The 113,791-nt window shown below is 60.6% G+C and carries 102 protein-coding genes, 7 tRNA genes and 1 pseudogene (1 of these 110 cut by a window edge); 72 read left to right on the top strand and 38 right to left on the bottom strand.

Features of this window, described 5'->3' with window-relative positions:
* The 6 genes and pseudogenes from AC1RQI_RS06060 to AC1RQI_RS06085 form a co-directional block, all read left to right on the top strand.
* On the top strand, positions 1-755 hold a 755-nt coding region (locus AC1RQI_RS06060; RefSeq protein WP_481904054.1), incomplete at its 5' end, for a hypothetical protein.
* An 86-nt stretch (positions 756-841) separates the two neighbouring features.
* Positions 842-1,204 carry a transposase gene (locus tag AC1RQI_RS06065; RefSeq protein WP_245800820.1) on the top strand — a complete coding sequence of 121 codons (363 nt, stop codon included), beginning with the start codon at positions 842-844 and terminating at the stop codon, positions 1,202-1,204.
* Positions 1,186-2,013: pseudogene (locus tag AC1RQI_RS06070) on the top strand (IS3 family transposase); the annotation flags it as partial. The gene AC1RQI_RS06065 and the pseudogene AC1RQI_RS06070, both read left to right, overlap by 19 nt.
* A gap of 623 nt (positions 2,014-2,636) precedes the next feature.
* Positions 2,637-3,845 (top strand): group II intron reverse transcriptase/maturase, encoded by a 1,209-nt coding sequence (gene ltrA, locus AC1RQI_RS06075; RefSeq protein WP_481904055.1) that lies wholly within the window; start codon positions 2,637-2,639, stop codon positions 3,843-3,845.
* Between the two features lie 116 nt (positions 3,846-3,961).
* A complete protein-coding gene (locus tag AC1RQI_RS06080; protein WP_481904056.1) occupies positions 3,962-4,399 on the top strand; it encodes a hypothetical protein in 438 nt (145 codons plus the stop codon).
* Positions 4,400-5,247: 848 nt separating this feature from the next.
* Positions 5,248-5,736: a hypothetical protein gene (locus AC1RQI_RS06085; RefSeq protein WP_481904057.1), complete on the top strand. Its 489-nt coding sequence runs from the start codon at positions 5,248-5,250 to the stop codon at positions 5,734-5,736.
* On the opposite strand, the gene AC1RQI_RS06090 is transcribed toward AC1RQI_RS06085, so the two are convergent.
* Entirely contained in the window at positions 5,686-6,483 is a 798-nt protein-coding gene (locus AC1RQI_RS06090; protein ID WP_481904058.1) for a pseudouridine synthase, read from the bottom strand. The genes AC1RQI_RS06085 and AC1RQI_RS06090 overlap by 51 nt on opposite strands.
* Positions 6,484-6,640: 157 nt before the next feature.
* Here AC1RQI_RS06090 and AC1RQI_RS06095 point away from each other — a divergent pair, with 157 nt between their 5' ends.
* From AC1RQI_RS06095 to msrA, 4 genes are all read left to right on the top strand, one after another.
* Positions 6,641-7,654 carry a TonB C-terminal domain-containing protein gene (locus AC1RQI_RS06095; RefSeq protein ID WP_481904059.1) on the top strand — a complete coding sequence of 338 codons (1,014 nt, stop codon included), beginning with the start codon at positions 6,641-6,643 and terminating at the stop codon, positions 7,652-7,654.
* Positions 7,644-8,684: a class I SAM-dependent methyltransferase gene (locus tag AC1RQI_RS06100; RefSeq protein WP_481904060.1), complete on the top strand. Its 1,041-nt coding sequence runs from the start codon at positions 7,644-7,646 to the stop codon at positions 8,682-8,684. Before AC1RQI_RS06095 ends, AC1RQI_RS06100 begins: the two co-directional genes overlap by 11 nt.
* Positions 8,685-8,806: 122 nt before the next feature.
* The gene (locus tag AC1RQI_RS06105; protein ID WP_416634296.1) at positions 8,807-10,402 is read left to right on the top strand and encodes an isocitrate lyase; all 1,596 of its coding nucleotides are present in this window, start codon (positions 8,807-8,809) and stop codon (positions 10,400-10,402) included.
* A 128-nt stretch (positions 10,403-10,530) separates the two neighbouring features.
* Positions 10,531-11,169, top strand: coding sequence for a peptide-methionine (S)-S-oxide reductase MsrA (gene msrA / locus AC1RQI_RS06110; RefSeq protein ID WP_481904061.1), 639 nt, complete (start codon positions 10,531-10,533; stop codon positions 11,167-11,169).
* Positions 11,170-11,229: 60 nt separating this feature from the next.
* Here the strand turns inward: msrA and AC1RQI_RS06115 are convergent, their stop codons facing one another.
* The 3 genes from AC1RQI_RS06115 to gcvH form a co-directional block, all read right to left on the bottom strand.
* Entirely contained in the window at positions 11,230-11,640 is a 411-nt protein-coding gene (locus tag AC1RQI_RS06115) for a hypothetical protein (RefSeq protein WP_416634298.1), read from the bottom strand.
* 120 nt (positions 11,641-11,760) lie between these two features.
* Positions 11,761-14,637: an aminomethyl-transferring glycine dehydrogenase gene (gene gcvP / locus AC1RQI_RS06120; protein WP_481904062.1), complete on the bottom strand. Its 2,877-nt coding sequence runs from the start codon at positions 14,635-14,637 to the stop codon at positions 11,761-11,763.
* A gap of 15 nt (positions 14,638-14,652) precedes the next feature.
* Complete coding sequence (gcvH, locus tag AC1RQI_RS06125; protein ID WP_416634300.1) at positions 14,653-15,045, bottom strand: glycine cleavage system protein GcvH; 393 nt, start codon at positions 15,043-15,045, stop codon at positions 14,653-14,655.
* A gap of 106 nt (positions 15,046-15,151) precedes the next feature.
* On the opposite strand from gcvH, the gene AC1RQI_RS06130 reads away from it, so the two are divergent.
* A complete protein-coding gene (locus tag AC1RQI_RS06130; protein ID WP_416634301.1) occupies positions 15,152-15,787 on the top strand; it encodes a helix-turn-helix domain-containing protein in 636 nt (211 codons plus the stop codon).
* Between the two features lie 112 nt (positions 15,788-15,899).
* Positions 15,900-17,024, top strand: coding sequence for a glycine cleavage system aminomethyltransferase GcvT (gene gcvT, locus AC1RQI_RS06135; protein ID WP_481904063.1), 1,125 nt, complete (start codon positions 15,900-15,902; stop codon positions 17,022-17,024).
* Between the two features lie 18 nt (positions 17,025-17,042).
* Here gcvT and AC1RQI_RS06140 read toward each other — a convergent pair whose 3' ends face one another.
* Positions 17,043-17,666, bottom strand: a complete 624-nt coding sequence (locus AC1RQI_RS06140) for a riboflavin synthase subunit alpha (protein ID WP_481904064.1) — start codon at positions 17,664-17,666, stop codon at positions 17,043-17,045.
* Positions 17,667-17,679: 13 nt separating this feature from the next.
* Positions 17,680-18,102, bottom strand: coding sequence for a CBS domain-containing protein (locus tag AC1RQI_RS06145; protein WP_481904065.1), 423 nt, complete (start codon positions 18,100-18,102; stop codon positions 17,680-17,682).
* 151 nt (positions 18,103-18,253) lie between these two features.
* Between AC1RQI_RS06145 and AC1RQI_RS06150 the strand changes: the two genes are divergently transcribed.
* From AC1RQI_RS06150 to AC1RQI_RS06175, 6 genes are all read left to right on the top strand, one after another.
* Positions 18,254-19,240, top strand: coding sequence for a hypothetical protein (locus tag AC1RQI_RS06150; RefSeq protein ID WP_481904066.1), 987 nt, complete (start codon positions 18,254-18,256; stop codon positions 19,238-19,240).
* A gap of 63 nt (positions 19,241-19,303) precedes the next feature.
* On the top strand, positions 19,304-19,978 hold the full coding sequence (locus tag AC1RQI_RS06155; RefSeq protein ID WP_481904067.1) for a TetR/AcrR family transcriptional regulator: 675 nt from the start codon (positions 19,304-19,306) through the stop codon (positions 19,976-19,978).
* A gap of 2 nt (positions 19,979-19,980) precedes the next feature.
* On the top strand, positions 19,981-20,469 hold the full coding sequence (locus tag AC1RQI_RS06160; RefSeq protein ID WP_481904068.1) for a L,D-transpeptidase family protein: 489 nt from the start codon (positions 19,981-19,983) through the stop codon (positions 20,467-20,469).
* A gap of 39 nt (positions 20,470-20,508) precedes the next feature.
* Positions 20,509-21,534, top strand: coding sequence for a beta-N-acetylhexosaminidase (nagZ, locus tag AC1RQI_RS06165; RefSeq protein WP_416634308.1), 1,026 nt, complete (start codon positions 20,509-20,511; stop codon positions 21,532-21,534).
* Complete coding sequence (locus AC1RQI_RS06170) at positions 21,531-22,694, top strand: mechanosensitive ion channel family protein (RefSeq protein ID WP_481904069.1); 1,164 nt, start codon at positions 21,531-21,533, stop codon at positions 22,692-22,694. The genes nagZ and AC1RQI_RS06170 overlap by 4 nt, the downstream gene beginning before the upstream one ends.
* Positions 22,687-23,439, top strand: a complete 753-nt coding sequence (locus tag AC1RQI_RS06175) for an S-methyl-5'-thioinosine phosphorylase (protein WP_481904070.1) — start codon at positions 22,687-22,689, stop codon at positions 23,437-23,439. The genes AC1RQI_RS06170 and AC1RQI_RS06175 overlap by 8 nt, the downstream gene beginning before the upstream one ends.
* Before the next feature lie 29 nt (positions 23,440-23,468).
* Here AC1RQI_RS06175 and AC1RQI_RS06180 read toward each other — a convergent pair whose 3' ends face one another.
* Positions 23,469-24,275: a CsiV family protein gene (locus AC1RQI_RS06180; RefSeq protein WP_481904071.1), complete on the bottom strand. Its 807-nt coding sequence runs from the start codon at positions 24,273-24,275 to the stop codon at positions 23,469-23,471.
* Between the two features lie 11 nt (positions 24,276-24,286).
* Positions 24,287-27,787 carry a transcription-repair coupling factor gene (gene mfd, locus AC1RQI_RS06185; RefSeq protein WP_481904072.1) on the bottom strand — a complete coding sequence of 1,167 codons (3,501 nt, stop codon included), beginning with the start codon at positions 27,785-27,787 and terminating at the stop codon, positions 24,287-24,289.
* A gap of 174 nt (positions 27,788-27,961) precedes the next feature.
* Between mfd and AC1RQI_RS06190 the strand changes: the two genes are divergently transcribed.
* The 9 genes from AC1RQI_RS06190 (at position 27,962) to sthA (ending at position 37,274) form a co-directional block, all read left to right on the top strand.
* Positions 27,962-29,446: a glyceraldehyde-3-phosphate dehydrogenase gene (locus AC1RQI_RS06190; RefSeq protein ID WP_416634313.1), complete on the top strand. Its 1,485-nt coding sequence runs from the start codon at positions 27,962-27,964 to the stop codon at positions 29,444-29,446.
* Positions 29,447-29,590: 144 nt separating this feature from the next.
* A complete protein-coding gene (locus AC1RQI_RS06195; RefSeq protein ID WP_481904073.1) occupies positions 29,591-30,946 on the top strand; it encodes a Na(+)-translocating NADH-quinone reductase subunit A in 1,356 nt (451 codons plus the stop codon).
* 3 nt (positions 30,947-30,949) lie between these two features.
* Complete coding sequence (locus AC1RQI_RS06200) at positions 30,950-32,158, top strand: NADH:ubiquinone reductase (Na(+)-transporting) subunit B (protein ID WP_481904074.1); 1,209 nt, start codon at positions 30,950-30,952, stop codon at positions 32,156-32,158.
* Complete coding sequence (locus AC1RQI_RS06205) at positions 32,145-32,945, top strand: Na(+)-translocating NADH-quinone reductase subunit C (protein ID WP_481904075.1); 801 nt, start codon at positions 32,145-32,147, stop codon at positions 32,943-32,945. Before AC1RQI_RS06200 ends, AC1RQI_RS06205 begins: the two co-directional genes overlap by 14 nt.
* Before the next feature lie 3 nt (positions 32,946-32,948).
* On the top strand, positions 32,949-33,614 hold the full coding sequence (locus AC1RQI_RS06210; protein ID WP_481904076.1) for an NADH:ubiquinone reductase (Na(+)-transporting) subunit D: 666 nt from the start codon (positions 32,949-32,951) through the stop codon (positions 33,612-33,614).
* On the top strand, positions 33,614-34,222 hold the full coding sequence (gene nqrE, locus AC1RQI_RS06215) for an NADH:ubiquinone reductase (Na(+)-transporting) subunit E (protein WP_416634318.1): 609 nt from the start codon (positions 33,614-33,616) through the stop codon (positions 34,220-34,222). Before AC1RQI_RS06210 ends, nqrE begins: the two co-directional genes overlap by 1 nt.
* A 36-nt stretch (positions 34,223-34,258) precedes the next feature.
* A complete protein-coding gene (gene nqrF / locus AC1RQI_RS06220; protein ID WP_416634319.1) occupies positions 34,259-35,485 on the top strand; it encodes an NADH:ubiquinone reductase (Na(+)-transporting) subunit F in 1,227 nt (408 codons plus the stop codon).
* A gap of 98 nt (positions 35,486-35,583) precedes the next feature.
* Positions 35,584-35,832 (top strand): (Na+)-NQR maturation NqrM, encoded by a 249-nt coding sequence (gene nqrM, locus AC1RQI_RS06225; RefSeq protein ID WP_481904077.1) that lies wholly within the window; start codon positions 35,584-35,586, stop codon positions 35,830-35,832.
* Positions 35,833-35,879: 47 nt separating this feature from the next.
* Positions 35,880-37,274: a Si-specific NAD(P)(+) transhydrogenase gene (gene sthA / locus AC1RQI_RS06230; protein ID WP_416634321.1), complete on the top strand. Its 1,395-nt coding sequence runs from the start codon at positions 35,880-35,882 to the stop codon at positions 37,272-37,274.
* A 9-nt stretch (positions 37,275-37,283) separates the two neighbouring features.
* Here the strand turns inward: sthA and AC1RQI_RS06235 are convergent, their stop codons facing one another.
* The 5 genes from AC1RQI_RS06235 to AC1RQI_RS06255 form a co-directional block, all read right to left on the bottom strand.
* Complete coding sequence (locus tag AC1RQI_RS06235; protein WP_481904078.1) at positions 37,284-38,099, bottom strand: glycerophosphodiester phosphodiesterase; 816 nt, start codon at positions 38,097-38,099, stop codon at positions 37,284-37,286.
* 17 nt (positions 38,100-38,116) lie between these two features.
* Complete coding sequence (locus tag AC1RQI_RS06240; protein WP_416634323.1) at positions 38,117-39,229, bottom strand: 3-deoxy-7-phosphoheptulonate synthase; 1,113 nt, start codon at positions 39,227-39,229, stop codon at positions 38,117-38,119.
* 25 nt (positions 39,230-39,254) lie between these two features.
* Positions 39,255-40,220 (bottom strand): transaldolase, encoded by a 966-nt coding sequence (gene tal, locus AC1RQI_RS06245; protein ID WP_481904079.1) that lies wholly within the window; start codon positions 40,218-40,220, stop codon positions 39,255-39,257.
* A 103-nt stretch (positions 40,221-40,323) separates the two neighbouring features.
* Positions 40,324-41,316, bottom strand: a complete 993-nt coding sequence (gene dusA, locus AC1RQI_RS06250) for a tRNA dihydrouridine(20/20a) synthase DusA (protein ID WP_481904080.1) — start codon at positions 41,314-41,316, stop codon at positions 40,324-40,326.
* 7 nt (positions 41,317-41,323) lie between these two features.
* Complete coding sequence (locus tag AC1RQI_RS06255) at positions 41,324-42,217, bottom strand: zinc ABC transporter substrate-binding protein (RefSeq protein ID WP_481904081.1); 894 nt, start codon at positions 42,215-42,217, stop codon at positions 41,324-41,326.
* Between the two features lie 166 nt (positions 42,218-42,383).
* On the opposite strand from AC1RQI_RS06255, the gene gltX reads away from it, so the two are divergent.
* The 3 genes from gltX (at position 42,384) to AC1RQI_RS06270 (ending at position 44,096) form a co-directional block, all read left to right on the top strand.
* Positions 42,384-43,871, top strand: a complete 1,488-nt coding sequence (gltX, locus tag AC1RQI_RS06260) for a glutamate--tRNA ligase (RefSeq protein WP_481904082.1) — start codon at positions 42,384-42,386, stop codon at positions 43,869-43,871.
* Between the two features lie 65 nt (positions 43,872-43,936).
* Positions 43,937-44,012 (top strand) — tRNA-Ala (locus AC1RQI_RS06265).
* Between the two features lie 8 nt (positions 44,013-44,020).
* Positions 44,021-44,096: transfer RNA gene (locus AC1RQI_RS06270), tRNA-Glu, on the top strand.
* A gap of 60 nt (positions 44,097-44,156) precedes the next feature.
* Here the strand turns inward: AC1RQI_RS06270 and AC1RQI_RS06275 are convergent.
* From AC1RQI_RS06275 to AC1RQI_RS06290, 4 genes are all read right to left on the bottom strand, one after another.
* Positions 44,157-45,008 (bottom strand): 6-pyruvoyl trahydropterin synthase family protein, encoded by an 852-nt coding sequence (locus tag AC1RQI_RS06275; protein ID WP_481904083.1) that lies wholly within the window; start codon positions 45,006-45,008, stop codon positions 44,157-44,159.
* A 68-nt stretch (positions 45,009-45,076) separates the two neighbouring features.
* Positions 45,077-46,165 carry a response regulator gene (locus AC1RQI_RS06280; protein ID WP_481904084.1) on the bottom strand — a complete coding sequence of 363 codons (1,089 nt, stop codon included), beginning with the start codon at positions 46,163-46,165 and terminating at the stop codon, positions 45,077-45,079.
* A 48-nt stretch (positions 46,166-46,213) separates the two neighbouring features.
* Positions 46,214-47,494: a PEGA domain-containing protein gene (locus AC1RQI_RS06285; protein WP_416634330.1), complete on the bottom strand. Its 1,281-nt coding sequence runs from the start codon at positions 47,492-47,494 to the stop codon at positions 46,214-46,216.
* Positions 47,495-47,630: 136 nt separating this feature from the next.
* Complete coding sequence (locus AC1RQI_RS06290) at positions 47,631-48,092, bottom strand: hypothetical protein (RefSeq protein WP_416634331.1); 462 nt, start codon at positions 48,090-48,092, stop codon at positions 47,631-47,633.
* A gap of 141 nt (positions 48,093-48,233) precedes the next feature.
* Here AC1RQI_RS06290 and AC1RQI_RS06295 point away from each other — a divergent pair, with 141 nt between their 5' ends.
* Positions 48,234-51,158, top strand: a complete 2,925-nt coding sequence (locus AC1RQI_RS06295) for an insulinase family protein (protein ID WP_481904085.1) — start codon at positions 48,234-48,236, stop codon at positions 51,156-51,158.
* Here AC1RQI_RS06295 and ppsR read toward each other — a convergent pair whose 3' ends face one another.
* Complete coding sequence (gene ppsR / locus AC1RQI_RS06300; RefSeq protein WP_416634333.1) at positions 51,159-51,977, bottom strand: posphoenolpyruvate synthetase regulatory kinase/phosphorylase PpsR; 819 nt, start codon at positions 51,975-51,977, stop codon at positions 51,159-51,161.
* Positions 51,978-52,145: 168 nt separating this feature from the next.
* Between ppsR and ppsA the strand changes: the two genes are divergently transcribed.
* The 4 genes from ppsA to AC1RQI_RS06320 all read left to right on the top strand — a co-directional run bounded on the left by ppsA (position 52,146) and on the right by AC1RQI_RS06320 (position 56,465).
* A complete protein-coding gene (gene ppsA / locus AC1RQI_RS06305) occupies positions 52,146-54,521 on the top strand; it encodes a phosphoenolpyruvate synthase (protein WP_481904086.1) in 2,376 nt (791 codons plus the stop codon).
* Positions 54,522-54,562: 41 nt separating this feature from the next.
* Positions 54,563-55,489 (top strand): alpha/beta hydrolase, encoded by a 927-nt coding sequence (locus tag AC1RQI_RS06310; RefSeq protein ID WP_481904087.1) that lies wholly within the window; start codon positions 54,563-54,565, stop codon positions 55,487-55,489.
* Positions 55,490-55,515: 26 nt separating this feature from the next.
* The gene (gene rraA, locus AC1RQI_RS06315; protein WP_416634336.1) at positions 55,516-56,013 is read left to right on the top strand and encodes a ribonuclease E activity regulator RraA; all 498 of its coding nucleotides are present in this window, start codon (positions 55,516-55,518) and stop codon (positions 56,011-56,013) included.
* Between the two features lie 140 nt (positions 56,014-56,153).
* Entirely contained in the window at positions 56,154-56,465 is a 312-nt protein-coding gene (locus tag AC1RQI_RS06320; RefSeq protein ID WP_481904088.1) for a PilZ domain-containing protein, read from the top strand.
* A 15-nt stretch (positions 56,466-56,480) separates the two neighbouring features.
* On the opposite strand, the gene AC1RQI_RS06325 is transcribed toward AC1RQI_RS06320, so the two are convergent.
* Positions 56,481-57,173 carry a TIGR04211 family SH3 domain-containing protein gene (locus AC1RQI_RS06325; RefSeq protein WP_481904089.1) on the bottom strand — a complete coding sequence of 231 codons (693 nt, stop codon included), beginning with the start codon at positions 57,171-57,173 and terminating at the stop codon, positions 56,481-56,483.
* Between the two features lie 65 nt (positions 57,174-57,238).
* Positions 57,239-57,538 (bottom strand): YciI family protein, encoded by a 300-nt coding sequence (locus tag AC1RQI_RS06330; RefSeq protein WP_416634339.1) that lies wholly within the window; start codon positions 57,536-57,538, stop codon positions 57,239-57,241.
* A 111-nt stretch (positions 57,539-57,649) separates the two neighbouring features.
* Here AC1RQI_RS06330 and AC1RQI_RS06335 point away from each other — a divergent pair, with 111 nt between their 5' ends.
* Positions 57,650-58,528, top strand: coding sequence for a PHP domain-containing protein (locus AC1RQI_RS06335; protein WP_481904090.1), 879 nt, complete (start codon positions 57,650-57,652; stop codon positions 58,526-58,528).
* Here AC1RQI_RS06335 and AC1RQI_RS06340 read toward each other — a convergent pair.
* Both AC1RQI_RS06340 and rne read right to left on the bottom strand, forming a co-directional pair.
* On the bottom strand, positions 58,516-59,055 hold the full coding sequence (locus tag AC1RQI_RS06340) for a YecA/YgfB family protein (RefSeq protein ID WP_416634341.1): 540 nt from the start codon (positions 59,053-59,055) through the stop codon (positions 58,516-58,518). The two genes, AC1RQI_RS06335 and AC1RQI_RS06340, sit on opposite strands and share 13 nt — an antisense overlap.
* A 10-nt stretch (positions 59,056-59,065) precedes the next feature.
* Positions 59,066-62,113: a ribonuclease E gene (gene rne / locus AC1RQI_RS06345; protein WP_481904091.1), complete on the bottom strand. Its 3,048-nt coding sequence runs from the start codon at positions 62,111-62,113 to the stop codon at positions 59,066-59,068.
* Positions 62,114-62,768: 655 nt separating this feature from the next.
* Between rne and AC1RQI_RS06350 the strand changes: the two genes are divergently transcribed.
* From AC1RQI_RS06350 to AC1RQI_RS06420, 15 genes are all read left to right on the top strand, one after another.
* Positions 62,769-63,755, top strand: a complete 987-nt coding sequence (locus AC1RQI_RS06350) for an RluA family pseudouridine synthase (protein WP_481904092.1) — start codon at positions 62,769-62,771, stop codon at positions 63,753-63,755.
* On the top strand, positions 63,752-64,411 hold the full coding sequence (locus AC1RQI_RS06355) for an HAD family hydrolase (protein WP_481904093.1): 660 nt from the start codon (positions 63,752-63,754) through the stop codon (positions 64,409-64,411). Before AC1RQI_RS06350 ends, AC1RQI_RS06355 begins: the two co-directional genes overlap by 4 nt.
* A gap of 15 nt (positions 64,412-64,426) precedes the next feature.
* Positions 64,427-65,461, top strand: a complete 1,035-nt coding sequence (locus AC1RQI_RS06360; RefSeq protein ID WP_481904094.1) for a S49 family peptidase — start codon at positions 64,427-64,429, stop codon at positions 65,459-65,461.
* A gap of 41 nt (positions 65,462-65,502) precedes the next feature.
* Entirely contained in the window at positions 65,503-66,069 is a 567-nt protein-coding gene (locus tag AC1RQI_RS06365) for a YceD family protein (RefSeq protein ID WP_416634346.1), read from the top strand.
* 36 nt (positions 66,070-66,105) lie between these two features.
* Positions 66,106-66,285, top strand: a complete 180-nt coding sequence (gene rpmF / locus AC1RQI_RS06370; RefSeq protein ID WP_416634347.1) for a 50S ribosomal protein L32 — start codon at positions 66,106-66,108, stop codon at positions 66,283-66,285.
* 7 nt (positions 66,286-66,292) lie between these two features.
* Entirely contained in the window at positions 66,293-67,297 is a 1,005-nt protein-coding gene (gene plsX, locus AC1RQI_RS06375; RefSeq protein ID WP_481904095.1) for a phosphate acyltransferase PlsX, read from the top strand.
* A 21-nt stretch (positions 67,298-67,318) separates the two neighbouring features.
* On the top strand, positions 67,319-68,260 hold the full coding sequence (gene fabD / locus AC1RQI_RS06380; RefSeq protein WP_416634349.1) for an ACP S-malonyltransferase: 942 nt from the start codon (positions 67,319-67,321) through the stop codon (positions 68,258-68,260).
* Between the two features lie 25 nt (positions 68,261-68,285).
* Positions 68,286-69,026, top strand: coding sequence for a 3-oxoacyl-ACP reductase FabG (fabG, locus tag AC1RQI_RS06385; protein ID WP_416634350.1), 741 nt, complete (start codon positions 68,286-68,288; stop codon positions 69,024-69,026).
* Between the two features lie 128 nt (positions 69,027-69,154).
* Entirely contained in the window at positions 69,155-69,388 is a 234-nt protein-coding gene (gene acpP / locus AC1RQI_RS06390) for an acyl carrier protein (protein WP_349750662.1), read from the top strand.
* Between the two features lie 92 nt (positions 69,389-69,480).
* Complete coding sequence (locus tag AC1RQI_RS06395; protein ID WP_481904096.1) at positions 69,481-70,299, top strand: aminotransferase class IV; 819 nt, start codon at positions 69,481-69,483, stop codon at positions 70,297-70,299.
* The gene (mltG, locus tag AC1RQI_RS06400; RefSeq protein ID WP_481904097.1) at positions 70,299-71,354 is read left to right on the top strand and encodes an endolytic transglycosylase MltG; all 1,056 of its coding nucleotides are present in this window, start codon (positions 70,299-70,301) and stop codon (positions 71,352-71,354) included. Before AC1RQI_RS06395 ends, mltG begins: the two co-directional genes overlap by 1 nt.
* A complete protein-coding gene (tmk, locus tag AC1RQI_RS06405; RefSeq protein WP_481904098.1) occupies positions 71,354-72,001 on the top strand; it encodes a dTMP kinase in 648 nt (215 codons plus the stop codon). Before mltG ends, tmk begins: the two co-directional genes overlap by 1 nt.
* Positions 72,002-72,094: 93 nt before the next feature.
* Positions 72,095-75,280 carry a bifunctional proline dehydrogenase/L-glutamate gamma-semialdehyde dehydrogenase PutA gene (gene putA / locus AC1RQI_RS06410; RefSeq protein WP_481904164.1) on the top strand — a complete coding sequence of 1,062 codons (3,186 nt, stop codon included), beginning with the start codon at positions 72,095-72,097 and terminating at the stop codon, positions 75,278-75,280.
* Positions 75,281-75,317: 37 nt separating this feature from the next.
* Positions 75,318-76,799 (top strand): sodium/proline symporter PutP, encoded by a 1,482-nt coding sequence (gene putP / locus AC1RQI_RS06415; RefSeq protein WP_481904099.1) that lies wholly within the window; start codon positions 75,318-75,320, stop codon positions 76,797-76,799.
* 80 nt (positions 76,800-76,879) lie between these two features.
* On the top strand, positions 76,880-77,494 hold the full coding sequence (locus AC1RQI_RS06420; RefSeq protein ID WP_481904100.1) for a MiaE family protein: 615 nt from the start codon (positions 76,880-76,882) through the stop codon (positions 77,492-77,494).
* Here AC1RQI_RS06420 and AC1RQI_RS06425 read toward each other — a convergent pair whose 3' ends face one another.
* Positions 77,495-78,235: a UDP-2,3-diacylglucosamine diphosphatase gene (locus tag AC1RQI_RS06425; RefSeq protein WP_416634356.1), complete on the bottom strand. Its 741-nt coding sequence runs from the start codon at positions 78,233-78,235 to the stop codon at positions 77,495-77,497.
* A complete protein-coding gene (locus tag AC1RQI_RS06430; RefSeq protein ID WP_416634357.1) occupies positions 78,232-78,741 on the bottom strand; it encodes a peptidylprolyl isomerase in 510 nt (169 codons plus the stop codon). The genes AC1RQI_RS06425 and AC1RQI_RS06430 overlap by 4 nt, the downstream gene beginning before the upstream one ends.
* Positions 78,742-78,868: 127 nt before the next feature.
* On the opposite strand from AC1RQI_RS06430, the gene AC1RQI_RS06435 reads away from it, so the two are divergent.
* The 3 genes from AC1RQI_RS06435 to AC1RQI_RS06445 all read left to right on the top strand — a co-directional run bounded on the left by AC1RQI_RS06435 (position 78,869) and on the right by AC1RQI_RS06445 (position 84,270).
* Positions 78,869-80,548, top strand: coding sequence for a glutamine--tRNA ligase/YqeY domain fusion protein (locus AC1RQI_RS06435; protein WP_481904101.1), 1,680 nt, complete (start codon positions 78,869-78,871; stop codon positions 80,546-80,548).
* A 30-nt stretch (positions 80,549-80,578) separates the two neighbouring features.
* Entirely contained in the window at positions 80,579-81,955 is a 1,377-nt protein-coding gene (gene cysS, locus AC1RQI_RS06440; protein ID WP_416635586.1) for a cysteine--tRNA ligase, read from the top strand.
* Between the two features lie 134 nt (positions 81,956-82,089).
* A complete protein-coding gene (locus AC1RQI_RS06445) occupies positions 82,090-84,270 on the top strand; it encodes a malate synthase G (protein WP_481904102.1) in 2,181 nt (726 codons plus the stop codon).
* Between the two features lie 122 nt (positions 84,271-84,392).
* Here AC1RQI_RS06445 and folD read toward each other — a convergent pair whose 3' ends face one another.
* A complete protein-coding gene (gene folD / locus AC1RQI_RS06450) occupies positions 84,393-85,244 on the bottom strand; it encodes a bifunctional methylenetetrahydrofolate dehydrogenase/methenyltetrahydrofolate cyclohydrolase FolD (protein ID WP_416634360.1) in 852 nt (283 codons plus the stop codon).
* A gap of 141 nt (positions 85,245-85,385) precedes the next feature.
* On the opposite strand from folD, the gene AC1RQI_RS06455 reads away from it, so the two are divergent.
* The 15 genes from AC1RQI_RS06455 to AC1RQI_RS06525 all read left to right on the top strand — a co-directional run bounded on the left by AC1RQI_RS06455 (position 85,386) and on the right by AC1RQI_RS06525 (position 99,261).
* Positions 85,386-85,462, top strand: a tRNA-Pro gene (locus tag AC1RQI_RS06455).
* A gap of 44 nt (positions 85,463-85,506) precedes the next feature.
* Positions 85,507-85,583, top strand: a tRNA-Arg gene (locus tag AC1RQI_RS06460).
* Positions 85,584-85,648: 65 nt separating this feature from the next.
* Positions 85,649-85,724: transfer RNA gene (locus AC1RQI_RS06465), tRNA-His, on the top strand.
* Positions 85,725-85,765: 41 nt separating this feature from the next.
* Positions 85,766-85,850, top strand: a tRNA-Leu gene (locus tag AC1RQI_RS06470).
* A gap of 155 nt (positions 85,851-86,005) precedes the next feature.
* Positions 86,006-87,310, top strand: coding sequence for a trigger factor (gene tig / locus AC1RQI_RS06475; RefSeq protein WP_416634361.1), 1,305 nt, complete (start codon positions 86,006-86,008; stop codon positions 87,308-87,310).
* Between the two features lie 89 nt (positions 87,311-87,399).
* Positions 87,400-88,035 carry an ATP-dependent Clp endopeptidase proteolytic subunit ClpP gene (clpP, locus tag AC1RQI_RS06480; RefSeq protein ID WP_416634362.1) on the top strand — a complete coding sequence of 212 codons (636 nt, stop codon included), beginning with the start codon at positions 87,400-87,402 and terminating at the stop codon, positions 88,033-88,035.
* Between the two features lie 84 nt (positions 88,036-88,119).
* Entirely contained in the window at positions 88,120-89,403 is a 1,284-nt protein-coding gene (gene clpX / locus AC1RQI_RS06485) for an ATP-dependent Clp protease ATP-binding subunit ClpX (protein ID WP_481904103.1), read from the top strand.
* A 163-nt stretch (positions 89,404-89,566) separates the two neighbouring features.
* Positions 89,567-91,984, top strand: a complete 2,418-nt coding sequence (lon, locus tag AC1RQI_RS06490) for an endopeptidase La (protein WP_481904104.1) — start codon at positions 89,567-89,569, stop codon at positions 91,982-91,984.
* Between the two features lie 207 nt (positions 91,985-92,191).
* Positions 92,192-92,464 carry a nucleoid-associated protein HU-beta gene (hupB, locus tag AC1RQI_RS06495; protein WP_416634365.1) on the top strand — a complete coding sequence of 91 codons (273 nt, stop codon included), beginning with the start codon at positions 92,192-92,194 and terminating at the stop codon, positions 92,462-92,464.
* Positions 92,465-92,491: 27 nt separating this feature from the next.
* A tRNA-Asp gene (locus tag AC1RQI_RS06500) sits at positions 92,492-92,568 on the top strand.
* An 85-nt stretch (positions 92,569-92,653) separates the two neighbouring features.
* Positions 92,654-94,522 carry a SurA N-terminal domain-containing protein gene (locus AC1RQI_RS06505; RefSeq protein WP_481904105.1) on the top strand — a complete coding sequence of 623 codons (1,869 nt, stop codon included), beginning with the start codon at positions 92,654-92,656 and terminating at the stop codon, positions 94,520-94,522.
* A 208-nt stretch (positions 94,523-94,730) separates the two neighbouring features.
* A complete protein-coding gene (locus AC1RQI_RS06510; protein WP_416634367.1) occupies positions 94,731-95,531 on the top strand; it encodes a C39 family peptidase in 801 nt (266 codons plus the stop codon).
* Between the two features lie 67 nt (positions 95,532-95,598).
* On the top strand, positions 95,599-96,633 hold the full coding sequence (locus AC1RQI_RS06515; RefSeq protein ID WP_416634368.1) for a transporter: 1,035 nt from the start codon (positions 95,599-95,601) through the stop codon (positions 96,631-96,633).
* Between the two features lie 35 nt (positions 96,634-96,668).
* Positions 96,669-98,273, top strand: a complete 1,605-nt coding sequence (locus AC1RQI_RS06520; RefSeq protein ID WP_416634369.1) for an OmpP1/FadL family transporter — start codon at positions 96,669-96,671, stop codon at positions 98,271-98,273.
* Between the two features lie 85 nt (positions 98,274-98,358).
* Complete coding sequence (locus AC1RQI_RS06525) at positions 98,359-99,261, top strand: MalM family protein (protein ID WP_481904106.1); 903 nt, start codon at positions 98,359-98,361, stop codon at positions 99,259-99,261.
* A 3-nt stretch (positions 99,262-99,264) separates the two neighbouring features.
* Here AC1RQI_RS06525 and AC1RQI_RS06530 read toward each other — a convergent pair whose 3' ends face one another.
* Together AC1RQI_RS06530 and AC1RQI_RS06535 are read right to left on the bottom strand one after the other, a co-directional pair.
* Positions 99,265-100,317, bottom strand: coding sequence for a polysaccharide deacetylase family protein (locus tag AC1RQI_RS06530; RefSeq protein WP_481904107.1), 1,053 nt, complete (start codon positions 100,315-100,317; stop codon positions 99,265-99,267).
* Positions 100,314-100,955, bottom strand: a complete 642-nt coding sequence (locus tag AC1RQI_RS06535; protein WP_481904108.1) for a DNA-J related domain-containing protein — start codon at positions 100,953-100,955, stop codon at positions 100,314-100,316. The genes AC1RQI_RS06530 and AC1RQI_RS06535 overlap by 4 nt, the downstream gene beginning before the upstream one ends.
* A gap of 107 nt (positions 100,956-101,062) precedes the next feature.
* Between AC1RQI_RS06535 and ttcA the strand changes: the two genes are divergently transcribed.
* Positions 101,063-101,935 carry a tRNA 2-thiocytidine(32) synthetase TtcA gene (gene ttcA, locus AC1RQI_RS06540; RefSeq protein ID WP_416634373.1) on the top strand — a complete coding sequence of 291 codons (873 nt, stop codon included), beginning with the start codon at positions 101,063-101,065 and terminating at the stop codon, positions 101,933-101,935.
* A 9-nt stretch (positions 101,936-101,944) separates the two neighbouring features.
* Here ttcA and hemN read toward each other — a convergent pair whose 3' ends face one another.
* From hemN to ccoN, 10 genes are all read right to left on the bottom strand, one after another.
* Positions 101,945-103,339 (bottom strand): oxygen-independent coproporphyrinogen III oxidase, encoded by a 1,395-nt coding sequence (gene hemN, locus AC1RQI_RS06545; protein WP_481904109.1) that lies wholly within the window; start codon positions 103,337-103,339, stop codon positions 101,945-101,947.
* An 81-nt stretch (positions 103,340-103,420) separates the two neighbouring features.
* Positions 103,421-104,116 carry a sulfite exporter TauE/SafE family protein gene (locus AC1RQI_RS06550; RefSeq protein WP_481904110.1) on the bottom strand — a complete coding sequence of 232 codons (696 nt, stop codon included), beginning with the start codon at positions 104,114-104,116 and terminating at the stop codon, positions 103,421-103,423.
* Positions 104,113-104,274 (bottom strand): cbb3-type cytochrome oxidase assembly protein CcoS, encoded by a 162-nt coding sequence (gene ccoS, locus AC1RQI_RS06555; RefSeq protein WP_481904111.1) that lies wholly within the window; start codon positions 104,272-104,274, stop codon positions 104,113-104,115. Before ccoS ends, AC1RQI_RS06550 begins: the two co-directional genes overlap by 4 nt.
* Entirely contained in the window at positions 104,243-106,741 is a 2,499-nt protein-coding gene (locus AC1RQI_RS06560) for a heavy metal translocating P-type ATPase (protein ID WP_481904112.1), read from the bottom strand. The genes ccoS and AC1RQI_RS06560 overlap by 32 nt, the downstream gene beginning before the upstream one ends.
* On the bottom strand, positions 106,738-107,256 hold the full coding sequence (locus AC1RQI_RS06565; RefSeq protein ID WP_481904113.1) for a FixH family protein: 519 nt from the start codon (positions 107,254-107,256) through the stop codon (positions 106,738-106,740). Before AC1RQI_RS06565 ends, AC1RQI_RS06560 begins: the two co-directional genes overlap by 4 nt.
* Before the next feature lie 16 nt (positions 107,257-107,272).
* On the bottom strand, positions 107,273-108,652 hold the full coding sequence (ccoG, locus tag AC1RQI_RS06570; RefSeq protein ID WP_481904114.1) for a cytochrome c oxidase accessory protein CcoG: 1,380 nt from the start codon (positions 108,650-108,652) through the stop codon (positions 107,273-107,275).
* Positions 108,649-109,563 (bottom strand): cytochrome-c oxidase, cbb3-type subunit III, encoded by a 915-nt coding sequence (ccoP, locus tag AC1RQI_RS06575; RefSeq protein WP_481904115.1) that lies wholly within the window; start codon positions 109,561-109,563, stop codon positions 108,649-108,651. Before ccoP ends, ccoG begins: the two co-directional genes overlap by 4 nt.
* Positions 109,556-109,756 (bottom strand): cbb3-type cytochrome oxidase subunit 3, encoded by a 201-nt coding sequence (locus tag AC1RQI_RS06580; protein WP_416634381.1) that lies wholly within the window; start codon positions 109,754-109,756, stop codon positions 109,556-109,558. The genes ccoP and AC1RQI_RS06580 overlap by 8 nt, the downstream gene beginning before the upstream one ends.
* A 4-nt stretch (positions 109,757-109,760) precedes the next feature.
* Complete coding sequence (ccoO, locus tag AC1RQI_RS06585) at positions 109,761-110,369, bottom strand: cytochrome-c oxidase, cbb3-type subunit II (protein ID WP_416634382.1); 609 nt, start codon at positions 110,367-110,369, stop codon at positions 109,761-109,763.
* The gene (gene ccoN / locus AC1RQI_RS06590; protein WP_416634384.1) at positions 110,366-111,808 is read right to left on the bottom strand and encodes a cytochrome-c oxidase, cbb3-type subunit I; all 1,443 of its coding nucleotides are present in this window, start codon (positions 111,806-111,808) and stop codon (positions 110,366-110,368) included. Before ccoN ends, ccoO begins: the two co-directional genes overlap by 4 nt.
* A gap of 100 nt (positions 111,809-111,908) precedes the next feature.
* Between ccoN and AC1RQI_RS06595 the strand changes: the two genes are divergently transcribed.
* Together AC1RQI_RS06595 and rlmM are read left to right on the top strand one after the other, a co-directional pair.
* Positions 111,909-112,559, top strand: coding sequence for an alpha/beta fold hydrolase (locus AC1RQI_RS06595; protein ID WP_481904116.1), 651 nt, complete (start codon positions 111,909-111,911; stop codon positions 112,557-112,559).
* Positions 112,556-113,647, top strand: coding sequence for a 23S rRNA (cytidine(2498)-2'-O)-methyltransferase RlmM (gene rlmM / locus AC1RQI_RS06600; protein WP_481904117.1), 1,092 nt, complete (start codon positions 112,556-112,558; stop codon positions 113,645-113,647). The genes AC1RQI_RS06595 and rlmM overlap by 4 nt, the downstream gene beginning before the upstream one ends.
* Here the strand turns inward: rlmM and AC1RQI_RS06605 are convergent.
* Positions 113,631-113,791: the 3' portion of an antibiotic biosynthesis monooxygenase family protein gene (locus tag AC1RQI_RS06605; RefSeq protein WP_481904118.1), read on the bottom strand. 142 nt of this gene lie beyond the right edge of the window; 161 of the gene's 303 nt are visible here — the last part of the coding sequence; the start codon falls outside the window, past its right edge; it ends in the stop codon at positions 113,631-113,633. The two genes, rlmM and AC1RQI_RS06605, sit on opposite strands and share 17 nt — an antisense overlap.

Here is a 113,791-nt window from a genome sequence, read left to right on the forward strand (position 1 = left end):
GGTGTTGGTTCGTGTGTAGAGGCTTGAATTCTAACACTTTAAGCCGCTTTTTCCTTCCTTCTCATGAGAAATCCGGGCTAAGGTGGCATGCTTGGAACCGCACTCTATCGGATTTTGACGAGGTTCAAAAGTGGGAGTTACGCCAAGAATTCGTTGATTCGATGGTACATGAATGCTTGCTCAAGCCTAGTGCGATCCGAGACACATTTACTGAGGTGGCGACGAGTGCGTTTCATCAGGTGCGCCTCAGTTTTGATAAGTCTTACGCAGATCGCCTTGAAGGCGATCCGACACCGGAACAGCCATCCCCCAGGCCTCTGTCGAGAAAGAAAAAGGAGAACCGGCTGGCGCGTTTAGTCTCGGTCTGGAAAGGACATGAGCAATTGCTAGATGCGTTACATAAGATAAACTCAAACGAATATATCGACGCAACGCTGGATTATCGCAATCGTAACAGTCACACCATCGGACCAAGGATCGGTATTGGATACACGCGCTTGGTTAAACGCGCGGTCGTTCCCGCGGAAACACTGGTTCCCGCATCAGACGGAACCTTCAACGTAGCTGTAGTTCCAGGCAAGATGATGGTGAGCTATGGAATCGGCGGAACCCCGCCGCTTGATCTAGAAGAAGCGCGGATCGCGAACCTCAAGGAATATAGGTTAGCACGAGCGTTCTATGTCTGTTACCGCGGCTTCCTGGAGTCTGTGGTTTCGAACATACCGGCGGATGAACAAGGCGAAACTAATGCCTAACTATGCGCTGCAGCCGACGGTGGAGTTCCCCCACTTTAGTGGACACGCATCGATAACTCCCACGAAGGAGAAAACCGATGCCCGCGATGATCACGGGGAAGAAGACACAACGCTACAGCACCGAGTTTAAGGTCAAGGCGGTGGAGTGGAGTCACCAGGCCCATCGAAGCGTTCAGGGCGTGGCGCAAGCGCTGGATATCCACCCATTCATGCTGTCACGCTGGCGCAAAGAGTACCGCGAGGGGAAATTTGCCATGAAACGGGTCAAGAAAGCACCTCCCGAGGCCAAGGAGAAGATCAAAGACCAGGATGAAGTCACCCGCCTCAAACGCCGGATCGCGGAGCTTGAGGAGGAAAACGACGTCCTAAAAAAGTTTCAACGTTTTCAGGCCGAGGAACGACGGAAGCGTTCCGGTTCGTCTGGAAACACCGACGGCAGTACAGCGTAAAGGCACTTTGTCAGCACCTGAGCGTTTCGCGTTCCGGCTACTATGCCTGGGCCAATCGAAAGCCCGGCAAAAGAGCCGCAGAGCGAGCCGTGCTGCTGTCCCAGATCCGAAGGATCTATGATGATAGCAAGGGGCGCTACGGCAGTCCGCGGGTCCATCAGGCGCTGTGCCGTGAGGGAGTGACAGTGGGCGAAAACCGGGTTGCAAAGGTGATGCAGCAGTGGGGAATGCGGGCCCGTGTAACCCACGTCTACCGGCGCCTGGCGCGGCGGCGTCACGAACTGAAAGCCCTGCCCAATTATCGCCTCGGAGCCCCTGCTCCGGCCGCTGTGGATCAGCAATGGAGCAGTGACGTGACCTACATCAAGCTCGGTCAGAAATACGTTTTCCTGGCGGTGGTGTTGGATCTTTTCTCCCGTCGAGTACTCAGTTGGCGATTGGGCGAAAGCCTGGATGCGGATTTCTCCAGAGCGACCCTGAGGGAGGCCTTCAAAAGCCGAAATCCTGCCGCTGGCCTGTTGCTTCATACTGATCGGGGGATCGAATACAGGGCCCACAAGACTCAGGCATTGCTGAAACAGCACCAGGTCCACCACAGCATGAACCGACCGGGCCAATGCACCGACAACGCCGAGGTTGAGTCCTTCTTCAAGACGCTGAAGGGAGAATTGCTGCACGCCACCAGCTTCGTGACGATGCGACAATTACGGAAACATATAAATCGCTATATTGAAGTCTTTTATAATACCCAACGGCTCCACAGCAGCCTTGGTTACAGGACCCCACTGGAGTACGAGGGGTTAAGCTGATGGCGCGTGTCCACTTTTTTGGGGGAACTCCACCGGTACTCCGCTGCGCTCGTGTGTCATGACGAAAGACTCCGGTCTTTCTTGCTGTACTCAAGATGAGGGAAGGCCCCTCGGTCTCGGTGACCAGACATCGGGACCAAACCGCCCTGTGCGGCTCGCATTAAGAGTGCGGGTCGTGAGCGACATGGGAAAAGGCCGCCCAGAGCGGTCAGGTAAGTGCCCAAGGAGATGAACGCAAGTGAATCGCCGATGAGGGGTCGAAATGGAGACCGATGCTGTCAGAACCGGGGACCGAGCGTCTCCCCGGGATAAGTTGCGACGTGAACTGGCACAACGGACGCAACGGCAGCCGGCCTAGAGGCGGCATGACCTGGGTACAGGCTTGAGTACGGAACATGAGAACCTGTCGTTCTGATGTTAAGGGAGAAGCACAAGTGGCAACCCCACGAGGCGAGAGTACCGATGCAGGACACAGGGACGGATTGCCCCGTAGTAGTGTTGAAGCGCCTGTAATGGGGGCGGAGCGAAGGGGGCAAGTTATCCCGTCGGGTTCAGGAGGTCAACCGGAATCCGGGAGGAGCCGCCGGAACCCGACAAAACCATTTACCATCCCGAAGGGCCTGGTGTACCAGGCCTACAAGCGGGTCCGGGCCAATAAAGGTAGCGCGGGGATAGATCGTCAGAGTCTGGAAAACTTTGATGCTGACCTCAGCAACAACCTCTACAAGCTTTGGAACCGTTTGGCCTCGGGCAGCTATCATCCACCACCGGTTATGCGCGCAGAAATCGAAAAGGCGGATGGGGGCACCCGCCGCCTTGGCATTCCAACGGTCGCCGACCGTATTGCGCAGATGGTGGTTAAGCTGCTGATTGAACCGGAACTGGAACTGGAACAACACTTCCACCCAGATTCTTACGGCTATCGACCAGGGAAGTCGGCGCACGAAGCGTTGAAGCAAACCCAGGCCCGGTGCTGGAAGAAAGCCTGGGTGCTGGATATGGACATCCAGGGCTTCTTCGACAACATCGATCATGGCCTGCTCATGAAAGCGGTGGATCGCCATGTGACCGAAGACTGGCAGAAGCTGTACATCCGGCGCTGGCTCAGCGCTCCGGTTCAGTTGGCGGATGGCTCCGTGGAGGAACGCGACCGGGGAGCACCGCAAGGCGGTGTCATCAGTCCCTTACTGGCGAACCTGTTCCTGCACTACGTCTTTGACCGCTGGGTGGCCAAGCGCTGGGGCGGCATTCAGTTCGAACGCTACGCGGACGACATTGTGTGCCACTGCGCCAGCGAGCGGGAAGCACAAGCGTTGAAATCGGTCCTCGAGGCCCGATTTGCTGCCTGTGGCTTGACGCTCCACCCGCGCAAGACAAAGATTGTCTATTGTAAGGGCGGCTCCAACCAGCAGGACTACCCGGTTATCGCGTTTGATTTTCTGAGCTACACCTTCCGACCGCGACTGATCCGCAACCGGCAGGGGCAAAAGAGAGTCTACTTCACGGCGGCCATCAGCCAGCGTGCAGCGAAAACGATCCGCAAGCAGATCAACGAGTGGCCCTGGAGGTGGTGGCGACAGAAGGAACTCGGGCAGTTTGCCCGGTTCTGTCAGTCCCGCCTGCGAGGGTGGATGCAATACTATGGCCTGTTTGGCCGCAGCTCCATTCGCAATGTGCTGTTTCATTTTGATTTGCGGCTGAGCCGATGGGCAGTAGGGAAGTATCGAAAACTCAGGGGGCTGCTCCAGGCTGCCCGGAGGGTGAATGGACTGCGTCGGCGTCGACCGACACTGTTTGCTCACTGGGCAGGATCACGGGTAATGGTTGGATAACAAGAGCCGTATGAATCGAGAGGTTCACGTACGGTTCTGTGAGAGGCTCAAGGGGAGGTTCCTTGGGCCTACTCGACCGTCAAAGTCACCGGTGCGCTTCGGCGTTAAGGGAATCCATGAAAGCAGCTTTCTGGCTTTTATTGTTCGTTGCTCCATCCTGCATGGCGGGACAATGGTATTTGGGACAATGGCGCGTAACAGGAGCTGAATTTTCTGGCATCAGTGCTATTGGATCAGAAGATGCCGAGAGGTGGGTTGGCGAAATTGCAACATATTCCCAGAACAAGGCTTCATTCCATGGAGCGATTTGCGAATCACCTGACTATAAAGCCAGCTCGCTGAGCGAGAAAGAGTTCTTGGAAAGATTCAGAGTTCCTCTGTCCAGTATTAAACCGGGTTCAAAACAGATAAGAATAGTAGAGGTAAAGTGTCCTGATAACTGGACCGCTCCTGGAGCGTATGCGTTAAAGAAATCTAATAATGAGATTTACATCTTATGGGACGGGGCTTTTTTCGTGCTAGAAAGAAAATCCCTTAACAAGGCAAAGCAATAGCGGACGCTCTCCCGCCGCTGTTTGCGACGTGTTTGCCAGGCATGGCACAGAACTAGCAAGGAAGGAAGTCGATGCAGCGTAATGAAACAGTCGAGGCCAATCGAATAATGTCAGCAACATGGGTTATTTTGGCCACGTTGCTTGTAATTAGTTCTTTAGCAGCAATTGCTGATGGTGTTCTCTGCTGCGCTAAGTATTCTGGGACTGTCCTGGATAACTCTTTTAATGGGACGACAACGCACTAAGAGGTTCGCTCTCCCGTTGGAGAAGTATTGGTATTTAATGAGGTGGTCGGGAGTTACGGTTGCTTTGCTTGCTAGCGTGGGTAGTATGTTTAATGGCACGCTATAACAAGCCATTCCGGTTCATTCGAGCCCTGGCGGGCCTACATCGGACGGCCTTTTCTCCGCTTGCGGCTACGCAAAGGCCGCCGCTGAATATTTGCGTTAAACGGTAAAGCATCGAAAACAGATCTCGTAGACAATATGCTTCGATGATGTGGGAGTGTCGCTACCGGGTAGAAACACTGCGTGATTTTACGTCCGGAAAAATCACTGCACTTATATCCAGATCACGATTGAATAAGAAGCCCTTCAGTTGTAGAAATTGCTTGAATCCAGGAACCGGGGTCGGAACGAAACCGAAACAGCGAGTATGAGGTGAAATGAACCACAGGGAAGGCTTGGAGTGGGCCTGGAAACGGGTTTCTACAGTTTCGTTAAAAGTTTTATCATCATGGAACTAGATAACATACAACAAAACGGCATATAAAATCGTCGGTATCTTGTTTTTGTTTGGTTTGGTTGCGCCTATTCATTTATCGTTAAAACGAGGAATCAGGAGGCTACATGCAACGGATCGCATCGAAAATTATTTGGCGGGTTAATCTCCTCTTTCTGTCCCTTCTTCCTGGTTTTGTTCTTGCCGGAAACTCTGATCCTGATGACTATGTCACTGATAAGTCGTTAATGTTGGAAGTCCGGCATTGTGAGTGTCAGGTCACAAAATCCGATAGCTTAAGCTCGGACCTTATGCCTGGTTTCCTGGAGGATTCGGAACTTTTAAAGGTTAGCGTAGCACGCGAGGAGAAGGGCTTTGTTTCGGCAGGTGATTTGTCCATAGGTTATGAACTTAAGCCAGTCGTAGGCTCGCCCGAAAAATTTAAACTCAATTACGCTGGCATTTTGACAACGAGTCATGGAAACAGTACGGGCAACGGGGAGTTGATGCTCGTTCAGGGGCAATGGGTCATTCTTTTCGGATCGCGGCATGATAACGGGAGCGTCTCACAGTACAGCAACGTCGCCGTGCGGCTGACTAAGCGCGGTGGCTCCTGATGGCAGCCCCACCGCTTCGGCAACGGAGGTGAAGTCCTCGTCCGGCGTCGCTTGGATCTCAATGGGATGACCCGTTACCGGGTGTTCAAATGACATTCTGACCGCACAGAGCATCAGGCGGTTGAGGCCGTATTGCTCGCGGAAGAAACGGTTGTGAATGCCCTTGCCGTAGTTGACGTCCCCGATCAGGGGGTGATTCCGGCTCTTGAGGTGGCGCCGCAGCTGGTGGCGGCGGCCGGTTACCGGGCGCAGGCGGACCAGACTGTAGCGGGTGTGGGTATAGCGCCCGTCCACGGAAATCGGGATGGAGGTACAGGCCAGGCGGTGATACAGGGTCATGGCCGACTGGGGTGCCTTACGGCGTTTGCGCTTGCGGCTGTCCGGGTCCCGCGGGGCCAGGGGCTGGTCAATGATGCCGCCCAACGGCGGCCAGCCGCGGACCACGGCCAGGTAGTCCTTGCGCACCTGGTGCGCCTGGAAGGCGTTGGCCAGATGCCGGGCGGTATCGGGATCCAGCGCGAAGATCAGGACCCCGGAGGTTGGCTTGTCGAGCCGGTGTACCGGGTAGAGATGCTGGCCGATCTGGTCACGCAGCAGGGGCAGGGCGATGCGCTGCTCGTGGCGGTCCACCTTGGTGGGGTGCACGAGCATGCCGGAGGGCTTGTACATCGCCACCAGGTGATCGTCCTGGTAGAGGATGCTGGCTGATTCGCTCTCCTGAGAATCACCGGTTATCATCATTACCATGGAAGAAGGCTCCCGGAACATCGTTGAGGTTAACCTGGCCACGCCACGGCCCATAAGGCGTGCAGAGGATAGCACAGGCGCCCTGTGTGGCTGGACCCCGGGAAGCGAATCCCTCTCCGGGTCCGACTTCGGGCCCAGCTGCTGAGACGGTGGTGCCATGGCAAACCGGATGTCCACGCCCCGCCGGCTCTGGTGGCTTGTTCTCGGGCTCAGCCTTGCCCTGCACCTGCTGCTGGTCAGCTTTATGCCGCCGATTCTGCCGCGCTCGCCGGAGGTGGCGCCAATGCAGCGGGATGTGCGCGTTTCCCTGCCACCACCGGAGCCTGAACCCGAGTCGGAACCAGAAGCTCAGGAGGAGCCGAAACCGGAGCCGGAACCTGAACCCAAACCCAAACCCGAACCAGAGCCTGAGCCTGAGCCTGAGCCGGATGAGCAACACATGCCCCGGGATACGGACGAGGTGACGGACCTCAATGGCACCAGCCAGGATGCCCCTGAGACCGAACAAGCGCCTGCTGCGGCGCCGGAGGATCCCCAGGCCTCGGGCGAGGCGCCCAGCCCCGAAGCAGCCGAGGAGCCCAGCCAGCCTGAACCCAGTGAGGAGAGCCGGGAGGGGGCGGATGAACGCCCTGAACCAGAAACGGGCAGCATGAGCCCGGACGCGGCCACCGAGGGCGACAAGCAGCGCAAGCCTGATCCCGCCAGTGCCAGTATGTCACTCGGTGAGGAGAGGGAAGAACCGGAGAAGGCGCCTGAGCCCAGCCCTGGACCGGAGATCGGGGGTGACACCGGCATGGAAGCGCTGGATGAAGGCGAGATGGACGCGATCCGGGGTGAGTCCATGGTGAGCAAGATTGAAGAACGGCGCATCCGCATGGCGAATAAGTATCTGGCCCGCATGAAGCGCCAGATCATGACCCGGTGGGAGCAGCCGGCTGGCGCTGATGAACGCCACCGTGGTGAAATCCGGTTTTCCGTTGATACCCGAGGCTATCTCCAGAGCTCCCATGTCCATCTGCCCAGTGGCCACAGTGCCCTGGATGAGAGTGCGCTGCGGGCGGTGCGCTCCGTGGAGCGGTTCAAAGTCCCGGATTCGCCATCCATTGTGCGCCGCTATTACCAGAACCTGCGATTCACCTATTCAGGAGAAACACTGACCCATGACAACTGATGCCAGCCCGGCGCTCACCCTTCTGGAACGGTCACTGGAGCGGCTGGGCGAGCGCGTCTGCCTTGCGGGCCATGATGGGCCCATGCCCCATTGGCCAGGCCGGCAACTGCATGCACTCACCACCCACTATGGCGTCTGGGAACAGGCGGGAGGCACTGCCGGGGGATGGCTTTTTGGCTATGACGACCCGGCAACACCAGCGGCGTTCGATACGATTGTGGTTTTCATGCCCAAGGCGCGCTCCGAGCTGGCAATGCGGCTGGCCTGGGCAGCGCCGAAGCTGGCGCCAGGGGGAGAGCTGTGGTTGGTGGGGGCTAAACGCGAGGGCATTGGGCGTGGCAGCCGTCAGCTCCAGGAGCGTTTTCCCGGCGCCTACAAGATGGATAATGCACGCCACTGCCAGCTCTGGTGTGCGGCACCGGAAACCGCCGCCCCGCCGTTCCGTGTTGAGGAGTGGCTGGAGCCTGTGCAGGTGGCGGCGTCGGGAGCTGTGCTTGAGCTCTACAGCCTTCCCGGCGTGTTCAGTGAAGGCCGCCTGGATGAGGGAACCCGCCAGCTCCTTGAAACAGTGACGGATAAGCCGGCGGAACCCGTGCTGGACCTGGCCTGTGGCAATGGGGTGATTGGGGCCTGGTTGCGCCATCACTGGCCCGGAATGGCCGTGACACTGGTGGATGTGCACTGGCAGGCCCTGCGCTGCAGCCAGGTTGCCCTGGCGGGAGACGAGGGGATGAGCATCCTGCCGTCGGACGGTCTGACCCATGTGACAGGCCGCTACGCCAGCATCATCACGAACCCGCCTTTCCATCAGGGGCAGGGCAAGGACCTGGATCCGGTCAACCGGTGGTTCGGTCAGCTGCCGGGGTACCTGAAACCCGGTTCTGAGATCAGGCTGGTTGCCAACGCCTTTCTGCCGTACCAGAGCCCTTTGGCGCGTTTCATTGGTCCGGTCCATACGTTATCCGATGACGGGCGTTATCGGGTTTACTCGGCGAGATTCCGCATTCACGGAAAAAATGCCGGGAATTGATTGCATTGATTTTAATTATAGAGTGGATCTCGATAGAATACCTCCGGACTCGAGGCACGACTCCCTGGAAGGGGAGCCGCCGACCGATCGTGTTGTTCCACTCCTGCAAGCATAGGTGAATCATGTCGAACTACATGAAGGACATTGAAGAAGCGGCGTCTCTGCGCAAATCGCAGGGCGGCACCTGGGATCACATTACGCCTGAGTATGTGGCCCGCATGCGCGCCCAGAACCGGTTCCGCACCGGCCTGGACATCGCGCGTTACACTGCGAAGATCATGCGCGAAGACATGGCCGAGTACGACAAGGACCACAGCAAGTACACCCAGTCCCTGGGTTGCTGGCATGGGTTCGTCGGCCAACAGAAGATGATGGCCGTTAAGCGCCACCACGGCACCACCAAGCGCAGCTACCTGTACCTGTCCGGCTGGATGGTCGCGGCCATGCGTTCCGAGTTCGGTCCGCTGCCTGACCAGTCCATGCACGAGAAGACCGCCGTGCCCTCGCTCATCGAGGAACTCTATACCTTCCTCAAGCAGGCGGACGCGCGTGAACTCAACCATCTCTTCCGTGAGCTGGACGAAGCACGTGAAGCGGGTGACGAAAAGAAGGCTCAGGAGCTGATCGACAAGATCGACAACTTCGAGACGCACGTTGTGCCGATCATCGCCGACATTGACGCAGGTTTCGGTAACGAAGAAGCGACCTACCTGCTGTCCAAGAAGATGATCGAAGCAGGCGCCTGCGCGATCCAGATCGAGAACCAGGTGTCCGACGCCAAGCAGTGCGGCCACCAGGCTGGCAAGGTAACTTGCCCGCACGAGGACTTCATCGCCAAGATCAACGCGGTTCGCTATGCGTTCCTCGAGCTGGGTGTTGAAGACGGCGTCATCGTTGCGCGTACTGACTCCCTGGGCGCTGGCCTGACCCACAAGATTCCGGTCTCCCAGGAGCCGGGCGACCTGGCGGCGCAGTACACCAGCTACCTGAAGACCGAGCCGGTCAAGTCCGCCGAGGACGTTCAGGAAGGCGACATGGTCATCAAGAAGCAGGGCGAGCTGCACAAGCCGGTCCGTCTGCCGAACGGCCTGTACGAGTTCCAGGAAAACACAGGCGAGGATCGCGTGGTTCTGGACTGCATCACCAGCCTGAAAAACGGTGCGGACCTGCTGTGGATCGAAACCGAGAAGCCGCACGTCGGCCAGATCGCGGGCATGGTCAACCGCATCAAGGAAGAGGTGCCGGACGCCAAGCTGGTCTACAACAACAGCCCGTCCTTCAACTGGACGCTGAACTTCCGTCAGCAGGTTTATGATGCGTGGAAGGAAGAAGGCAAGGACGTGTCACAGTATGACCGTTCGGACCTGATGAACAGCAAGTACGACGATTCCGAGCTGGCTGCGGAAGCCGACCGCTGGACCCAGAACTTCCAGAAGGATGGTTCCCAGTACGCCGGTATCTTCCACCACCTCATCACGCTGCCGACGTACCACACCGCGGCCCTGTCCACGGACAACCTGGCCAAGGGCTACTTCGGTGAAGAAGGCATGCTGGCTTACGTGCGTGACGTACAGCGCCAGGAGATCCGTAAGGGTCTGGCCTGCGTCAAGCACCAGGATATGGCCGGCTCCAACATCGGTGACGACCACAAGGAATACTTCGCGGGCGAAGCAGCCCTGAAGGCCGGTGGCAAAGACAACACCATGAACCAGTTCTAAGACCGGTTCCGGTGTTGCGGCCTTCGGGTCGCGCCGATACAACCCCCTGTCGGATGCCGGCAGGGGGTTTTTTGTGGGCATCTGTCCGTTATTCTGGAGGATGGTCACGGAATTGGGGAGCTTGGTCTATGTGGAGCCTTTTCAACAGCGACAAGATGCAGATGGTTGCACCTGAGCAAGCGCTGGCGGGGCGTGCAACCGAGATGCCCGTCACCAACCACCATGCGGTTCTGGGGGCGCCGCTGCTGCCACCCTTTCCCGAGCACTGCCGGGAGCTGATTGTGGGCATGGGCTGCTTCTGGGGGGCAGAGCAGTGTTTCTGGCAGCTGGATGGCGTGTATACGACGGCAGTGGGCTATGCCGGAGGCTATACGCCCAATCCGACCTACGAGGAAGTGTGTGGGGGGCGTACCGGGCATACGGAAGCGGTCCGGATTATTTATGATCCGGAGGTGATTGCGCTGGAATCCCTCCTGGGTGTGTTCTGGGAGTCCCATGATCCAACCCAGGCAATGCGCCAGGGTAATGATGTGGGCACCCAGTACCGTTCCGCCCTCTATGTGCCGGATGCCGACAGCCTTGCCGTGGCCCAGGCCTCCATGACGACCTATCAGCAGGCATTGGATCAGGCCGGTCAGGGTCGGATTACGACCGAGCTGGCGCAGGGCGTGACCTTCTATTACGCCGAGGACTGGCATCAGCAGTATCTGCACAAGAACCCCGGGGGGTATTGTGGGCTGGCGGGTACGGGCGTGAGCTACGGCTAAAAAACCCCGTGCCAGAGGGCACGGGGAAGAGGGGGTAGGCCTGGATAACCAGGAAAGGGTTTAGCGGTGCGTGTCAGTGTCCTCTGAAGCGGCTGCCTGGAAACGCTCGCGCATGCTGCGCAGCTGTTTCATCAGGGCTTCAAGGCGCTCACCGGCCTGCTGGCGGTAGTTGGCCACCATTGGCTTGAGATCGTTGGTGTAGGACGCTTCCACCCGGTTCATGATGTAGGCGGACGTCATGTGTGCGTTCCAGGACAGGCGCTTGCGCGCGTCATAGGTGGCGGCGTCCAGGCTGAGCATGAGTTCACGGAAAGAGGGGTTCTTTTTCCGGATGTCCCGGATCATTTCCGGGAACGACTCATTTTCCGCATCCTGGGCGCCGAGTTCCCTGAGCACACGCTGCAGTTCCTCATTCGCCTTATGCCATTGCTGGCTGGTCTGTTGCTGAAGCTTGCGCGTCAGATCGCTCATGGTTGCACTCTGCCTGTCTGCGGACTTCTCAGCCATGGGTTACCTCCATTGCTGCCCTTGCGTTACATACCCAGAATAGGGTGAAAATCTAGAATAATCACCCTAATCCGAGTAAAAACTCTAGTCCCGGTAGGCTTCCGGGCTGGGGCAGCTGCAGATCAGGTGCCGGTCCCCGTAGACGTTGTCCACGCGGTTGACGGTTGGCCAGAACTTGCCATCCCGAACCGACTCGCAGGGGAAGACCGCCAGATCCCGGCTGTAGGGGCGATTCCACTCGTCCACCAGGTCGCTCTGGGTGTGCGGTGCATGCACCAGCGGGTTGTTGTCCGCTGGCCAGTCGCCGTTGGCCACCCGGTCGATCTCCTGCCGGATGCCCTTCATGGCTTCAATGAACCGATCGAGCTCTTCCTGGGATTCGGATTCCGTGGGTTCGATCATGAGGGTTCCGGGAACCGGGAACGACATGGTCGGGGCATGGAAACCGTAGTCCATCAGGCGCTTGGCCACGTCCTCCTCGGTCACACCGGACCATTCCTTGAGCGGGCGCAGGTCCAGGATGCACTCATGCGCCACCCGGTTGTCGCGCCCCTTGTACAGCACGTTGTAGTCGTTCATGAGGCCACTGGCGATGTAATTGGCACTCAGGATGGCGACTTCCGTGCTGTGGCGCAGGCCATCGCGGCCGAGCAGGCGGTTGTACATCCAGGTGATGGGCAGGATGCCCGCAGAGCCGAAGGGGGTGGCCGCAACCGCGCCCGCAGCGGTTTCGTCCTCATTGTGACCGGGCAGGTAGGGGGCCAGATGGCCGCGAACACCGATCGGTCCCATCCCGGGGCCACCGCCGCCGTGCGGGATGGCAAAGGTCTTGTGCAGGTTGAGGTGGGATACGTCGGAGCCCACCAGGGTCGGCTGAACCAATCCGACCTGCGCATTGAGGTTGGCGCCGTCCATGTAAACCTGGCCGCCATGCTCGTGCACGATGCGGCAGATTTCCGGAGCCCCTTCCTCGTAAACCCCGTGCGTTGAGGGGTAGGTGATCATGCACGCGGAAAGGTTGTTGCCGGCCTCTTCCGCCTTGGCGCGCAGATCCGCCAGGTCAACGTTGCCTTCGTCATCACAGTCAACGATCACCACCTTCATACCCATCATGGCCGCCGAGGCCGGGTTGGTGCCGTGCGCCGACGCCGGGATCAGGCAGACATTACGGTGATCTTCACCCTGGGCCTGCTGGTAGCGCCGGATTGCCAGGAGCCCGGCATATTCGCCCTGGGCACCCGAGTTGGGTTGCAGGGAGAACGCGTCATAGCCGGTGATCTCGCGCAGTTGCTGGTCCAGTTCCTCAAGCAGCTGCTGATAGCCCTGGGTCTGTTCCCTGGGAGCGAACGGGTGGATCTCAGCGAACTCAGGCCAGGTCACTGGCTCCATCTGGGCGGCGGCGTTGAGCTTCATCGTGCAGGAACCCAGAGGGATCATGCCGTGCACCAGGGAGAAGTCCCGGTTCTCAAGGCGCCGGATGTAGCGCAGGAGCTGGGTTTCGCTGTGGTACTGGTTGAATACCGGATGGGTCAGCACGGCGTCACGGCGGCGCATGGCATCCGTGATGCCAATATCACTCCCGTTGGCGACACGCTCATCCAGCGTGGCCACGGATTGGCTGTGATCGGCGCCCAGAACGATGCGCAGCAGGCGCTCAACGTCCTGTTCCGTTGTGGTTTCGTCCAGGCTGATGCCTGTGCGGCCATCGCTGAAGGCCCGCAGGTTGCAGCCTTCGGCGCGGGCGCGTTCGTGCACGCCGTCATCGGCGTTGAAGCTCAGGGTGTCAAAGTAGCGCGGCTGCGGTTCGATACCGCCAGCACGCAGCCCTTCGGCCAGGATGGCCGTCAGCCGGTGTACGCGCTCGGCCTGGTTCCTGAGCCCTTCCGGGCCGTGGTAAACGGCATAGAAGGCGGCCAGGTTGGCCAGCAGTGCCTGAGCGGTACAGATGTTGGATGTGGCCTTTTCCCGGCGTATGTGCTGTTCGCGGGTCTGCATGGCCATGCGGAAGGCCGGCTGTCCGCGGTTGTCCTTCGATACGCCGATGATGCGCCCGGGGACCTGGCGCTTGAGGTTGTCACGGGTGGCGAAGAACGCTGCGTGAGGACCGCCGTAGCCCATGGGAACCCCAAAACGCTGGGCTGATCCCAGAACGATGTCAGCGCCCAGCTCACCGGGAGAGCGCAGCAGCATCAGGGCCAACAGGTCCGAGGCTACGGCGGTCATGGCGCCCTGGGTGTTGGCCGTTTTGACCAGCTCTTCAAGATCCGGAATGCTGCCGTCGGTGGCCGGGTATTGGAAGGCGGCCCCGAAGGGTTCGTAGTCGCTGATGGAGGCCGCGGGAGCAACCACCAGTTCAATGCCCATGTAGTCCGCTCGGGTCCGCAACACGTCAAGGGTCTGCGGGTGCAGCTCCGCCGCCGCAAAGAACTGGTTGCTCTTGGATTTGCGGTTGGCGCGCTTGCAAAGGGACATGGCTTCGGCCGCCGCCGTGGCCTCATCAAGAAGCGAGGCGTTGGCGAGATCCAGGCCGGTGAGGTCCATCACCATCTGCTGGAAGTTGACCAGCGATTCCATGCGGCCTTGCGAGATTTCCGGCTGATAGGGCGTGTAGGCGGTGTACCAGGCCGGGTTCTCGAGGACGTTGCGCTTGATGACCGGGGGAATGCGAGTCGGGTAATAGCCCTGGCCAATATAGGAGCGGAAAACCTGGTTCCGCTGCGCCATGCCACGCAGCTCGGCCAATGCCTCGTGCTCCGCCCGACCGGGCTCCATGGCCAGTTCCTCGGGCATACGGATTGAACCCGGAATGATCTGGTCCACCAGTTCATTCACGGATGACAGCCCCAGAGTGGCCAGCATGGCCGACTGATCATCGGCGTCGGGGCCGATGTGCCGGTCGCTGAAGGGCCGGTCGTTCAGCTGGGCCAGTGTTGCGTTGGCCAGGGAAGACTTCGCATTCATGGGCTACCTCCTGGGTCAGGCTTCGTCGGCGACCAGCTCCTGATAGCGGTCGGCCGAGAGGAGTTCGGAGAGTTCGTCCGGGTTATCCAGCTTGATGCGGACCATCCAGCCGTCCCCGTAGCAGTGTTCGTTCACTGTTTCGGGCGCGTCCTCGAGCGCTTCGTTCACGCTCTCGACGGTGCCGCTGATGGGGGCATAGATGTCGGAAGCGGACTTGACGGACTCCACGACCGCCAGCTCATCGCCCTTGGCGAAGCTCTGGTCGGCTTCGGGGAGCTCCACGAAGACAACATCGCCGAGCTGATCCTGTGCGTGGTCGGTGATGCCCATGGTTACGGTGCCGTCACCGTTGTCACGGATCCATTCGTGGCTTGGCGTATAGAGAAGTTCCTCGGGCGTTGCTGTCATCGCTCCGTCCTCTTGCATGATGATGTGGTTGTGAAGCTGTGTGTGTTAGATTAACAACGGATTTTCCCACAAACAACGTAAATTTCCTATAGGAAACACGCGAATCATGGCCGAGGACAGCGAGAACATGCGTGAGCCGCTGCATGAGACCCTCCAGGTTCAGCGCGGCGAAACCGAAGCCACACTGCAGCCCTTGCGGCTGGGCGAGCGGGTCCGGTCCCTGCGGCTGGGCCAGGGCCTGACGCTTGAGGAGGCCAGCAAGTTGACGGGGCTTGCGCGTTCAACGCTGTCCAAGATTGAGAATGAGCAGATTTCGCCTACGTTCTCGGTCGTGAACAAGCTGGTGACCGGGCTGGGCATTGATCTGCCCCAGCTGTTCACCGAGCCCAGCAACAGTGCCCAGCCGTCTGGCCGGCGTGACGTTACGCGCCGGGGTGAGGGCAGGCCCCATCCGACCGTTACCTATGAGCATGAGCTACTGGCTACGGATCTCAGCCACAAGAAGATGGTCCCTTTCACAACACGGGTGCGCGCGCGGGCTTTCTCGGATTTTCCGGAATGGATTCGCCACGATGGCGAGGAATTCCTTTATGTGCTTACGGGCGCGATCCTGTTCTATACGGAGTTTTACGAGCCAGTACGTCTGGATGCAGGCGACAGTGCCTATTACGACTGCACCATGGGCCATATGCTGGTTTCCGTGAGTGACGATGACGCGGAAGTGCTCTGGGTGACCGCCTGACGGGAAACTTTGTTTCCGATTGGAAATGCGGCATCATGGGGCAACCCATTATCAGCCGGACTGGAGCCGCGAGTGGCACCGGCTCTGCAACAGCAACAGGAGAAACAGGCTCATGGCGAACGATCAGGCAATGCGGACAACGCCGCTGACGGCTCTTCACGAGGAACTGGGTGCCCGTATGGTGCCCTTCGCGGGCTACAACATGCCGGTGCAGTATCCCGCTGGCATCAAGCAGGAACACCTTCATACGCGCCAGGCGGCGGGCCTTTTTGATGTCTCCCACATGGGGCAGGTCTGGCTCAGCGGCGAGGGTATTGCGGAAGCCCTGGAAGCCATGATTCCGGCGGACCTGGTCGGGCTGGGTGTGAATCGCCAGCGTTATGGCCTGTTCACGAACGAGGATGGCGGGGTTCTGGATGATCTGATGATCAGCCGCCACGAAGAGGGCTTCTACCTGGTGGTGAACGCGGCCTGCAGGTCCGAGGACATTGCCCATCTCCGTGCTGGTCTGCCGAGCGGAGTGAGCCTGACCGAGATGACCGACAGGGCCCTGATCGCCCTTCAGGGCCCGAAAGCCGAGGAGGCTCTGGCGAAACTACAGCCCGAGGTTCGGGATATGAAGTTCATGGACAACAGGCCCATGACGCTGCTCGACAGCCCAGCCATTATTTCGCGCAGCGGTTACACCGGAGAGGATGGCTATGAGATCTCGGTGCCCGCCGATGTGGCGGAAACCCTGGCACGGCGTCTGTTGGAAGACGACAGCGTTGAGCCAGTAGGGCTCGGGGCCCGGGACTCACTGCGCCTTGAAGCCGGGCTCTGTCTTTATGGCCACGACATTACCACGAAAACGACGCCGGTGGAGGCCTCGCTGGGATGGGCCATCGGCAAGCCTCGCCGGATTGGTGGCGAGCGCGAGGGTGGCTTCCCGGGGGCGCAACGAATTCTCCAGCAGATGCGCGATGGGGCTATCGAGCGCAAGCGCGTTGGGCTGTTGGCCGAAGGCAAGGCGCCGGTGCGTGAAGGCGCTGTGCTTTACGCTGAAGGTGGTGATGAGCCCATTGGCGAAGTCACCAGCGGCAACTTTGCCGCCAGCGTGGGCGCGCCCATCGCCATGGGATACGTGCGTACGGATCTGGCGGAGAAAGGCACCGCTGTAGAAGCGGATGTGCGGGGCAAGCGCCGGACCATGACGGTGACCGCCATGCCCTTCCTGAAGCCCGGGTATCAGCGCTAGAAGGGGTGGAGCACGGGGTCAATTGGCCCCGTGCGGTACCAGGTCAAGGCGTTTGAGGGTATCGATGATGGTCTGGGTCTGGTGGTCGATCTCGATATTGACGTGATCGCCCTTGCCCAGTGTATGGAAGCGTGTGGCCCTGAGTGTCTCCGGGATCAGGTAGACGGCAAAGCCATCGCCGGTCAGCTCCGCGATGGTCAGGCTGGCTCCATCAACCGCAACATAGCCCTTGTTGATAAGGTAGGGCCGCCATTCCTGCGGTACAGTGAAGGCAATGCGCCGATTGTTCTCCGGGGATTCAATCCGGGCCACAGTTGCCATGCAGTGGACATGTCCGGAAAGCAGGTGCCCGCCAATCTCATCGCCGATACGGGCGGCGCGTTCGACGTTGACCGGATCGCCTTCCTGCAGCTCTCCCAGGGTCGTGACCCTGAGTGTTTCCATCATGACGTCGAATGTGGCCTGGTCGCTTTCCGGCCAGGCCTCGACGACCGTCAGGCAGGCGCCGTTGACCGACACCGAGGCGCCGATCCCAATACCGCCAATAAAACCTTCCGGGCAATCCAGGCGGATCCGGTGCAGGCCAGCGAGGCGCTCTACGGTTCCCACCCGGGCAATGCCCTGAACAATTCCCGTAAACATGCTGGTGTCCCGCTTAGGTGTGTCCGTGGCTGCTGTTGCGTACACGGCTCAGCGCCCGCAGGACATCACCCCGGGTAATGACCCCAATGACCCGGTTGTCTTCGACCACTGGGTAGATCTTGGGCTTGGCGCCAGTCATCTCTTCGGCCAGGTGGGCCACATCCGCGTCCGGGTTGATGGAAACGGTCCGCCGGGACATGACGTCGCTCACCAGCTGGTGTTCCTGAGCGTAATAGGAGTCGTTGAGCATTTCCTTAATGCAGTCCTGCTCGGTGACAAAGCCGATGAGCCGCTTGTGCTCGTCCAGAACCGGGGCGCCCAGCTCCTCCTGTTTCACGAGTGTTGCCGCCACTTTTTCGATCGGGTCGGACGGTGCGAACCAGAGTGACAGCGAGCGCATGTAATCGCGAACCAGTATCTTCGGGGCGGTTGTCATGGGGCATGCCTCTGTAACAGTTTGTTCGGTAGCTTCAGGATGAAACAGAATACGCTACGCTGCAAAGACATACTAGCGAAAGGCACTGCAAACTCAAGAGCCGGCGGCAACAGCCGTTAACCCGTAATGGGATATAAACGCGGAGAGTGGCATGGCGCAGCAGCCCGAACCGCCGGAGGAGCCCCGGGTTCACCCCGGTGGTCGACTGGAGCCGGTACCCGAGCCGGAATCTCCGGACGGGCCAACGCCCGACGCTTCGGAAAGTCCGGGCCAGGGCGCCGCCGGGGAGGCGGGGAGCGGTGATGAAGAAACCGCGGATGCGGAGGCGGAAGCGGCCCAGCAGGCGGCGCTTGAGGCCGTGCGTTATCGTCAGCAGCGCCGGCGCAAGCTGCTCCATGACTGCGAGCGGTTATTGCTGCTTGATTTCGATATCCTGGCCATGCCTGGTTGGCCGGACCACCATCAGCTGAATCTGGCGCGCCGGCGGCGCGACAGCTGGCTTCTGCTTCTGAGTGTTCTGGCGTCAGTGGTGCTGGCGGGCACCGGGAACCTGGTGCCCGCACTGGTCGGGGGCGGGGCTTTTGGGGCGCTGGCGCTGGTGGCGCTCTGGGGGCTGCCAGGAGTGCGCCATGTGTTTACCCAAAGGCCCTCCTACATGGATCTGTTGTTGAAACGGCGGCGCTTGTTGCAGCGCGCGCGCAAGCATGTGGAAAACCTGGAGGGGCCTATTGGCCTGGCCGCGGCGTGCCGGCCCCTTGCTGAGTACAATCCGGCGCTGCGCCGCACCCGTTTTACCAGCCTCTACAGTCTTTCCGAGAAGGGTCAGCTGGTGGACAGTATCCGTAACCGGGCGCAGGCTCAACTGTACCTTATCTTTGCGCTGGAAGCGGAAAAGGCCTATAACCGTCTGCGGGACGATTATCTGCGCACCTATGAGCAAATGCTGGATGAAGGGGGCGCGGAACCATTGGATGCGACCGCTGAGGCGACCGATTCCAGTCTGGTTCCGGTACCAGAGCCGGATTACGGGACTGACACACAAGAGGCCGACCATGCTCAGGCCGGCAGTGCCGGGGGGACCACCTCCAGAGTGGCTCCGCAGCATGATGCGCCGAACCCGCCTGAGGGTTCATCTTGACAGGGTTGAGACTCAAACGTATGTTTCAAACAATTGTTTGGTCGGATGTTTGAGCGGGATCCCATGGCGCAGTCGGATACAGTGGACAGAATTCTGGATGCAGCGGAGGAGCTGTTTGCCGAGAGAGGCTTCTCTGAAACCTCTCTCCGCATGATCACGGGTAAGGCCGGGGTCAACCTGGCCGCGGTCAACTACCATTTCGGCTCCAAGAAGTCGCTGATCCAGGCGGTGTTCGCGCGCTTTCTGACACCGTTCTGCATTGCGCTGGAGGAGGCCTTTGATCGCCTGGAGGCGGAGGCGGCCCCGGAGCCGCCGGATCTGGAATCGGTGCTGCGGGTGCTGACCCGTACCCTGGTCGAGATGCCGCGTCAGCATGACCGCAGCATCGCCATCTATATGCGCCTGCAGGGGCTGGCCTACACCCAGTCCCAGGGGCACCTACGCCGTTTCCTTGAATCGGAATACAGTCATACCTTTGGGCGTTTCATGCGCCTTCTGAAGAATGCCACGCCGGAGCTTACGGCGGTAGAGCGCTATTGGCGCAACCAGTTCATCCTGGGGGCGACGGCGTTTACGCTTTCCAGTAGCGATGCGCTCACCGAGATCCTGTGGAACAAGCTGGGCGTGGAAACGCCAACAGAGGAGATTGTGGACCAGCTTGTTCCCTTCCTGGCGGCGGGGATGCAGGCGCATAGTGTGGATGGTAGTAACATGGGGGATCCCGACAGGAGCGCCTGAATATGACGCGTGCCATTGACCGGATTGAGGTGGCGCTGGCCCATCAGCTCATGACGCTTCACACCAGGGATGGTCCCTGGTTGTGTTACCGCGTTTCCACGGCCAGTGCTGGAGCCGCCCAACAGGATGGTTCCGGGGGGACGCCCCTGGGGCGCCACCGCGTCCGGGCCTGTATCGGTGGCGGCCAGCCGAGGGGGGCGGTTTTCAGGGGGCGGCGCCCCACGGGCGAGGTCTGGACCCCCGAGCTTCACGGCCAGTATCCGGGGCGGGACTGGATACTGACCCGGATTGTGTGGCTTTGTGGTAATGAGCCCGGGTATAACCGCGGGGGCTCTGTTGATACCATGCGCCGATTCATCTACATCCATGGCACACCGGATACGGAACCCATGGGGCAGCCCTTGTCCCATGGTTGTATCCGGATGCGCAATGATGACATTCTTCAGCTCTGGGAATGGATACGCCCGGGCACGCCCGTTATTGTTCACTGAGGCCTGCCCGGGCCGTTCTTGTGCCGTTAGGGAGGCCCAGTGAGCGGACCATTGATGATCGATCTCGAGGGGCCCCGGCTGAGCGCCCCCGAGCGCGAACGACTTGCCCATGAAGCGGTGGGCGGCGTTATTCTGTTTGCCCGGAATTACGAGTCACCGGCCCAGTTACGGGGGCTGGTGCAGTCCATCCGTCAGATCCGTCCGCGCATCCTGATCGGTGTGGATCAGGAGGGTGGGCGTGTGCAGCGTTTCGAATCCGGGCTGACCCGGTTGCCGCCCATGCGCAGCTTTGGCCAGGCCTGGGAGCAGGATGCCGCAGGCGGGCGCGCCGTTGCTTACGCCGCTGGCTGGCTGATGGCATCCGAACTGCGGGATATGGATGTGGACTTCAGCTTCGCGCCGGTACTGGACCTGGATTATGGCGTTTCCAGCGTTATCGGGGACCGCAGCTTTCATGCCGATCCCCAGGTAGTGGCGGAGCTTGCTGGTGCCTGGATTGACGGGATGCATGAGGGGGGCATGGCGGCCGTGGGCAAGCACTTCCCCGGGCATGGCGCCATTGCGGCGGATTCCCATCATGAACAGCCCAGCGATGAGCGTAGCCTGGAACAGATCCTGGAGCAGGACGCGGTTCCTTTCCGCGAGCTGGCGGATAAGCTGGATGCGGTTATGCCGGCCCATGTGGTCTATCCCGAGGTGGATGATCAGCCTGCCGGCTTTTCATCGTTCTGGCTGAAGAACGTGTTGTCCCGTGAGGTCGGTTTCCGCGGCGTGGTGATCAGTGACGATCTCACCATGGCCGGGGCAGCTGTTGCGGGGGAGCCACCCGACAGGGCCCAGGCGGCGCTTGATGCCGGCTGTGATCTGCTGCTGGTCTGTAATGACCCGGACGCCGCCGATGCCGTCGCCGCACGGCTCAGGGAGGCAGGCACCCGTGCGTCGGCGGGTCTGGTCTCGCTCCGTGGCAAGCCTTTGCCCGGGCCACGCGGGGCCTTTCGCAGTACGGCGCGGTATCGCGATACCCGCGCGGCGTTACTGCGCATGCTTGATGAGGGGCCAGCGTGACCCTTTCATACCTGGAGCAATGGCTGGCTGGTTTCGGGGTGGCGCCCAAGCTTCAGGGCTTGCTCTGGGTGGCGGCGATTCTGTTGGCTACCTATGTCGTAGCGTATGGCGTCTGGTGGCTGACCCGGGCGATTGAGCGAAAGCTGCGCAAGAGCCGTAACCTCTGGGATGACATTCTGATCCACGCCGCACGGCGGCCACTGTACTGGTACATGTGGCTGCTTGGCCTCTATTGCGCCTCGGAGGTCGGGGCCCGCTTCTACGCTGTCAACTTGCTTGAGCTCAATCGGCTGGGACTGAAGTTTGGCTTCATAGTGCTGCTGGTGTGGGCGCTGCTGCGGTTTATTCAGGGGACCGAGGAACTGCTGGTGTCCAACCGGGTCCCCGAGCCCATGGATTACACCACGGTCTCGGCGGTCGGTAAGCTGGCCCGTATCTCCGTGTTCATCGTGGCCGGGCTGGTTATTATCCAGAACCTGGGGTACAGCATCTCCGGGGTCCTGGCCTTTGGTGGCGTCGGCGGTGTTGCGGTGGGTTTCGCGGCCAAGGATCTACTGGCCAACTTCTTCGGGGGCGCCGTGGTCTACATGGATAAGCCTTTCAAGGTGGGCGAATGGGTGCGCTCACCGGATGCGAGTATTGAGGGGGTCGTGGAGCATATCGGCTGGCGCGTGACCCGGATCAGGACCTTTGAGCTGCGGCCGCTCTATGTGCCCAACTCCATTTTTACAACCATTTCCGTAGAGAATCCCTCCCGGATGATGAATCGCCGCATCTACGAGATGGTCGGGGTGCGTTATGACGATGTGGACGTGGTCGACGCGATCGTGAGCGATATCCGGGCCATGCTGGAAGGCCATGAAGGGATCGATGCCCATCAGTTCCTGATCGTCAATTTCACGGCCTTCAACGCCTCCTCCCTGGACATTATGATCTATGCCTTCACCCATACCCGTGAGTGGGTGCAGTACCAGAAGGTGAAGCAGGATGTCATGCTACGGATCAGCGGTATCATTCGGGAGCACGGTGCGGAGGTTGCCTTTCCCACGCGTACTCTCCACGTTGCTGGCGAGGGGCCTCAGGCACTGGTCGGCGAGGGGGTCGTGACGGAAGGTGGAGAACAACGCCCAATGAATGCAGGTGGATCAGTAAATGGATGACAGAGAAACGCTTTGGGGCGTCATCGGCGGCACCGGTCTGACGGCGATTGAGGGTCTGGAGGTTGATGAAACCTGGATGCCGGAAACGCCCTGGGGTGAGCCCTCCGCCCCGCTTCGGCTGGGGCGCCTGGGAGGGCAGCGTGTGGCTTTCCTGGCCCGTCACGGTGACCCGCACCGGATTCCACCCCACTGGGTGAACTACAGGGCCAATATTGATGCCCTGAGGCAGGCGGGTGTTGACCGGGTCATCGCGGTTAACGCGGTGGGGGCGATTCACCCGGCCATGACGCCTGCCAGCCTGGTACTGCCGGACCAGCTCATTGATTATACCTGGGGGCGGGCGCCCAGCTTCTACGAGGACAATCTGGCGCACCCGGTCCATGTGGATTTCACCTGGCCCTACTCGGAGTCGGTACGCAAGGCCCTTCAGGTGGCGGCCGCGGCCAGGGGGGTGGTGCTTCACGAGGAGGGGGTCTATGCCTGCACCCAGGGGCCGAGGCTGGAGACAGCGGCGGAAATCCGGCGCCTGGAGCGTGATGGGGCCGATATCGTGGGGATGACGGCCATGCCGGAAGCCCTGCTGGCCCGCGAGGCGGAGCTGGATTATGCCTGTCTCGCCCTGGTGGTGAACTGGGCGGCGGGTAAAACCAGCGACGTGATCACCATGGATGACATACGCGCCAACCTGGACGCGGGCATCGATCAGGTGCTCCAGGTGCTGGAGGCCTGCCTCAGCCCGGCGTAACCTCCGGTTGGTTAGGCGGGGGCTACACGTCAGCTGCTGGCTTCTTCCTCGTCCTGCTGCTCTTTCTGCTTGTCCTTCTCCTTCGTGTCTTTGTTGGTGACCGGGTCGAAATAGACCACCAAACCGAAGGTGGGGGCATCAAGGTAGTGCACTTCCTCGCTGCGCATGCGCCGGTTTTCCCGCAGCAGGGTTATTGTTTCGCTGAATGCCGGGCTTTCAGGGGCCAGGTAGCGCGGCAGCGGCAGAATCAACCCTGAGGCGATTGGCCTCCTTGGTATCGGGGCCACGTCCAGCGCTGGTTCCCGCCGCTGGGTGTCGTGGAGTGCGGCCTTCACATGCAGGTAGCGCTGGCGTTCGATCCAGAGGGTTCCCTGAATCCGCTCTCTGTTGTCCTTGTCCGAGGCCAGGTCCACGAGCAGCGGCGGCCCTTTGTAGCCGTCCGGGAAGGCATTCTTCCAGCCGGTCAGCGCCAGCAGGTGGTAGTTGGCGTCGTTCTCGAGGGCCCAGGCGATATTGCCCAGCCGCAGTGCGTTCCGTGGCAGGGACTGGATCTGACGAACTTGAGGAATCAGTTGCGCCGCCCCGCTGGCCTCCCCCAGGGTCGCTCCTTTCGGAAGTGTTGAATGGTGGGGGGAGTCATCACTCACCCAAAGCGGGACGCCATTGTCCGGCAGGGGGGCGGGCTTATGGGGATCAGGCAGTTGTTCAGGGTGGCCGTTCAGGCGTTCGAACAGCAGCAGTTCCACCCGGTACAGGTCCGCGCTGGCCGCCGGCATGGCGACCGCACACAGTACTAGGATGCTGACCAGGATGTGACAGGTTCCGCGACTTGGCACGGCAGATCTCCTCATTGGCTTTCCTGGCTGGTGGTGGCGCGCTCTTCCAGGTGGGTCAGGAAACGGTCCAGCTCATTGAGTCTATCATCCGCGGTCTCGCCGTTCAGCCGGAACTTCAGCTGGTTGCCGCTCTCCAGAGCGTAATCGGAGGGGGCGCTCTGGACCAGCTCCACCAGTACCAGCGGGTCCACACGGGTATCCGCGTTGAACGCCATGGTAGCCCAGGGGCCACCGGCGTCCACCTTGCTGATGCCCAGAGCCTCGGCCCGGATCCGCAGCCCGGTCTGGCGCACCAGGTTCTTCAGCGGTTCCGGCAGCAGTCCAAAGCGGTCGATAATTTCCACCTGGAGTTCCTTCAGTTGCTCCTGGCTCTGGGTGCTGGCCAGACGCTTGTAGAGAATCAGGCGTTGGTGGACATCCGGTAGATAGTCTTCCGGGATCAGCGCGGGAATCCGAAGGTTGATTTCGGTGCCGTGGCGGATGGGCAGGTCCGCATTGGGGGTACGCCCCTCACGGATGGCCTTCACGGCCTCGTCCAGCAGCTCCATGTAGAGCGTCAGGCCAACGCCCTGGATCTGGCCACTCTGGTCGTCACCCAGCAGCTCGCCAGCGCCACGGATCTCAAGGTCGTGGGTGGCGAGCATGAAACCGGCCCCCAGGTCCTGGGCCGCGGCAATGGCATCCAGGCGTTTCTCCGCATCCCCGGTGACCTTCTTGCCTTCGGGCGTGAGCAGGTAGGCGTAGGCCTGGTGATGGGATCGCCCGACCCGGCCCCGGAGCTGGTGGAGCTGTGCCAGCCCAAAGCGGTCGGCGCGCTCAATGAGAATGGTGTTGGCGCTGGGGATGTCGATGCCCGTTTCGATGATGGTGGTGCACACCAGCACGTTGAAGCGCTTATGGTAGAAGTCGGACATGATCTGCTCGAGCTCGCGCTCGCGCATCTGCCCGTGCGCCACGCCCACGCGCGCCTCCGGCACCAGCTTGCGGACGTCCTCGGCCAGGCGTTCGATGGATTCCACATCATTATGCAGGTAGTAGACCTGACCGCCACGCAGGATTTCCCGCAGTATGGCCTCCTTGACCAGGGCGTCCTCGCGCCGCCGCACAAAGGTCTTGACCGACAGCCGTCGCGCCGGCGGCGTGGCAATGATGGACAGGTCCCGCAGGTTGCCCATGGCCATGTTCAGGGTGCGTGGAATGGGGGTGGCGGTCAGTGTGAGCACATCCACCTGGGCACGCAGCTGCTTGAGCTTTTCCTTCTGGTTGACCCCGAAGCGGTGTTCCTCGTCAATGATCGCAAGGCCCAGGCTGGGCAGGTTGAGCTCGCCTTTGAGCAGTTTGTGGGTGCCGATAATGATGTCGGCTTCCCCTTCGGCGGCACGCGCCATGGTTGCCTGCTGCTGCTTTTGGCTGCGGAAACGGCTCAGCAGTTCCACTCGCACCCCGGTCTCGGCGAACCGGTCCCGAAAGGAGTCGTAGTGCTGCTGGGCCAAAAGGGTGGTTGGAACCAGTACCACGACCTGTTTACCGGAATGAGTGGCCAGGAAAGCCGCGCGCATGGCGACTTCCGTCTTGCCGAAGCCGACGTCGCCGCAGATCAAGCGGTCCATGGGGCGTTTACTGGCCATGTCCTGTTCCACGGCTTCAATGGCGGCCATCTGGTCCGGGGTTTCCTCGAACGGGAACTCAGCGCAGAAGGAGCGGTAGGCTTCGTCCGGTTGCGGGAAGGCGTAGCCCTGGCTGGCCTCCCGTCGCGCGTAGACGTCCAGAAGCTCGGCGGCCGTGTCCCGGACCTTTTCCAGCGCCTTCTGCTTGGCCTGGTTCCATTTTTCCGATCCCAGCTTGTGCAGCGGGGCGGTGGCGTCGTCCACGCCACTATAGCGGGAAATCAGGTGCAGGTTGGAGACCGGGACGTAGAGGTTGGCGCCGTTCGCATATTCCAGTGTGAGGAATTCGGTGGGCTGGCCGTCCACGTCGATGGTCTGGAGGCCCTGGTAGCGACCGATACCATGGTCGATATGCACCACGGGCGCGCCGATGCGCAGCTCGGACAGGTCCCTTATGCTGCCCGCGGCGTCCGAGTCCGTGGCACGCTGGCGGCGCCGGCGCTGCATAACACGCTGGCCGTAGAGTTCCGCCTCGGCAATGATGCACAGGCCGGCCTCTTGCAGCCAGGCGCCATGTTCCAGGGGGCCGGTGCACAACCCAACGGATTCATCCTCGGCGCGGAACTGTTGCCAGCTGGCCACCTCCTGGGGCTGCCACCCATACTGGCGGAGCTGTTCCAGCAGCGCCTCGCGGCGGCCGGCGGAGTCGGCGGCAAACAGGATCCGGGGGCCCCACTGGTCCATGAAGTTACGCAGTTTGGCCGGCGGGTCTTCGGCGCGGGCGTCCAATGCGATGTCCGGCAGTGGTGAGCATGGCATGTTGGAGACACCCGCCGCTTCCGGCTGCTGTTCCGCAAACCAGGTGATACGCGGAAGCTGGCGAATGTGATGGAAGCACTCCTCGGTCCGCAGGAATACCTGCTTGGGGGGCAGAATGGGACGGTACCGGTCGTAGCGGCGTTCCTCGTAGCGCTCATCCACTTCTGCCTGGAAATGCTCCAGCGCGCTATGGAGCTCCGGATCCGTCAGTACCAGGGAATGGTCCGGCAGGTAGTCGAACAGGGTGGCGGTTTCTTCAAAAAATAACGGCAGGAAATACTCGATCCCCGGAGGCCGGATGCCGGCTGCTACGTCCTGATAGACGGGCGCCTCGCGCGGTGCCTCCGGAAACGCCTCGTTCCAGCGGTTGCGGAAGCGCTGACGGGAGCGCTCGTCCCAGGGGAATTCATGGGCCGGTAGCAGTTCGATGCGCTCGACCTGGTCGATGGAACGCTGGGTTTCCGGGTCAAAGGTCCGGAGGGTCTCGACTTCGTCATCGAAGAGTTCAATGCGGTAGGGGAGGTCGGCTCCCATGGGGTAGATGTCCAGAATCGAGCCGCGAACCGCGTATTCGCCGTGCTCCTGAACGTTGTCCGCGTGCCGGTAACCAACGGCTTCCAGCCGCTGGCGCCAGTCATCAATGGGCAGCGGGTCGCCGGTAGCGAGCAACAGGGTATTGCCCTCGGTGAACGACGGTGGCGGCAGGCGGTGCATGAGCGTGCGTGCCGGCAACACCAGCAGCCCCCGCTGAATGCTGGGAAGCTGGTGCAGGGTCCGTATCCGCTGGGAGATGATTGCCTCGTGGGGCGAGAACATGTCGTAAGGCAGCGTCTCCCAGTCTGGCAGCGAGAGCAGGGCATCATCCTGTTGCTCGTCGTGATAGAAGGCCAGCTCCTGGGCCAGCGTCTGGGCCTCGTCGGAACTGCCAGTGATCACCAGGGTCAGGCCGGCGAATTGCCGGCTGGCCTCCAGGATGGCCAGGGAACGGGCGCTGCCGGGGAGTGATCCCCAGTGGCGGTGGTCACCTCCGCGAGTGGGTGGAGCGGCGGGCAGAAGCGGGGGCTGCTCGGTATCGGTCTGGTTCATCAGCGCTGCATAGTCAGTGTGCGGAGGCGTCATTCTAAGGCCGAGGCGCCAGGCCTGCCACCCCGGCGTGGTGGCGTTGATTGCGCCCGGGCGCCTTAAGCTGGATAATACGCCCGCCCGCATAAGGGCAGAGGCCATGACCCGACATACACCCTGTTTCAGAGGACCCTGATCGTGAGCCAGGAGCAACTCAACCGCTATTTTTCCGACTGGACCGAGCGTGAAGCCATCGCCGAATCCATGATTCCGCTGATCGGCCGCCTGTATCGCCGGAATAACGTGGTGACGTCCATCTATGGGCGCGCGCTGATCAATCAGTCGGTCATCAACATCCTGAAGGCACACCGATTCGTGCGCCAGATCGAGGCGGAAGAGCTGGATGTTCACGATACCTATCCGATTCTCGAGACGCTGGATCGCCTGAACCTTGGGCAGGCGCACATCGACATCGGAAAGCTTGCGAACCAGTACAACCGGGTTCGCGATGAACAGAGCCTGGAAGACTTCCTGCGCGACGCCGTTGGGCCGGTGGTTGATCGTTACGATGAAGAAGCCCGGCAGGCAAGTGAAAGCGAAACCAAGGACATCGTCCTCTATGGCTTTGGCCGGATCGGCCGCTATCTGGCACGCATCCTGGTCGAAAAGGCGGGGGGCGGCAACAACCTGCGCCTGCGTGCCATTGTCGTGCGCAAGGGCGGCGCCGAGAACGATCTGGAAAAACGGGCCAGCCTGTTGCGCCGTGATTCCGTGCACGGTTCCTTCCGCGGCACCATCACCGTGGATGAAGAGAATTCGGCCATTATCGCCAATGGCAACTACATCAAGGTGATCTATTCCGATGGGCCGGATCAGGTGGATTACACCCAGTACGGCATCGACAACGCCATTGTCATCGATAACACCGGTAAGTGGCGTGACGACAAAGGCCTGGGGCTGCACCTGGAGTCCAGGGGCGTGAGCCGCGTGGTTCTGACGGCGCCCGGCAAGGGCAACATCAAGAACATTGTCCCGGGCATCAATAACGAGCTCTACACCGAGGAGGACCGGGTCCTGTCCGTGGCTTCCTGTACCACCAATGCCATCACCCCGGTCCTCAAGGCGATCAACGACCAGTTCGGTATCGTTGAGGGACACATGGAAACCGTCCATGCCTATACCAACGACCAGAACCTGATCGACAATTACCACAAGGCTGAGCGCCGCGGGCGCAGCGCACCACTGAATATGGTGCTGACGGAAACCGGGGCCGCGAAGGCGGTTGCCAAGGCTCTGCCGGATCTGGACGGCAAGCTGACCGGTAATGCCATCCGGGTGCCCACGCCGAACGTTTCCATGGCCATCCTGAACCTGAATCTGGACCAGGCTGCGAGCCGCGAGGAGGTCAACGAATACCTGCGGGATGTGGCGCTTCATTCCGATCTGCAGAAGCAGGTGGACTATGTGAGCTCCCCTGAAGTGGTGTCCTCGGATTTCGTGGGATCTCGCCATGCAGGTGTGGTGGACGGCCAGGCAACAATCGCCAGCGGCAATCGGGTGGTCCTCTACGTCTGGTATGATAACGAAGCGGGCTACAGTGCCCAGGTCATCCGGCTGGTGAGCGAAATGGCCGGAATGTCCTTCCCCATCTTCCCGGAGCGCGGGACCGCCGCGGATCACTGATCAGCTCCGCTGCACAGCCGGCCCGCGAGCGTCTCCTACCTAAGGGGTAGGCGCTGCGGGCCGGTTCTGTGTGGAATCCTGGGCCCGGTATCTCTATAATTGGGCCGGTTTTTCACTCCATCCAGTTCTGATTGGGCAAAGCGAATGATCAAGATCAAGAAAGGCCTCGATCTTCCGATGACTGGCGCGCCCGAGCCGACCATTGAGGAAGGGCGGCCTGTGCGGCATGTTGCCCTTAGCGGTTTTGACTATAACGGCATGAAGCCGACCCTCAAGGTAAGGGAAGGGGATCAGGTCAAGCGCGGGCAGCTCATCTTCACTGACAAGAAAAACGAAGGTGTTGTCTACACAGCTCCGGCCGGGGGTACCGTCCGGGAAATCAACCGCGGCGAACGGCGCGTGTTCCAGTCCCTGGTCATCGAGGTGGATGACAACGAAGAGGCTGAGACTTTCACCCGCTACAGCGCTTCCGAGATAGAGGGACTTGCCCGTCAGGACGTGGTGGACAATCTCGTCAACTCCGGGATGTGGACGGTGCTGCGGACCCGCCCCTACAGCAAGGTACCGGCCATCGATGCGCCGGAGCCCCACTCGATCTTTGTATCGGTGATGGATACCCATCCTCTGTCGCCGGATCCCCAGACCATCATCAACGAGGATCCGGAGGCCTTCGAGAACGGCCTGCGGGTACTGTCACGGCTGACAGGCGGTGCCGTGCATCTGTGCGGGGGAGCCACGACCCGTGTTCCGGTGCCAGAGGGCAACCAGTTCCAGCAGCACGCCTTTGATGGCCCCCACCCGGCCGGTAACGTAGGGACCCATATCCACTTCATCGACCCCGTAGGGGGTGAGAAAGTGGTCTGGACAGTCGGCTATCAGAATGTCATGGACATTGGCCGGCTGTTTACCACGGGAATGCTTCCGACCGAACAGATCGTGGCCATTTCGGGGCCTTGCGCGGCCAGGCCGCGGCTGCTGCGTACCCGCATTGGTGCCAACCTGGAAGAGCTTCTGGAAGGCGAGCTTGAACAGGGGGACATGGACATCCGGCTGGTGAACGGCTCCGTGCTCGGCGGCCGCGCCGCGCGCGGCCCCGTCAACTACCTGGCGCGCACGGCAACCCAGATCACCGCCCTTGAAGAGGGGTATCGCCGTTACTTCATGGGGTGGCTGTCACCCGGTCCGAATCGGTTCTCCCGGCTCAATATCTATCTGTCGAAACTGATGCCGGGCAAGCGGTTCAACCTGACGACCACCACCAATGGTTCCGAGCGGGCCATGGTCCCCATCGGCGTCTACGAGGAGGTGATGCCCCTCGATATTCTGCCGACCCAGCTGCTGCGCTCGTTGATCATTCAGGACACTGAACAGGCTCAGCAGCTCGGGGCGTTGGAGCTCGACGAGGAAGACCTGGCGTTGTGCACCTTTGTGTGCCCCGGCAAGTATGAGTACGGGCCGATTCTCCGGCAGAACCTGACGCGCATCGAGATCGAGGGCTGAATCATGGGGCTGAGACAGTTTTTTGACCGGATTGAGCCGCACTTCGAGAAGGGCGGACGCTTCGAGCGTTGGTATGCGCTTTACGAAGCGGTGGATACCATTTTCTACACACCACCGTCTGTGACACGCACCAATGCCCATGTGAGGGACGGCATTGATCTCAAGCGGATCATGATCACCGTCTGGTTCTGTGTGTTCCCGGCCATGTTCTTCGGTATGTGGAATGCTGGCTTTCAGGCCAACAGCTACCTTGCCGAGCAGGGCATGGCGATGGCGGACGAGGGACTGCGAGCCGCTTTCATCTCGGCGCTGGCGGGGAATGATCCCGGCAGTATCTGGGATAACATCATCTTCGGCGCGGCCTATTTTGTTCCCATCTATTTCGTGACTTTTGTGGTAGGCGGTTTCTGGGAAGTGCTGTTCGCAACGGTGCGTAAGCACGAGGTCAACGAGGGCTTCTTTGTAACCTCCATACTGTTCGCGCTGATCCTGCCGCCAACCATTCCGCTGTGGCAGGTGGCGCTGGGGATCACCTTTGGCGTGGTGGTGGCCAAGGAGATCTTTGGAGGTACCGGCAAGAACTTCCTGAATCCGGCGCTGACCGGCCGGGCCTTCCTGTATTTTGCGTATCCCGCCCAGATTTCGGGGAACGAGGTCTGGACCGCGGTGGATGGCTTCAGCGGTGCCACGGCGCTCAGCGTAGCCGCTTCCGATGGTATGGAGGGGCTGCGTGATCACCTGACCTGGTTTGATGCCTTTTGGGGCGTCATGCAGGGCTCCATTGGTGAGACCTCAACGTTCATGGTGTTGATTGGCGGTGCCGTTCTGATGTTGATGAAGATTGCGAGCTATCGCATTGTGTTTGGTACCCTGATCGGGCTTATTGGCACCTCGCTGCTGTTCAATGCGGTGGGCTCCGACACCAATCCCATGTTCGAGGTCCCGCCACACTGGCACTTTGTACTGGGCGGTTTCGCCTTTGCCATGATGTTCATGGCGACGGATCCGGTGTCAGCATCCATGACCAATACAGGGCGCTGGGTGTTTGGCATCTTCATCGGCGTGATGACGGTACTGATCCGGGTCGTGAATCCGGCGTTCCCGGAGGGCGTGATGCTCGCGATCCTGTTCGCGAACCTGTTCGCGCCCTTTATCGACCACCTAGTCATTCAGGCGAACATCAAGCGGAGGCAGGCCCGTGTCGCAGTCTAACGATACCGTCAGCAAGATCCTGATCGTTGCCGTAACGCTCAGCATTGTCTTCTCAGTCATCGTTTCGGGCGCAGCGGTCACGCTGCGTCCGGCGCAGGAACGCAATGAGGCGCTGAGCACCCGTTCCAACATGCTCGCCGCCGCCGGTGTGGTGGAGGCCGATGCTTCCAATCAACGGGTCGCGGAAGCCTTTGACCGGTTCGAGGTGCTCCTCGTGGAAATGGGAACGGGGGAGCTTGTATCCCCGGAAAAGGTTGACGCGGAATCCGCTGCCTCCTATGACATGCGTAGGGCCTCCCGGAATCCGGATATTTCCGAAGGGTTGAAGAAAGACCCCGCCGGGATCAATCGCCAGGCCACCTATCGCAAGGCCTTTGTGCTTAAAGACAATGGGACGGTGAAACGGGTGGTGCTGCCGATTCATGGTTACGGGCTCTGGTCAACAATGTACGGTTTCCTCGCCCTGGAAGGCGATGCGAACACGGTTGCCGGTCTACGCTTCTATGAGCATGGCGAGACGCCCGGTCTGGGCGCCAAGATCCAGAGTCCCGACTGGGTGGCCAAGTGGAAGGGCAAAAAGATCTATGAACCAGGCAACTGGGAGAACCCCAACTTTCGTTTGATCAAGGGCGGTGTAGGCGAGAATGCCGACGGCCGTGAACACAAGGTCGATGCGCTTTCCGGGGCAACGCTGACGTCCCGGGGCGTTGAGAGCACGATCAATTTCTGGCTTGGCGAACGGGCCTATGCGCCTTTTCTCGCCAAGGTGCGCAACGGGGAGATCTGATCCATGGCGGAACTGAAAACCAAAGACGTCCTTTTTGGACCCATACTCCACAACAACCCGATTGCACTCCAGATCCTGGGGATCTGTTCGGCGCTGGCGGTAACCTCCAGCGTGACCGTCAGCCTGGTGATGTGTGCATCCGTGATTGTGGTCACCTGTGCTTCCAACGTTGCGGTCTCTCTGATCCGTACCCAGATCCCGAGCAGTATCCGCATCATTGTCCAGATGACCATCATTGCCTCCCTCGTTATCGTGGTGGACCAGTTTCTCAAGGCCTTTGCCTATGAGATCAGCAAGCAGCTTTCAGTCTTCGTGGGACTGATCATCACCAACTGCATCATCCTCGGCCGCGCCGAGGGCTTTGCCATGCAGAACGGGCCCTGGCTGAGCTTCGTGGACGGTCTCGGTAACGGAGTGGGTTACAGCGTCATCCTGATCGTGGTGGCCACCTTCCGGGAAATCCTGGGTGCGGGAACCTGGATGGGCTTTACGGTGCTGCCGCTCGCCAGTGAAGGTGGTTTTTATGTTCCGAACGGCCTGATGTTGCTGCCGCCCAGTGCCTTCTTCCTGATCGGATTCTTCATCTGGGCCGTGCGGACCTGGGACCCGGATCAGGTCGAGGAGGAAGAGTTCGAGATGCAGCCCCATAAAGTACGGGAGGCGTTCTGATGGAACACTATATCAGTCTCATTCTCCAGGCCGTCTTTGTTGAGAACCTGGCGCTGGCTTTCTTTCTGGGGATGTGCACGTTTCTTGCCATCTCAAAGAAGGTGGAAGCAGCCCTGGGGCTGGGCATCGCCGTAGTGGTGGTGCTGACGATTTCAGTGCCTGTGAACAACCTGATCTACAACTATGTGTTGCGTGATGGGGCGCTGTCCTGGGCGGGCTTGCCCAACATGAACCTGAGTTTCCTGGGACTGCTCACCTATATCGGGGTGATCGCCGCGCTGGTGCAGATTCTGGAAATGTTCCTGGATCGGTATGTGCCGGCACTCTACAGTGCACTCGGGGTATTCCTGCCGCTGATCACGGTGAACTGCGCGATTCTTGGCGCGTCCCTGTTCATGGTTGAGCGGGACTATGCGTTTGGTGAGAGCCTGGCCTACGGCTTTGGTGCCGGTGTGGGCTGGGCGCTGGCGATTGTCGCTCTGGCCGGGATCCGGGAGAAACTCAAATACAGTGATGTTCCGGCCGGACTTCGTGGTCTGGGTATCACATTCATTACCGTGGGACTGATGTCACTCGGTTTCATGTCCTTCTCGGGCATCTCGCTGTAAAGCGGCGTATTCGGATTCAAGGCAGAAGGCGGAATCATGGTTACAGAAATCCTACTGGGCGTGGTGATGTTCACCGTGATTGTCCTGTCGCTGGTCGCGATCATCCTTGGTGCGCGCGCGCGACTGGTCAGTTCCGGTGACATCGAAATCGAGGTCAATGGCGACCCTGAGCACAGCTTTCAGGCACAGGCCGGTGGCAAGCTGCTGGGTAAACTGGCGGAACAGGGCATCTTCCTGTCCTCCGCCTGTGGCGGCGGCGGCAGTTGCGGCCAGTGCGTGTGCAAGGTTCATGAAGGCGGTGGCGCCGTGCTGCCGACGGAAAAGAACCATTTCACGCCGCGGGAGCAGCGTGAGGGATGGCGCCTGTCGTGTCAGGTGCCTGTCAAACAGGATATGAAGGTTGAGGTTCCGGAGGAGTTCTTCGGCGTGCGTAAGTGGGAGTGCACGGTGCGCTCCAACCATAACGTGGCAACCTTTATCAAAGAGACCATCCTGGATCTGCCTGAAGGCGAAAACGTTGAGTTCCGTGCGGGTGGTTACGTGCAGTTTGAAGCACCGCCACACGAAGTCCACTTCAAGGACTTTGACGTTGAGGAAGAGTACCACGAGGACTGGGACAAGCATGGGCTCTGGGACATCAAGTCGGTTGTGAAAGAGGACATTGTCCGGGCCTACTCGATGGCGAACTATCCGGAGGAGAAGGGCGAGCTGCGCTTTAATATCCGGATTGCGACGCCGCCGCCCGGCACCAATCATCCGCCGGGGCAGATGTCGTCCTATGTGTTCGCCCTGAAGCCGGGCGACAAGATGACGGTGATGGGGCCCTTTGGCGAATTCTTTGCCAAGGATACGAATGCGGAAATGTGCTTTATTGGTGGCGGTGCCGGCATGGCTCCGATGCGGGCGCACATTTTTGACCAGCTGAAGCGCCTCAACACCAACCGGAAGATTACTTTCTGGTATGGCGCGCGAAGCAGGCGCGAGATGTTCTATGTGGATGACTTCAACCAGCTCGAACAGGAGTACGATAACTTCTCATGGCATGTCGCGCTGTCTGATCCGCTTCCTGAGGATGAGTGGGAAGGGGATGTCGGGTTCATTCATAACGTCCTGTACGAGAATTATCTCAAGGATCATGAGGCGCCCGAGGACATTGAGTATTACATGTGTGGCCCCCCTATCATGAACGCGGTGACCATCAAGATGCTCAAGGATATGGGCGTTGAGGATGAGAACATCGCACTGGACGATTTCGGGGGCTGACCCCGCAAACACCCGGCTTCGGCCGGGTGTTTTTGGTTGCAGTCTTGGTCTGGCCGGCGTCACCATGGCGGCGGGTGGAAGCGTCTTTGGAGGTGATTATGTTGGGTACATTGGCTTTGGCGATCGTGCTGGTAATGGTATTGATTGCCGGCATGTCGGTAGGCGTGATGTTTGGGCGCAAGCCGATCAGTGGTTCCTGTGGCGGCGTTGGCAATCAGTTGGGGGGCGGTTCCGGGTGTTCGGTTTGCGGCCGTGAATCGGGAGACTGTTCCGACGATGATGAAGAGCCGGATGCCGGTGAAGTGCAGAAAATGACCTACGAGGCAGGTAGTGACTGGCGGGCCTAACCCAGCACTGATGACGAATACAGGCGGATACAGGAGTGATTGAGCGGATGTCGGATCAGCATTTTGATGTTGTGGTGATTGGTGCTGGACCCGCTGGGGAAGGGTCAGCTATGAACGCAGCGAAGAACGGTCGTCGGGTTGCGATTGTGGATGATAAGCAGACCGTAGGTGGCAACTGCACGCATTGGGCGACCATTCCATCCAAGGCGCTGCGTTATTCGGTTAAGCAGATCATCAATTTCAACACCAATCCGATGTTCCGTGATATCGGCGAGCCGCGCTGGTTTTCATTCCCGAGGGTGTTGCAGAATGCCGAGCGGGTGCGCAACAAACAGGTAAAACTGCGCACCTCGTTCTACGCCCGTAACCGGGTTCAGCGATTCCACAGTAAAGCCCGTTTCCTGGACCAGAACCAGCTGGAACTGGATGACGAGGAGAACAGTGGTCAGCGCATTTCGGCGGATACGTTTGTCATAGCCACCGGTTCCTCGCCCTATCTGCCACCCGACGTGGACTTCAACCACGAGCGGATCTATAACAGTGATTCCATTCTGACCCTGTCGCACACGCCGCGCACGATTACCATCTACGGCGCTGGCGTAATCGGCTGTGAATACGCTTCTATCTTCTGTGGCCTGGGTGTGAAGGTTGACCTCATCAATCCCGGGAGCCGCCTGCTGTCTTTCCTCGATGATGAGATTTCTGACGCCCTCAGCTACCACTTGCGTAACAATGGCGTTCTGGTCCGTCACAACGAAAAGTATGAATCGGTTGAAGGGGATGATCACGGTGTGGTCCTGAACCTGGAGTCCGGGAAGAAGGTCCGCTCGGATGCCTTCCTGTGGTGCAACGGGCGCAGCGGTAATACGGCCTCGCTTGGATTGGAAAATGTGGGGCTTGAGACCAATTACCGGGGCCAGCTTGCCGTGGATGATCATTACCGGACACAGGTCCCGAACATCTACGCCGTGGGCGACGTGATTGGCTGGCCCGGGCTGGCCAGTGCCGCCTATGACCAGGGGCGCTCTGCCTCCTCCGATATCATGGCGGACAAGTATTTCCGTTATGTGGACGATGTGCCCACCGGCATCTACACCATCCCCGAGATCAGTTCGGTCGGCAAGACGGAGCGCGAGCTCACGGAGGCCAAGGTTCCCTATGACGTGGGGCAGGCCTTCTTCAAGGATCTGGCACGGGCGCAGATTTCAGGGGACCCGGTGGGGATGCTCAAGATCCTGTTCCATCGTGAGACAAAGGAGCTTCTGGGCATTCACTGTTTCGGGGACCAAGCCGCGGAAATCGTCCATATCGGGCAGGCCATCATGAACCAGCCTGGTGATGCCAATACGCTTGATTACTTCATCAACACCACTTTCAATTACCCCACGATGGCGGAAGCCTATCGGGTGGCGGCACTGAACGGTCTCAACCGGATTTTCTGAAAGGCCCATTCATCCGGTCGTGGAAGACGACGCCTCTGGTGAGGGAGCAGGGTCTGTGGCGGTTTTCTGTCCGCGCAGTCCCTCGCTCCAGTGAGCGAGCCGGCGCCTGTTCTCGAAGTAGATCAGGGCACTGGTCGGGTAATCGGTGATGACGGATGCCACGCCCATTTTTTCCAGTTCCAGCATGTCGTGGATCCGGTTGACCGTCCAGGTGGCGACCTGGATGCCCTTGGCGTGGGCTTCATTCACCATTCTGGTGTTGCAGATGTGGTAGTTGCAGCACAGGTAGTCGCAGTCCAGGCCTTCAGCCTGGCGCACGGGCGAGGGGAAGCGCCGTTCCGCCACATAGCCAAGGCTGACCCGCCGGTCGAGTCGTCGCGCCGAGCGCAGGAAGCCGGTATTGCTCGAGGTGAGGGTGATGCGACCGTAGAGGTTGTCGCGCTGTATCCATTCGATAAGGCGATTGCACAGGCGGTTCAGCCGGTCCCGTTCGTCGGATTTGACTTCCAGTTGAAGGTGTTCGTAGTCAGGGCATGCCTGAATCACGTCATGCAGGCTTGGTACGCCCGTGGCGTGGTGCCAGCGGGCTGTGTTCTGGCGGGCGTCGAGAGTGCTCATCTCCTGGGCGGACACCGAGCTGACGCTCCGGTCGCTGCCGGTGGTTCGCAGCAGGGAGCGGTCATGGATCACCACCGGGATACCGTCCTGGGACAGGAGAATGTCCATTTCAAAGCGACGGATGCCGTGGCGGTAGGCATGGCGGAATCCGGCCAGTGTGTTTTCGGGGGCTTCCCCCTTGGCGCCACGGTGGCCGTAGATCAGCATGGACGCGGATGGCTCCTTTACCGGTTGTCGTTGTACAGGGCGCGCCGTTTGCGGTACGTGTCGTGACACAGTTCGATGTCCTTCAGGAAGCGGGGCAGGTCACCGGGTAACAGTGCCTGGGGACCGTCCACCAGCGCTTTTTCGGGGTTCGGGTGGACATCCGCCAGGACCATATTGGCGCCGGCGATGACACCCTGGGCTGCCGCATGGACAATGTCGGAAATGCCATCCGGCGCCTGGTCCCGAATGCCGACCGAATGCGAGGGGTCAACGCATACTGGCATGCGCGTGAGGCGCTTGACCACCGGGATGTGGGCAAAGTCCACCAGGTTCCGGTGAGGGTTGCCAGCCTCGGTCTTCATTCCGCGCAGGCAGAAGACAACGTTGGCGTTGCCCTCGGTGGCGAGGTACTCGGCTGCGTTCAGGGATTCATTCAGGGTGATGCCGAAGCCCCGTTTCAGCAATACGGGAAAGTCGGTCTGGCGGCCCAGCGCCTTGAGCAGCTCGAAGTTCTGGGTATTCCGGGTCCCAACCTGGAGCATGACGCCTGTCGGGTGACCGGTCTGCTCCAGCGCCTGCCTGATTTCATGGACATGGTTTTCGTGGGTCACCTCCATCGCAATCACCCGGATGTCATAACGTCCTGCCAGCTCGAAGACCCAGGGCAGGCAGTCCGCTCCATGGCCCTGGAAGGAGTAGGGGTTGGTTCTGGGCTTGTAGGCGCCCATCCGGGTGCATTGCTGGCCGTTGTCCTTGAGGGCTCTCAGTGTCTCCTCAACATGGGTGGGGGTGTCCACGGCGCACAGACCGGCAAAAACATTGATATTGTCCTGGTCAAAGTTGATGCCGTTGTACTCAAACCCTGTCTGGCGCTCGGCATCACGATGGCGACCGAGAATCCGGAAGTCATCGGATATGCGGATGACGCGTTCGACGGCGGGCAGGGCCTCGATGGCTTCGCCATCCAGCGCCTTGGTATCGCCAATCAGGTAGATTTCGGTCAGGGTCTGCTGGTTGCCGAGCACGTCATGGACACGGACCTCGACATTACTGAGCTGGTCGAGGAAGTTCATGGTTTCCCGGTAGGCGTTGCCGTCGCGATCCGTGTCCGGGTGAAGGATCAGTAGCATAGGCCCTCCGTGTCCTGTGTGGCGTTCAGGCGGCCTGGATCCAGGCCGCGAGCGTTTCTTCAAGCTGACGCTGGTCGGTGGCAAAGCGCCGGATGCCGTCCGCGAGTTTCTCGGTGGCCATGGCATCTTCGTTGAGGTGCCACCGGAAACCGGTTTCATCCAGTGATGGATGGGATTCCGGCTGGCGATTGCCACCGGGCGCCAGTCGGCGCGTGAGGGGCCCGGTATCCTGTGAGAGTGATTCCAGCAGCTGCGGGCTGATGGTCAGCCGGTCGCATCCGGCCAGGTGCTCGATCTCGCCCTGGTTGCGGAAGCTGGCTCCCATGACAATGGTCTTGTAATCATGGCCCTTGTAGTAGTCGTAGATCCGCTGAACGGATTGCACACCCGGGTCCTCGCTTGGTGGCACCGACTGGAGACCGGTCTGGGCCAGGTGCCAGTCCAGAATGCGCCCGACGAATGGTGAAATCAGCGTGACGCCGGCATCGGCACAGGCCATCGCCTGCGTGAATGAAAACAATAGCGTGAGGTTGCATGCAATGCCCTCACGTTCCAGTACCCGTGCTGCCTGGATCCCTTCCCAGGTGGCGGCGATCTTGATCATGACCCTGTCGGAGTCCACCCCGAGCTGGTGGTAGAGGCTGTGCAGTTCACGGGCGCGGGCAATGGTGGCATCACGATCGAATGACAGCCGTGCGTCGACTTCGGTTGAGACCATGCCCGGCACGTTTTCCAGGATTTTTTGGCCGGCCAGTACGGCAAGGCAGTCGCCGGCCACTATCGGGTCCGGCGTCGAGGTTCTTTCCCGTTGCTGCGCCCACGCCAAGGCCTCTTCAACAAGATGGCGATAACCGTCCGAGGACACCGCTTTGAGCAGCAGCGAGGGATTGGTGGTGGCATCCCTTGGCTGCCACTGGCGGATGGCATCCAGGTCGCCGGTGTCGGCGACCACAGTTGTCATACGGTGGAGCTGGTCAAGTTTGGAAGTCATCGGCTGATTGCGTCCATTGTGAAACGGGTGGCTTTAAAGCCCTATCCTAACCCGAATCACGATAGCGCGCTGGCGCTGGCGTCACAAGCGCGTCCTGCTGCCGTCAGGCGGCGTCGACTCTTTCCTGGACCAGGGAGAGGGCATCCCTGAGGACCTGGGTGCCGGCGCCCGGGCGGTGGGCGTTTTCGCTAAGGTGGCGGCGGAACTGGCGCCCGCCCGAGCAGCCGTGGAACAGGTTCATGATGTGGCGGGTCATCGCCTGCAACGGGACGCCTTCGTAAAGGCGCTGTTCCAGGTAGGGGATAAAGGCCTCGATGGCCTGGGTACGTGTGGTGCAGGGGGGCGCCACCCCGTGAATCTCCGGATCGACACGGCTCAGAAGCCAGGGTTGCTGGTAGGCCGCGCGCCCCACCATGATCCCGTCCACATGGTTCAGCTGCTCACGCATGGCGTCCATTTGCCAGAAGCCACCATTGATGATGATCTCCAGTGCCGGAAAACGCTGGCGTAGCGCGTGGACCCAGTCGTACTTGAGCGGCGGCACGTCCCGGTTTTCCTTCGGGCTGAGCCCCTGCAGGATGGCAATCCGGGCATGGACAATGAAAGTGTTGCAGCCGGCTTCCGCTACCCGCTCAACAAAATGCACCAGGTCCTCCCATTGCTCATGGCCATCAATCCCGATCCGGTGTTTGACGGTTACGGGCAGGGAGGTGCTCGTCTTCATGGCGGCCACTGCGTGGGCCACCGTGTCTGGTTCCGCCATCAGGCAGGCGCCCATACGGTTGTTCTGGACCCGGTCGCTGGGGCAGCCCACGTTAAGGTTGACTTCGTCATAGCCCCATGACTCGGCCATGGCCGCGCATTCCGCCAATTCGGCGGGGTCCGCGCCTCCGAGCTGGAGTGCCACGGGGTGCTCCAGCGCGTCGTAGTCCAGAAAACGGGCACGGTCACCATGGATAAGGGCACCGGTGGTGATCATTTCCGTATAAAGCAGGGCGTGACGCGTCAGCCCGCGAACGAACCGGCGGTAGTCCCGGGTGGTGTGATCCATCATCGGAGCAATGCTGAAGCGGCGATCTGGTTCCGGGTGCTGCATGCCGGTGCTACTCCTGTTCGGACGATTCGGGGCGACAACGGCTGACGGCGTCGGCAAGGGATTCCAGGAAATCGGTATAGCCGCCCACCTTGATACGGATGTCGCCACCCAGTGGATCCCAGCGGCTGATGGTGGCCGATTGCGGCATATCCAATCCACGCCACCAGTCTCCTCCCATCTGGGTTTCCGCCATGATACAAGGGGAGGGGGCCGCTTCAAGGGCCTTCTGCAGCTTGGCAATATGTTTGGCGCTCGGGCTGCTTTCCGGGTTGCGGGTCATCGTCCCGGCGATGGTGAGCCCGAAATGGTCCGCGTAATAGTGGAACGCATCGTGGTAGGTGAACAGAGCAACGTTGGACAGGCGCGCGAATTGCGCCTCGATACGGGCTTCGGTATCGGCCAGTCGTTGCCGGAACTGCTCGTGGTTACGCTCAATACGCTGTTGATCGACTCTCTCAAGACTGCTGAGTGCTTCCTTGATCGATTGGCCCATTGCGAGCACCTGTTCCGGGTCCAGCCAGACGTGAGGATCCTGGCCGCTGCCGTGATGGTGGCCGTGATCCGCGCCCGCGTTTTTTTCTTCCGGGGCTTCAGCCAGCGCGTATGTCTTGGCGACCAGGGTATGGTCACTCATGGTGCCCTCCAGGAAGGGTTCCAGCCTGGGGCCTAACCAGAAGATGCGGTCCGCCTCCGCCAGGCGACGGCGTTCCGACGGCCGCATGCTGTAATGGTGGGGGCTGACCTTGGATGGGATCAGGGCCTGGACGTCGGCTTCTTCCCCGGCAATCTCTTTCACGATCAGGGCCAGGGGGTGGACGCTTGTGGCGATAAGGGGGCGTTCCGCCCATGCAGGGGCGGCCAGGTTCAGGAGCAAAACCAGCAGCAGGCACCGTTTTATCATAGAGCTGTTATAACATAACAAAGGATGGAGGTTGGCATTCTAGCCAATCATGAAGGGCCCGGCCATAGGGGAGGATACGGAAGGACGACCCATGCCCCTGGAAGCGTTATAATGGACGGCTTGATCCGACTCGATGCCGATCTATTTCAGGAGCCAGGAAACCGACATGACCGTCAGAACCCGAATCGCCCCATCACCGACCGGCGACCCGCATGTGGGCACAGCCTATATCGCGCTCTTCAACCAGTGTTTTGCTCGCCAGCACGGCGGCCAGTTCATCCTGCGCGTTGAGGATACCGACCAGCTTCGCAGCACGGCTGAGTCCGAGCAGGCCATTCTGGATTCCCTGCGCTGGCTGGGGTTGGAGTGGGATGAGGGACCGGATGTTGGCGGCGAGTACGGCCCCTACCGCCAGTCAGAGCGGCGTGACGAGTACCGTGCCTATGCCGAGGCGTTGGTGGAGAAAGGGCATGCGTTCTACTGCTTCCGGACACCGGAGGAGCTGGACGCTATCCGCGAAGCCCGGAAAGAGCGAGGTCTCAATCCCGGCATCAAGGGGGACCTGGAGCTGCCGGAGAAAGAGCTCAACCGCCGGATGGAGGCGGGCGAGCCCTATGTGATCCGGATGAAAGTGCCGGATGAGGGGGTGTGTGAGATTGATGACATGCTCAGGGGAACAGTGACTATCGACTGGTCCCAGATTGACTGTCAGGTCCTGCTCAAGTCCGATGGCATGCCCACCTATCACCTGGCGAACGTTGTGGACGATTACCGCATGGGGATTACGCACGTGATCCGGGGCGAGGAGTGGATCAACTCAGCGCCGAAACACATGCTGCTGTACCAGTACTTCGGCTGGGAGATGCCGCAGCTGTGCCATATGCCGCTTCTGCGCAATGAGGATGGCACCAAGCTCAGCAAGCGCAAGAACCCCACGAGCATCAGCCTTTACGAGCGGCTCGGGTTCATGCCGGAAGCCGTGCTGAACTTTCTCGGGCGCATGGGGTGGTCCATGCCGGACGAGCGGGAGCGGTTCACGCTGGAGGAGATGCAGGCGGCGTTTGATATCCATCGAGTCTCCCTTGGTGGGCCTGTTTTTGATCAGGCCAAGCTGCGTTGGCTCAACGGTCTCTGGATCCGGGAGACACTGAGTGATGAAGCCTTTATGGATCGGGTTGGTGACTGGTGGTTCAACCGCGAACAGTTGGCGCCTCTGGTGCCCCACCTGAAGTCTCGCATCGAGACCTTTTCGGATATCGCCCCCATGGCAGGCTTCATGTTCTCCGGAATGATGGATGTACAGCCCGGGGATTTCGAGCACCGCAAGCTGGATGAGGAAACTGTGCGCCGGATCCTGCAGTTCGCGTTGTGGCGGCTTGAGGCCGAGCGTCACTGGAGCCGGGACAGGGTGTTTGCGGACCTGAAGTCGCTCGCGGCAGCCATGGAACTGAAAGTGGGGGATTTCATGTTCCCGATTTTTGTGGCCGTGGCGGGTACGCCCCACTCATGGTCAGTCGTGGATTCCATGGCGCTTCTGGGCCCGGATGTGAGTCGTGCACGGCTGCGCCATGCCTTGAATGTGCTGGGTGGTTTCTCGAAGAAACAGATGAAGAAAGTCGAGAAGGAATACGCGGCACTGGAGACAGCGGAATAAAAAATAGAATCAGGGGTTGACCTACCCCTCCGCCATCTCTAATATACGCACTCGTTGGAAGCAGTGGGGCCATAGCTCAGCTGGGAGAGCGCGGCGCTGGCAGCGCCGAGGTCGGGAGTTCGAGCCTCCCTGGCTCCACCACTTTTTTCGTCCCGTTCGTCTAGAGGCCTAGGACACCGCCCTTTCACGGCGGTAACAGGGGTTCGAGTCCCCTACGGGACGCCAGATTCAAAAAAGCCGGCCACTTGGCCGGCTTTTTTTATGCGCAACGCTTGGGCCCAATGCTTAACCTTCCGCGATGGCGCCCTTGTTCACGCCCTCAAAGGCCCTTACTTCAATGCGGTTTGCCGGTTCCAGCTTCTGGGTCTGGTCGCGCAGATGGCACGCGATCCATTCCACAGTGGTGTCTGGTGCCATGATCTCTGTCCGGGCCGCGGGTAGGGCAATCTCGAAATGGCCCTGGTCCGAGTCGTAGCTGAACCGGTGATAGGTCGTATTGTTGTCCTCAAAGGTCTCAACACGGTCCTCGGCGGTCGCGAGGTAGATATCACGCCACCGTTCAGCCCAATAATGTTCCAGGTCAGGGGCTTGCTGGCCATTGCGTAGAATCCGGATGCGCGAGCGGTGGCCGTGGGCAATGCGCTGGCAGTTGCCATCGTGTTTCTTGAGCCCGTGCGCGTAGTGGTACCAGGCCCCGTCGATGGCTTCCAGGCGCAGGTTGATGCGAACTTCCTGAACGTTGGCTGGCAGGATCTTCTGAAGACTGTCTGAAAGCAGCGAGGCGATGGCCTCGCGCTCAATGGTCGTGCCGGGTACGACGGTAATGGCTTGAGCAGGGGCGCGGTGTTCGATCCAGGTGCCATCCTCAAGCTGCCAGCGGAGATGGCCGGGGTATTGGGGATCCAGCCATTGCAGGCCGGGATAATCCGCTGGAATGAGAAGGCGGTGATCCACCTGTTCGTCAATGTGAGCCTTGATGGTGCTTTTAACGCGGCCGAAATCGAAGACCATGCCGGCTTCGTTCAGGTCCCCAGCCAGCTCGATGTCCACGAGCCAGCTTTCCCCCACCAGTCCTCTGAAACGGTCGAGGTAGGCGAAGTCAATGACGGTCAGGTTATCAACGAATAGACGGTTCATAGTGCGGTGCTGCCTGCGGAGTGAAACCCCGCAATGGTAGCAGATCACCGCATGCGCCGGCAGGCGGATCAGCCGATCAGGCCGCCCACCCAGGCGATTCCCAGGCTGAAGATGCCCAGGCTGACGGCCAGCGCCACGGTATAGAGCCGTGCCGCTGTGGTCTTCTGCTCCCGGCGGTAAAGGTCCAGCGTGCGCTGCGCCACTTCCTCGGAGGTTTCGCGTGCGATGTCGTGGGCCTGTTGGACTGCTTCGGATTGCAGGGACTGCCAGAAATCCGCATCCACGGTCTGGGTGGCGGTGAGGTGGTCCTTGAGACTATTAAGGTCGCTTTCAGTCAGCCCCTGTTGGGTCTGCTCCCGGATTTCCCGGCGCAACTCGCTGAGTTCATTACCCAGATTCAGCGTGACTTCCGCTGCTACTTCGTTTTTCAGGGATTCCAGCCGATTCTCAACCAGCTCGCGGAAATCCGCGGACTGCTTTTCGATGGCCTCTTCCCGCCGCCGTTCACTGTCCTCGATGAGACGGCGCACATGGTCATGCTGTTCGTCGAAGAGACTGGAAAGGAGTTCGTGCAACCGGTTGTGGATGTGGGTCTTGACCGCTGAACGGGCGATCTGCTCGATCAGCTCGTTGGTCAGCGGGACAGTGGCCTGACCGTCGCTTCCAGACCCCTGGTCGCTTTCCGCCACTTGAACCTGGGCTTCGGTTTCCAGGCGTTCGGGCTCGTCATCGGCCTCCGCGACGTCCTCGGGGGCCGGTGGTTCGGGCAGCGTCCCCTGCGCAAGGTCCTCGGCAAGGGCTGTAAGGATGCTGTCGAGTCCGTCCGCCTGCGGCGGTTTGGTGAGGATGTTATAGACGCCGTAGCCCTGGGCCTCTCGAATGAAATCATCCGATTTCTTCGAGGTGCACATGACCACCGGGATACTGGCGGTTGCCGGGTTGCGCTTGATGGCCTTGGTCGCTTCGACGCCGTTCATGCCCGGCATCAGGTGATCCATGAAAATGACGTCCGGCTGGCGTTCGCCATTGAGCAGATCCAGTGCCTCTTCCGCGGACCCGGCCATGTTCACATCCACGCTCCGGCTTTCAAGGAGCTTGCTCAGCGCAAAGCGAGCGACCTTGGAGTCGTCCACCAGCAGGGCGGTATTGATGGCCATCTGAGTTCCTCTTGCGTACTGCTTTGTTATTGGGTCGGCTGACATAAGTCACCATGCCTCCATGGATGGACACTGGGTTGCCCGGTAACTGCCTTCACGATAGCACACGCCCGGTTCCGAGGTCCGCGCCGTAAAGACCTCGCCTTCGGGGGTCGTCATGCGTACCTCGCCGTAAGGCTCACCTTCCTTAAAGGTACTTTCGATACGTGCCCCGCTTGGGTGCCGGATTACTCCGTGGCCGTGGAAACGGCCTTTAACGAACTCGCCCTCGTATTGGCGCCCGCTGCTGAAGGTACGGATGCCTTCGCCGTGGAACTGGTTGTTGGCGAATTCACCCCGGTAATAGCTGCCATCAGGGTACGTCAGGCGGCCTTCGCCATGGAGCTCGCCGTCCTTGAAATCGCCGACGTACATCAGCCCCTTGGCTGTCGTGAGTGTGCCGTGGCCATTGAGTTCGCCGTCTTCCCAGTTGCCGGTGAAGGTATCACCATTGCTTGCGGTCAGGGTGCCACGCCCGTGGTACTCACCGTCCCGGAACTGGCCTTCGTAGACATCGCCATTGGGCCGCTGCAGGCTGCCTTCGCCGTGCATGGTGCCGTCCTGCCACTCGCCTTCATAGATCCGTCCGTCCGGGAAATGGGCCGTGCCCTCACCGTGGAACTCGCCGTTGCGGAATTCGCCTTCATAGGTGAGGCCGTCGCTGTCGCGGTAGGAGCCTTCGCCGGTTTTGACGCCATGCTTCCAGGTTCCGTTGCGGTAACGCACGGTGGTGTAGCGTTCAAGGCGAGCCATCAGGGTGGGGGAGTCCCCGGCTTCGAGATGGAGTTGTTCACGCCAGGTGTTGTGCTTGGGCTTGCTGATTTCGACGGTATAGGTGCCGGGCTCCAGCTCCAGGCTCATGGCAGTGGAGCCTTTGGGGTCGCCGTTGATCCGCACCTGGTCGTCATAAACGTTGGAGCGCAGCGTCAGTTTTGCCTTGGACGGTTCCTGCTGTTTCGCAGGCTCGGCAGTAGATGCTGTCCTATCCTGATCCGGCTCCGCTTCCTGAGTGTTCCGATCCGCGGCCCGCGTTGGTTGTTCAGAGCCGCTGTTACCGCTTTGGGGAGCGGTAACGGTCGGAATCACTCGCGGTATGGTTCTGTCACCGGTGCTGGGGGTGTCGTCCTGGGTGCCGTCATTGTGCTCACCACTCTCCGCTTCAGGGGCGGAAACCGTCGGAATGCGTGATCCCACCAGTTCCGGGGAGCGCTGGATAGTGGCGAAGCCGCCCGTCACCAGCAGCATGATTGCGAGGAAATTCGCAAAAAGCAGTGGTTTATAGTCGATCATCGCATGCCACTCCATTCTCGTTCCGACACACCGGGATGAGGCGACAGCCTGGCGTGGGCCCAGCCTGTCACTCTGGACTCATATTAGCGGAGAACGTGGCGTGGCTGCGTGAAGTGACGCACTTTTCGCGCGTTTTTCACGCGTTGGCGGCGCGCTGCTGCTGGAGTTCCTCCCAGGCACGCATGTGGACGTCCGCCTCGTATTCATAGGGAGACCTGAACGGCGTGAGAACGAGGTCAAAGACCGCGAAAAGCAGCCCCACGGAGAGCCATGACAGCACCATGGTTTCCACGGTGGTGGCCTGGGCCTCGGCGGTGGCATTCACAAAGCGTTCCAGGTGGGGCAGGGCATTATCCACCATGGCAACAGGGTTGAAGCGGGCGAACACCAGTGGAATCCAGAACCCCAGAAAGACAGGGAAAAAACCGAAGGACCACAGGATGCGGCGGATGAGGTAAACCGCCAGGGCGTTGACGTAACGCCTGCGCAGCTCCGGAATGCCCCGGATCTCCTCCAGATAGCGCTTGCGTTCCACCCAGTAGGCCTCAACCCGTGGACGGGAACCGGACCTTTCAGTGTGCTCGTTTTGACTGGTCAATGATTGCCCATTTGGTCGGTGCCTTTGTCCTCTCACTATAAACAAGATCGGAGAGGTTGCCAGAGTGCGCTATATTGAGCTGTGGGAACACAGCCTTGCAACCGCTAGAATGGCGGCACATTTTCCAAACAGGACGAGGGCATGCTGGATCAGGCGGAATCGCAGGTTCACCCGGCTTTCGAGTGGGTGCGCACTCACCGGATTGAAACGCTTCACCTGGACGTGGAGGAATACCGGCATTGTGCAACGGGGGCGCGCCACCTGCATCTTGCTTCAGACAATGACGAGAACGTTTTCCTGGTGGCGCTGCGGACCTTCCCCATGGATTCCACCGGGGTTGCTCACATCCTGGAGCATACCGCTTTGTGCGGCAGTGAGCATTACCCCACACGGGATCCGTTTTTCATGATGATCCAGCGTTCCCTGAATACTTTCATGAACGCGTTGACCAGTAGTGACTGGACCGCGTATCCCTTTGCCAGCCGCAACCGCAAGGATTTTGACAACCTGCTGTCGGTCTATCTGGATTCAGTGTTCTTCTCCAATCTGGATCCCCTGGACTTTGCCCAGGAAGGCCACCGGCTTGAGTTTGAGACGCCGGATGACCCCAGTACGCCGCTGGTGCATCGCGGGGTTGTCTACAATGAGATGAAGGGCGCGATGAGCTCGCCGGTGTCGCAACTATGGCAGACGCTGTCGAAGCACCTGTTCCCGACCACCACCTATCACTACAACAGTGGCGGCGAGCCGGACCACATTGTGGATCTGAGCTACGATCAGCTGCTCCAGTTCTACCGTCGCCATTACCACCCGAGTAACGCGATATTCGCCACTTTCGGTGACATTCCCGCCCATGAGCACCAGCAGCGGTTGGAATCACAGGCGCTTGGTCGCTTTTCCGCGGCGGACATTGATCTGCCGGTGCACAACGAGAAACGCTACTATGCCCCTGTAAGGGTTCAGGAACATTACGGCGTGGACCCGGACGAGGGTACTGAAAACCGCACCCATGTGGTTATGGGCTGGCTTCTTGGTGAAAGCTTCGATCTTGAGAAGAACCTGGAAGCTGAACTGCTTACGGCGGTATTGCTGGAAAACAGTGCGTCGCCGCTGTTGCAGGCGCTGGAAACCACGCAACTGGGACAGGCGCCCTCGCCGCTGTGCGGACTTGAGGACTCCAACCGCGAAATGACCTTCGTCTGTGGCATTGAGGGCACAGAGCCGGAGCAGGCGGGTGAGGTGGAAGCTCTGATCCTTGAGACCCTTGAGCGTGTCGCTCGCGAAGGGGTACCGCATGACAAGCTTGAAGCCATTGTGCACCAGTTGGAGCTGCAGCAGCGCGAGATTTCCGGTGATGGCTTCCCCTATGGTCTGCAACTGATCATGCAGGCGCTGTCGCCCATGGTGCACGGCGGGGATCCGGTGGAGCTGCTGGACCTGGAGCCGGTGCTGGAGCGCCTGCGTGAACGCATCCGGGACCCGGAGTACGTACCAGGGTTGGTCCGCCGCCTGCTTCTGGACAACCCGCACCGGGTCCGTCTGGCACTGGCGCCGGATACCGGCCTGAATGATCGTCGGGAACAGGCGGTTCGCGAGGCGTTGGACCAGCGCAAGGAGGCACTTACCGAAGACGAGCAGCGTGAACTGGTTGAACAGGCCCGGGCGCTGCAGGCCCGCCAGAACGAGGAAGCGGACGACAGCATGCTGCCTCGTGTGGGTATTGAGGATGTGCCGGCCTCGCTGAAAATCCCGGAAGGGGAGATGGACGATTCCGGCCGCATCACCCGCTATCACATGGGAACCAATGGCCTGGTGTACCAGCAGCTGGTGGTGCCGCTCCCGGATCTGGCGCCGGAGCATCGCCAGCTGCTGCCCATCTATTCCAGTATGCTGAGTGAGGTTGGCGCGGGCGACGATGACTACCTGCGTATGCAGGACCGGATTTCCGCGGGCAGCGGGGGCTTGAGCGCGGCGGCTACGATCAAGGGGGACGTGGACGACGTCCAGTCCGTGCGTGGCTACTTCACGCTTGGTGGCAAGGCTCTGTCCGACAACAGCGATGATCTGGCCGGGCTCTTGCACGACGTTGCTACCGCCGCCCGCTTTGACGAGAAGGAGCGGGTCCGCGAGCTGGTGTCACAGATGCGCGCCAGGCGTGAGCATTCGATCACCGGTAGTGGCCATGCATTGGCCATGGGCGCGGCGTCCCATGGAGCGAGTCCTGGAGCCCGCCTGGCTTACGAGCTGGGCGGTCTTGAGGGCATCCGTCAGCTGGTGGCGCTTGACGACCGACTGGGGGACAGTGGCGAGCTGGACCGCTTTTGCCAGAAACTGGCGGAGCTCCATGAGCGCATCCATTCAGGGGGGCCGGACTTCCTGTTGATTGGTGAGAGCACTGGGCTTGAAGGCTCGGAGACAGCCATGCGCGAACGCTGGTCCATGGCGCAGGATAGAGCGGTCGGCGGTTTCCAGTTGGACCCTGTGAATGAGCAGGTTAATGAGGGGTGGCTGACCGCTACCCAGGTTAATTTCTGCGCCCGGGCCTTCCCCACGGTGCCGGTAGACCATCCGGATGCCGCGCCGCTGAGCGTATTGGGCGTGCTGCTGCGCAATGAGCACCTGCACCGCAGCATCCGGGAGCAGGGCGGTGCCTACGGCAGTGGTGCCGGACAGGACAGCGCCAACGGTGTCTTCCGCTTCTTCTCCTATCGGGACCCGCGTCTTGAGGAAACGCTGGCGGACTTCGACCGGTCACTGGACTGGCTGCATCAAGGGGGACAGAGTGGCGCCTCGGTCGAAGAAGCCATTCTGGGCGTGATCTCCCAGTTGGATCGCCCGCGCTCACCCGCTGGCGAAGCCCGTTTCGCGTATCAGAGCCGGCTTTTCGGACGTACTCCCGAGCAGCAGCAGCGTTTCCGGGAGCAGGTACTGGCGGTCGACCTGGCGGCCATGCAGCGGGCCGCCGAGCGCTGGCTCACCCCCGAGCGCGCCAGCACGGCGGTGCTTACCGGCCACGGCAACCGTCAGCGAGTGTCGGACCTGGGCATGACGATCCTGGAGATCTGATCAGCGTGCCCGGCGCTCGATCCCGGTCTGGACAAGGAGGCGGGTGGAGATTTCCTCCACCGAATAGTCCGTGGTGTTCAGGTTCGGGATCCGCTCCTGGCGGTAGATGCTCTCCGCCTCGTTGACCTCCAGCATGCACTGGCGCAGGGACGCATAGCCGGAATTGGGGCGACGCTCATTGCGGATGGCGGACAACCGGTTGGGGTCAATGGTGAGCCCGAACAGCTTCTTGCGGTGCGGTTGCAGGGCGGAAGGGATCCGCTGTTCTTCCATGTCCTCCTCCGTGAGCGGGTAATTCGCCGCCTTGATACCGTATTGCAGCGCCAGATACAGGCAGGTGGGCGTCTTGCCACTGCGGGAGGGGCCGATCAGGATGACATCGGCGTCGTCGTAGTAACGGGTGCGGGCGCCGTCGTCGTTCTCCAGCGCGTAGTTGACCGCCTTGATCCGTTCTTCATAGCCACCGTCACGGGAAATCGAGTGGGAACGGCCAACGGTGTACGAGGAGCTGGCGTGAAGCTCGTTTTCCAGCGGTGACAGGAAGGTGCCGAAAATGTCCACCATGAACGCATCCGCCCTGGAAAGCTCGCCCCGGATCTCACTGTCGACAATGGTGTCGAAGGTCAGCGGTCGCGCACCGTCCAGTTGGCCTGCCTTGTTGATTTGTTCAACCGCTTCCTGCGCTTTGCGTATGGAGTCGATGTAGGGAAGGGTGATCTTTTCGAACTGGATGTTGTCGAATTGCGCTAGAAGGCTGTTGCCAAGGGCTTCGGCAGTGATGCCGGTGCCATCTGATATGAAGAAAGCGGTGCGTTTCATGGGGCCTGAGCCTCCCTCGGGGGTTTCCAGTATCCTAGGTTGGCACGCCAGCGCTGTGAACCCGGGGCGCGCAATGCTGGAGATCACCCCATCGCTTACAGTATGATACGCGGGCTCTACAGGGCGCGTGGCGCCCCGGGTGACAGGCAATAACGAGGGAGATTGGCTTTGAACGATTTTATTATCGGTTTCGAGCAACTCGGCATGAACGATGTCGAGCGTGTGGGCGGCAAGAATGCCTCCCTCGGGGAGATGATCAGTAACCTCGCCAATGCCGGTGTGACGATTCCCGGCGGGTTCGCCACCACAGCGCAGGCCTATCGTGAGTTCCTTGAAAAGGACGGGCTGCGTGAGCGCATTGATGAGACCCTGGCCAGCCTCGACATTAATGATGTGAATGAGCTGGCCCGTGTGGGTTCGATGATCCGTCAGTGGATCATCGATACGCCCTTCCCGCCGGCGCTGGAAGAGGTCATTGCCGAACGTTTTGCGGCCATGCAGGGCGACAATGACCGCATGGCGGTGGCGGTGCGCTCCTCCGCGACGGCTGAGGATCTGCCGGACGCGTCGTTCGCGGGCCAGCAGGAGACCTTTCTTAATATTGTTGGGCTCGACAACGTCAAGCTGGCCATCAAGGAGGTTTTCGCTTCCCTGTTCAATGACCGGGCCATTTCCTACCGCGTGCATCACGGTTTTGACCACAACAAGGTGGCGCTCTCCGCCGGCATCCAGCGGATGGTGCGCAGTGAGACAGGAAGTAGTGGCGTCATGTTCACCCTGGACACGGAATCCGGATTCCAGGACGTGGTATTCATAACCGCCTCCTATGGACTGGGCGAGACCGTGGTACAGGGAGCGGTGAATCCGGATGAATTCTATGTGCACAAGCCCACGTTCGAGGCGGGTCGCCCTGCGGTGCTGCGGCGCAACCTGGGCAGCAAGGCCATCAAGATGGTCTATGCCGGCGATGGTGAAATGGGTAAGTCGGTTGAGACCGTCAAGGTGGACGCTGAGGACCGCAACCGGTTCTGTGTTTCCGACGAGGATGTAGCCGAGCTGACCCGTCAGGCACTGACCATCGAGAAGCACTATGGTCGGCCCATGGATATTGAATGGGCGAAGGACGGTGATACCGGGCAGCTGTTCATCGTGCAGGCGCGCCCAGAGACCGTGCGCAGCCGTAAGGGGCTGCACACCATGGAGCGGTATCTGCTCAAGGAGAAGGGCTCGGTGCTGGTTGAAGGTCGTAGTATTGGCCACCGCATCGGGGCCGGCCCCGCCCGGATCGTCACCAGCATCAACGAGATGGATCGCGTCGAGGAAGGTGACGTACTGGTTACGGACATGACGGACCCTGACTGGGAACCGGTCATGAAACGCTCCGCCGCCATCATCACCGATCGCGGTGGCCGTACCTGTCACGCTGCCATTATCGCCCGGGAGCTGGGTATTCCGGCCGTGGTGGGCTGTGGCAATGCGTCCGAGCTGATCCAGGAAGGGCAGGAGCTGACGGTCTCGTGTGCGGAAGGGGACACTGGCCTGGTTTACGAGGGGCGACTGGACTTCGAGCTGAGGGAGAACTCCGTCGAGTCCATGCCCACGTTGCCGTTCCGCATCATGATGAACGTTGGTAACCCGGACCGGGCTTTCGATTTCCAGGCCATGCCCAATGAAGGCGTAGGGCTGGCACGCCTGGAGTTCATCATCAACCGCATGATCGGGGTGCATCCCAAGGCACTGCTGAACTTTGAGTCTTTGCCAGGTGATATTAAGCAGACCGTGGAAAAACGCATTGCGGGCTACGACTCGCCGGTGGATTTCTATGTTGATAAGCTGGTTGAGGGCATCTCGACCCTGGCTGCGGCTTTCTACCCCAAGCCCGTAATCGTGCGGCTATCGGACTTCAAGTCCAATGAATACGCCAACCTGATCGGGGGGACGCTGTACGAGCCGGGTGAGGAGAACCCAATGCTCGGGTTCCGTGGGGCATCCCGCTACATCTCGGATTCTTTCCGGGATTGCTTTGAGCTTGAGTGCCGGGCACTGACGCGGGTCCGGGACGAGATGGGCCTGAATAACGTCGAGGTGATGGTACCGTTCGTGCGCACGCCCGGCGAAGGCCGCCAGGTGGTGGAGCTTCTGGCGGACAATGGCCTTGAGCGGGGTCGCGAGGACCTGCGCGTGATCATGATGTGTGAGCTGCCCGCCAATGCCCTCCAGGCGGATGAGTTCCTGGAGCATTTTGACGGCTTCTCCATCGGCTCCAATGACCTGACGCAGCTGACGTTGGGGCTGGACCGGGACTCCGGGATCGTTGCGCACCTGTTTGATGAACGCAATGAGGCGGTCAAGTCGCTTCTGGGCAACGCTATCGCAGCCTGCCGCAGGGCCAACAAGTACGTTGGCATTTGCGGCCAGGGACCGTCGGATCATCCCGAGCTGGCCAAGTGGCTGATGGAACAGGGTATCAACAGTGTCTCCCTGAATCCGGATTCGGTTCTGGACACCTGGTTTTTCCTGGCGGAAGGAAAGCAGCAGTCCTGAGTGGTCCAGCGTAAGCCCAAACAAGACTGAGGAAAGCGGGTATGCAGAGCAGCAGCCGACTGTTTCCGGTGACCCTGACGGCCACCGACATGGCCGCTGACCTCTTTGAGGATGTGTACCTGCTGAACCCGGGCGTAAGTCCGGATCCCAGTGTGCGGATTGCCGTGACACGCGTTCGGGACCCGGCATGGGAGGGGGCCCGCTTCCCGGTGGTGCTGCTCCACCGGGAGTTCCAGAATAAGCGCCAGTGGCTATCGCCCGGCGGGCAGGGTCTTGCCGCGCTGCTTGCGCGTTACGGTTTTGACGTATGGTTGGCTGAGATGCGCGGGCATGGCATGTCGCCACGCAACCGTGACTGGGCTCTGGGCCATATCGCGTTGCTCGCGGAAGAAGATCTGCCACCGGTCCAGCGCTTCGTGGAAGAACAGAGCGGTACGCCACCGGCGTGGCTCGGCGAGGGCGTTGGGGCGCGCCTTCTGGCTCATGCCATGATCCACAATGTTGCCTTCATGCGCCGGGTGCCTGCCGTTGTTTTCATTGATCCCGGGCGGGCGGATTCCCACTGGACCGAATCCCGGAGGCCGCTGGGCGACAGGCTAGGGCTACGGCGGCGCCAACGTTTTCTTGGCGGCCTGCATCGTTGGGGACCGGAGGATGAGCCCAGCGTCTTGTTCCAGGACCTGTATCGCAGCCAGAAACGTTACCGGAAAGGCAAGGGGCATCCCACCCACGAAGGGCTCCGGATCATTCGATGCCCGGGGCTTGTGGTGGGCGTTGAGGATGATGAGGAGACCGTGTACAGCTTTGCCCAGAATCTGGGGGGGCAGGTTCGTCACACCTTGGGGCCGCGGGATGGGGGCAGACGGCCCGCCACCACCCCTGACAGTCTGGGGACCGCACTCCAGGATGATATTCGCGCTTGGTTGAGCGAACAGACCTGTGATTGGGGCGCGGAGCGTATCGACTGAAATGCCAACTGGATCAGGAGGAAATCGTGTCGGAACCGACAATTGTTACACCAGACCTTGTGGATGAGCATCCGGAAGTCGCTGTGGTGGAGCCCATGTTCGTCAACCTGGGCGGTCGTAGTGCTTTCGGTGGTGAAATCGTAACCGTTAAGTGTTTTGAGGATAACTCCGTCGTCAAGGAACAGGTCGGTCAGGAGGGCCATGGCAAGGTTCTGGTGGTGGATGGTGGTGGTTCTCTGCGGATCGCCTTGCTGGGTGACATGCTGGCGGAAAAAGCGTCGAAAAATGGCTGGCAGGGCGTAATCGTTTACGGCTGTATCCGGGATGTGGACGTGATCGGTGAGACCGACATTGGCGTCCAGGCACTCGCCACCCATCCGCGTAAGAGTGAGAAGCGCGGTCTGGGAGACCTGAATGTGCCCGTGAGCTTTGGCGGTGTTACGTTTGAACCCGGCCATTACGTCTATGCGGACAATAACGGCATCATCGTTTCCGCCGAGCCCCTGCCTGAAGCGGCTGAATAACCGGCTTCGCTCGGGAGCTGATCCTGCTGGTTCAGCTCCCGTCGCTTCTTATGCGATCTCGTTCTTTGACGCCTGCTGCTCCCTCCCGGTATAACGTATCTGAATCCGTACAAATAATAACCCTGAGACAGGATCAGTTCATGACTGGGGACTCAATGCGGGATACTCCCGAAAAGCGTGACTTCATCCGTATGAACATCGATACAGGGATTGACCTGTTTCTGGATGGTAGTGACCAGAGGATTGAAGGCCGTTGTGTGGATTTGAGCGCCACTGGAATGGCGGTTGAGCTGGAAGAGGCGTTGCCTGAAGGGCAACAGCTTCACGCCTCATTGCCTTCCCATAATCCTGACTTTCCGCCATTCGATACCGTGGCCACCGTTCTCAGGAGTGAACCGCTTGAGGGTGGCCGTTGGCGCGTAGGGTTGCGGATTGAGGAAGTTAAGCGCTGAACCTGATTCCGTGAATCAGGCCCAGCTGTCGGTTTTGCGGCTGGGTTTGAGCAGCGGGAAAATCACGGCGATCAAGATGCCGGCAATCACCAGGCCGCCACCAGTCAGCAGATAGCTGGATTCCCGGCTGTCTTCGAGGCGCTGCTTTTCGTTGGCAAGCAGTTCCACCTTCTTGCGGAGCTCCTGGCGTTCCTGGCGCAGTTCCTGGTTGCGTTTCTCGAGGTTGATGGCATCCTCGGAAATGGAGCGGATGCGTTGCAGTTCGTCGCTTGTTTCCTGAAGCTGGGTTTTAAGGGTCTGTTTTGTCTCTCGCAGCTGTTCGAGCTTGGTTTGCGCTTGTTCGAGCTCTGATTGGGTTTCGGAAAGCTCCTCACGGGTGCTGTCGAGTTCCTTCTGGGCATCTTTGAGGCGCTCTTCCGCAATGCGCTGGGAGCTCAGGTAGCGGGCCGCGATGTAACCCTCCTCGCCCTCACCAAAGCGTACCCGTACATAGTCGGAGTTTTCGGCTTCTTCCAGCACCTCCACGGGAGTGCCGCTGCGAAGGGCGGATTCAATAATGCGGTATTCATTGCCCGGACCGGAACGCACCGGAACGTAGATCACGTCGTCGACATAGCGCGTTTCCGCCTGCGTCACGGACGTGAGCAGAACAAGCACCAAGGGCACAATGAAACGCAGTGATCTGTTCATGCCTTTCTTTGGGGTCATGATGTTATTCCCTGTTAAACGGACCCGGAATTCTGCCACAGGCCAGGAAGGTTGCCCAGTGAGGCTCAGGGGAGCACCGGCTTGAATGGCTTGACTGTAACCTTTTCGTAAACCCCAGCATCAACATAGGGGTCCGCATCCGCCCAACTCTGGGCTGCGGCGAGGGATTCAAACTCGGCCACCACGATGCTGCCGGTGAACCCGGCCTCGCTCGGCTCGGTGGTGTCCTCGGCAGGCAAGGGCCCGGCCATGAGCAGGCGGCCTTCGCTCTTCAACGATTCAAGACGTTCGAGGTGGGCGCTGCGGGCCTGCTTGCGTCGTTCGAGGCTGTCGGTGACATCCTCTGCCATGATGGCATAGTACATAGCGATCTCCTGCCTGGAAACGCGGGTGTGTATGAGTGGCAATAGGGGCCTATGATAAGCTGCGCTCGGCTCCGAGCCAATCCCGGTTCGTGGCGCAATACCCGGAGCATTATGCGTATTGAAGAAAACAGCCAGGTGTTTGTAGACCTGCACTGCCACAGCACGGCTTCTGATGGGGGTCTGTCGCCAGAGGCCGTGGTGACCCGTGCGGCAGCTCAAGGGGTGGGCGTGCTAGCACTCACGGATCACGACACCATTGCGGGCGTTGGCGAGGCCAATGAGGCGGCGGTAGCACAGGGTGTGCATCTTGTCGCTGGCGTAGAGCTGTCCTGTTTGTGGCGAGGCCAGACGATTCATGTGGTGGCCCTGGATTTCGAGCCGGAGGACCCCGGATTCCGGCAGGCCCTGGAAGGGCAGGCTGGCGTCCGGTATGAACGGGCGGGAACCATTGACGAGCGGTTGCGCCGACAAGGGCTGCCTTCAGTACTTGAGCAGGCCCGGGCATTGGCGGCGGGTGTCCCCGGGCGGCCCCATTTTGCCCAGGCACTGGTGGATGCTGGCGTGGTGCCGGGGACCCGGCAGGCGTTCCAGCGCTATCTGGGAACCGGCAAGGCCGGCGATGTTGCGAGCTGCTGGCCGGAGCTGGCAACCGTGGTGGGTTGGATCCGACAGGCTGGGGGCATTGCCGTGCTGGCGCACCCCCGTCGTTACGGGCTGACGAACAATAAGCTCAGAAAGCTTGTCCAGGCCTTCCACGAAGCCGGCGGGCAGGCGCTGGAAGTCCTCAGTGCCGGACACTCGCCCCAGGACAGTGGTTACCTTACCCGCCTTTGCATGGAGGGTGGGCTTTGTGCCTCCGGCGGCAGTGATTTCCACTGGCCGGGACGGCCCTGGTCAGAGCTGGGCAAGCTCCCGGACCTGCCAGCCGGCCCCGAGCCGGTCTGGTGGCATTTCCGGGAAATAACGCAGAGGCGCATTCAGGGCGAGTGATAGTGCAGGTAGAGATCCGTCAGGAGTTCCGGGATGGCGTCGGCGTAATCCGTAAGGCGCTTGGGATCCTTCCGTGCCTGCTGGAAGGCTTCATCGTCGAACAGATTTGACAGCGTCAGGATGGGCGTCATCAGCTGCCCAACCGTTTCTTCATCCTCTCCGACCCATTGGTCCTCATCCAGCAGGAAGGTGTCGGTAAAGCCCGCACACCAGTTCTCGAGCGCCTCTTCAGCGGTTTCGTCATCCTCGGGCTCGGGCAGCTCCAGTGTCTGGCCCTGTTCAAGCTCCTGCTGGATGGTCCTGGCCAGGCGTGATACCAGTGACTGGAATTCGGCAGGCACCGCTTCCTCGCTGCCTTCTGGTTGAGCAGTGGCTATCGCGTGAATGCGTTCCACGGACAGTGGCACCGGCCCCACGACCGAGGCCGTTACCACACCGTGAAGGCCAAAGACGTCCAGTGCTTCCTCGCTCTGGCCGGGCGCAAACAGGATTGATTCCAGCGTTTCCACGTCCTGATCAGTCAGCATATCCCTGGCCTCACTCCTGTTCGTTGGTCTTTGCCTGGTTGCGTGCTTTGCGGAATGCCTCCTGTCGGCGGCGGATCTCCCGTGGATCGTTATAGGCGCGGCCCTTGATGGGCTCCAGGTGAATCTCGTCTTCGCCCGGGCTGTTGTCAGGCTCATCGGTCCCGGCCGCGTCAGGGGTCGCCTTTTCGACAGACGCCTTGGCCTGCTTTTCAGGCTCGGAGGCCACTTCAGCCTGAGCTTCGGCTTCCTTCCTGGGTTCTGTCTCGATGGGTTGTGTCTCTACCGGCGCTTCGCGGGAGCTGGTATCAGCTGAGCTTGTTGCTTCCGTTGCCTGAGCCTGCACCTGCTCGGCCTCCCCGGTCTCCGGTGCCGTACCGCCGTTGCTCCCGGGCGCCTCACTGTTGGCCGCATTGGCCTTGGCCTCAACAGGCTGCTGCGGCTCCTGGTCAGTGTCTGTCTGCAGAGGACTCGACTGTGACACGTCGGGCTTGGCTGTCGCTCCGGTCGGGGTTTCTTCCCCCTCTACGGCGTCCTTCCGTTGTTTTTCTGCTGCTGTTTTTTCCTCAGAGGCGTTCAGGCCCTCTGTTGAGCTCTGGTCGGCTGGTTTGCCGTTTTTCTGCCGGGGCCGGCGAGGGCGTTGGAACTCAGGGTTTGGTGTACCCTCTTCACCGGCTTCTTGCTGGTTCTGGCTCTTATTGCCGGAGTCACCACGGGATTGGCCTTTTTTCCGGTTGTCAGAGCGGTTGCGTTTCTCGCCGGGGGTCTCCTGGTCCTTTTGCTTCTCGTTTCCGGATTGCTTGCCCTTGGCGTCGTCCTTCTGGCCTTCACTTCGGTCAGCATCGCGGTTACGGCGGTTTCCATCCCCCTTTTTCTGGGAGCTCCCGTCATTCTTGCCGCCCTTGTTGCCGCTGCCCGACTTCTGGTCGTTGTCGCTCTTGTGTTCGGCGCCGGATTTCTGGTCCGTGTTGGGCTTCTGGTTGCCGCCGGATTTCTGGCCGCCGCTCCGGTTGTTGCTGCCCCCTTTACTGGATGAGCGGGACTGGCCGCCGCCGTCCTTATTCCCATCCTTGTTCCCTTGGCTGGCATTGTCCTGTTTACCGCCGGATTTCTGCTGGCCGCCTGAATCCTGCTGACTCCGGTTACGGTTCTGGCCACCACGGCGCCGCCGGTTCTGGCCACTGCGCTGGCTCTGGCTGCCGCTTTCCTGGCGGTTGCCCTGTTGTTGCTGGTTGCCACCCTGACGTTGGCTGCTGTCGCGGTTCTGGCCCTGACTGGTGTCGGACGGGGCGGCACTCTGGCGTTGCGTTGTCCCTTCCTGGCGGGGCGCCGACTCGGATTCCGACGGCGGGGCAAACATGGTCTGAAGCTTGCGACCCACCCGTTGCCAGAAGTTGAGCGTCTCGCCTGCAGCTGGCGTTTCGGTGCTTGATGCCGGAGCCGGAGTACGGTTGGCAGGGGTGACCGCTTTCACAGCCGCTTCTTCGCGCTCGCCGGTACTTTGTCCAACGGACCAAGCGTCTTCAGTGTCATCCTCATACTGCGCTGCAATCTCGAAGCTGGCTTCACCGACCGTCACGGCGGTGTCATCGGTGCGTAGCCGCTGGACTTCGAAGTGCGGCGTCTCCAGGTTCTGGGAGGGGATGACCCGAACCCGTACGTTTTCCCGCCGCTCAATGGCATTGATTTCGTCCCGCTTCTCGTTGAGCAGGAACGCGGCCACCGTAACCGGTACCAGGGCGCGGACCTCGGCGGTCTTATCCTTGGAGGACTCTTCGTACATCAGGCGCATGATGCTCAGCGCCTGGGATTCCATACTGCGGATCGATCCCTGGCCGTTACAGCGGGGGCAGACTTCGCTGCGGGTCTCACCCAGTGATGGACGAAGCCGCTGGCGCGACATTTCGAGCAGCCCGAAACGCGATATCCGCCCGAGCTGGACGCGGGCGCGATCCAGTTCCAGCGCTTCGCGCATGCGCTGTTCCACCTCGCGCTGGTGGCGGTTGGGCGACATGTCGATGAAATCAATCACAATCAGGCCACCGATATCCCGAAGGCGCAGCTGCCGGGCGATCTCATCCGCCGCTTCCAGGTTGGTCTGGAAGGCGGTTTCCTCAATGTCGCCACCGCGGGTGGCGCGGGAGGAGTTGATGTCGATGGACACCAGTGCTTCGGTGGGGTCGATGACCAGTGAGCCGCCGGAAGGCAGTGATACTTCACGCTGGAAAGCGGTCTCGATCTGGGCCTCGATCTGGTACCGGCTGAGCAGCGGAATGTCGTCCGTATAGAGTTTGATCCGGTTCTCGAAAGAGGGCATCACCGCACGTACGAAGTTGAGCACGTCCTCGTAAACGCTGGGTGAGTCAATCATCACCTCACTGATGTCCTGGCGCAGGTAGTCACGTACAGCGCGGATGATGACGTTGCTTTCCTGATAGATCAGGAAGGGGGACTGGCGCGCTTGCGCTGCCTGGGTAATGGCGTCCCAGAACTGCAGCAGGTAGTCCAGATCCCATTGCAGCTCCTCCGTCTCCCGGCCAATCCCGGCGGTACGCACGATCACGCCCATGGACTTGGGCACCTTGAGCCCGGACATGGCTTCCTTGAGCTGACTGCGTTCATCCCCCTGGATGCGGCGGGAGATGCCCCCGGCACGCGGGTTGTTGGGCATCAGCACCAGGTAGCGTCCGGCAAGGGTGATGAAGGTGGTCAGAGCGGCGCCCTTGTTGCCGCGCTCTTCCTTGTCGACCTGGACAATCAGCTCCTGGCCTTCACTGAGTACATCCTTGATGTTGATTTTGCCATCAATTTCAGACGGGGCCTTGCTGAAATAGTCGCGCGCGATTTCCTTCAGGGGCAGGAAACCGTGACGCTCGGAACCGTAATCAATGAAGGCCGCTTCCAGGCTGGGCTCAATGCGAGTGATGCGGCCTTTGTAGATATTGGATTTTTTCTGCTCGCGGGTGCTGGACTCGATATCAAGATCGACCAGTCGCTGGCCGTCGACCAGAGCAACACGCAACTCCTCTTCGTGAGTTGCATTGATCAGCATTCTTTTCATTTTAGAACAAACTTCCATCGTTCAAAGACGGAAGCGGTGCGGGACGCAATGGCGAGACAGCGGGCTTGCTTCAGCCCGCTCCAGTAAAGCCGCATGGTGCTGTGAGTGAATCAGCCCCATGCTTGAGGAGCGCGGTTCAACGGACCGCACCCCTAAGGAAGTCTGTCCCGTACCGGTTACGAGGTCTTATGTCATATTCATGAGCAGGACAGCCCGAACCGGTGCTTCTGTATTCTCAAACCGTTGCGATGACCCTGCCGCGCGCTTCCGCCCGGATTGACATCAGTTCCTCCGACCGTGATTCCAGCCGGGCGGAACACCCATCACGACGCGCGTTGTTATCAGCTTCCGTGATCGTCCGCTGGGGGAGCCTCAGTGGCTCCGGCCTGCGGGTGAAAGGACTCAGCCGCGCGCCCGCGTGATTGCTGTTGGCTCTCGCTGTTTTCCAGTGCTGGTCGTTTTTAGTGGTGCGTCCGCTGCTCGTTTCGTACTGGGCCCGAAGGCTCTATAATTGCGAACTCATTCACTGACCTTAGTCCAACCAGGCCATCCCGGCCAGGAACGTCCATCGACCGGGGTGGGAAAACGACGCCAATATAGCAGTAATCCCCTGCCTCATCAACGAGCTGCAGAATGGTTCCGCTTAGCCAGGAGAATGACTTATATGCCAGGGCATCCGGGCAGCCGAGACAGTACTGAATCAACCCCCAGGGTCCAATGGCTGGAGGTGGCACCGGAGTGGGCTGGTCAGCGTCTTGATAATTTCCTTATGGGGTGCTTCCGGGGCGTACCGAAAAGCGTCATCTACCGGGTGATCCGGAAGGGGGCGGTGCGGGCCAATCGTAAGCGGGTTAAGCCCGATTACCGGATCGCTCCTGGAGACTCGATCCGGGTTCCGCCGCTCCATGAGCCTGCGCAAAAGCCGGATCGGGCCCAGCCAGGGCAACGGGTGCAGCGGCGGATGCAGGCAGCGGTACTGCATGAGGCACCGGATTTTCTGGTGGTGGACAAGCCGGCGGGGATCGCGGTGCATGGCGGCAGCGGGGTGGATTTCGGGCTGATCGAAACGCTGCGTGCGGCTCGGGAGGATCGTTACCTGGAGTTGGTACACCGGCTGGACCGGGATACCTCCGGGCTCATCCTTGTCGCTCGCCGGCGCTCCGCGCTCAAGTTGCTGCAGGATCAGTTCCGCCGTAAAAGCGCGCACAAGGTTTATCGGTTGCTTGTGGTGGGTGAATGGCCCCAGCAGGCGCACCGTGTGGAAGCGCCGTTGCAGCGGGTCACTGGCGGTTCGGGGGAGCGGCTGGTGCGGATCAGCGCGGACCAGGGTAAGCCTGCCCGTACGGACTTCCGGGTTCTTGGGCGTTTTGCCGGGTATACCCTTCTGGAGGCGGTTCCCCTGACGGGGCGCACGCACCAGATCCGCGTCCATGCAGCTGCCCAGGGCTGCCCGGTGGCGGGCGATGTGAAATATCTGGATGGTGCCTCGCTGTCGGCCTGGCAGCGGGGCGGGGGAGACCGGCTGATGCTGCATGCGCATCAGTTGACGTTCGAACCCCCTCAGGAGGAAAGAGTGACCTTTGAAGCGCCGGAGCCTGACGATTTTCAGGCACAGATTCAGCAACTGGGGCAGTATCAATGAGCTTCGATGCAGTGATCTTTGATTGGGATGGCACCCTGATTGATTCCGTCGACCATATAGCGGACAGCCTTGAGCGGGCTGCGCAGGATCTGGGATACCCGGCCCGTGAACGCGAGGCGTTGCGTCACATAGTGGGGCTGGGGATGGAAGAGGCGCTGGACCAGCTCTGGCCGGGAATCACCTGGGAAGAGATGACCCGGTTGCGGGAGGTCTACGCCCACCACTTTTTCCAGTGCGATACAACGCCCGATGATCTGTTTGAGGGCGTGAGCGATCTTCTGGCTGGCCTGCATGGGGGGCCTACCCTGGCAGTGGCTACGGGCAAGAGCCGGCCTGGCTTGGATCGGGCATTGAGTTCCAGTGGATTGGGGCACTATTTCCCGCTGACACGCTGCGCGAATGAAACGGCGTCCAAGCCGGACCCGCTAATGTTGCGCCAGATCGTGGCCGAGACCGCTATCCCTGTGGAGCGGATGGTGATGGTTGGTGATACCATCTACGACATGGAAATGGCGCGCCGGATCGGAATGCCGGCGATTGGCGTGACCTGGGGCGTTCACTCGCATGAGCAGCTGGCTGGGCACAGCCCAATGGCCATTGCCTCTGACATCTCGATGCTTCGGAAGCTGATGACTTCCGGTAACAGCGATCATTAACAGCAAGGAGACATTATGTCCGACTGGGATTCGGAAAACGCGGAATGGGGTGTGACACGGGACGCGTCGGGGCAGGGCACGACCGGTCGCGGACAGGAGATCAGGGAGGACTCCAAGGAATGGCGCCTGATCGAGAAGACCATGATGGCGATGCAAGCCGAGCAGCGCCGTAGCCGGCGCTGGGGGATCCTGTTCAAGGCGCTGGTCCTGGTGTATCTGTTTGCCATGCTGTTCGCGTTCCAGATGCCATTCAGTTCGGGGGAGCTGGCCCCGGGCGCTAGCGGGCCGCATACGGCGCTTGTGGATCTGGAAGGGGTGATCGCCCAGGGCGAGGACGCCAGCGCTGATAACCTCGTGACCGCGTTGGAAAATGCATTTTCCGCGGAGCAGTCCCAGGGGGTTGTTCTGCGCATCAACAGTCCAGGGGGCAGCCCCGTGCAGGCGGATTACGTGTACCAGGCGATCGAGCGCCTGAAGGAGGAGTATCCCGAGAAAAAGCTGCACGCAGTGATTTCCGATATCGGCGCCTCGGGGGCCTATTACATTGCGGCGGCCGCGGATCGGATTCATGCCAACCCGTCCAGTCTGGTGGGCTCCATTGGTGTGCGAGGCGGTGGTTTTGGTTTTACCGGCCTGATGGACAAGCTGGGGGTCGAGCGTCGCCTGTACACCGCTGGCGAAAACAAAGCATTCCTGGATCCTTTTCTGCCTGAGGACCCGGAGCAGGTTGAGTTCTGGGAGGGGGTACTGGAGCGTACCCATTCCCAGTTCATCGAGCGTGTACGCCAGGGGCGTGGCGACAAGCTGAAGGAGTCCAAGGCGGACCTGTTCTCGGGGCTGATCTGGACTGGCCAGAAAGCACGGGAATTGGGCCTGGTTGATGATTTCAATTCCGCGGGCCAGGTGGCGCGGAATGTGATAGGCGCGGAAGACGTTGTGGATTACAGCTACAAGCCATCGCCGTTCCAGAGGATTATGCGGGATCTGGGCAGCTCGGTTGGCCAGGGGGTCACAGAGACGCTCATTAACAGCGGCCCGGTTCTGCGTTGAGTTTTGACATTCACCAGTGGGAACCCTAGAATCGCGGCCTTATGTCGAACCCGGAGATACCCCTGTCGGTCGATGCGCTGAAATCGTTCGATCAGGGGGCTGTTAAAGAGGGCCATCTGGCCCTTGCCGGAATGAACCGGCTGGCGCCGCTGCTTCTGGAGACGGAAGGCGAGGCGGCTGCCAGGTTGGCGTTCTATTTTGATGACGAGCGGCGTCGCGTCATCGAAGGCTGGGTGCGGGCGGAACTGGTGGTACAGTGCCAGCGGTGCCTCGAGGCCATGCATCTTCCCGTGGAGTCGCACTTCCGGGTGGGGGTGGTTGATACCGAGGCAATGGCGGAGCAGCTGCCGGCCAGCCTGGAGCCCATGGTGGCAGGAAAGCGGGAGCTGCCGATCCGTGAGCTTCTGGAGGATGAACTCATTATGTGCCTGCCGGACGATCCGGCCCATGATGAGGCAGCCTGTAGCGCGTCCGCCACGCTGGAACGCATCAACCGGGATGCCGACGACGCCGTTGCGCAGGCGCGCGAGCATGATACACACAACCCGTTCCACGTTCTGGCCGGCCTTGGTAGTGGGGGGCAGGATCAGGGTGGAACGGACTCGTAACTCAAGAGCAAGGCAAGACTCCAGGAGTAATCTGCTATGGCCGTTCAACAGAACCGCAAGACCCGTTCAAAGCGCGGTATGCGTCGCTCTCACGACGGGCTCCGCAAGCCCGCGCTTTCGATGGATCCAACAACCGGGGAAGTTCATCGCCGGCATCATGTGTCGCCTGATGGCTTCTATCGGGGCAAGAAGGTGATTGAAACGCCGGAAGACTGAGTGACCGGTGGCGGCCGAGACCACCATCGCCGTTGATGCCATGAGTGGCGACCGCGGCTGTGAGCCAGTGGTCCGGGCCGCGGAAATCGCGGTTTCCAACAGCAAGGCCTTGAGAATCGTGCTTCTGGGCAGGCGCGCGGATCTCGAGGCCTTTCTGTGTGCAGACCGCGAACGCATCGAGGTCCGTGATGCGCCGGATGTGGTGGCCATGGAGGAACGACCTTCCCACGCACTGCGCCACCGTCAGCAGTCCTCCATGGCGCAGGCCCTGTCACTGGTTCGCAGTGGCGAGGCTGACGCCTGTGTTAGTGCCGGTAATACAGGGGCCCTCATGGCCCTTGGCCGTAACACGCTCCAGACCTGGCCGGGCATTGAGCGACCGGCGATTATCAAGCAGATTCCCTTCCATAATGGCCATTGCTACGTTCTGGACCTGGGAGCGAACGTTGATGCCAGCGCTGAGCATCTTGTGCAGTTCGCGCTCATGGGGCGGCTTACGGTGCAGGCTGTCGATAGTATCCAGAATCCCCGCGTGGCACTGCTCAACGTGGGGCAGGAAGCCGTCAAGGGTAATGAGCAGGTCCGTCTCGCCGGCCATATGCTGCAGGCTCGGGAGGAATCCGGCTATATTGGCTATATTGAGGGCAATGACCTCTTTCGGGGGGTGGCGGATGTGGTGGTGTGTGATGGCTTTGTGGGCAATGTGGCCTTGAAGACGGGGGAAGGCGTGGCGGAATTGATTGGCGACCTGATAAGGCGCGCATTTCGCCACAACTGGTATTCACGGCTGGTGGCGATGCTCGCCGCACCGGTGTTACACAGGATCAAGCGGCGCCTGGATCCCGCGCGGCATAATGGCGCGAGTTTCATCGGCCTGCAGGGGGTGGTGATCAAAAGCCATGGCAATGCGGACGTCACCGGGCTGGTTGCAGCTATTGAACAGGCGGCCCGGGAAGTTGAGCATGAGCTGCCGCGCAGGCTTGGCGAATTGCTGGACCAGGTTGAATTCTAGAGAACACAACAGGAAAGACAGATGACGACAGCATTGGTGTTTCCCGGTCAGGGATCCCAGTCCGTTGGGATGCTGGATGAAGCGGCTGCCGAGTGGTCGCTGGTCGGGCAGACCTTTGAACAAGCGTCCGAGGTGCTGGGGTATGACCTGGCTGAACTCTGCCGGCAGGGGCCCGAGGAACAACTGAATCGTACCGATGTAACCCAACCCGCGCTGCTTACAGCCAGCATTGCGATGTGGCATGTGTGGCGGGACCTGGGCGGCCCTTCGCCGGATTATGTTGCAGGCCACAGCCTTGGAGAGTATTCCGCGTTGGTTGTGGCGGGATGCTTGAGCTTTACCGACGCGGTGGATCTGGTGCGCATCCGTGGTGATGCCATGCGCCATGCCGTACCGCAAGGGAAAGGCCGTATGGCCGCCATAATCGGGCTGGATGATGAGGCGGTGATCAGCCTCTGCCAGGAGCATGTCGCCCACGGGGTGGTTGAGGCGGTGAATTTCAATGCGCCGGGCCAGGTGGTCATCGCGGGCTCAGTGAATGCGGTGGACCAGGTTATCGAGCGTGCGCGTGAGGAAGGCGCCAAGAAGGTCATGCCATTGGAGGTGAGTGTACCCTCCCATTGTGCGTTGATGCAGCCGGCGGCCGACCGCATGGCGGGGGCCCTGGCGGGTGTCAGCGTGCAGGACGCGGCTATTCCGGTGGTCCAGAACGTGACCGCGGGCGCTGTGACCGACGCCGCCACCATCCGCGAAAACCTGTACTGGCAGCTGATATCACCGGTGCGCTGGACGGAATCAGTGCGCTATATGGCGGAGCAGGGTGTTGGTGTTATGGCCGAGTGTGGCCCCGGTCGCGTTCTTTCCGGGCTGGTACGCCGCATTGATCGGAGCCTGGGATGTCATCCAACGGAAACGCCTGAACAGATGACCAAGGCGCTGGACGCGGTTCGCGAAGGCGCCTGACAGTGACACGTAACGGGAGATAAGGATGCTGGAAGGGCAAGTGGTTCTGGTGACCGGCGCCAGCCGTGGTATTGGCAGCGCGATTCTGGAGCGCTTTGCGCAGGCTGGCGCAACGGTGATCGGCACGGCCACCTCGGAATCCGGCGCCTCTGCTATTGCCGAGCGCATCAGTGAGCAGGGTTGGCAGGGTGACGGAATGGTCATGAACGTGACGGATTCGGAGAGTGTCACGGCGGGCATCAAGGAAATCAGCAATGGTTTCGGGCCACCCACGGTGCTGGTCAACAACGCCGGCGTTACCCGTGATGGCCTTGCCATGCGCATGAAACCGGAAGACTGGGATGAGGTGATCAATACCAACCTTTCAGCGGTGTACCGCACCAGTCAGGCGGTGCTCAAGGGCATGATGAAGGCCCGGACAGGGCGCATCATCAACCTGAGCTCGGTGGTCGCCCGCATGGGCAATGCCGGGCAGATGAACTATGCCGCCAGCAAGGCCGGCATTGAGGGCATGACTCGTTCCCTGGCGCGTGAAGTGGCAAGCCGTGGTATCACGGTCAATGCCATTGCGCCGGGGTTCATCGAAACCGACATGACGCGGGAGCTTGACGAAAGCCAGCGTGATGCCATGCTTTCAGCCATTCCGGCGGGTCGGCTCGGGCAGGCAAGGGAAGTGGCCGAAGTGGCTGTGTTTCTTGCTTCGGAAGGGGCGGCCTACGTCAATGGCGAGACCATTCATGTCAATGGTGGCATGTACATGAACTGAAGGAGGACGCCCTCGCTGTCATGGCGGGGCGGCTTCCGGTCAGCCCCTCCCGGGTTGCTTGTTCGGCCCGGGGGATTCAACTAAACTGGCACGCCAGCACTGCTGGTGACGTACACAATGAGGACATTATGAGTACAGTTGAAGAACGCGTTAAGAAGATTGTCTGTGAACAGCTGGGGGTCAAGGAATCCGAGGTACAGAGCACTTCTTCGTTTGTAGAGGATCTGGGTGCCGACTCGCTGGATACGGTTGAGCTGGTGATGGCGCTGGAAGAAGAGTTCGAGACCGAAATCCCGGACGAGGAAGCCGAGAAGCTGACCACGGTCAAGGACGCGGTGGATTACATCGAGTCCCACAGCTGAACGGACGAACGCGGTTCGAACGGTACCAAAGCCGCCCTGCACTGGGGCGGCTTTTTTGATGGTTACTGGTGCAGGCAGTGGGAGAGGCATTGATGCCTGAATGGATCTGGCCTGGAGACAGTCCCTCGATTCCCGTCGACGACCGGGGGCTGGCTTATGCTCAGGGGGTATTTGAAACCCTGAGGGTGGGCCCGTCTGGGCCTGTGCTTCTGGAGGCCCATCGTGAGCGGCTGCTGGCCGGCTGCAGGGCGTTGGGCATTCCGTTTGACACTGTAGCCTTCGACACCTGGACGCGGCAGGCAGCAGAGCAGGGGTTGCTCCAGCCGGAGGCGCCGGCGGTTCTCAAAATCATGGTCACGGCTGGCTCCGGAGGTCGAGGGTATCGGCCACCGGAGGTGGTTCAACCCAGGGTGATCACCACGGCGGCACCGGTTCCGGCGGTACCCAGGGAGGGCGTCAGTATCCGTCTCTGCCAGCACCCCCTGCCTTCCAGGGTGGCGGCCCGGGGCTGCAAGACGCTCGGGCGGCTGGAGCAGGTGCTTGCCAGTGCAGAACTCGCAGGCAGTGACTTTGAAGGGCTTATGGGGCTCGAGGGGGAGTCGGGCTGGGTCGAAGGGACCCGCACCTGTCTGTTCTCGGTAATGAACGGGACGCTGGTAACCCCGTCACGGGAGCGCTTGGTGGTTGCTGGAACACTGAGGGACTGGCTTGTCCGGAATGCGCCTCGCCTGGGCCTTGAGGTGACGGAAAGGAATCTGATGATGGCTGATTTTCAGGAGCACGGACTCGTTCTGGGCAATAGTGTTATGGGGCTGGTCCCCGTCAGTGCCTGCAATGGGGGCCGGGTGCCCGTGAGCAGCGGCGCCGGCTCATTGATTCAAGGCGTTAACCAAGAGCTGGGCTTCGCGTAATGGCATCCGGTAAACGTCTTGCAGGTTTGCTGGTTGGGCTGGTTCTGGTGGCAGGCATAGCGGGGTGGGGCTTTGTGCAGTGGCAGTTTCAGCGCATGGAGCAGCCCGTGGCGCTCGAGGACCCCCTCACCATGGAGATAGAGCCGGGGACGACCCTGCAGGGGCTTGCGCACGATCTTGAGGATCGGGGCTATCTATCGAGCGCCTTCTGGCTCCGCGTGAGGGCGAAGCTGGAGCCCAGCCTGGCCCGTCTCCAGTCCGGTGTCTATCGATGGGACGATGGTATGTCGCCGGTAGCGTTTGTGCGCCGAGTGGCGGCAGGGGATACGCACACCTGGACGGTGCGCATTCCGGAAGGCTGGACTTTTAAGCGTGTCCGTGAACACCTGGCTGACGAACAGCCACTGGTGAATGAGCTGGAAGGGGTAAGTGGCAAGGCCTTGATGGAGCGCCTCGGGCAGCCTGGTATGGACCCCGAGGGCTGGTTCTTCCCAGCTGTGTACCGGTATCAGCACGGCGATTCGGATCTGGATGTACTGGCCCGTGCCCACAGCCGCATGCAGGCGCTGTTGTCCAGCGTTTGGCAGAAGCGCCGCAAAAACCTGCCGTTGGACGAGCCTTACGAGGCCTTGATCCTTGCTTCAATCGTGGAGCGTGAGACCCCCCTGGCCGAGGAGAAACCCCGGGTCGCTGGCGTGTTCATACGGCGGCTTGAAAAGGGCATGCGCCTGCAGACGGATCCCACGGTGATCTATGGCATGGGCGCGGACTACCAGGGGAAGCTCGGCCACGCCGACCTGAGGGAATACACCCCCTACAACACCTACCGGATCGATGGTCTACCGCCTACCCCCATTGCCATGCCGGGCGAAGCCTCCCTGCGCGCGAGCGTGGATCCCGCGCAAGGAGAGGCGCTCTATTTCGTGGCCAAGGGCGATGGCTCCCATCATTTTTCCGCCACCCTGGAGGCCCACAATAAAGCGGTTCGCCGTTATCAACTGAACCGCAGTGAGGACTACCGTTCCTATCCGGAGCCCGAGGAGGGCAAAAACTGATGATGCGTGGACGCTTCATTACCTTTGAGGGAACCGAGGGAGTTGGAAAATCCACGGCCATTCGCAGTGCCAGTGACTGGCTCACGGAGCAGGGTGTTGCGCACTGCCTAACCCGGGAGCCCGGAGGCACGCCCATGGCGGAGGAGATCCGGCAGTTGCTGTTGCAATCCCGTGATGAAGCCGTCGATCCCACCTGTGAGCTACTGCTTATATTTGCGGCACGCGCCCAGCATCTGGCCCGGGTGATCCGGCCGACTCTGGAGGCTGGCGAATGGGTGCTCTGTGATCGGTTCACGGATGCCACCTACGCCTATCAGGGCGGTGGGCGCGAACTGGATTCCACGGTAGTGGCACAGCTCGAAGGCCTGGTCCAGGGGGAGACGCTGCGCCCTGACGCCGTGCTTTGGCTGGATGCCCCCGTAGCCACGGGGATGGCCCGGATCGCCGGGCGTGGTGGAGGGCCTGATCGGTTTGAAAACGAAAGGGTCCGATTCTTTGAGCGGGTACGCGAGGTCTATCAGGCACGCGCTGGAGATCCAGCCAACCATTACTGGCGGATTGATGCGGCGGTGACAGCAGAAGAGGTCGCGGAGTCCGTTCGACTGACAATGGACAAACTTCACAGAGAGTGGCTCTGCCTGCAATGAGTTGTGCAGGTTTTCACAACCTCTGCTTTAATTGAATGGATAAATTCATGCGACAGAGGTGCCAAGCCCAGGATGACTGAGAGGCTGAACGCTATGTTTGATGCCAGCCGGGTGCTCGACCCGTCTTTTCCCCGAGATGATACCCAGTTCCTCTGGCAGGGGATTGTTGATACCCACTATGCCGACGAATCGGCCTATCTTGAGTCACTGTTGGCCCTGGCGGAACCGGATGGCCGCGAGCGCCAGGCCATTGCGGATCGCGCCACCGGCTTGATCCGGAAAGTGCGGGAACAGGATGACTCGGTGCACATGGTGGACGCCCTGTTGCAGGAATACAGCCTGGACACCGAGGAAGGCATATTGCTGATGTGTCTGGCTGAAGCGCTCATCCGGATTCCGGATGCCCATACCGCGGATGAGTTGATCCGCGACAAGATGGGTGATGCCGACTGGCGCAAACATCTGGGTCGCAGCGAGTCCGTTATGGTCAACGCCTCAACCTGGGGCATGCTGTTGACCGGCCGGGTGGTGAAGATGGATCCCGGCTTGGACGGCCATCCCAAGTCGATCTGGCACAAGCTGGTGAACCGTTGCGGTGAGCCGGTCATCCGTAAGGCCATGTACCAGGCCATGGCGATTATGGGGCGCCAGTTCGTGCTTGGGCGGGATATCGATGAAGCCCTTCAGGAAGGCCGTCAGTACCGGGATCAGGGCTATACCTACTCCTTTGATATGCTGGGAGAGGCAGCGCTGAATGAGTCTGATTCATCGCGCTATTTCAATGATTACTGGACGGCGATTGAGGCTGTAGGCAACGACCGTTACCCGCGCGGTGAGCGCCCCGTGCCTTCGGTTTCGGTCAAGCTGTCCGCGCTGTATCCGCGTTATGAGCGTGCCCAGGAGGAACGGGCAAAGACGGAGCTGGTACGGCGACTGAGCCGCCTTGTCACCTTTGCCCGTGAGAAGCAGGTGCCGCTGACGGTGGACGCGGAAGAAATGGACCGGCTTGAGCTGTCACTGGAGATCTTCCGCAGCGTCTATGAGTCCGAGGCGGCCAAAGGATGGGGGGAGCTGGGCCTCGCGGTTCAGGCTTACTCCAAGCCGGCTTTGCCGGTGTTGTGCTGGGTGGCGGCATTGGCCCGCCAGCAGGGCGACCGCATCCCGGTGCGTTTGGTGAAGGGGGCTTACTGGGATACTGAAATCAAGCATGCCCAGATGCTGGGCGTTGATACCTATCCGGTGTACACGCGAAAGGAGGGCACGGATGTCTGCTATCTGGCCTGTGCCCGGTTCCTGCTCAGCGACTACGCCCAAGGCTATATCTTCCCGCAGTTCGCCAGCCACAATGCCCACACGGTGGCGTCGGTATTGAACATGGCCGAGGCGAACGGCGCTGCGTATGAGTTCCAGCGACTCCATGGCATGGGCGATGCCCTTTATTCCGTGGTAATGGGCGAAGTACCGCAGGTACCAGTCCGTATCTACGCGCCCGTGGGCGCCCACAAGGACCTGCTGCCGTACCTGGTGCGGCGGCTGCTGGAAAATGGCGCCAACTCCTCCTTTGTGCACCGGCTGGTGGATGCGGCGACGCCCATTGAGGATCTCATCGGCCATCCGGCGGACGCACTGCGGGCACACAGCACTTTGCCGGACTCCCGGATCCCGCGTCCGCCGGAGATCTATGGGGCGGAGCGGCGCAATTCACATGGCCACAACCTGGCGGTTCTGTCCGATCTCAGGCCCTTCCAGCAGGGGCTGGAGCGGTGGGCAGAGCATTACTGGCAAGGCATGCCCATTGTTAACGGTGAGCGTTGCGGCGCCGAGTCGACCTCCCGCGTCACCAATCCCCATGACCGGACCCGGGTCGCGGGGGAGATTGCCTGGAGCCGCTCGGACATTGTCGAGAAAGCGCTGAGCACCGCGCACGAGGCATTCGAACAGTGGAACCAGACACCGGCTGAGGAGCGGGCTAAATGCCTTGAGGCCTTCTCCGATCTACTGGAGGCCAATGAACATGAGTTGATTGCGCTGTGCAGCCGTGAGGCGGGCAAATCCTTGCCGGATGGCGTTGCTGAAGTCCGTGAGGCCGTGGATTTCTGCCGTTATTACGCGATGCAGGCGCGTCGCCAGTTTGCCGAACCCACTGTCATGCCAGGCCCAACGGGTGAGTCCAATGAGTACTACCTAGAGGGTCGGGGCGTCTTTCTCTGCATCAGTCCCTGGAACTTCCCGATTGCCATCTTCACGGGCCAGATCATGGCGGCGCTTGCCGCCGGCAATACGGTTCTGGCCAAGCCGGCCGAGCAGACCAGCCTGATTGGTTTCCGCGCCGCGGAACTGATGCTCGAGGCGGGCTTCCCGCCGGGCGTGATCCAGTACCTGCCTGGTGATGGGGCGGGTATCGGAAACCAGGTACTGTCCGATGCGCGCCTTGCCGGTGTGACCTTCACCGGCTCCACCGGCGTTGCGCATCATCTGAGCCGTACACTGGCCGCCCGGGAAGGACCAATCATCCCATTGATCGCTGAAACCGGTGGCCAGAATGCCATGATCGTCGACAGCAGTGCCCTGCCGGAGCAGGTGGTCAAGGATGTGGTCATGTCCGCCTTTGGCAGCGCCGGTCAGCGCTGCTCGGCCCTGCGCGTCCTGTATGTGCAGGAGGATGTGGCGGACGTGATTGAGGAAACCCTGGCCGGTGCCATGCGCGACCTGCGCCTGGGGGACCCGATCCGTGTGGAAACGGATGTGGGGCCCGTGATCGACCAGGAGGCCTACAATGATCTGATGGCGCATGTTGCCGAGCTGCGTGAGCGCAATCGCCTGGTAGGTGAGGCGCCGTTGCCCGATGATGCGGAAAAGGGCTACTTCGTGCCGCCCGTGGCGTATGAAATCAACGGCATGAAGGATCTGGACCGCGAATACTTCGGGCCCATCCTGCACGTCGTCCGTTACGACGCGCGCGAACTCGATGCCGTGATTGACGAGATCAACGGGTCCGGTTATGGCCTGACGCTCGGCATTCACAGCCGTAGTGAGTCCGCGGCCGCCTATATCGAGCGCCGGGTGAAGGTTGGTAATACCTACATCAACCGTAACCAGGTTGGCGCCGTGGTGGGCGTCCAGCCATTCGGAGGGCATGGCCTCTCCGGGACCGGTCCCAAGGCCGGTGGCCCGAACTACCTGCCACGTTTTGCCACGGAACGTGTCAGGACCAATAACACCACGGCGGCAGGCGGTAATGCGAGCCTCCTGTCGCTGGGTGTGGAAGAAATAGGTTGAACAACAACAAGCATGGATTTCCCAATGGAGCCTGATAATGGTTGAAAACACAGTTGCGATAACCTGGACCTTTGTCATCTATCTAGCGATGATGCTGGCCCTGGGTGTTATTGCCTACATGCGGACCCAGAATCTGTCAGATTACATTCTTGGTGGGCGCAATCTGGGCCCGATCCCCTCGGCCCTGAGTGCCGGGGCCTCGGATATGAGTGGATGGCTCCTGATGGGCCTGCCGGGCGCGGCCTTTGCCAACGGGGTCGGAGCGAGCTGGATTGCGATCGGGCTCCTGATCGGAACCTACCTGAACTGGTTGATGGTGGCGAGAAGGCTGCGCAACTACTCACAGGCCGCTAAGGACTCGCTCACGATTCCGTCCTTTCTGGAGAACCGGTTCCGGGATAACACCCGGGCACTGCGGGTCATCGCCGCGTTCTTCATACTGCTGTTCTTCCTGTTCTACACCAGTTCAGGGCTGGTGGCCGGTGGCAAGCTGTTCGAGACTGTCTTTGGCCTGGACTACCAGTGGGCTGTCATAGTCGGCACTCTGGCCGTGGTTTCCTACACGCTGTTCGGCGGTTTCCTGGCCGTATCCTGGACGGACGTGGTTCAGGGCCTGCTGATGCTGGCTGCTCTCATGCTGGTTCCCGTACTCGCGATTAACAGCGGTGAGGTTGGCGGCTGGTCTGGTCTGGAAGGCGCCCTTCTGGAAAAGGGCCAGGGAACGCTATCCCTGTTCTCGGATGCAGGCGGCGAGTCGCTGGGCGTTATCGCGATCATCTCCTCACTTGCCTGGGGGCTTGGCTATTTCGGCCAACCCCACGTTCTGGCCCGCTTCAAGGCGATCAGCGATGAGTCATTGGTTCCTTACGCGCGGCGTGTAGCCGTTTCCTGGACCGCCATTACCCTGGTTGGCTCCGTTCTGGTGGGGCTCGCTGCCGTAGGCTATTTCGGGCCGGAAGGCCTGGAGGATCGGGAGAAAGCCTTCATGATGCTGGTGGACGCCCTCTTCCATCCCGTGATCGCAGGTATCCTGCTGGCGGCTATCCTGGCGGCGGTGATGAGTACCGCGGACTCCCAGCTGCTGGTGTCCTCCTCCGCATTGGCCGAGGATTTCTATAAGGGCTTTTTCCGCCCGGAGGCTGACGCGGCTGAACTGGTGCGTGTGGGCCGGGTTGCCGTGATTGTCATCGCGGTGGTGGCTGGCGTGATCGCTCTGGACGACAGCTCCATGGTTCTGGATCTGGTTTCCTATGCCTGGGCTGGCTTTGGCGCGGCGTTCGGGCCGGTTATCCTGCTCTCGCTGTACTGGCCGCGCATGAACCGCACGGGCGCTTTGGCGGGCGTTGTTGTGGGGGGGCTCACGGTCGTGGTCTGGAAGCAACTCGAAGGCGGGCTCTTTGACATGTATGAGATCGTCCCTGGATTCGTGTTCGCGGCCATTGCCATTGCCATTGGTTCCCTGGCTACTGGTGAGCCCGAACAGGAAATCGCGGACGAGTTTGCCAAGGTCAACGGCTGACGCCCGAGTCGCCCCTAGGGGCGGCTTGCACCCCTGATCAGCCTGGGTCTATTCTTGGCGCTTTTTGATGGAGCGCTGCCATGGCCCAGGTTGACCTTTCCCCGATTCACGACTTCCTTCCCTGCGCCACGCCCCAGGCCTGGATTGACGCCGCACTGGCAAATCAGGAACTGCTGCTGATTGATCATGCCCATTGCGAGAAAAAGGCCGCCTCCACGGCGCTTGGCCTGATGTATCGCTACATGGATGATCCGGACCTGCTGCACCGCATGTCGCGGCTTGCCCGGGAGGAGCTGCGCCATTTCGAGCAGGTGTTGTCGATACTGCAGAAACGGGGGATCGCGTATCGTCACCTGACACCAGCGCGCTATGCTCAGGGCCTGCATCAACAGGCCCGCAAGGAAGAGCCGGGACGGCTCGTGGACACCCTGATCATCGGCGGTATCATTGAAGCCCGCTCGTGTGAGCGGTTTTCGGTCGTGGCGCCACTCCTGGACAAGGAACTGGCGGAGTTCTACGAGTCACTGCTCAAGTCGGAGGCCCGCCATTACGAGGATTATCTGAGGCTGGCGGAGAAGGCGGCCGGTGGTCCGGTGAGCGATCGGGTGGCGGAGCTGCTGGCGGTGGAAGCGGACCTCATCCAGAGACCGGATGACAGCTTCCGCTTCCACAGTGGCGTACCGGATTGGCAGTGATCAGCCTGTCAGGCTGTTGAAGGGAACGCTCAGAAGCTCGGGGTCGGCGCCCTCCCGGGCCTCGATGTACCAGGCCTTTTCATGCCAGTCACCGGTCACATAGCGGCTCGCCGGCTGGCCACCGGCATTGAGCTCGTGTACTGCCGGCCTGTGGGTATGACCGTGGATCAGGCGCTGCACCCCATGGCGCTCCATCTCTTGAACCACCTCCTCCGGGGTCACATCCATAATGGTCTGTTCCTTGCCCTGGTTCTTGGCCTGGCTGATTTCGCGCATCTGGCGTGCAACGGTCTGGCGTTCCGCCAGTGAGCGCTGCAGGAATGCCTGCTGCCATTTCGGGTCGCGCATGTTGGCGCGGAATGTCTGGTACTCTTCGTCAGCGGTGCAGAGGCTGTCACCGTGCATCAGCAGGGTGGGTTCCCCGTAGAGGCTGATCACGGTGGGATCAGCCAGCAGCTCGGCGCCCACGCGCTCACAGAAGTCGTGGCCGATCAGGAAGTCGCGGTTGCCATGCATCAGGTACAGGCGGGTACCGGTGGCGGTGACTGCCTGCAGGGCCTCGGCCACGGTTTCCTGTAGCGGGGTCCGTTCATCGTCCCCGATCCAGGCTTCAAAAAAGTCCCCCAGAATGTAGAGAGCGTCAATGCCATGGGCATAGGTGGGCAGGAACCCCAGGAACGCCTCGGTGATATCGGGGCGCTCCTCTTCAAGATGGAGGTCGGCGATGAAGCGGGTTGTCATGCGGTTGCCTCCTCGTCAGTACGGTAGGCCCTGTGGATGATGACGTCCTCAACCGGGACGTCACGATGCCCCGCTCGGGCCGTGGTGGGCTTGTCACGGATCCGGTCCACGACATCCATGCCTTCAGCCACGGTAGCGAATACGCAATAACCCCAGCCTTCCTGGGTTTTGGCGGTGTGATCCAGAAAGCCATTGTCGTTGACGTTGATGAAGAACTGCGAGGATGCTGTGTGTGGGCTCATGGTCCGGGCCATGGCGACGGTCCCGCGCTTGTTGCTCAAGCCGTTATCCGCTTCGTTGCGGATCGGCTCGCCGGGCTTACGGGGCTCCATATCCGGCCCGAAACCGCCGGTCTGGATCATGAAGTTGCTGATGACCCGGTGGAAAATCAGGCCGTCAAAGAACCCCGAATCGACGTAGGAGAGGAAGTTGCCGGTGGTGCCGGGTGCATTCTCCGCGTCGGTGGCCAGCAGAATGCGGCCTTCGCTGGTTTCCAGAACGACCATGACATTATATCCTCTTGCGTCCAAATGGCCGTATTGTAAGGCATCCGCCCCCACCATGCATGAGATCGCGGCGGTGAGCAGGTACAATGGCGGTTTTCACATTCAACCCGGTGGTGTAACAGCATCCATGAGTTCCGAATCAGCTCCGGCCAGCAACTTCATCCGCACCATTATCCTGGACGACCTCGCTGAAGGCCGTCATGACCACATCGTTACCCGGTTTCCTCCTGAGCCCAACGGCTATCTCCATATCGGCCATGCCAAGTCGATCGTGGTGAATTTTGGCATGGCGGAGCAATTCGGTGGTGACTGCACGCTGCGTTTTGACGACACCAACCCGGAGAAGGAAAGCCAGGAATACATTGAGGCCATCAAGCGCGATGTGGAATGGCTGGGCTATGAATGGAAGGGACCGGTCCGCTACGCATCGGATTACTTCGAGCGTCTCTATAACTACGCCGAGGAACTGATCCGGGGAGGCTATGCCTATGTCTGCAGCCTGGATCCGGAGACCGCGGCCCAGTACCGCGGCACGCTGACCGAGGCGGGCACCAACAGTCCCTACCGGGAGCGGTCCGTGGCCGAAAACCTGGACCTGTTCCGGCGTATGCGCTCGGGTGAGTTCGCGGAGGGAGAGCATGTCCTGAGGGCGAAGATCGACATGGCCTCGCCCAACATGAACCTGCGCGACCCCATTCTTTATCGTATCCGCTACCTGACGCACCACCAGGCCGGTGACCAGTGGTGCATCTACCCGATGTACGATTTCACGCACCCTCTGTCGGATGCGGAAGAGGGTGTGACCCATTCCCTGTGCACACTGGAATTCGAGGATCACCGGCCGCTCTACGACTGGGTCCTGGAACATGTGACGCCGCCGTGCCGCCCGCGCCAGATCGAATTTGCGCGCCTGAACGTGAACTACACCATCACCAGCAAACGCAAACTGATGCGCCTGGTCGACGAAGGCTATGTGGATGGCTGGAACGACCCGCGCATGCCGACGCTCTCGGGCATGCGCCGCCGTGGTTTTACGCCGGCCTCGCTACGCCAGTTCTGCGACATGGTGGGCGTGAACAAGACCGGTGGGACCGTGGATCTGGGCATGCTGGAGCATGCCATCCGGGATGACCTCAACCGCAACGCGCCGCGCGCGATGTGTGTGTTGAGGCCGGTGAAGCTGATCCTGACCAATTACCCAGAGGGCCAGTCCGAGGTGCTGACCACGGCTGTCCACCCCCAGGATGAGTCCATGGGGACGCGGGAGGTAACCTGGACGCGCGAGATGTACATTGATGCGGAGGACTTTGTGGAAGTGCCTCCCAACAAGAAATGGAAACGGCTCTCGGTGGGCAACGCGGTGCGCCTGCGTGGTGGCTACGTGATCACATGCCATGACTTTGTCACCGATGGCGACGGCAACGTTACCGAGATCCACGCCGAATACGATCCTGCCACCCTGGGCGAGAACCCCGAGGGCTACAAGCCCAAGGGCGTGATTCACTGGGTTTCCGCGGCAACGGCGGTGGATCTGGAGCTGCGTCTGTATGACCGGCTTTTCGCGGTGGAAAATCCAGGCACGGATAAGGAGCGGGATTTTGTGGAAGACATCAACCCCGACAACCTGGTGGTGATGACTGGCTGTAAGGGGGAAGCCAATCTGGCCTCGCCACGCACCGATATCCCCTACCAGTTCGAGCGTGAGGGGTATTTCTTCTACGACCCGGAAGCCAGCAGCGAGGACCGGATCGTGATGAACCGTACCGTCACACTGCGTGACTCCTGGGCCAAGATCAGCGGCCAGTAACCCGAGACCGGAAAGGATGGAGACCCCGTGATCCAGCTCTACAGCACCCTCAGTCGACGCAAGGAAGTATTCCAGCCCATGGAAGCCGGTAAGGTGGGCATCTACGTCTGTGGCATGACCGTCTATGACTACTGCCACCTGGGGCATGCGCGGGTTCTGGTGGCGTTTGATGTGATTACGCGCTACCTCCGCCACCGCGGCTACGACGTCCATTACGTGCGTAACATCACCGATATTGATGACAAGATCCTGGATCGGGCACGGGATAATGGCGAGGACTTCCGGGCGCTGACCGAGCGTATGATCGCGGCCATGCACGAGGACGAGGACGCGCTGGCTGTGCTGCGGCCCACCGAGGAGCCACGCGCCACCGAGACCATCGATGAGATGATCCGCATGATCGAGTCCCTGGTTGATAAGGGATATGCCTACCAGGGTGATAACGGTGATGTCTATTTTGCAGTTTCCGCCTTCCAGGATTACGGCAAGCTCAGTCGCAAAAAGCTGGAGGATCTGGTTGCCGGTGCCCGGGTGGAGGTCGCTGACGCCAAGGCCAGCCCGGCGGATTTTGTGCTCTGGAAGGCGGCCAAGGCTGGTGAAGTGGCCTGGCCGTCGCCCTGGGGCGAGGGCCGTCCGGGCTGGCATATTGAGTGCTCTGCCATGTCCCGTTCCCACCTCGGGCGGACCTTTGACATCCATGGCGGCGGTCCGGATCTGATGTTCCCGCACCATGAGAACGAGATTGCCCAGTCCGAGTGTGCCCACGACCAGCCGTTCGTGAACTACTGGATGCACGCTGGGGCCGTCCGTGTGAACCACGAGAAGATGTCAAAATCGCTGGGTAACTTCTTCACCATCCGCGATATTCTCCAGAACCATGACCCAGAGGTGGTGCGCTACTTCCTGATCGCCAGCCACTACCGCAGCCAGATTGACTACACCCCAGATAGCCTGGCCGAGGCGAAGGGCGCGCTGATGAAGTTCTATCAGGCGCTGGATGGCGTAGAGCCGGAGGTGGAGCCACCGGAAACCGAGCACGACCGGCGATTCACCGAGGCCATGGATGATGATTTCAACACGGTGGAGGCGACCGCCGAGCTGCATGCGGTTGCGTCTGAACTCAACCGTGCCCGCCGCAATAGCGAAGGCGCAGAGGCTGCTCGCTTGGCAGGGGTGCTGCGTCGCCTCGGGTCCGTTCTGGGCGTTCTGGAGCGCCAGCCTGCGGACTTTCTGCGCCGTGGTACGGGCGACCTGACACCGGAACAGGTCGACGCATTGATCGAGGCGCGTGCCCAGGCCAAGAAGGCGAGGGATTTTGCCGAGGCCGACCGGATCCGGGACGAGCTCCGCGAGCAGGGGATTGTGCTGGAAGACAGCCGGGAAGGCACCACCTGGCGCCGGGAGTAAGGCGTCTGTCCTTGGGCGGTGGGTTTGACTTAGAATACGCCCACGCTGAATTCGTGAGCGCCGGCTCAGATCTTGGGTTCGGCCGGCTATCGATGACTAAAAAGTAAATCAAAACAGCAATCTGAGGCGAAAAGATGACAGAACGCGTTAATGCTGGTGGCCTGCAGGTCGCCCGACTCTTGTACGACTTTGTTAATAACGAAGCCATCCCGGGAACGGGCGTGGATGCCGAGCAGTTCTGGAACGAGTTTGGTCGCATCGTGGCGGATATGGCGCCGCGCAACCGCGAGCTGCTCCAGGTCCGGGATGAACTCCAGGAAAAACTGGACAGCTGGTACCGCGAGCACAAGGGCCAGTCCATTGACCTGGATGAGTACAAAAGCTTCCTGAAGGACATCGGCTACCTCAAGCCAGAAGGCGCGGATTTCACCGCGACCACCGAGAATGTGGACAAAGAGATCGCCCAGGTTGCGGGGCCTCAGCTGGTAGTGCCCATCTCCAACGCCCGTTTCGCGCTGAACGCGGCCAACGCGCGCTGGGGGAGCCTGTACGATGCGGTCTACGGGTCCGATATCATCTCCGAGGAAGGCGGCGCCACCAAGGGGCCGGGTTACAACCCGGTCCGCGGTGAGAAGGTGATCGCCTATGCCCGTGGCGTGCTCGACGAGTCGGCACCGCTTGAAAACGGCAGCCACGCCGATGCCACGGCGTACCGGATCGAAGGCGGTCAGTTGAAGGTCAGCCTGAGCAGCGGCGGCGAGAGCGGGCTCAAGGACCCCTCCCAGTTCGTGGGTTACAAGGGCAGCGAAGGCGAGCCGGATGGTGTGCTGCTGGTGCGTAACGGGGTTCACATGGAGATCCAGATCGACGCCAGCCACCCGATCGGCAAGGATGACGCGGCGCACGTGAAGGACGTGGCCATGGAATCCGCGCTGACCACCATCATGGATTGTGAGGATTCCGTTGCCGCGGTGGATGCGGAAGACAAGACGGGGGTCTACCGCAACTGGCTTGGCCTGGTGCAGGGCAACCTGGAAGAGAGCTTCGAGAAGGGCGGTAAAACCGTAACCCGGAGCATGGCCGCTGACCGGGAGTATCGGGATGCCCAGGGCAAGCCGCTGAGCCTGCACGGCCGCAGCCTGATGCTGGTGCGAAACGTCGGCCACCTGATGACCAACGACGCCATACTGGACGCGGACGGCAACGAAGTGCCCGAGGGCATCATGGACGGCATGATCACCTCCCTGATCGCCATTCATGACATCAAGGGCAATACCCGCCTGGGTAACAGCCGTACCGGCAGTGTCTACATCGTGAAGCCCAAGATGCACGGCCCGGACGAGGTGGCGTTCACCAACGAACTGTTCGGGCGTGTCGAGGACGCGCTCGGGATGACGCGCAACACCCTCAAGGTGGGCGTGATGGACGAGGAGCGACGGACCACGGTCAACCTCAAGGAGTGCATCCGCCAGGCGAAAGACCGCATCATCTTCATCAACACTGGCTTCCTCGACCGGACGGGCGACGAGATCCACACCAGTATGGAAGCCGGCCCCATGATCCGTAAGGGCGAGATGAAGCAGGCGCCCTGGATGACCACCTACGAGGACTGGAACGTGGACGTTGGCCTGGAAACCGGCCTCAAGGGTCGTGCCCAGATTGGTAAGGGCATGTGGCCCATGCCGGATAAGCTGGCGGCCATGATGGAAGCCAAGGTGAGCCATCCCAAGGCTGGCGCTAATACGGCCTGGGTTCCGTCACCGACCGCGGCGACCCTGCATGCCATTCACTATCAGCAGGTCAACGTAATGGCCGTTCAGGATCAGCTGAGCCAGCGCGAGCGTGCCAGCCTGGACAACATCCTGACAGTGCCGCTGATGAAGGACCCATCCGCGCTCAGTGATGCTGAGATCAAGCAGGAGCTGGACAACAACGCCCAGGGGATTCTCGGGTACGTGGTGCGCTGGATCGAGCAGGGCGTGGGCTGCTCCAAGGTCCCGGACATCAATGATGTGGGGCTGATGGAAGACCGGGCAACGCTGCGGATCGCCTCGCAGCTGCTGAGCAACTGGCTCTATCACGGTGTCTGTACCGAAGAGCAGGTGATGGAGACGCTTAAGCGCATGGCCAAGGTTGTGGACCGCCAGAACGAGGGTGATCCAAACTATATTCCCATGGCGGACGATTTTGAGGGCAACGTGGCCTTCCAGGCAGCGTGTGACCTGATCTTCAAGGGGCGCGAACAGCCCAGTGGCTATACCGAACCGCTGCTCCATGCCTACCGTCGCAAGGCGAAGGCCAAGTACGGTCAGTGAGGTAGAGCCTGAACTGGCTGGACTAAAACCCCGCTTCGGCGGGGTTTTTTGGTTTTGGGGTGGCGGAAGAGAAGGGGGCGGGGACTCCTTCTCCTCGAGCGCCTCGGAAAGCGCAGGTGGAGTCAGCCGTGGCGCTCGGCGGCTTCCAGGGTGTTCTGCAGCAGCATGGCAATGGTCATGGGCCCCACGCCGCCGGGCACGGGGGTGATCCAGGCGGCGCGTTCCGCGGCCGGAGCGAATTCCACATCGCCGATCAGCTTGCCTTCCTCGGTGCGGTTGATGCCCACGTCAATGACCGTTGCCCCCTCCTTGATCCAATCGCCGTGGACCAGGCCCGGTTTGCCGGCAGCGGCAATCAGCAGGTCCGCGTCGGCCACGAAACGCGGCAGATCGCCCGTGAACCGGTGAGTCACAGTGACCGTCGCGCCCTTAAGCAGCAGTTCCATTGAGAGAGGGCGACCAACGATATTGGAGGCGCCCACGATGACCGCGTGCTGGCCCTTGTAGGGGGTGCCGATGTGGTCGAGAAGGTGAATGATGCCGGCAGGTGTGCAGGGGCGCAGCTCCGGGCTGCGCTGGGTCAGGCGCCCGACGTTGTACGGATGGAAGCCGTCCACGTCCTTGTCCGGGCGGATCCGCAGCAGGATTTCATCCGGGTCCATGTGGGCCGGCAGGGGGAGCTGAACCAGAATGCCATCAATGTCCGGGTTTTCATTCATCCGGTCCACCAGCTGGTTGAGTTCTTCCTGAGTGGTCTCCGCTGGCAGGTGGTGGTCCTCGGTATGAAGCCCGGCTGCCGCGCAGGCTTCGCGCTTACGCTTGACATAAAGGTTGGAGGCCGGATCACTGCCAACCAGTACAACACCCAGACCAGGCGCTCGCTGCCCCGCGCTGACCCGTTGGCTGATGCGTTCCGCTACCGAGTGGCGGAGATCGAGGGCGATAGCCTTGCCGTCAATGGTCTGCGCTGTCATACAGGGGCCTTGTTAAGGGTGGTTACCGGAAAAGCGGCTATTGTCGCAGTTTTCCTTTCGGTCGCCAATCGTATTGACGCGCTTAATAGCCCTCGGTATGATTCGCCTCGACTTCGCTGAGAGCCGGCGTGAGTGAGTTTTCGGGGTATAGCGCAGTCTGGTAGCGCGCCTGCTTTGGGAGCAGGATGTCGGGAGTTCAAATCTCTCTACCCCGACCAGTTTTTGATACTCATCGGGCGGGCCGTTGTGGGCGGATAGATGTGCGCCCGTAGCTCAGCTGGATAGAGCAACGGCCTTCTAAGCCGTAGGTCGCAGGTTCAAGTCCTGCCGGGCGCGCCAACCTTCTGGTGCAGGCGGTGTTTGGTGAAGTGCTTCAGGTGCGTTAGAATGTCGCACTTTCAGTGGTGGACGTAGCTCAGTTGGTAGAGCTCAGGATTGTGACTCCTGCGGTCGAGGGTTCGATCCCCTTCGTCCACCCCATTTTCTTATTTCCAGCCATCAGGCGCTGATCTTTTCAATGGGCGAAAGTGGCGGAACTGGTAGACGCGCTGGATTTAGGTTCCAGTGGGGCAACCCGTGAGAGTTCGAGTCTCTCCTTTCGCACCACTTCTCTTTTCTATCCCGGATTTTCCCCTCGGAGTGCGCGGTCAGATCATGATAGAATCAGCGCCCCGAATGCTGCGGCCTTGCCAAGTCGCTTTCACATTTCTATGATCCCCGGCTTTACATTGAATCGGAACGGCAATAACTGAGGATATTCCATGCAAGTCTCTCTTGAATCGACCTCCAACATCGAGCGTCGCATGACGATTGGCGTGCCCGCGGAGGAAGTTGAGCAGCAGGTGGATCAACGCCTGCGCGAAGCCGCGAAACAGGTACGTCTCAACGGTTTCCGCCCGGGCAAGGTCCCGATGAAGGTGGTGCGCCAGCGTTTTGGTCCGAGCGTGCGCCAGGAAGTCCTCGGCGAGGTGATGCGCAACGCCTGGATGGAGGCGATCCAGGAACAGGATGTGCAGCCGGCGGGCCAGCCACGCCTTGAGCCCAAGACGGTTGAAGAAGGCAAGGATTTTGAATTTGTTGCCGTTTTTGAGGTTATGCCGGAGGTCGAGGTTGGCGACCTGAGCCAGATCAGCGTTGAGAAGCCCTGGTCCGAGGTTCAGGACAAGGACATCAACAAGATGATCGACAACCTGCGCCGCCAGCAGGCAACCTTCAAGGAGGTCAAGCGCAAGGCCAAGAAGAAGGACCTGATGACCATCGATTTCACCGGCACGATCGACGGTGAAGAGTTTGAGGGTGGTAGTGGCGAAGACCAGCAGCTGACCCTGGGCGAGGAACAGATGATCCCCGGTTTCGAGGACCAGCTGATTGGCGCCAAGACCGGTGAGGAACACACCCTTGAGGTGACTTTCCCCGAGGACTATCAGAACGAGGAACTGGCGGGTAAGCAGGCGCAGTTCCAGGTTACCATTAAGAAGGTCGAAGAGCCCCAGCTTCCGGCACTGGAAAAGGAGTTCTTCGAGCAGTTCGGTGTGGAAGCCGAAACCGAAGAGGAATTCCGCGAGGAAGTCCGCAAGAACATGGAGCGTGAGCTCAAGAACGGGATCCAGAACCGGATCAAGCAGCAGGTCATCGACGGCATGCTGGAGGTGACCGAGCTTGAAGTGCCGCAAAGCATGGTGGATCAGGAAATTGAGCGCATGAAGCAGGAAGCGGTCCAGCAGTTCGGCGGTCAGATGGATCCGTCACAGCTGCCTTCCGAGCTCTTCCAGGACCAGGCCCAGCGTCGTATCAAGACTGGCCTGATCTTCCAGCAGGTGGTTCAGGATGCCGGTCTTGAGGTGGACAGCGAACGGGTCGACGAGAAGATCCGCGAGATTGCTTCCACGTACCAGGATCCGGACGAAGTGGTTGAGTACTACAACAACAATCCTCAGGAAAAGCAGCAGATTGAATCCTCTGTGCTTGAGGACCAGGTTGTGGACCATGTCCTTGAAAACGCCAAGGTCAAGCAGAAGAAATACAAGTATGAGGATGCTGTGAAGCCGCCAGAGCAGGGCGCGTGAGGCTCCGGGGGTGAAAAACCGGCCAGCTCATCTACAATTGGGGTTCTGAAACCCGCCAAACAGGCAACAACCGGGAGACGACAATACCCATGACACAGCAGATTTCCGACGGCGCGAGCGACGTCACCAACTCCGGCCTGATTCCGATGGTGATCGAGCAGACCGCCCGGGGTGAACGGTCCTTTGACATCTTCTCCCGGCTGCTCAAGGAGCGCGTGATTTTCCTGGTTGGTCCGGTGGATGACCACACGGCCAACCTGATTGTGGCGCAGCTGCTGTTCCTGGAATCCGAGAATCCGGATAAGGACATCCATTTTTACATCAATTCTCCGGGTGGGGCGGTGACAGCTGGCATGGCGATCTATGACACCATGCAGTTCATCAAGTCTGATGTGTCCACGCTCTGCGTGGGTCAGGCGGCCTCCATGGGCGCTCTGTTGCTGGCTGCGGGCGCGGAGGGCAAGCGCTATTGCCTGCCCAATTCCAAGGTGATGATCCACCAGCCGCTCGGTGGCTTCCAGGGCCAGGCCTCGGACATTGAGATCCATACCCGCGAGATTCTCAAGACCAAGGAGAAGGTGAACAGCATCCTGGCAGAGCATACCGGGCAGACCTACGAGCAGATCGCCCAGGACACGGACCGGGACAATTTCATGGACGCCAGGGAGTCCGCGGAGTACGGACTCGTGGATGCCGTACTTGATAAACGCCCGGGGAATACATAATACTGGTACCAATCCCCATTTCTGTCGCTCGACCGCAGTAGGCGGTCATAGCAAGGCGGCCGGAACCAGAACAGAGGTAATTCAATGGCAGAGAAAGGTAGCGGCAGGGGCGACGATAACGGCAAGCTGCTGTACTGTTCCTTCTGCGGCAAGAGCCAGCATGAGGTCCGCAAGCTGATCGCGGGCCCCTCGGTGTTCATCTGCGATGAATGCGTGGACCTGTGTAATGACATCATTCGCGAGGAAATCCAGGAGACCACAGAGGAAGAGCCCAGCGAACGTCTGCCCTCTCCGCACGAAATCAAGGAGACGCTGGACGAGTACGTGATCGGCCAGGATCGTGCCAAGGTGGTGCTGTCGGTAGCGGTGTACAACCACTATAAGCGGTTGCGCTTCGGCGAGAAGCGCCCGGAAGTGGAGCTCGGCAAGAGCAACATCCTGCTGATCGGGCCTACCGGCAGTGGTAAGACGCTGCTGGCGGAGACGCTGGCGCGCATGCTGAATGTGCCGTTTACCATCGCCGACGCCACCACGCTGACTGAAGCCGGTTACGTGGGCGAGGATGTTGAGAACATCATCCAGAAGCTGCTCCAGAAGTGCGACTACGATGTCGATAAGGCCCAGCGTGGCATTGTCTACATTGACGAGATCGACAAGGTATCGCGCAAGTCGGATAACCCCTCCATCACCCGTGATGTGTCGGGGGAAGGGGTTCAGCAGGCGCTGCTCAAGCTGATCGAGGGCACCGTGGCCTCGGTTCCGCCCCAGGGTGGCCGCAAGCATCCTCAGCAGGAATTCCTGCAGGTGGATACCGCTGGCATGCTCTTCATCTGCGGGGGGGCCTTTTCGGGGCTGGACAAGGTCATCCGTGACCGTTCCGAAAAGACCAGTATTGGCTTTGCGGCCCAGGTGGTCAGCCAGTCCGATGGCAAGAGTTCCTCGGAAATCCTCAAGATGATTGAGACCGAGGACCTGGTGAACTATGGGCTGATCCCGGAATTCGTGGGACGTCTTCCGGTTGTCGCGACACTGACCGAGCTGGATGAGGATGCCCTGATTGAGATCCTGACCCAGCCGAAGAACGCGCTGACCAAGCAGTACCAGCAGTTGTTCGAGATCGAGGATGTGGAGCTCGACTTCCGTGAAGATGCCCTGCGTGCCGTGGCGCGCAAAGCCATGGAGCGCAATACGGGCGCCCGCGGACTGAGGTCCATTCTGGAAGGCATATTGCTGGATACCATGTATCAGATCCCGTCCGAGCCGGATGTGAGCAAGGTTGTGATTGACGAAGGTGTGGTGAACGGGGAGTCCGACCCGATCCGGATCTACGCCAACAACGAGACCGCGCGCGCGGTTCCGGAGGACTGATTCCAGCAGTTCCACCTCGGCCCGTCGGCCAGCATCCTGCTGGCGGCGGGTTGAAGGTTCCCATCTTAACCCCCATCCTTAATCCAGTTACCCGCGAAACGGGACTGTGCCCGCTTGCAGGATCCCGCGTTTTCGTTCATATCCCCAGTTCAGAGGTCAGATCATGACAGAGCAGCCCCAGGGCCATTCGCCGTTTGAACTCCCCATGTTGCCGTTGCGTGATGTGGTGGTGTTCCCGCATATGGTGGTTCCGCTCTTCGTCGGGCGTGACAAGTCCATCAAAGCCCTTGAAGCCGCCATGGAGAACGACAAGCAGATCCTGCTTGTTGCCCAAAGGGATGCGGAGACCGACGATCCCGGTCGCACGGATCTTTATGGCATCGGTACCATCGCGACCGTTCTGCAGATGCTGAGGTTGCCCGACGGCACCGTTAAGGTGCTGGTTGAAGGCCACGCCAGGGCGTCCGTGGATGAACTTGGTGGGGACGATCAGTACGTGACCGCCAGTGGTCGTGAGCTTCCGGAGACGGGAGTGGACGCGCGCGAGGAAGAAGTCTTCGTGCGGACTCTGATGGAAGAGTTCGAAAAGTTCGCGCGTATGTCCAAGAAAGTGCCCAACGAAGTCCAGAACACGCTGCAGGGCATTGAGGAGCTGGACCGCCTCGCGGATACCATGGCGTCCCATCTTGAGCTGAAAGTGGCCGAAAAGCAGGGGCTGCTCGAGACCCTTGATCTGCGCCAGCGTATTGAACAGCTGCTGGGCAAGCTGGATAGCGAAATCGACCTGATTGAGGTGGAGAAGCGCATCCGGGGCCGCGTCAAGAAGCAGATGGAGCGCAGCCAGCGCGAGTACTATCTGAACGAACAGATGAAGGCCATCCAGAAGGAGATGGGCCAGCTCGGCGATGGCAGTGGCCAGGATTTCGAGGAGCTGGAGCAGAAGATCGAGTCCGCGGGCATGCCCAAGGAGGCCCGTGAGAAGACCGAGCAGGAGCTCAATAAGCTCAAGATGATGTCGCCCATGTCCGCGGAAGCCACGGTGGTCCGCGGGTTCATCGACTGGATGCTGTCCATTCCCTGGAAGAAGCGCAGCCGTGTTCGTCATGATATCGATCGCGCGCGGCGCATCCTGGATGAGGACCATTACGGGCTTGAAGAGGTCAAGGAGCGGATCCTGGAATACCTGGCGGTTCAGAGCCGTGTGCGCAAGGTGAAGGGACCGGTGCTTTGCCTCGTGGGGCCGCCTGGCGTGGGCAAGACCTCGCTGGGGCAGTCCATAGCGCGGGCGACCAATCGCAAGTACACGCGTATGGCGCTGGGCGGTGTTCGGGACGAAGCCGAGATCCGTGGCCACCGTCGCACCTACATCGGGGCCTTGCCCGGTAAGATCATCCAGCGCCTGTCCAAGGTCGGCGTCAAGAATCCGCTGTTCCTGCTGGACGAGGTGGACAAGATGGGCATGGACCATCGGGGTGATCCGTCATCGGCGCTGTTGGAAGTCCTGGACCCTGAGCAGAATCATACGTTCAGTGACCATTATCTGGAGCTTGAGTACGACCTTTCGGACATCATGTTCGTGTGCACCTCGAACTCGATGAACATTCCGGACGCGCTCCTGGACCGGATGGAAATCATCCGTATCCCCGGGTACACGGAAGATGAGAAGGTCAACATTGCCCGGCGCTACCTGCTGCCCAAGCAACTCAAGTCCAATGGCCTCAAAGAGTCGGAACTGAGCCTGCCAGAGGAGACCCTGCTGGCCATCATCCGGTATTACACCCGTGAGGCCGGTGTGCGGAATCTTGAGCGCGAAATCGCCAAGATCTGCCGCAAGGTGGTCCGTGAGCACGTGGAAGCGGGCGAGCGTCATGCGGTCGAGGTGACGCCGGAAACGCTGGAGCACTACGCCGGGGTTCGCCGTCACAAGTATGGTCTTGCGGAGGCTGAAAACCAGATCGGGCAGGTTACCGGTCTGGCCTGGACCCAGGTGGGGGGTGAGCTCCTGACACTGGAGTGCGCGGTCACGCCCGGCAACGGCAAGGTGGTTAAGACCGGTTCGCTGGGTGACGTCATGCAGGAGTCCATCCAGGCGGCACTGACGGTGGTACGCAGTCGTGCTCCCGGGCTGGGCCTGGCATCGGGTTTCCAGGAGAAGCATGATCTGCACATCCATGTTCCGGAAGGTGCTACGCCTAAGGATGGCCCCAGCGCGGGCATCGGCATGTGCACGTCGCTGATCTCCGCACTCACGCGTATCCCGGTTCGTGCCGATGTGGCGATGACCGGCGAGATCACGCTCCGAGGGCGGGTGCTGATGATCGGTGGGCTCAAGGAGAAACTGCTGGCAGCCCATCGCGGCGGGATCAAGACAGTGGTTATTCCGGAGGAAAACGTACGCGATCTGAAGGAAATTCCGGATAACATCAAGGAATCATTGGATATCCGTCCGGTGGAATGGATCGACCAGGTACTTGATATCGCCCTGACTGAGCAGCCGGAGCCGTTGCCCGCTGATGCGCCAGCGCATCCTGGAGGCCGTGATGACGAGGCTGAAGCTGGCGAGCGGGTGAACACCCACTGAGAACGCGTCATTGACACCGTTTAAAGGCCGTTGGTATAACGTACTCCGCCTCGCAGCGGAGCCATGGGCCACCCTGTCAGGGCTCGCAGGGTGAGGGGTTTCCCGGCCTGCGGCCATGGAATTCTCCGATGGCGTATGCCATAGTCACTGGCGCCGAAGAAAAACATAACGTCTAAACATGGAACCAGATAGAGAAAGGGGTTTAGTGTGAACAAGTCCGAACTGATCGACGCTATCGCAGATTCTGCCGATATTTCCAAGGCCGCAGCGGGTCGTGCACTGGACGCGATGGTTGACTCCATCACCGGTTCACTGAAAAATGGCGATCCGGTTACACTGGTTGGCTTTGGGACCTTCTCCGTGAAGGAGCGTGCCGCGCGCACCGGTCGCAATCCGCAGACCGGCGAGGAAATCCGGATTGCTGCTTCCAAGGTTCCCAGCTTCAAGGCAGGCAAAGCCCTTAAAGACGCCGTCCAGTAACGGTCCATCCCGCCATACGGTTTTGTAGGAGCGGTAGTTCAGCTGGTTAGAATGCCGGCCTGTCACGCCGGAGGTCGCGGGTTCGAGTCCCGTCCGCTCCGCCAGTCTGTGGGCGCATGCCGCAAGGGATGCGCCCTTTTACGTTAAACACAGGTCACCCGTGGAAGTGCGGGCACAGGGGAGCGAGGAATGCTTCAGAACATCCGGGAGAACGCCCAGGGAACGATCGCCAAGACCATCATCGTGGTCCTGATCCTGTCCCTGTCCATCTGGGGTTTGGACTCCATTGTGGGTGGCAGCGGAGAGAACGAGATCGCCTCGGTCAACGGCGAGCCCATCACGGAACGGGAGTTTGAGCGTGGCGTTCAACTTCGGCGCCAGAGAAAGCTGCAGCAGATGGAGAATCCGGACTCTTCCCAAATCGACATGGACCGTCTCAACGAACAGGTTATGGAGTCGCTGATCCGGGATGAACTGATCAATCAGGATATTCGCTCCAGAGGCTTGCAGCTTTCCGAGCGCGACCTTGATCAGATGATTACCCAGGCGGAACAGTTCAAGGTCGATGGTGAGTTCAGCCAGGAGCGCTTCATCCAGGCGGTGCGAAACCAGGGCATGACGGTGAAGCAGTTCCGCAACATGCTTGAACAGGATCAGCTGAGCCGGGTTGTTCAGGGCGTGATCCAGGGCAGTGCCTTCAGCGCGCCTTCGGAGACCAAACGGGTGGCGAAGCTGTTGGCCCAGACCCGGGATTTGTCGGTGCTTGAGGTGTCGGTTGAAGAAAGGGCCAAAGGGAAGGCCGTGTCCGAATCGGAACTCAAGAACTTCTATGAGAACAATCAGGACCGGTTTGTTCAGCCCGAGTCCGTGGATGCGGCCTGGATCACCCTGGATCAGACCAATCTGGTGAACCCGGATGACATCAAGGAGAGCGAGGTCCGGAAGCGTTATCGTGAACGCCTTGAGACCATGAAGGGAAATCAGAAGCGCAATGCTGCTCACATTCTGATCAGCGGGGAAGGCGAAGAGGCCGAGGCCGCCGTTGAAGCGGTCCAGAAGGGGCTGGAAAATGGGCGCTCCTTTGCCAAATTGGCCAAGAAGTATTCGGATGACAGTGCCACCGCGGACGATGGTGGCCGGCTTGGCTTCTCGTCGCGTGAGGATTTCGACGAATCGTTCGCCGAGGCGCTCTTTGGCATCGAGGAAACCGGCAGGGTGGTTGGTCCTGTCAAAACATCCTTCGGCCAGCATTTTATTAAGCTGCTGGAGGTTCGTAAGGAGGACCCTCCGAGCTTTGAAAGCATGGAGGCCTCATTGCGTAAGACGATCGCGAAGGAGCGGGCCGAACGCCGGTATGTGGAGCTCAGCCAGAAACTGGCTGATATGGCGTACTCCGAGTACGATCTTGAGGCCCCCGCGGAGCTGATTGGTGCCTCCATCCAGACCCGCCAGGGAGTCCGTCCGGGGCAGGGGGAGCCGCCCTTTGACCATGAGGGCCTGCGGGAGCAGTTGTTCAGCACGGACGTGCGCGAAGAAGGCTTTAACACCGAGGTGGTCGAGGTTAAGGATGGCGTCTCGGTTGTGGCTCGGGTCCGGGAGTACCACCCGCGCGAACAGCAATCCTTCGAGGCTGTGCGTGATGAGGTCGCTCAACTGGTACGCCAGAAGAAAGCGCGTAAGGCGATAACGCAATCGCTTAAAGACATGGCTTCGACCCTGTCGGCTGGTGGCTCCCTGCCAGAGCCAGCGTTCTCGGACGGTGTGCAATGGCAGTCCGTTGAGGACGTCAACCGGCGCTCCCGGAAGGTGGCTGCGCCGATCCGTGAGGCTGCTTTCACAATGCCGGCACCACAAGGTGATGAAGCCAGAACGCGTATTGTGTCGCTTCCCGATGCCGTGGCCCTGGTTCGTTTGGAGGCGGTCCATTCGGCGGACTCCGAAACGGTGGAAACGATGGCTTCCAGGCTCCGCTCCTCACTGGGGCGGCGCCATGGACAGTCTGCATTCCAGGCCTACATCGAGTCCCTGCGCTCGAAGGCGGATATCACACGTAACTGATCCCCCTCCCTCCGGAGCCGGGCCGTCAAACCCGGCTCCATCGCCTTTCCACCTGTGTCACAAAATGAATCCCTTCCCGGGAATGGTCCGAATTCCAAAGGCTTATGAGGCCGAGAATTGAGGACCAGTTATCTTTCCGTTTGCCGCAAATTCGCTATGGTTTCCGCCGGTACCGTCTACCGTCGGGTTTATAGGGGACAGGCGTTTCATGCTTTTCGTACTGGCCGGATCACTGCTGACTTTCTCCATGACGCAGGAAGTCGTTGAGGTGGAGCCCCATCCGAAAGGGACCTTCATCTATGAGCAGCACTATAATGAGAGTCCGGATTCGCTCCTGCACCGCTATCAGGCGGAGCCGCTCAAGGCACAGAAGTTCCGTAACGTGGTGCGCCAACAGTATGACTACAGTTGTGGCGCGGCGTCGCTGACCACGATCCTGCGCCATTACGTAGGGCAGAACCTCAATGAGCGCAAGGTGATGGAGGGGCTGCTTCAGTTTGGCGAGAGCGAGCGCATTGTCGAGCGTCGCGCTTTTTCGCTGCTGGACATGAAGCGCCTCGTCACCGAGCTGGGCTTTCCGTCCGGCGGTTTTCGCGCTGAGATTTCCGATCTGGCGGAGCTGGATCATCCTGCGATTGTTCCCATCAATCATGCCGGTTTCGAACATTTTGTAGTGGTGCGAGACATCCGGGAGGGGCGTGTTTTCGTCGCGGATCCGGCCGCCGGGAACCTCTCGTTTACTCTGCATGAGTTCAAGAAAAAGTGGGCCAAAAACGTTCTTTTCATCGTTTTTCCGGGGGAAGAGCCGCCGCTGAATAACCTGGTGCTCAAGGAAGAAGACATGCGGTTCATTGATGACCAGACGCTGACATTGCAGGCGCGCCAGACGTTCCCGGCATTCCATGAATCGCTCATGTGGGATATCCAGAACGAACTTGAGCGGCTCAAGAACAATCCGGACGGTAGCGTGGAGAACACGCGCAAACAACTCTATTTCCGTGACCGCTGAGGGTCATGGACGAAAGAGTCAGGCAATTGGTGGTTTTATGCTTCGAACTGGATACTGGGGATCCGTTATGACGCGCTCTGTGCTTTGGCATCTCGCGGGAGTTGTGTGCTTTTGTACCCTGGCAGTGCCAGTGGCCGCCCAGCAGAACAGCGATGGCAATGGGGCCAGCGTGGATGATGCCCGGGAGGCGCTTGCCCAGCAGGAAGGGGATGAGGATTCCACCGAACAGCTGGAGGAAGTGTTCGAGGCTGCTGAAAAGAACTATTCGCTGTTGGGTCAGGGGAAGCAGTCGCTGAACTATTCCTTCAACTACTCCTACTCGGGGAGCCAGAACCTGGATATGGAGGTCGTCAACAGCCAGGTCCGCAATCTGGATGTTACCCCTGAAGCAACCCACAATTTCACCAACTCCTTCTCCTATGATTATGGGTTCTACGACAATCTGACACTGGGCACGCGGATCCCCTTGTCGACCAAGTTTGATACCCAGGAGGATCTGAACGTCAACGACGTGGGTGATATTTCATTCACCGCGCGCTGGCAACCGAACCCCCATGTGCCTGGCACCATGTCGACCACGCTGTTCGGTACCTTCAACACCAAGACCGGGGTAAGTCCCTACCAGATCGACACCAATCGTCAGCTGTCGACGGGCAGCGGGTACTACTCGCTGGGCGGGGGTGCGAGTGTCTCCAAGGTACTGGATCCGGTTGTGCTGTTTGGCTCGGGGAGTCTCCGCTATAACCATCAGGAAAAGGACCTGAAGCAGGTGCGGGGTGGGCGCCTGCTGCGCGAACTTGATCCCGGTTTCACACTGTCGGGGTCTGGTGGTTTCTCCTATTCCCTGTCCTACGACATTTCCCTGAGCATGTCCGTCCAGCTCACTTACAACGATGAGACCGTCCTCAAGTTCAATGATGGGAGCGAGGCCACAGCCAGTTCCCAGATGGCCGGTATCATCAACATGTCATTGGGAACGCGGATCAGCGATAAGACCATCGTCAACACCAGCGTGGGCTTTGGGATGACCCGTGGGGCGCCGGATTTCACGATTGGCGTGTCCATGCCCATCAATATTTCCGGTCTGTCTGAATCATCCTGATGCGGTGGATCAAGGGCGATAAGGAGCTGGGATTCATGCGAGCGAATGGTGCCGTTAAACGCGTTTTCGGCGCATTGGCACTGGCGACCGTATCCGCTGGGGTACAGGCTCAGTTCAGCCACCAACTTCTGGTGCACCCCAAGGCCGCTGCCCTGGGGAACGCGGTTACGGCCGATCCCCCGGGGGTCATGGCCATCCGTCGCAATCCGGCAGGGTTGAGCCGGCTTGAGGGCCGCCAGTGGGAGCTGGGTGGGGCTATGCTGAGTACCGTTTTTGAGGCGGAATTTACAGTGCCGGAAGAGGGGTGTGATGTCTTCGGTATCGAATGCGCCGAAAACGATCCGGTAGCCAACACCAAAAGCCGTACCGATGTTGGCGCTAACTTCATACCCGGTATCGGCTTGATGGAAAGCGTTGGCCCGGCGGCGCCCTTCAATGCAGGTTTCAGTATTCAGCCGCCTGGTTCCAAACTGACCTTTGGCAACGCGGCCTTTATCGAAAACTCAGGCGGTTTTTCCCGGGAGGAAGATGACCCGGGGCGCTATCAGCCCACACAGGCGGCTATCCAGCGCGTGACCTACCTTTCGCCAACCGTATCCTACGAGGTTAATGACAACTGGACAGTCGGGGCGGGCATCCACTTCTCCCATCAGGGGCTTGAGGTCAATCAGTTGACGCGGGCTCCCAACATGCTGGTGGGCGTAGGGGCGACCCTTCAGGATGCGTTCGGTTGCGATGAAGAGGCCCAGGAGCCGCTTGCCCCCTGGTTGGCCCTGTGTGGGGGGAAGATCGGTCCTTTTCAGGATATTGGCAACATGAATTTCCGTGCGGAGGAGAGTCTTTCAACGAGCTATAAGATGGGCGTGCTCTGGGAGCCCAGGGATTGGTTCACCTGGGGGGCCCAATACAGCTCCGGCGATGATATGAGCCTGAAAGGGGACTTTCAGCTGGATTACACAGAGGACTGGTCAGGCTTCTGGCAGAGCGTGAACAGTTCGGTTCTGGGCGCCATTGGTGCGGCAATCCTGAGCCTTCCTTCCGGGGTTCCCAAGGAAGAAGGCCATGTCAGCATTGATGAGAGCTATCCACAGCATTTCTCCACTGGGGTTAGCATGCGTGTTATGCCGTTTCTCACTTTCAACGCTGATATGGATTATGTTGATCTGTCATCGCAGAAATACCTGAAGCTTAAATTTGACCGCGAACTTGAGTTCCTGAACGCGGCCCGGATCCTGTCGCCGGAGAAAGCAACGCCCAAGACCCTGAAAATCGCCCGCGAGTTTACGGACGTGTGGAACCTTGGCTATGGTGCCACCCTGCATGTGAATGATCGCCTGGATCTCAGGATGGGCGCCCAGCATCGCAGCACCGCCATTCCCGACGGCGCGGAGAGCCTTTTCTCGCCGATCGGCGAAGGAACAATGTACGGCGTTGGGTTTGGTTACCAGTGGTCCAAGCACACGCATATTGACATGAGCCTGAGCCGGTTCTCGAGCACCCAGAACATTCCGGCGGACTCAAGTTGCAACGTCAATTGCACGGACATCACGAATATCGTCTACAACCCGTACGCAGGCCTGGATGTTAAGACCGAGACGACGCTCACTTTTGCCAACCTCACTATCCGGAGCCGGTTCTGACAAACGCCGTCTGGCGTTGCTGCTTCTTGTGGTTCTGGGGGGTAGCGGCTGTGCGGGGGGAGGCTCCGGGGAGTCCACGGCTGGCATGCGTACCTGGGTGGATGAAAGGGGCCAGGTCCGGTTTTCCGCCAGTAGCCAGGATGGGTCCGGGGCCGCTTCCAGCGGTGCGCAAGATGCCGGTAATGGCGATGGGGAGCCATCCCGCCAACAGGATCAAACCTCCCATCCGGAATTCAATCTTCAGCAGTACCCCGATGCCGGGGAGACAAAGCGCCAAGGGAAACCGGAAGAGCTGTTTTACAGCTGGCGGAACGCCCGGGGTCGCGTCTTCAACACGCCCTACCTTTATGAAGAAGAGAGCATGGGGCGCGTCATGCGCGAGTCGGCGCCCAAGCAGGCTTCCGAGGCCCGTGTTACGACTGCCGCAAGCGTAGCCGCGCCTGGATTCCGGAAGGATTCCGAAGCGGCGGCCGTTATGGGGCTGGATGAAGAGGGATCCAATCGACTGGATGCATTTTCGCAACAGTGTTGTCGGAACCTGCCACGCCTTTCTTACAAGCAACTGGAACCAGAACGTTCGCTTGCGGTCAGTCTTGGCGAAGAAGCGGACGTTCACCGGTTTGCCACAGGCAAAAGCCGTTTCATGCTGGTACGCTTGCCTCGGGAGCCGAAGCAATCGCTGCTGCGTATTCGCAGTTTCATCCGTAACGGTGGTTTCCTGGTTCCGAATGCGGTGTTCCTGGATGACGGGTTCCAGCCGGTGCGGATGGTGACCGACATCGTCATGGCCCACAGCCCGGAGACCTGGCGTCGCTATGGTCACATGGAGGCGCGGGTGGCATTGCGGCCGGAATCCGATGAACGCTGGTTGGTCGTTTTCACGCGGTCCGCGGATCTGGAATCCAGTACCGAAGTTGGCGTTGAGGGCCAGCGGTACAGGCTGACCCACGAACCGTCAGGCAGCCTGTCGCTGCATCTGGTCGATTAGGCGTCAGCCTTCTGGTGCTTGCGGGTTGAACCATGGCTGTGAAAGCCAGTAGAAGCGACCCTCGCCCGCAGGGTAAGTGCAATTGTAGCGTGCACGGCGCGCTTTAATAGGGTTGTCGGCCTGAACGCGGATTTGCAGCCCCTTCGCCACCTCTTCCGCATCCACCTGCATACGCCCTTCGCCTGAGGCGAAGCAGTTCAGGCGGGCACTGTCCCAGCCTTGCGGCAGAGTCATCTCCAGAAGGGGAGTGGTGTTGGCGTTGATGACCGGGTTGGGCAGCTCCGTCCTGGGAACCGGGAAATTGCGTGCTTTCAGTTTGTTCCTGAGCGTGTCGATACCGCCATAGGCATCCGCGACCGCGAATCGGGGCATGGCGCCGGAATGGGCGTTTTCACCGATCACGCCTGAATGCTGGGCGAAGCCGTACCAACCACGTTCTTCGAGAGCATCCAGCACCGGTTGCGAGAATTCCCCGTAGGGATGGGCGAAAAGCTCGGTTTCAACACTAATGGCCTCCGCAATGCGCTGGGCGCCCTTGTCCAGCTCTTTGGCGATGCGCTCGCCATGGGCTTCGGCGCTCTCCTCTGGCCGCCTGAGCATGCTGCCATGGTTCAGGGTGTGGTTGCCGATGGTCACCAGCTCATGTTCCGCCATTTCTCCCAGCTGCTCCCAGTTCATATAGCCTCGGTCGCCCACGGAGCCGCTCAGCACAAATACCGTCAGGGGAATGCCTTTTTCCTTGAGAATCGGCCATGCCTTGGTGTAGACACTTTCATGGGCATCATCGAAAGTCAGGGCTACGCCCATGGTTTCTGCGTCCTTGCCGTCCAGAGTGGCCTGGATGCGCTCGGGCGTGATTGAGACCGGCTCCATATCGAGTTCCTCGATCAGTGCCAGCTGGTCCCGGAACAGTTGTGGGGACGTCGTGGTAGAAGGCGGTGTCTCGGTGGACACATGATGGTATACGAGGGTGGCGACTCCGGCATGGGCACCGGCGGCCAGGCCCAGCGTCAGGGCCGTGGTGGCTGCAAAACGGACTAGTGGCGTGTGCGTCATGGCTGTCCTCGGAAATGATGTCTGACGGTCGCCATGGCCCGGTTCAGGGCCTGGAGCTGTTCATTGGAGCCTCCCCGGTCCGGGTGATGGCGCATGGCCAGGCGCCGGAACGCCTTGCGTGCGGTCCCCAGGTCAGGCGGCGGATGATCAATGGCAAGCGTGTGGCAGGCCTGCGCGAGCTCATCATCCGCCGGGCGCGAGATGCCCTGCCAGAAGTCGTCCAGCATCCGGTTGATGGTACCCTCGGCCAGATCATGATTGGCCAGGTCGCGGTAGAATGCGTGGAGCGCATCATACTGGCCTGCGTGTTGGTGTTCCGCGCTGTGTGTTGGCCGTATGCGGATGTTGAGGGCATTGATGTCGATGGTTTCCGAGTGCTCCGCCGCCAGGCGTTCCCGTTGCCGGTACAGGCTGTGGAACAGGAGAAAGTGGGCCGGGTAGAGGGCCGTCGGAGAGCTGAAATCGATGTTGTCGAACAGCCGCCAGGGCTCGTCCTGGAGCGCGCGCAGCATTGCCAGTTCGCTCATGCCGTCGGGATGGGTGCGCAGCAACGCCTCCGAGGCATCCATGATGCGCTCGACCAGCGCTTGCAGTGCGTCGTCTTCGGTCCCGTTCAGTGGCGCTGTTGAATCCATCATGCCCAAACTATGCGTTGCCAGCGCGAGCAATGCAAATTGCGGTTGGTTGCAGCCGGTGACTCTCCGGTATAATCCGCAGCCAAATCGTATGACCAGGGCCAACCATCATGGACAAGACTTCCACCAATCCACGCGACGAGTGCAAGCGCCTTCAGAAGAAACTGCAGCGTGAGACGGGGCGGGCGATCGCGGATTTCGACATGATTGAGGAAGGCGACCGGATCCTGGTCTGTCTCAGCGGTGGCAAGGATTCCTACACCATGCTCGATATGCTGATGATCCTGCGCCATCGCGCACCGGTGAACTTCGAGCTTCTTGCGGTGAACCTGGACCAGAAACAGCCGGGCTTTCCGGAGCATGTGCTGCCGGATTACATGGCGCAGCTGGAGGTTCCCTTCCAGGTGCTGGAGAAGGACACCTACAGCATCGTGAAAGAAAAGATTCCCGAGGGCAAAACAGCCTGCGGGCTGTGCTCCCGTCTGCGGCGGGGCATCCTCTACAATTTCGCGGAGGAGAATGGCTGCACCAAGATCGCGCTGGGCCATCACCGGGATGACATCCTGGAGACCATGATGCTGAACATGTTCCATGGAGGCACGCTTAAAGCCATGCCGCCGAAACTGTTCAGCGATGACGGCCGCAATACCGTGATCCGGCCATTGGCCTATTGCCGTGAGAAAGACATCAGCCGGTTCGCGGAGCTGCGTGACTTCCCGATTATTCCCTGTAACCTCTGTGGTTCCCAGGAGAACCTGCAGCGCGAGATGGTCAAGGACATGCTCAACGACTGGGACCATCGGTTCCCGGGGCGTATTGAAAACATGTTCCGGGCCCTGCAGAACGTTGCACCGTCCCACCTGGCGGATCCGCAGCTTTACGACTTTTCGGGGAACGGCGACGGGCAGGGGCCGGTACCCGAAGCGCCCCAGCGCGCCGAGCCCGGAACCGACTATGGAACGGTTGAGGTGCTCAACCTCTGATGGCCGGAGTCAGATGATCCGCGAATAGCGTCCGCTCTGTGCCTGCTGCGCGTGGGCGTCGAACAGTTGGCAGATGGCACGGATCAGCAGGCGCCCCGGGGTGCGCACCGTCAGATGCCCCGCGTCCTCTTCAATCAGTCCATCCGCCTGCATGGTCTGTCGGGCGGGCAGTGTATCCGCGAAAATCTGGTCGAAGGCGATGCCCCAACGAGCGGCAAACGCCTGCTTGTCGAGGCTGAAGTGGCAGATCAGCTCCATAATAACGGCGCGGCGTAGGCGGTCGTCGTCACTCAGCTGGTAGCCCTTTTTCAGGGGCGTGCGCCCGAAGTCGAGCTCCAGATTCCACGCGCTTTCGTCATGGTGGTTCTGGAAGTAGCTGCCCGCTGCCTGGCTTATGGCGGATACGCCCATGCCGATGAGGTCGCATTCCCCGTGTGTGGTGTAGCCCTGGAAGTTGCGGTGCAGTTCCCCGTTGCGCTGGGCCTTGGCCAGCGTGTCGTCAGGACGCGCGAAGTGATCCATGCCGATGTAGACGTAGCCGGCCTCAAGCAGCCGGTTAATGGTGTCCTCCAGAATGCCGAGCTTGTCCTCCGGTGAGGGGAGATCTTCCTCGCGGATTCGCTGTTGCGGCATGAAGCGGTCCGGCAGGTGCGCGTAGTTGAACACCGAGAGCCGGTCCGGTTCGAGTTCCAGTACCCTGTCGAGGGTTTCCTGAAAAGTCTCCCGGGTCTGGTGAGGAAGACCGTAGATCAGGTCCATGCTGATGGACCCAAAACCCAGCTCCCTTGCGGTGTGGATCCGGTTGGCCACCATGTCGTAGGGCTGCACGCGGTTGACCGCCTTTTGAACCGTGGGGTTGAAGTCCTGAACGCCCAGGCTGATGCGGTTGAAACCGATCGACCGCAGCACCTCAAGGGTATCGGGACCGCACTCGCGCGGATCAATCTCAATCGAATGGTCGCCACTGTCGTCATCCGCCAGATTGAAATGCTGGCGCAGGACGCCCATCAGCTCGCGCATTTGCTCGTGGCTGATGAAGGTGGGGGTACCACCGCCCCAGTGAAGCTGGGTGGCCGGGCGGTCCTGGCCACCGAATTGTTCGGAACGCAGCGCGATCTCACGGTGCACCCGCTCCAGATAGGGACCTGCACGCTCGCGTTTGCGGGTAACGATCTTGTTGCAGGCGCAGTAATAGCACAGGTGTGCACAGAACGGGATGTGCAGGTAGAGGGACAGTGGTGCGCCAGAGGCCCGGCTTCGCTGAAGGGTTTGGGCAAACGCGTCGCCGTTAAAGTCCTCGTTGAAGACAAGGGCGGTGGGGTAAGAGGTGTAGCGGGGTCCGGAGAGATCGTAGCGTTCAATCAGCTCTGGATCCCAGAGAAGGTTGATGCGTTCTGAGTCCATGATGCCCTCCGCCACTGTGCTGAATTAGGATCAGCGTAACGCAGCGGCGGGATTGGGCTGTTGACATCGGTCAAAGCCTCTTCAGTGGGGCAGGATCAGGTGTCGGATCCAGGGAATGGTCCAAAGGCCGAAAAGAATCAGGGCCAGGCCAGTGACGCGGCGAAGTGTGGTGGATTGGCGGAGGTGGGTGATGCGTTTGGCCAGCAGTCCGGTGGCGACCATGGCCGGCACTGTCCCCAGTCCAAAGCAGAACATGAGCAGCCCCGAAAGGAGCGCGTCACCCTGGGTGAGGGCCCAGGCGAGGGTACTGTAAACGAGACCACAGGGCAGCCAGCCCCAGAGCAGCCCCAGAGGCAGCGCACGGCTTAGGCGATCAACCGGCATAAAGCGCTGGGTCAGTGGCGCCAGGCGCTGCCATAATGGGGCTCCAATACGCTCAAGGCCCATGATCCCCTGCCACCATTGGCCAACGGCCAGCCCCAGCAGAATGAGTACAATGCCGGCGAGAGTGCGCAGGACCATGCCGGCGCCAGGCACCCCTTCGGTCAGCCAGGCGCCAGGCAGGCCGGCAATGAGGCCGATCAGGCTGTAGCTCAGGATCCGTCCGAGGTTGTAGCCCGCCAGCAATGACAGCTGGCGGCGCCGGTAGCCCGGGCCTACGGGCAGCGCCAGGCTGAGCGAGCTGGCAATGCCGCCGCACATGCCGAGACAGTGGGTGCTACCGAGGAACCCGATCAGGAAGGCTGAGCCAAGGGTGGTGATGAGCGCCTCATTCATTCCGGCTTCTGCGCCTCGTCCCGGTCGTGATCCTGCTCCGAATGCTGGCGGGCTTCCGGGGGAATTCGCTCCTCGTCATCATCGAACAGGATCTGGTGGGCGGGCCCTTCCAGATCATCAAACTGATCATTGCGCACTGCCCAGATGAGCACTCTCACGGCGATCGCCAACAGAATCAGTGACAGCGGAATCAGTATGTAGAGTATTGCCATGGGGGTTCATTCCTCCCAAACGCAGCGCATTCATGACGACCACCACCGAGCTGGCGGACATCCCGGCTGCCGCGATCCATGGGATCACCAGGCCGGCCATGGCCAGGGGCAGGATGGCGGCATTGTACAGCAGGGATACGGCCAGGTTCTGGCGGATGATCCGGCGGGTCAGCGGGGCGACCCTCAGGGCTTCCAGAAGCGGGGCCAGCCGCTCCCCGAGCACTACGGCGTCCGCTCGCAGCCGGGCAATGTCACTGCTGCCGGCCATGGCCACGGACAGCCGTGCCCCCGCCAGCCCAGGCAGGTCATTGAGCCCGTCGCCCACCATCATCACCTTGTGGCCCTTCGCCTCCAGAGCCTGGATGCGTGCCAGTTTATCCTCGGGGGACAGCCGGCCTTCCTTGTGTTCGATACCGAGGGTCTCGGCAACCCGTGCCACCTGGCCGGAATGGTCGCCACTCAGAAGCACGCAGTGCCAGCCCTGCGTGCGCAGGTGCCCCACTACCGTCGCGGCGTCTTCCCGCAGGGTATCATCCAGGGTGATCCGTCCGAGCCAGCCTGAATCGCTGGCCAGATGGATGGTGAGGGCGGCGTCGCTCTCCGCATCTGTTGGAGGTGCCAGGCCGAGTTCAGAGGCCACGAAGTCGGCCCGGCCCAGAGCGATCCGTTGGCCGTCACAAACACCGGTTACCCCGCCGCCGGGATGGGTCTCCCTCTGGGTAATGTCCGCCGTTGCCTCGTCCTGGAAAGCCCTGGCGATCGGGTGCTCCGATCCCTGTTCCAGCCCCGCGGCAAGCGCCCGGCAATGGGGGCCGGAAACACCGGGGCAGGGATGGACACCGGCAATGCTGAGCTGGCCGCGTGTGAGCGTACCCGTCTTGTCGAAGACCAGGGTATCCACCGTGTTCAGGGTTTCCAGGGTGGTTCCCCGGGTGGGAACGAATCCGGCACGGCGCAGCCGGTTGGTCGCCACGGTCAGGGCGGTTGGCGTTGCCAGTGACAGCGCACAGGGGCAGGTTGCCACGAGAACAGCAAGGGTAACCGGGAAGGCCCGGGCTGGATCCAGGAACCACCAGCCCAGGCAGGTAGCGCCGGCGATCACCAGAACGGCGGAAACGAAAACACCCGCGATACGGTCGGCCAGCTGCTGGGTCCGGGGCTTATCCGCCTGGGCCCGGTCCAGAAGTCGTGTAATCGCGGAAAGCCGGGTGTTGTCGCCGGCCTGATCAACAACCAGCTCCAACGGATTCTCGGTGTTGACGGTGCCTGCCGAGACGGGATCGCCCGGTCCCCGACTCACCGGCAGGGATTCCCCGGTGAGCATGGATTCATCCAGCGCCGACTGGCCTTCAACAATGCGGCCGTCAGCGGCCAGGGTATCGCCCGGCCGGACCCGGATGCGGTCGCCCGGGGCCAGGTCCCGGGCGCGCACTACGGTCTCGGTACCGTTGTGGAGGCGGCGGGCTGTGCCGGGCATGGCATTGATGAGAGAAAGGTTTTCCAGGCCTGCCCGGTAGCGGGCGCGCCCTTCAAGGAAGCGCCCGATGCCGAGGAAGAAGGTGAACATGCAGATTGACTCGAAATAGACGTGCTCACCCCCCAGCAGCGTAACCCGGGCGCTGGCCAGATACCCGGCAAGGATGGCGATGGACACCGGAACATCCATCCCCGGATGCCGATGCCTGATATCGCGCGCTGCGGCCCGGAAAAACGGAACGGCGCTGTAGAGCACTACCGGGGTGGCAATAACGAAACTGGCCCAGCGGAAAAGCTGAACCATGGCCGGATTGGAGTCGGTGTTGAGCCCAAACTGGAGCGGATAGGCCAGCATCATCGTCTGCAGGGCCGCAATACCCGCGATCCCGATCCGGATCATGGCCTGTTTCTGTTGGGCCCGGATCTGTTGTTCCCATTCACCGGGCCGGAAAGGTGAGGCCTGGAAGCCCAGTTCACGGATCCCCAGCAGCAGGTTGCCCAGTCCGGTGGCGTTGGGATTCCAGACCAGATGGGCGCGTTGGGTGCTGTGGTTGATGTTGATGGATTCGAGACCATCAAAGCGGGCCAGGTGATGTTCGATGAGCCAGATGCAGGCGGCGCAGCTAAGGCCCTCGATCATCAGCCAGGTCTCATGGAGGCCGTCCTCTCTTGGATGGACAACGTCATCCAGAAGCTGCTGGTCGTTGTAGTGCAGGCATTCGTCGCGCACCCGTTCATCGACCGGGTCCGGGGTGGTAATGGGGCCTTCGCGCTGTTGGTAGAAACGGTCCAGCCCTTCATTGCGGATAATGCGGGAAACCGCGCGGCATCCCTCGCAGCAGAATGCGTGCGTACGCCCACCGAATTCGTCAGTGACGGGGGGCGTCTCAGGCAGCGGTTCCTGGCAGTGAAAGCAGGCCCCGGATGCCGCTGTCATTGCTGGTGGGCTTCCCGAACCGGCTTCAGGGTCAGCGGTTCGTCAAGTGGGGTTTTGAGGAGACCGCGCAGGCGCCAGTCATTGCCTGGATTGCGGATATCGATGTACCAGCGTGCGTCGGTCAAGGGCTCAATGCGGGCACGATAGCGGCCTTTGCCCACCCGGCTGGCCGTCACGGTCTGGTCATGGCCCCCGATCGTGGCATGGGAGAGTCCCACCTGGAGGCTCTCCCAGTTTCGGCGTTTGGGGGATTCCAGCACAACATTCAGCCGTTGTTCGTCGGTAAAGGTGACACGGGCACTCAAACCGAGGTCGGCGGCCTTGATATCGCGGGACAGCTCCCGGTTAATGCCCATCCCCTTGTCGTAATAGTCGTCCTCGACCATCGATACATGCTGTTCAAAGGAGAACAGGATGAGGAAGACGCTCCAGAGGATGGTGACGCCGGGAATCGCGATGAGAACCCAGGGCCAGGGTTCCCGGTACCAGGGGCGGTTGGTGTCGTTATCGGTCATGGTGCATCCGGTCGTTTCAGGATCTTGGGCCTATGAAGGCGGTCTGGGCACTGTTGGAGGCTTCCGACCCTTGGGCAGTGACTTCAAAGCGCACAGGGGTGCTCATTCCTTCGAGCTCATTGCGCGGAATTCGGACTACCGCTGGCAGCTCACGCGAATCCAGCGGGGCCAGTTCCAGCTCGATGGGCTCAAGCAGGTAGGTGCCCTCAGGTCCGGCAACCTGCACGCTGAGATCCCGCTTTTCATTGGTGCGGTTGGAAAGCTTCAGTGTGTACGAATTCTCAATGGTGGCATTGGGGCCGGTCTGGTAAAGGCCGCCCCGGCCGCGCGTGACTTCGATGCTCAGGGTATCGCGTTGCATCAGCAGGGTTGCCATGGTGCCGAGCAGCAATGCCATGGCGATGCCGTACCCCAGGGTTCGCGGTTGAAAACGGCGCTTGGGCGTGCCTTCAAGTTCCCGCTCTGTGGTATAGCGGATGAGTCCGCGCTCATAGCCCATCTTGTCCATAACCTGGTTGCAGGCATCCACGCAGAGCCCGCAGTCAAGGCACTCGTATTGCATCCCGTTGCGGATGTCGATACCGGTTGGGCACACCTGGACGCAGATGTTGCAGTCAATGCAATCACCCAGGCCAGCCTCGGCGGGGTCGGTGTTCTTGCGCCTTGGCCCCCGTGGCTCGCCCCGGTTGGCGTCATAGGTCACGGTGCGGGTATCCGGAGAAAACATCACGCTCTGGAAGCGCGCATAGGGGCAGACGTAAAGACAGACCTTTTCGCGCATCCAGCCGGCATTGAGGTAGGTGGCTACCGAGAAGAAACCAATCCAGAACGGGGCCCAGCCGGTGCTGACGTCAAAGGTGGCAAGATCCGGCACCAGTTCCCGGATGGGGTAGAAGTAGCCGACAAAGGTCACGCCTGTCCAGAAGGCAACACCCAGCCAGAGAGTGTGCTTGATGACCTTGCGCGGTAGCCACTGGCTGAGCGATCCCTTGCTGTCCAGCTTCATCCGCTTATTGCGGCTGCCTTCCACCTTTTCCTCCAGCCACATGAAGATAAAGGTCCAGGCGGTCTGGGGGCAGGTGTAACCACACCACACCCGTCCAAACAGAGTGGTGACGAAGAAAAGCCCGAAGGCTGCAATAATCAGCAGCAGGGTGAGAATGAAGAAGTCCTGGGGCCAGAAGGTGGCCCCCAGGAGATGGAACTGGCGTTCCGGCAGGTCGAAATGGACCAGGGGCCGTCCATTGGCATGGATCCAGCCGACGGCGAAGTACAGCCCCATGAGGGTCCAGAGCGTAACCGTCCGCAGTTTCTGGTAGAAGCCTGTCGTGCTGCGGACGTAGATCCGGTCCGGGTTAGGACCGGCGTCAACCTGGCGAACGGGGATATCGTTCATTCTGCATCTTCATCACGGTGCTGACCCGAGATCCGGAAGACATACGCGGCCAGCAGATGGATTTGGTCTTCCGTGAGCTGCGTTTGAGCCGGCATGTGGCCCTGGCGACCATACTGGAGTGTCTCCATGATGGTATCGCGGTCGCCACCGTAGAGCCAGATGTCGTTGGTCAGGTTGGGGGCCCCCATACTCTGGTTGCCTTTGGCATTCTGGCCGTGGCAGGTGGTACAGGCCTGGGCGAACAGCGGCTTGCCGCGTTTCGCCGCTTGCGAGTCCACGTCGTCCCGGTCGTTGAGCGACAGCACGTATTCCGTGATGTCTGCCAGCTGCTCATTGCTCAGGTTCGGATTGATGCCACGCGCCGGCATGTTGGCCTCCCGGCCATTGGTCAGCGTGTGCTTGATGGCATCCACGCTACCGCCCCAGATCCAGTTGCCATCGGTGAGGTTGGGGAAGCCGTAGCCACCCCGACCGGCCGAGCCGTGGCAATTGGCGCAGTTGTTTGAGAACAACCGTTGTGCCGCCTGCATGGCCTCCCGGTTGTGGGCAAGCTCCGGTACCTTGGTTTCAGCATACTTGGCGAACAGTGGGCCGTATTTCTCCTGAGCCTCCTGCATTTGCTGTTCCCAGGCCTGGGTCTGGCTCCAGCCCAGGGCCCCCTGGTAGTTGCCCAGACCGGGATAGAGCACCAGGTACAGCAGGGAAAACAGGATGAGGCCGACAAACATCCAGCACCACCACTTGGGAAGTGGGTTGTCCAGCTCCTCGATGCCGTCCACTTCATGTCCGACGCTTCGGTTCTCGACCTTGTCGGTAGGCTGACTGCGCCGCACGATCCAGAGGAGCCACCAGCACCCAAGGACCACGATGAGGATCAGTGCACTGATCCATAGGCTCCAGAAACTACTCATTGTGGTTGTCTCTCCGTTGCTGTTCGATGGTGCGCGCTTCCATGTCCTCGTCTTCGAAAACCAGGTGCGCGGCCTGTTCGTTTTCCCGGCGCCGGGAAGGGCTGAATGCCCAGATGCAGATCGCCGCGAAAATGGCGATCATCAGAAGTTGGTGAACTCCCTTGAAGTGACTGAGCAGTGTCTCCCAAGCCATGGTGTCACCTCTGTTCCGGAATCGCGGTACCCAGCTGTTGCAGGTACGCGATCAGAGCCTGGATTTCGAATGTACCCCGTACGTTTTCCTCGGCGTTAGCAATCTGTTCATCCGTGTAGGGGACGCCCAGTGTGCGCAGGGCGCGCATCTTGGTGGCCGTCTGGGTGGGGTCCACCTTCTGCTCGAACAGCCAGGGGTAAGCCGGCATGTTGGATTCCGGCACCACCATCCGCGGATCGTAGAGGTGGAGGCGATGCCAGGCGTCGGAATAGCGACCGCCCACGCGGGCCAGGTCCGGTCCGGTACGCTTGGAGCCCCACATGAAGGGGTGGTCGTAGACGTGCTCGCCCGCCACGGAATAGTGGCCATAGCGCTCGGTTTCCGAACGGAAGGGGCGCACCTTCTGCGTATGGCAGACGTGGCAGCCCTCGCGAATGTAGATGTCACGGCCTTCCAGTTCCACCGCGCTCAGCGGTTCAAGACCTTCTACCGGCTCGTTGACTTCCGCGTCGAAGAACAGGGGGACAATTTCGGCGAGCCCCCCGAGGCTGACCACCAGAATGATCAGCCCCACCATGAGTCCCAGATGTTTCTCAACCTTTTCGTGGTTCATGCCTTCGCTCCCTGGACTGCGTCAGTGGAATTGTCGAGGGCGCCGGTTTCACTCTGGCCCACGGTCCGCCACACGTTGTAGGCCATAACCAGCACCCCGGCCAGGAAGAAGCCGCCACCGATGAAGCGCACCACATAGCCGGGGTAACTGGCCTCAAGCGCTTCCACGAACGTGTATGTGAGAGTGCCGTCCTCGTTCACGGCGCGCCACATCAGCCCCTGCAGCAGACCGTTGATCCACATGGAGACGGTGTAGAGCACCACGCCGATGGTGGCGAGCCAGAAGTGCAGGTTGATCAGCGGGATGCTGAACATGGACTTGAGACCGTAAAGGCGCGGGAACAGGTGATAGAGCGCGCCAAAGCTGATCATGGCCACCCAGCCCAGAGCACCGGAGTGCACGTGTCCGACGGTCCAGTCCGTGCTGTGGGACAGGGCGTTGACGGTCCGGATGGACATCAGGGGGCCTTCAAAGGTTGCCATGCCATAGAAGGACACGGCGACGATCAGGAAGCGCAGGATGGGGTCCGTACGCAGCTTATACCAGGCGCCGGACAGGGTCATGATGCCGTTGATCATACCGCCCCAGCTTGGCGCCAGCAGGATCAGTGACATGATCATGGACGCGGTCTGGGCCCATTCCGGCAGTGGGCTGTAGTGCAGGTGGTGGCCGCCGGCCCAGACATAGGTGGCGATCAGCGCCCAGAAGTGCACGATCGACAGCCGGTAGGAGTAGATGGGCCGGTTAGCCTGCTTGGGCACAAAGTAGTACATCATGCCCAGGAAGCCTGCGGTCAGGAAGAAGCCAACGGCGTTATGGCCATACCACCACTGGACCATCGCATCCACGGTGCCGGGGAAGATCGAGTAGGACTCAAGCCATCCCACCGGAATGGCAAGGTTGTTCACCACGTGCAGGATGGCGATGGTGATGATGAAGGCGCCATAGAACCAGTTGGCCACATAGATGTGCTTGACCCGGCGCCGGACGATGGTGCCGAAGAAGACGTATGCATAGGTCAACCAGACGATGGCAATCAGGATGTTGATCGGCCACTCGGGTTCGGCGTACTCCTTCGTGGTGGTGTAGCCCAGCGGCAGCGTGATGGCCACCAGCACGATCACGGCCTGCCAGCCCCAGAATGTGAAGGCGGCGGCTTCGTCTGAGATGACCCGGGCCTGGGAAGTGCGCTGCACCACGTAGTAGGAGGTGGCAAACAGGGCACTGCCCGCGAAGGCGAAAATAACCGCATTGGTATGCAGCGGTCGTAGACGCCCGAAGCTTGTCCAGGGCAGGTCAAAGTTCAATTGGGGAAGGAACATCTGGGCGGCTATGAAGACGCCCAGACCCATACCAATGATCCCCCATACCACAGCGGCTATGGCAAACTGCCTGACCACTCGGTAGTTGTAGGTTTCCGCGGCTGTCTGTGTTTCCATGTTCGGCTCTTCCGGGACTTGTTTGGAGGGTAGGCGCAGGTTAGGCAAACCGGCGCTTGCGCTCAATGATATATATCAAAATATTAATGCGGTAGACCCATTGACTATATTATATGACGGCGAGCAGGGGCCGGTGCTGGTTCTGGCCCATGGATCCGGGGCGCCCATGGACTCCGGGCCCATGGCGCGTCTGGCGCAGGCGCTTGCGTTTGCTGGCTTCCGTGTAAGGCGGTTTGAACTTCCGTTCATGAAAGAGCGTCGTACCACGGGCAAGCGCCGGCCACCGGATCGGCCACCGGTGCTTTTACAGGCCTGGCTGGATGCGATTGAGCAGGTCCGTTCTGAAGAGCCGGAAGCCGGGCCGGTCTGGATCGGGGGACGGTCGCTGGGTGGGCGGATGGCCTCCATGCTGTTGAGTGCTGAGCATCAACCCGACGCGGCAGCCGGGGCCCTGGTTTTCGGGTACCCGTTTCATCGGCCACGGAAACCACAGCAGTGGCGGACCGATCATTTTCCGGCGCTGCGGCGGCCTCTGTGGATCGCCCAGGGCGAGCGGGATCCGTTTGGCCGGCGGAACGAGGTGGCGGCGCGGATGCCGTTCCCGGGACCGGTACATGTTGAGTGGGTTGCTGATGGTGACCATGAACTTCTCCCCACGCGGCGTAGCGGGCTGGATCCGGACCAGCTTCTCGCCACGGTTGCGGATCAGGCGAGGCGCTTTGTGCAAGCAGTGGAGACAGGTGAGCGATGACGGATACGGGCGTGATCTGGGCGCTTTGTCGCCCGGGCTTTGAGGCGGACGCTGGGCAGGAGCTGGTGGCACGGGCTGCTGAAAGCGGAGGTTATGGTTTCTTCGTGCCGGAGGCGGCTGGTTGGGTTCGTTTTGAGCTGCCCGGGCAGGCGGCGGAAGACGTTATGCGCTCGCTGGCGCTGGCCGATCTGGTCTTTGTCCGGGACTGGTATATCGGTATTGGAACCATCGACCCGCTACCCGGGGAAGACCGCGTGGGTGCGGTTCTTGAACGGCTGCGCGATCTCGGTGAGGCTGGCCCCTTTGCCCGTGTCGACGTACATGTTCCGCTCGCGGATACGGCAGACGCATTGCCGCGATTTGCCCGTAAGTGGACCAACCCCTTGGCCAGGGCGCTGCGCGGCGCCGGCATCCTGCATGAAAGCCCCGAAACAGATCCCGCCGCCCCAGGACTTGAGGTCCTGCTTCCCGATTTCAGCCGTGCCCTGCTGGCCCGGCGCGATCCGGCGCTGTCATCCGACTTTCATGAGGGGGTTCCCCGGCTGCGGATGCCGGGCACTGCGCCCAGCCGTTCAACCCTGAAGCTGGAGGAAGCCCTACACCGGTTTTTCAGTGCCAATGAACGCGAGCGCCTGCTGCGCCACGGTATGACCGCCGTGGATCTGGGCGCCGCGCCGGGAGGCTGGACCTGGCAGCTGGTGCAGCGGGGGCTGGCCGTGACGGCGGTGGACAATGGCCCCATGGATGAGGCATTGATGGCCTCGGCGCTGGTGACCCACAGGGCTGAGGATGCGTTTGGTTGGCAACCCCCCCATCCCGTGGACTGGTTGGTCTGCGATATTGTGGATCAGCCTGCCCGGGTTGTGTCGCTAATGGGGGAGTGGCTTGAGAATGGCTGGTGCCGGATGGCCATCTTCAACCTCAAGCTGCCCATGAAGCAGCGCTGGGCCAGCTGGCAGGATTACCGGTCCCGCCTGGCGGAACGCATTGAGGCCAGTGGCGCGGACCTGACCATCAGGGCCGCTCACCTGTATCATGACCGGGAAGAAATCACCTGTTGTGTGGTGCCTGTCAGACGTTCCCGGTAGGGACTGTGTATTCCAGTACGGTGACGCGCTCATCGTCCTCAAGCAGCGGCCGGATCTGGTTGATCTTCTCCCGCCGCTCTTCTGAGCCATACCAGCGGTACCAGTCCGCTGCTGAGCGCCAGCTTGACAGGATGACCCGGTGCC

It is taken from the genome of Salicola sp. AFF1 (genome assembly GCF_056783195.1).

Excerpts from the sequence above, each read along its gene's own strand:
- AC1RQI_RS06420 (WP_481904100.1), top strand. The coding sequence starts at position 76,880 with ATGGCCCAGGTTGACCTTTCCCCGATTCACGACTTCCTTCCCTGCGCC.
- ccoG (WP_481904114.1), bottom strand. The coding sequence starts at position 108,652 with ATGAACGATATCCCCGTTCGCCAGGTTGACGCCGGTCCTAACCCGGAC.
- nqrE (WP_416634318.1), top strand. The coding sequence starts at position 33,614 with ATGGAACACTATATCAGTCTCATTCTCCAGGCCGTCTTTGTTGAGAAC.
- AC1RQI_RS06310 (WP_481904087.1), top strand. The coding sequence starts at position 54,563 with ATGCAGAGCAGCAGCCGACTGTTTCCGGTGACCCTGACGGCCACCGAC.
- ccoO (WP_416634382.1), bottom strand. The coding sequence starts at position 110,369 with ATGAACCACGAAAAGGTTGAGAAACATCTGGGACTCATGGTGGGGCTG.
- AC1RQI_RS06240 (WP_416634323.1), bottom strand. The coding sequence starts at position 39,229 with ATGCTACTGATCCTTCACCCGGACACGGATCGCGACGGCAACGCCTAC.
- clpX (WP_481904103.1), top strand. The coding sequence starts at position 88,120 with ATGGCAGAGAAAGGTAGCGGCAGGGGCGACGATAACGGCAAGCTGCTG.
- AC1RQI_RS06510 (WP_416634367.1), top strand. The coding sequence starts at position 94,731 with ATGCTTTTCGTACTGGCCGGATCACTGCTGACTTTCTCCATGACGCAG.
- AC1RQI_RS06350 (WP_481904092.1), top strand. The coding sequence starts at position 62,769 with ATGACTTATATGCCAGGGCATCCGGGCAGCCGAGACAGTACTGAATCA.
- AC1RQI_RS06535 (WP_481904108.1), bottom strand. The coding sequence starts at position 100,955 with ATGATGGATTCAACAGCGCCACTGAACGGGACCGAAGACGACGCACTG.
- AC1RQI_RS06565 (WP_481904113.1), bottom strand. The coding sequence starts at position 107,256 with ATGACCGATAACGACACCAACCGCCCCTGGTACCGGGAACCCTGGCCC.
- AC1RQI_RS06130 (WP_416634301.1), top strand. The coding sequence starts at position 15,152 with ATGGCCGAGGACAGCGAGAACATGCGTGAGCCGCTGCATGAGACCCTC.
- rpmF (WP_416634347.1), top strand. The coding sequence starts at position 66,106 with ATGGCCGTTCAACAGAACCGCAAGACCCGTTCAAAGCGCGGTATGCGT.
- mltG (WP_481904097.1), top strand. The coding sequence starts at position 70,299 with ATGGCATCCGGTAAACGTCTTGCAGGTTTGCTGGTTGGGCTGGTTCTG.
- AC1RQI_RS06335 (WP_481904090.1), top strand. The coding sequence starts at position 57,650 with ATGCGTATTGAAGAAAACAGCCAGGTGTTTGTAGACCTGCACTGCCAC.
- gltX (WP_481904082.1), top strand. The coding sequence starts at position 42,384 with ATGACCGTCAGAACCCGAATCGCCCCATCACCGACCGGCGACCCGCAT.
- gcvH (WP_416634300.1), bottom strand. The coding sequence starts at position 15,045 with ATGACAGCAACGCCCGAGGAACTTCTCTATACGCCAAGCCACGAATGG.
- AC1RQI_RS06235 (WP_481904078.1), bottom strand. The coding sequence starts at position 38,099 with ATGCTGATCTACGGCCACCGTGGCGCCAAGGGGGAAGCCCCCGAAAAC.
- AC1RQI_RS06580 (WP_416634381.1), bottom strand. The coding sequence starts at position 109,756 with ATGGCTTGGGAGACACTGCTCAGTCACTTCAAGGGAGTTCACCAACTT.
- putA (WP_481904164.1), top strand. The coding sequence starts at position 72,095 with ATGTTTGATGCCAGCCGGGTGCTCGACCCGTCTTTTCCCCGAGATGAT.
- AC1RQI_RS06425 (WP_416634356.1), bottom strand. The coding sequence starts at position 78,235 with ATGACAACCCGCTTCATCGCCGACCTCCATCTTGAAGAGGAGCGCCCC.
- putP (WP_481904099.1), top strand. The coding sequence starts at position 75,318 with ATGGTTGAAAACACAGTTGCGATAACCTGGACCTTTGTCATCTATCTA.
- fabD (WP_416634349.1), top strand. The coding sequence starts at position 67,319 with ATGACGACAGCATTGGTGTTTCCCGGTCAGGGATCCCAGTCCGTTGGG.
- msrA (WP_481904061.1), top strand. The coding sequence starts at position 10,531 with ATGTGGAGCCTTTTCAACAGCGACAAGATGCAGATGGTTGCACCTGAG.
- AC1RQI_RS06285 (WP_416634330.1), bottom strand. The coding sequence starts at position 47,494 with ATGATCGACTATAAACCACTGCTTTTTGCGAATTTCCTCGCAATCATG.
- nqrF (WP_416634319.1), top strand. The coding sequence starts at position 34,259 with ATGGTTACAGAAATCCTACTGGGCGTGGTGATGTTCACCGTGATTGTC.
- AC1RQI_RS06085 (WP_481904057.1), top strand. The coding sequence starts at position 5,248 with ATGCAACGGATCGCATCGAAAATTATTTGGCGGGTTAATCTCCTCTTT.
- acpP (WP_349750662.1), top strand. The coding sequence starts at position 69,155 with ATGAGTACAGTTGAAGAACGCGTTAAGAAGATTGTCTGTGAACAGCTG.
- AC1RQI_RS06520 (WP_416634369.1), top strand. The coding sequence starts at position 96,669 with ATGCGAGCGAATGGTGCCGTTAAACGCGTTTTCGGCGCATTGGCACTG.
- AC1RQI_RS06105 (WP_416634296.1), top strand. The coding sequence starts at position 8,807 with ATGTCGAACTACATGAAGGACATTGAAGAAGCGGCGTCTCTGCGCAAA.
- AC1RQI_RS06355 (WP_481904093.1), top strand. The coding sequence starts at position 63,752 with ATGAGCTTCGATGCAGTGATCTTTGATTGGGATGGCACCCTGATTGAT.
- lon (WP_481904104.1), top strand. The coding sequence starts at position 89,567 with ATGACAGAGCAGCCCCAGGGCCATTCGCCGTTTGAACTCCCCATGTTG.
- AC1RQI_RS06100 (WP_481904060.1), top strand. The coding sequence starts at position 7,644 with ATGACAACTGATGCCAGCCCGGCGCTCACCCTTCTGGAACGGTCACTG.
- AC1RQI_RS06175 (WP_481904070.1), top strand. The coding sequence starts at position 22,687 with ATGGATGACAGAGAAACGCTTTGGGGCGTCATCGGCGGCACCGGTCTG.
- AC1RQI_RS06155 (WP_481904067.1), top strand. The coding sequence starts at position 19,304 with ATGGCGCAGTCGGATACAGTGGACAGAATTCTGGATGCAGCGGAGGAG.
- AC1RQI_RS06150 (WP_481904066.1), top strand. The coding sequence starts at position 18,254 with ATGGCGCAGCAGCCCGAACCGCCGGAGGAGCCCCGGGTTCACCCCGGT.
- fabG (WP_416634350.1), top strand. The coding sequence starts at position 68,286 with ATGCTGGAAGGGCAAGTGGTTCTGGTGACCGGCGCCAGCCGTGGTATT.
- AC1RQI_RS06275 (WP_481904083.1), bottom strand. The coding sequence starts at position 45,008 with ATGAACCGTCTATTCGTTGATAACCTGACCGTCATTGACTTCGCCTAC.
- sthA (WP_416634321.1), top strand. The coding sequence starts at position 35,880 with ATGTCGGATCAGCATTTTGATGTTGTGGTGATTGGTGCTGGACCCGCT.
- AC1RQI_RS06295 (WP_481904085.1), top strand. The coding sequence starts at position 48,234 with ATGCTGGATCAGGCGGAATCGCAGGTTCACCCGGCTTTCGAGTGGGTG.
- ccoP (WP_481904115.1), bottom strand. The coding sequence starts at position 109,563 with ATGAGTAGTTTCTGGAGCCTATGGATCAGTGCACTGATCCTCATCGTG.
- gcvT (WP_481904063.1), top strand. The coding sequence starts at position 15,900 with ATGGCGAACGATCAGGCAATGCGGACAACGCCGCTGACGGCTCTTCAC.
- AC1RQI_RS06160 (WP_481904068.1), top strand. The coding sequence starts at position 19,981 with ATGACGCGTGCCATTGACCGGATTGAGGTGGCGCTGGCCCATCAGCTC.
- AC1RQI_RS06505 (WP_481904105.1), top strand. The coding sequence starts at position 92,654 with ATGCTTCAGAACATCCGGGAGAACGCCCAGGGAACGATCGCCAAGACC.
- folD (WP_416634360.1), bottom strand. The coding sequence starts at position 85,244 with ATGACAGCGCAGACCATTGACGGCAAGGCTATCGCCCTCGATCTCCGC.
- ccoN (WP_416634384.1), bottom strand. The coding sequence starts at position 111,808 with ATGGAAACACAGACAGCCGCGGAAACCTACAACTACCGAGTGGTCAGG.
- AC1RQI_RS06525 (WP_481904106.1), top strand. The coding sequence starts at position 98,359 with ATGCGTACCTGGGTGGATGAAAGGGGCCAGGTCCGGTTTTCCGCCAGT.
- clpP (WP_416634362.1), top strand. The coding sequence starts at position 87,400 with ATGACACAGCAGATTTCCGACGGCGCGAGCGACGTCACCAACTCCGGC.
- AC1RQI_RS06360 (WP_481904094.1), top strand. The coding sequence starts at position 64,427 with ATGTCCGACTGGGATTCGGAAAACGCGGAATGGGGTGTGACACGGGAC.
- nqrM (WP_481904077.1), top strand. The coding sequence starts at position 35,584 with ATGTTGGGTACATTGGCTTTGGCGATCGTGCTGGTAATGGTATTGATT.
- AC1RQI_RS06095 (WP_481904059.1), top strand. The coding sequence starts at position 6,641 with ATGGCAAACCGGATGTCCACGCCCCGCCGGCTCTGGTGGCTTGTTCTC.
- AC1RQI_RS06255 (WP_481904081.1), bottom strand. The coding sequence starts at position 42,217 with ATGATAAAACGGTGCCTGCTGCTGGTTTTGCTCCTGAACCTGGCCGCC.
- AC1RQI_RS06515 (WP_416634368.1), top strand. The coding sequence starts at position 95,599 with ATGACGCGCTCTGTGCTTTGGCATCTCGCGGGAGTTGTGTGCTTTTGT.
- AC1RQI_RS06115 (WP_416634298.1), bottom strand. The coding sequence starts at position 11,640 with ATGAGCGATCTGACGCGCAAGCTTCAGCAACAGACCAGCCAGCAATGG.
- AC1RQI_RS06330 (WP_416634339.1), bottom strand. The coding sequence starts at position 57,538 with ATGTACTATGCCATCATGGCAGAGGATGTCACCGACAGCCTCGAACGA.
- ppsR (WP_416634333.1), bottom strand. The coding sequence starts at position 51,977 with ATGAAACGCACCGCTTTCTTCATATCAGATGGCACCGGCATCACTGCC.
- AC1RQI_RS06435 (WP_481904101.1), top strand. The coding sequence starts at position 78,869 with ATGAGTTCCGAATCAGCTCCGGCCAGCAACTTCATCCGCACCATTATC.
- AC1RQI_RS06430 (WP_416634357.1), bottom strand. The coding sequence starts at position 78,741 with ATGGTCGTTCTGGAAACCAGCGAAGGCCGCATTCTGCTGGCCACCGAC.
- AC1RQI_RS06080 (WP_481904056.1), top strand. The coding sequence starts at position 3,962 with ATGAAAGCAGCTTTCTGGCTTTTATTGTTCGTTGCTCCATCCTGCATG.
- dusA (WP_481904080.1), bottom strand. The coding sequence starts at position 41,316 with ATGCAGCACCCGGAACCAGATCGCCGCTTCAGCATTGCTCCGATGATG.
- AC1RQI_RS06210 (WP_481904076.1), top strand. The coding sequence starts at position 32,949 with ATGGCGGAACTGAAAACCAAAGACGTCCTTTTTGGACCCATACTCCAC.
- AC1RQI_RS06195 (WP_481904073.1), top strand. The coding sequence starts at position 29,591 with ATGATCAAGATCAAGAAAGGCCTCGATCTTCCGATGACTGGCGCGCCC.
- tmk (WP_481904098.1), top strand. The coding sequence starts at position 71,354 with ATGATGCGTGGACGCTTCATTACCTTTGAGGGAACCGAGGGAGTTGGA.
- AC1RQI_RS06280 (WP_481904084.1), bottom strand. The coding sequence starts at position 46,165 with ATGGCCATCAATACCGCCCTGCTGGTGGACGACTCCAAGGTCGCTCGC.
- rne (WP_481904091.1), bottom strand. The coding sequence starts at position 62,113 with ATGAAAAGAATGCTGATCAATGCAACTCACGAAGAGGAGTTGCGTGTT.
- rlmM (WP_481904117.1), top strand. The coding sequence starts at position 112,556 with ATGACGGATACGGGCGTGATCTGGGCGCTTTGTCGCCCGGGCTTTGAG.
- tig (WP_416634361.1), top strand. The coding sequence starts at position 86,006 with ATGCAAGTCTCTCTTGAATCGACCTCCAACATCGAGCGTCGCATGACG.
- AC1RQI_RS06200 (WP_481904074.1), top strand. The coding sequence starts at position 30,950 with ATGGGGCTGAGACAGTTTTTTGACCGGATTGAGCCGCACTTCGAGAAG.
- AC1RQI_RS06140 (WP_481904064.1), bottom strand. The coding sequence starts at position 17,666 with ATGTTTACGGGAATTGTTCAGGGCATTGCCCGGGTGGGAACCGTAGAG.
- ttcA (WP_416634373.1), top strand. The coding sequence starts at position 101,063 with ATGGACAAGACTTCCACCAATCCACGCGACGAGTGCAAGCGCCTTCAG.
- AC1RQI_RS06340 (WP_416634341.1), bottom strand. The coding sequence starts at position 59,055 with ATGCTGACTGATCAGGACGTGGAAACGCTGGAATCAATCCTGTTTGCG.
- AC1RQI_RS06445 (WP_481904102.1), top strand. The coding sequence starts at position 82,090 with ATGACAGAACGCGTTAATGCTGGTGGCCTGCAGGTCGCCCGACTCTTG.
- hemN (WP_481904109.1), bottom strand. The coding sequence starts at position 103,339 with ATGGACTCAGAACGCATCAACCTTCTCTGGGATCCAGAGCTGATTGAA.
- tal (WP_481904079.1), bottom strand. The coding sequence starts at position 40,220 with ATGACTTCCAAACTTGACCAGCTCCACCGTATGACAACTGTGGTCGCC.
- AC1RQI_RS06090 (WP_481904058.1), bottom strand. The coding sequence starts at position 6,483 with ATGGTAATGATGATAACCGGTGATTCTCAGGAGAGCGAATCAGCCAGC.
- AC1RQI_RS06530 (WP_481904107.1), bottom strand. The coding sequence starts at position 100,317 with ATGACGCACACGCCACTAGTCCGTTTTGCAGCCACCACGGCCCTGACG.
- AC1RQI_RS06320 (WP_481904088.1), top strand. The coding sequence starts at position 56,154 with ATGACTGGGGACTCAATGCGGGATACTCCCGAAAAGCGTGACTTCATC.
- AC1RQI_RS06365 (WP_416634346.1), top strand. The coding sequence starts at position 65,503 with ATGTCGAACCCGGAGATACCCCTGTCGGTCGATGCGCTGAAATCGTTC.
- AC1RQI_RS06325 (WP_481904089.1), bottom strand. The coding sequence starts at position 57,173 with ATGACCCCAAAGAAAGGCATGAACAGATCACTGCGTTTCATTGTGCCC.
- AC1RQI_RS06145 (WP_481904065.1), bottom strand. The coding sequence starts at position 18,102 with ATGACAACCGCCCCGAAGATACTGGTTCGCGATTACATGCGCTCGCTG.
- gcvP (WP_481904062.1), bottom strand. The coding sequence starts at position 14,637 with ATGAATGCGAAGTCTTCCCTGGCCAACGCAACACTGGCCCAGCTGAAC.
- AC1RQI_RS06395 (WP_481904096.1), top strand. The coding sequence starts at position 69,481 with ATGCCTGAATGGATCTGGCCTGGAGACAGTCCCTCGATTCCCGTCGAC.
- AC1RQI_RS06560 (WP_481904112.1), bottom strand. The coding sequence starts at position 106,741 with ATGACAGCGGCATCCGGGGCCTGCTTTCACTGCCAGGAACCGCTGCCT.
- AC1RQI_RS06550 (WP_481904110.1), bottom strand. The coding sequence starts at position 104,116 with ATGAATGAGGCGCTCATCACCACCCTTGGCTCAGCCTTCCTGATCGGG.
- mfd (WP_481904072.1), bottom strand. The coding sequence starts at position 27,787 with ATGAACCAGACCGATACCGAGCAGCCCCCGCTTCTGCCCGCCGCTCCA.
- AC1RQI_RS06065 (WP_245800820.1), top strand. The coding sequence starts at position 842 with ATGATCACGGGGAAGAAGACACAACGCTACAGCACCGAGTTTAAGGTC.